The organism is Pseudobacillus sp. FSL P4-0506 (genome assembly GCF_038003025.1).
Lineage (GTDB): Bacteria > Bacillota > Bacilli > Bacillales > Domibacillaceae > Pseudobacillus.
Genome location: NZ_JBBOOI010000001.1, coordinates 4,271,463 through 4,360,069, shown reverse-complemented (window position 1 = coordinate 4,360,069; position 88,607 = coordinate 4,271,463). Strand labels below are relative to the sequence as shown.

The window sequence follows — 88,607 nt, the reverse complement described above, 5'->3', positions numbered from 1 at the left end:
TGAATGGACTGCCGGGTCGCTTTTTTAGTTTATTACTTTAGTTTGAACGAGCTTTTTAAAGAAACGATCCGGTTGAATACGATTTTTTCTTTTGTTGTATGTTTTGGATCGACATTGAAATAACCATGCCGGAAGAACTGGAATTTATCATGCGGTTTTACATCTTCCATATTTGGCTCGATAAAACCTTGCACAACTTCTAAGGAGTTTTTGTTCACATAATCAAGGAATGTCTTTTCCTCTGCTTCATCCGCTTCTTCATCCGCGTCGGAAATGAGCGGTTCATACAGCCTGAACTCTGCCGGCAAAGCGTGCTTGGCATCAACCCAGTGAATCGTTCCTTTTACTTTGCGGCCTGTAAAGCCGGAGCCGCTTTTTGTTTCGGGATCGTACGTGCAGCGAAGCTCAATTACTTCTCCATTCTCATCCTTAATGACCTCTTCACATTTAATGAAATAGGCATGTTTCAGACGAACTTCATTGCCTGGGAACAAGCGGAAGTATTTCTTTGGAGGATTCTCCATAAAGTCTTCCTGCTCAACATAAATCTCTCTAGAAAATGGAATTTTCCGCACGCCCATCTCCGGATTTTCTGGATTAATTTCAGCATCCAGCCACTCAACTTGATCTTCCGGATAATTGGTGATGACCACTTTCAGCGGCTTTAATATTCCCATCGTACGCGGCACCGTCAACTTTAAGTCTTCTCTGACAAAATGTTCAAGCATCGCCTCATCCACCACGCCAGAACCTTTGGATACGCCGGTTTCTTTGACGAATTCGCGAATGGCTGTCGGAGTGTACCCTTTTCGGCGCAAGCCTGAAATAGTCGGAAGGCGAGGGTCGTCCCAACCGTCGACAATTCCTTCATCAACAAGCTGTTTTAATTTCCGTTTACTCATAACGGTGTTGGAAAGATTTAAACGACCGAATTCAATTTGCTGTGGTTGGTGCGACATTTCGCATTCTTCCACAACCCAGTTGTAGAGCGGACGCTGGTCCTCAAATTCTGATGTGCAAAGAGAGTGAGTGACCCCTTCAATGGCATCTTCAAGCGGATGAGCAAAGGCATACATTGGATAGATGCACCATTTGTCACCCGTATTATGATGGGACGCGTGAGATACACGGTATAAGACGGGATCACGCAAGTTAATGTTTGGTGAAGACATATCAATTTTCGCGCGTAGCACTTTTTCTCCGTTGCCGAATTCTCCTTTGCGCATGCGTTCGAATAAATCTAAATTTTCTTCAATGGTGCGGTTGCGATACGGGCTCTCTTTTCCCGGTTCAGTAAGGGTGCCACGGTATTCACGGATTTGATCAGCTGTTAAATCATCTACGTACGCTTTGCCTTTTTTAATCAGCAGGATAGCCCGATCATACATTTCTTCAAAATAGTCGGAGGCGAAGCGAAGTTCTTCCCATTCATATCCGAGCCACTTAACATCCTCTTTGATGGCATCTACATATTCCTGATCTTCTTTCAAGGGATTTGTATCATCAAAGCGCAAGTTTGTTTTTCCGTTAAAATCATCTGCGAGTCCAAAGTTAATAACGATGGATTTGGCATGACCGATATGAAGGTAACCATTTGGCTCAGGTGGAAAACGGGTAACGACGTGGTCACGTTTTCCTGATTCCAAGTCTTCTTTTATAATCGTTTTGATAAAGTTTGATGAATTGTGTTCCAAATTGCTACCAGCCTTTCTGTTTTTCCTATAGTTATTTCTCATTATAGTGAAATCAACCGCATAAATCCATAATGAAAAGCGGAGGGAGACCCAGATAACATGTTATAATTGGGAAAAAGAACGAAGGAAGTGTAAGGATGCTCCAACAAGCGCGGCAATTATTACAATCATATTTTGGCTACTCGGCTTTTCGCAGCGGACAGGAGCAGGCAATTAGCCAGGTGCTTGAGGGAAAGAATACAATCTGTGTCATGCCGACCGGCGGCGGAAAATCAATTTGCTATCAAATTCCGGCTCTTGTTCTTCCGGGAATGACCGTTGTTGTTTCGCCATTGATTTCTTTGATGAAAGACCAGGTAGATACATTGCTTGAAGCAGGAGTTTCTGCTGCCTATATTAACAGCTCACTTAGTGCAGCTGAAGTGCGGGATACAATGGCAGCAGCAAGACAGGGAGAGTACAAGCTTCTTTACATTGCGCCTGAACGGCTGGAGTCTTACTCATTTATAGAAGATTTAAAAGAGATCCCTATCCCGCTTGTAGCGGTGGATGAGGCTCACTGTATCTCGCAGTGGGGACATGACTTCCGGCCAAGCTACCGGCAGATTCAGCGCCTTGCAGAAATGCTTCCGCAACATCCAGTCGTGCTGGCATTAACAGCTACAGCTACCCCGAGAGTGCGGGAAGATATTTGCCGGCTCTTGAATATTGATGAGACTCATACTGTAATTACAGGGTTCGAAAGAGAGAATTTATCCTTTTCTGTTATTCAGGGGCAGGATCGATTTGCCTTTATAAAAGATTATCTTACGAAAAATGAAAAAGAATCTGGGATTATTTATGCAGCTACGAGAAAAGCGGTTGATCAGCTTTACGAGAAACTCAGCAAAAGCAGCATTTCAGTAGCCCGCTATCATGCGGGAATGAGCGACGAGGAAAGAATAAGCGAGCAAGATCGGTTTTTAACCGATCAAGCGGCAGTGATGATAGCAACCAACGCTTTTGGGATGGGGATTGATAAATCCAACATTCGCTATGTCATCCATTATCAGCTTCCAAAGAACATGGAAAGCTATTATCAGGAAGCAGGGCGTGCTGGAAGGGACGGCCTTGATAGTGAATGCTTTCTCCTATATTCACCGCAAGATGTGCAAACACAGCGCTTTTTAATTGACCAGTCTCTTGAAAGAGAACGCATTCCCAGGGAGCTGGAAAAACTGCAGCTAATGATTGATTACTGTCACACAGAGAGCTGCTTGCAGAGTTATATTGTTAAATACTTTGGCGATGAGGCGTCAGAGCCATGCGGCCGCTGCGGCAACTGTACCGATTCACGCGTGGCAGTTGATGTAACGAAGGAAGTACAAATGGTGCTTTCATGCGTGATTCGGATGGGCCAGCGTTACGGCAAATCCATTACTGCCCAAGTCTTGACAGGATCTAAAAATAAAAAGATTATGGAGTTCGGCTTTCATACTCTCTCAACATATGGAATTATGAAAGATAAAAGTGCCAAAGATGTTACCAATTTTATTGAGTTCTTGATTTCACAAGAGCTGCTCGGTGTAGAACATGGCACATACCCCACCATTTTTGTTACGGAAAAAGGCAGAGAAGTCCTGCTAGGCGATCGCCAAGTTGAAAGGAAGGAAGCCGTGCAAACAAAGCAAATTGCCGCAGATGATCCGCTGTTTGAAGAGCTGCGCAGCTTAAGAAAAAGTCTTGCTGATGAAGCCGGCGTCCCACCGTTTGTTATTTTTTCAGACCGGTCGCTCAAGGACATGTGTCTAAAGCTGCCGCAGACGGAGGAGGAATTCCTCACGGTCAGCGGTGTAGGGGGCAATAAGCTTGAGAAATACGGACAGTTGTTCTTAGTGGCTATCTCCGGCTTTTGTGAGAAACATCCCGAACGGAAAAAAGATAGTGCGTCCGAATTAGCCCCGGCATCTCCAAAGAAAAAAGTAACCGGCCAATCTCATCTGGATACGTATGAATGGCATCGTCAGCAACTAACCGTTGAGGAGATTGCCGAGAAGAGACAGCTCGCTATCAGCACAATCGAAAATCATTTACTACAGTGTGCGGAGGAAGGAATGGAAGTCGAGCTATCGCTGATCGTGCCTGAAGAACACTGGCCGCTTTTGCAAAAAGCTGTACAGGAGGCGGGACCGGAGCGCTTAAAACCAATTAAGGAGCTTGTGCCAGAAAAGATAACATACGGTATGATTAAAGCATTTTTAACTGTTGGAATGCCGGAAAAGACAGGAGCAGCGGAAGAATAAATAAAGGAAATGAAACTGATATGGACGGGTAGTGTATATACTTGTTCCTATCGGTTTTTTTGTTTATGCGAAGACATCCATTATGCTAGAAAAGTAAGATTAATTTCACAAAAAAATATAGGAACAGGAATAATTATGATCAATCGGGGAAATGTGTAATTGTAACCGGTAATCCAACCGAGAAAGGAGGCGGGAAAATGACTAAGCATTTAACTGCGCTGCTTATGAAGTTTGTTGCTTTAACAGCTATCCTATACATTGCTCTGGGAGTTATCATGGATACTCCGATAACAGATATACTTATTATGGGATTAGTATTAACGGTCGTCTCGTATATCCTTGGGGATCTAATGATCTTACCGGCGGCGGGAAACTCAATAGCTGTTTTTAGCGATATTGTTCTTGCCGCTGTACTTTTATGGATAATGGGCAATGCAATGGATAACAGTGCTGGTGCATTTGTGAATGCTCTTGCCGTTGCATTCTTTTTAGGAATCGGTGAGTGGTTCTTCCATAATTACATGCAGGAGAAAGTATTAGAAACGCGACTGAAAGATCCGGAGCATACGTGAGAAGTGGGGCAGTCTGTCTAGATTCTAAGCAGGCTGCCTTTTTATTGATAAAGCAGTTGACATAAGTTGAAAAAGATGTTATCATTTGTGATTCAGTGATAAAGTAACTTATGACGTTTTATATAAATAATATTGGCGTTCTGCTATGTTTTAGAAGTAACACTTATTCAAACTGGCGCGGCCTCGGAGCCGCAAGGACTTAAGAGAAGGCAGGGCTTAGGTCGTTTAGGTTTACCATAGACGACGATGTAGAATATAACCGCGGCGGTTCATCTCATGAAAAAGCTTTTTCAGTCGAAGCGTTGTGAGTTACGAATAAATAAAAACCAATCTGACTCTAGTCAGATTGGTTTTTTTATATGGTCATTAAATAGTTTCTGCCTGTTTTTTTCGCTTAGGAATCGGTAGCTTCAACTTTACGTTTTCGTTCATAATATTTAACGCTCTTCCAAGTTGCTTAAGGGATTCCGGTGTTTTTTTTGCTTCATCTACTGTGAATAACACCGCTTCCTTTTTTTCTTCGATATCTTGTTTGATATGTTCTTGTGTGGCTTTCAGCTTTTCTGTTTCTGACTGAATGGTCTCTTGTTTTACTTTTAGCCGCTCCGATACCGCCTCCAAATGATCGATCTTCGGTTTCATTGATTTATAAGTGCTGAATCCGGAAATACCTAGGTAAATCAATGCTCCGATAACGATAGCCAGGCTAATCCACCCGATAATCGCCATATATGTCCCTCCTTATGAACTCATTATGTATTATAGACTCTACCCTTTATTGTAAACGATCTAACGAAAAAATATCGGGAAAACGTTTGAATTATTTATTTTATGGCCGTGTTCGTTTATTTTTAAATAAAAAGCAGAACCTATTTAAAAGAGAAAACAAGAAAGAACGGAGGAAAGGTTAGGTTTAATATGCTCGGAGTATTTATAGGCGACAGTCTAAAGAGTTGTTTTTTTGCTATAAAGTGAGGGAAAAGCTGAATAAATAAACAGAAAAGGGAGAGTTAGCATGGAGCAAAGAGCAGAGTTTACGCCGTTCGATAAATCGTTCTTTCAGCAGCCGACATTGCAACTAGCCGAGGCGCTTTTGGGCTGTTTGTTAGTGAAAGAGACGCAGGAAGGAACAGCAGCTGGGTTCATTGTAGAAACAGAGGCCTATAAAGGACCGATGGACCGGGCGGCACACAGCTTCAATAACCGGCGGACGAAACGAACAGAAATTATGTTTCATGAGGCTGGTCATGTCTATACGTACGTAATGCACACTCATTGTCTTGTGAATGTTGTATCTGCAGAAAAAGACATACCAGAAGCGGTACTAATCCGAGCAGTGGAACCTTACGAGGGGATTGATTTAATGATCGAGAGAAGGGGAGGAACCTCTCTGAAAAACCTGACAAGCGGGCCGGGAAAATTAACCAAAGCATTAAACATTACAATGGAAGATTACGGCCGCCGCTTTGACGAACCACCTCTCTACATTGGAAAAGGATTTACACCTAAAGAAATTTCAACGGGACCGCGCATTGGTATTGATAATTCGGGAGAGGCGAAAGAATACCCGTGGCGATTCTGGGTGACAGGCAATGCATTTGTATCAAGGTAGAAGGCAGAGTCCTTCTATCTTGATACGCCTGCGAAAATCGATTCTCTGACTGGACAAAAGTCTAAAAGCACGCTGGTAAAAGGTCTTCGTTATTTCAGAATTAAGCCTCCGTTTGCCGCTGTTAATCTTGCGGTATAGAGCCATTCATTGCCGTGCAGGAAAAAGTATTCAACGCATATTTTAATAACCGACCCATTGATTCTCGAAATGAGCATAATTGCTGTTAAAGTAAGCAGAACGCTTGAGTTGCTCATAGGAGGAAATTCTTTTTCTTGCCCATATTTTAGTAGCTCTTCCCCTAGGAAAAAGGAAAATCCGCCGGAAAGCCGGCGGATTTATCCAGGGAATTTTTCTTCGCTTGATGAATTATCTTTTGTATCGTGTTTATTCTTTTCTTCTTCTTGTTCCATTCTTAAATCCTCTAAAGGAATAGAATCTACAGTTTGTTCATTTTTAAATTTATCATATATGCTTTCCTTGTCGGTTTTCATTTGATCGGGATTATCCATCTTGCTTTTGCTAAATTCTTTTTTGTTTTCTTCAGCCATCAGGCCACCTCCAGTGTAATTTAATACATTATTACCCGTTGTTAAAGAGGGATTAAACATTTAAATAATTTGTTTAGGTTTTAGTGAACGGGGAAAACAGGAGGTGAACAAGGAAAAAAAACAAAGGAGTGAATGTTATATGTTAAACCATAACAATGAAAAGCGAATTGTTGGTGTTTATGATGATCACACTGAAGCTATTGAAGCTATTGAAGATTTGAAACGCCAAGGCTATAATTCAGAAGAAATTTCCGTCATCAGTAAAGAACGCGATGATGTCGAATATGTGGAAGAAACCACGGATACGAAAGCAGAAGAGGGAGCAGCTACAGGAGCAGCTACAGGAGGCATTCTTGGTGGATTGGCCGGCGTAGCAGCCGGAGCTGGAGCGCTGGCTATACCTGGTATTGGTCCAATCGTGGCAGCCGGTCCGATTGTAGCTGGTTTGACTGGTGCAGCGGCCGGAGCCGGAGCTGGCGGTTTAACGGGCGCATTGATCGGCCTCGGCATTCCTGAAGAGGATGCCGATCGCTACAATGAATATGTCAAACAAGGAAAAATGCTCGTACTGGTAGATCGTGATGCTGGCATAGCTAACACAGGCACCCATGATCTTGGAACAGCCACAGACAGAACGGTTATCAGAGGAGATCATGATCTTCACGACATGAATTCAGATAGTCGTTTGGATAACAGAGGGCTATAATTAATTAACAAAAGGACAGGCCGATTAATCGGCCTGTCCTTTTGTTAATTGTTTGATTGGTTTGCCATCTACAAAAGAAGGGATTGGAAGCCCCATTAGTTGATAAACCGTGGGAGCAATATCAATGGTAGATATGTGCTTTTTTATTTTGTCATGAGAGATGTCCTTGCCATAGGCATAGAAGACAGGGGCAAGCTCTGGTCTTTTTGGATCTCCCCCGTGGCTGCCAAGTTCCTCAGTCGGCTCCATGGCTTTTTTAGCGTCTTTGCCCATCAAATAACCTGAAGCAGCGGTTAACATCACATCTCCGGCATTTGGATGATCAGAGCTATCCCCCTCTTTTCGATCTAATTTATCGATTTTTTCATAGGGATTTTCTTTTTTATCCCGCAGAATGTCAAAGAAGCTAACAACCGTATCCTTTGTTTCTGTCCACTCATGATCACTGTCACGCCACTCTTTAAAATGAAGCTTGAGTAATTCTTTTCGTGAGGCGAGTTTCCTTTTGTCCTTAATGGTTTTAAAGGCTTGAACAATTTCATCCTGAACTTGTTTATATTCGCTTGGATCGACAATTCCGCCTTTTTCTCTTCCCTTTAAATTAATATACACATGAGCGATCGTTCCGCTGGCGACAGCGTAGGCTTTTGATCTCGTAAGATCGATTCTTCCTTTTTCATCAAATTGTAAAAGCCCGGCTTGTTTCAACTCATAATTAGGTGATAACCGTGAATGGATAGGCTCCATTCCGTGATCCGAGACGATAAATAAACGATCCTGATTCGTCATGGAATCCATCGTTTTTCCAATAACCCGGTCTGCCTGTTTATATGTTCGCTGTATATAAGATTCGTATTTGTTTACTCTTCTTTTGTTATAGCCAGGCTGCTGGGGGTCAGTTAATAAGAATGCATGTTCTTCCAAGTCGATATGAGGTTCGTAAAACATTAATAAATCAGGCTTGTACTCTTTTTTGATAAATAAAGAGGTTTCCAGCATCCAATTCGAAAAGTTTTCATTGATTTCTTCATATTCATTTCGAGAAATCCATCCTTTTTTATAGGAAGGGAGGTCGTCTTGATCAGGGAAGAAACCGAATCGCTTTATAATTTCCTCTTTAAATCCGTCAGGCCCTTTAATTAACCCGGTAGTCACTGCTGTCCGGTAAAGCTTAACGGAGTCCAATGTGGTTCCGCTGTTTTTTATCTTGAATAAGAAGCCAGCTGTATCTGTCTCTTTAATTTGCAGAGGCATCCGTCCCCATTTATTCGGAGCAGCAGAAATAGCATTTCTATCAAAAGAAAGACTGTCAGATAAATAGAAGCGATCGTAATCTTTTTTGTTATTATCTGAAGAATCGATGGCTAAAATATGTAAAAGGACGTCTTTCTTCCCCTTTAACTTAATATTGATGCGCGCTTCTTGAGGAGCGGAGAAGCTTTTAGGCCTATTTTTTAAATGTTTCCAGGGTTTAAAGTGAAGAGTAACATAATCACTTTCAGCAAGCACATTGCCGTAATAGATAGAATAGTCGGCTTCATTTTTTTGCGCTGGATTAGAACCAGGAAAACCGACAGCCGCGGTAACTTTTCCGTGCTTTCTTGCTTCTTCCCATAGAGGAGGTACCTTAATGGTGGCGCTGAAAGCGTCCTGTTCATTAGTCAGCTTATGGCCGGGATAATGAAATGAATTGCTGACGAAGCCTGTTTTTTCTGGCTTGGCACCGGTAGCAATAGAGGCATGGGAAGCAGCTGTCAAAGACGGAAAAATAGTTATAACGTCCTCAGCATAGGAGCCTTCTTTTCTAAGTTTTTTTAAATGAGGCATGCTGCCGTCTTCTATATATTTCTCTGCAAAATCTTGTCGCATCCCATCAAAGGAGACAATCATCATCGTTCCTTTTTCAGCGGCTGCGACAGTCAAAGGAGAGAGAATAGAAGCAAGAAGGAGGGAGGCTGCAGTCATTTTTCTAAGAAAGCGGCCGTAGTTGATTGTAAATATTCGTTTGTTATTCATTGGTTCTCTCCTTTAGCTGATAATCTAAAAAACTGCCTAAACATTCATTCCACTTTTTTTTAGGTTTAAAACATTTTGAACGGGGATTGCACAAACGAGAAAAGTTTTTCATAATGAAAGAACAATAACACCGGCAGGACGGTAAAGAAGAGGGAGTTTATATGACAACAACATTTTCTGTTTTAAATACAATGAAGCCATTTTTACAAGAAGCTTGGGAGAAAGCGGGTTTTCAGTCGCCCACGCCAATTCAAGAAAAAGCAGTGCCTGCCCTTCTTGAAGGACGAGATCTAATCGCTGAATCGCCGACAGGAACAGGAAAGACGTTAGCTTACTTGCTGCCCTTACTTGAACAAGTAGACCCCGGTAAAAAAGCTGTACAAGCTGTTGTTCTTGCTTCCTCTAGAGAGCTTGTTATGCAAATTTCTGATGAAATCCGCCAGTGGGGAGGAGGCATAACAAGCGCTGCTTTTATTGGAGGAGCGAACATAAAACGCCAGCTAGAAAAACTAAAAAAACAGCCGCAAGTTGTTGCCGGCACGCCGGGGCGGATTCATGAGCTGATCCAAATGAAAAAATTAAAAATGCATGAAGTGAGGCTGCTCGTTCTTGATGAAGGGGATCAGTTGCTTGTCCCAGAACATATGAAAGGTTTGGAAGCGATTATTAAGTCAACAATGAAGGAACGGCAGCTTGCTTTGTTTTCAGCTACTATGCCCGAAAAAACAGCTGCAATTGCAAGAGGATGGATGAAAGAACCAATCATGTTAACGGTTGGAAAGGAAGAGTTGCCGGAATCTCAGGTAGACCATTTTTATTTTGTGTGCGATCGGCGGGAGAAGAATGTGATGGTCGAGCGGATTATTCGCGGTTTTGAGCCGGAACGGGTGCTTGCTTTTATAAAGGATATCGGTGAGGTGAATGTGTTTTCGGAAAAGCTAGCTTATAAAGGGTTCGCTAATGGCATTCTTCATAGCGAATTAGGCAAGCAAGAACGAGCTAACGCGCTAAAAAGATTTCGTGAAGGAAAACTGACTCTGCTGTTTGCAACGGATGTAGCCGCTCGGGGCTTAGACATTAAAGGGTTAAGCCACGTATTGCAATTTGATTTGCCAAAGGACACTATTCAATATACACATAGAGCGGGTCGCACTGGACGTTCAGGACAAGTGGGTACCGTTATCACGCTTGTGACTGAAAGGGAAGAGCGCGACTTGAAAAGGATGGCTAAAGAATTAGGCATTCAGCTTGTGAAGAAAGAGTTTTTTAAAGGGAAGCCTGTTGATGCGGAAGAAAAGCAGGTGAATAAAAGCAGAAGGGATGGCAGATAGAGGCCAGCTCTAAGCTGTTATCCAACGCTCGCTTTCTTTGCTGTCCATTTGGTGGACAGCTTTCTGTTAAGATTTACACATTGAAAGACAAGCGTTTTCAATCAGCTTGAGGTTTAGGTTAACTAGGTTTTGTTGGCCTTTAGAGCTTTTTAAATATTAATAACGTCTGATCGTCGGTGATAGGACGCTCTCCTTTGTTTAACGCTTGGAAGAGCTTTAGCGAAAGCTCTTGCGCTGAAAGGGAACGATCCATATGCAACAACAGTCGCTGCAATTCGTTGCTATCATCGGGAGAAGTGGAAGAACGATTCTCCGTTAAACCATCTGTGTAAAGGAGAAGGAGATCCCCTGACTTCATCTGAATGTGTTTCGTTTCATAAGGAGCATTTTCCATTACACCGAGAATCGGGTTATTAGTCGTCAATTCGAGAAATTCTTTCGTATCTTCTCTGAATAATAGGGCAGGTTCATGCCCGGCATTGCTATATGAAAGAATAGATGTACAAATATCGTAATTACCAAAAAACATGGTGACAAATGAAGAATCACTCATGTATTTAACGGCAAAACGGTTTAAGCTCTTCATCACATGATGTGGTTCTTCTCTTAGATGGTTAAACTGTTCCATGGAATAAGTCATCATTGCCATTTCAATAGCGGCAGGCACGCCTTTTCCACATATGTCTGCTACTCCGAATACAAGGTGACTTTCCTGAAATACCGCTTTATAGAAATCCCCGCTTAATTTCCGGTAAGGAACACTGATCCCGCCAAGATCTACTCCGGCAGGAATGTGATTGAATTTTGGCAGGAGGGACTGCTGCACTGTGGCAGCCAATTCCAGTTCGACATCCACAGCCTGTTTTTCCAATTCCAGCTTTTGAAGCTTTCGGGCTTCAGTTAAGTCTGTAAATGTAGTAACAGTCCCGATAATTTCATCCTCATCAAGCAGGGCACGGGTGTCTAAATAAACTGGAAAACCGGTTCCGTCCTTGCGCCAAAAAAAAGATTCCTGTCTGCGACTTTGGCCATCTAAACGGGTCTGCCGTATGGGACATTCTCTCGGGGAGTAAGGAAATCCGTTTTCTTTTTTATAATGAATGAGATAATGAAGCTTTCTGCCCATCACTTCTTGCTCCGTATATTTAAGCATGTGAAGGGCAGATTTGTTAATGAAAATGGTTTGCCCTTCGCTATCAAGTCCGTAGATTCCCTCCCCCACACTATCGAGTAGAAGTTGGTTTCTCTTGCTGAATTCTTCCACCTGCCTAAATGGGTGCTCAATGTTAATTTTAAAGATAATATTAACGAGAAAAAGATACCCTAACACTTTGAATAGATGTCCAACAAAGCTAAGGTAGTCACCCGGAGAGTGATAGAAGGTCATTAGCCACGAAGAAAAAATAAGGGAGTAAGAAGAAAGAATAATTAGCAGGACTTCGATCTTTCTTTCCTTCTTATAAGTGGTGATGGACTTCATTAGAATCAACAAGTGAATGATGATAAACAAATATTCTGTTGCCTTTTTAAACAATGTCGGCCGGCTGTATTGCAAAAGGTCTGGCCAGCTATCGGAATATAAGGTAACAATGATAGAAGTCAATATCGCTAGCAGAAGAGAACAGCTATAAGTTAACCAGCGCATGGAGCGCGATGCGGTTCCTTTGCTAGAAGAGAATGTAATAAAGGTAAGGGCGGCCGACTCAACAAGCCGGCCCATTGCCCAAAACCATAGCGTCAAAGAGACGGAATGGTCTTTTATAAAAGAGGCTGTCCCGTCAAATGTTAAGATGTGCATCAAGTCAAAGAAAGCAACAGTCACAAAGGCACTCGAAAATAGCAGGCGGTTCATTGATAAAGTATGAGTGAATGCTACCCATCCATTGCTTACGATGATGGCTGAGACAGCAATGCTCACAAACTCCAATACTAAATGAATCAATTTAAAATTACTTCTTAAGGGTTCGTACATGGAAGAAAAGAAGCCGGCAAAACTAATCAATGAAAGGAATACAGCAAAGGAAAACACGATATAAAGAAACGCTTTCTTTTCTGTCTGCTGTATACGTTTGGGCATGAACGAACCCCCTTTGTCTATTGATTCATCAAACGAGCGGATGGATGTCTAAACGCTTGCTCCCATCCTGTGAAAAGACTTGTCCGTGAGTGAACAGAACAGGATGTTGAAAGAGGGGGCCGTCACCAACAAACGTATGGTACTCTCCATTTTCGCCAAGTGGGCAAACGGCCTGCCTTTGAATTTCTTCTAAAAAGGTATGATCGAGTTTTTTACCCAGCCAAGATTCATCAAGGGCATCCTCACGTATGCGGATGACCGTTGCCTTGTAACCTGATTGAACAAAGGAGGCTAGAAGGTTGAGGCTGTCTTGCGGGCGACACCAAAGAGGAAAGAGCGCTTCTAATCCGGCCGCTGCAGCGACATTCTCTCCCCATTCCCGGTGCCCATCTAAATAAATATCTCCAAATGCTACGCTATCCAGCTTATAACGATCTTTCAACTTGATCAGATCTTCAATAAAAGTTTCTGTATAATCATTGAATGAACAACGAACGAAATGCACAGGAATAGATAAAGAATGACTTTGCCTTTCGATCATTTCTATTTTTTCCCCATGGGCAAATGTTCGTTCTAATTCTTGAGGAACTGTTGTGAGCAGAGAGAAGACTTCATGTCCGCCAGTCACTAATTTTTCCAAGGACATGCAGCTATCTTTGCCTCCACTCCATGATAAAGCTATTCGTTTCGCCATCTTGGCACGCTCCTATATTACATGGTTTAATCATTCTCTTTTATGGTTTAACCATCCCTATTTTATCGAAAGCTCGTAGCAAATACTGTCGATTTTTGTTGTATTAGCTAAAATGAGTGTTTAGACATGCATCTTTTTGTATAAATAATTGTCCTTAAAAAACTTTTGTTGTCCACGTTTCGCAGTTCCATACTTCTGTCGCCACTTGCTGATAAAATTCAGGTTCATGTGAGATAAGCAGGATACTGCCTTTGTATGCTTGCAGAGCCCTCAACAGTTCAGCTTTAGCGTCTACATCAAGATGGTTGGTCGGCTCATCGAGTACGAGCAGATTTGTTTCTTTGTTGACCAATTTACATAACCGCACTTTTGCTTTCTCTCCACCGCTCAAGACACTCACTTTGCTTTCAATGTGCTTGGTTGTAAGGCCGCATTTGGCTAAGGAAGCACGAACCTCATATTGGGTAAAAGATGGAAACTCACTCCATATCTCTTCAATACACGTGCGGTTATTGTCCGATTTAATCTCCTGTTCAAAATAGCCAATTTGCAGGGATTCACCTCGTTCGACTTTTCCTGACAATGGTTGTATTTCACCGAGTATACTGCGGAGAAGAGTTGTTTTTCCAATGCCATTTGCACCAGTTAAGGCAATTTTTTGTCCTCGTTCCATGCGTAAATTTAATGGTTTGGACAACGGTTCGTTATAGCCAATGACCAAGCTATCTGTTTCAAAGATCATTTTCCCGGATGTTCGGCCTTCTTTAAAGTGAAATTCGGGTTTGGGGCGCTCTTGAGCAAGTTCAATTACGTCCATTTTATCGAGCTTTTTTTGCCTGGACATCGCCATGTTCCTTGTAGACACTCTTGCCTTATTACGGGCAACAAAGTCTTTAAGGTCAGCAATTTCTTGCTGTTGCTTTTTGTAAGCAGCTTCTAATTGCTGTTTTTTCATTTCATATACCTTTATGAAATCGTCATAAGAGCCAGCATAGCGATTTAACTCCTGATTTTCCATATGATAGATCAGATTAATGACACTATTTAAAAAAGGAATGTCATGGGAGATAAGAATGAATGCATTTTCATATTCTTGTAAATAGCGCTTCAGCCATTCAATATGCTGTTCGTCTAAATAGTTTGTCGGCTCATCGAGAAGAAGAATATCCGGTTTTTCAAGAAGCAATTTAGCAAGCAATATCTTCGTCCGCTGTCCGCCACTTAAGTCATGGACATCACGATCGAGCCCGATTTCATCGAGCCCGAGTCCGCGGGCAATTTCTTCAACTTTAGCATCGATCACGTAAAAGTCATTGTTCGTTAACAAATCCTGGATGGTGCCTGTTTCCTCCAGGAGTTTCTCTAACTCTTCAGGGGAGACTTCTCCCATCTTGGCGAATAAGTCATTCATCTCTGTTTCTAAGTCGAATAAATATTGAAAGGCGGTTTTTAAGACATCACGAATCGTCATTCCCTGTTTTAGCACAGCATGCTGATCCAAATAACCAACCCGAACATTTTTAGCCCAGGATATTTTGCCTTCGTCCGGCTGGAGCTGACCGGTGATAATATTCATGAATGTCGATTTTCCTTCTCCGTTTGCACCGATGAGTCCAATATGCTCGCCTTTAAGAAGGCGAAAGGATACATTATCAAAAATAGCCCGGTCTCCAAAGCCGTGGCTTAAGTGTTCAACTGTCAAAATACTCATGTTAAAACCCTCTCATAGTAAAATAAATTGCTTACATTTATTTTACTATGGGGGCTTTAAAATGGAAACTGCCCCTTGCTTTTATTACAATGAGTAAAGGAACTTTGTTTCTTACGCATAGGTTAGTGGAAATAGTAAAAGAATAAAGAAAATGGAAAAAGCTAATCCTCTGCAAACTTTCATCTTTTTGTTATGGATGATTTTTAATTGGGTAAAGGTAGTTATAAACTTGTACGGGAGGTGACAGAGGAAAGTAAAGAAGGGAATGAGACCTGCCCGCTGCCTGTCATTCTTCACTTTCCTTGCCGTCTTTGATTATTGTGAATTTCTTGCTTATTGCAGTACTAATTGGATTTTCCGGTTTTTTCGTGTCTTCTGAATTTGCTATTGTGAAGGTCAGAATGTCCCGAATCAATCAGCTGATTGCTGAAGGAAATAAAAAGGCAGCTGTTGCTAAAAAGGTTGTTACGAACATGGATGAATACTTATCAGCTTGTCAGCTTGGTATCACAATCACTTCACTTGGATTAGGGTGGCTTGGTGAGCCGACTGTCGAACGTCTGCTGCATCCGCTGTTTGAAAAAATTGACTTAGCTCCATCTGTAGCCGGAGTGCTATCGTTTGTTATTGCGTTTGCTTTTATTACTTTCCTCCATGTTGTTATAGGGGAATTAGCGCCAAAGACTTTAGCCATTCAAAAAGCAGAGTGGTTAACTTTAGCTTTTTCACCTGCACTCGTATTGTTTTATCGAGTAATGTATCCATTTATTTGGATATTGAACACTTCCGCTCGCTCTTTCACCGGCCTGTTTGGCTTGGAGCCAGCATCTGAACATGAAGTGGCCCATTCAGAGGAAGAGCTGCGCATTATTTTGTCGGAAAGCTATAAGAGTGGTGAAATTAATCAATCCGAATATAAATACGTCGATAATATTTTCGAATTTGATGAAAGAATCGCTAAAGAGATCATGGTGCCGCGCACGGAAATGGTAACATTAAATAAAGATTCAACGTGGGCTGAAATTACAGCCATATTAAAAAGTGAAAAATATACCCGCTATCCAGTAGATGATGGGGATAAAGACAACATTATTGGCATGGTGAATATTAAAGAGATTTTTTCTTATTTCTTAAACAAAGATAATTACGATGAACAGCCACTGGAGTGGTTTGTCAAGCCAGTCATTAGCGTAATTGAAACTATACCTATTCATGATTTATTGCTAAAGATGCAAAAAGAGAGGATCCATATGGCTGTTTTATTGGACGAGTATGGCGGTACGTCAGGCCTTGTAACAGTAGAAGATATTTTAGAAGAGATCGTTGGTGAAATTCGTGATGAGTTTGATTCCGACGAAAAACCAGAAATACAGAAGATTGCAAATGGCCAATTTATGTTAAGTGCGAGGGTGTTGATCACAGAAGTGAACGACCTTTTAGGCATTCATTTGTCAGAAGATGATGTCGATACCTTGGGCGGCTGGTTTTTGACACAGAAAATTGATGTAGCTCTTGGAGATACATTAGAGCAGGAAGGATATCAGTTTATTATCCGTGATGTGGACGGTCATCATATTCATATGATTGAAGCCAGAAAAGTAAAGAAAGAAAAACAAACGCAGCCATAAAAAACCGGCCTCCTTTTGTTAAGGGGGCCGGTTTTACAGTTGTTTAGTTAGCGATCCGTTTTGAACCTAAGTATCTTTTTTGATAATAGGAATTGCTTACTTTATCAATTCGCACGCCTTTGGAAGCAGAGTGGATAAATTCATTATTTCCCAAATAAATCCCAACGTGGGAAGCGCCTTTACTATATGTACTAAAGAAGATTAAATCACCAGGTTTCATTTCACTCTTCTTAACAGCTGTCCCTTTTTGGTACATTTGTGCAGCTGTTCTTGGTAATGAAACACCGACTTTTTTATGTGTATATTGAATAAATCCTGAGCAATCGAAGCCTTTTGGAGTAGTGCCGCCCCATTTATATGGCGTGCCAATATATCTTTTTGCTTCCGCAATGACAGAGTCTGCAGAATAAGCTGCGTCTGCTGAATGTACAGGCATTAACAAACTAACACTTAAAATCAATGAACTTACTATTGCAGTTAACCATTTTTTCATCTGATTCACCCTGTTACCCTTCCGCTTCTAAAATTAGATTTTTTGTTAGATTATGTTTATCTGAGGCTAATATATCAGAAAATTGTTATAAGTGCTGTTACATTTTATCGTATAATATTACAAATACATTACAAAAGACCGAGTGGTTACTCGGTCTTTTGGCTTTTTATGCGGTTTTCTACCTTCCTCAGCAATCATCTGTGTAGCTTGCTGTATCCTCCTGCTCCATCCTCTGATTTAACAGTGTAATAGAGGCAAAAGCAAACTTTTTTATTGCTGACAGTAGAGTGTGAGTCTATTTTTCATGCTTTACTAATGTTACTAAAAGGGCATCTCCATTTTTAGAAACGCGTACAAGTGCGATGTTTTTCTCTTCCCAGTCTCTTCCTGTATTTTCAGGAATAAAGAAATGCTCAATGCCGAGATTGAGGTTTCCATAATGGCTTTTCCCTTGAATCGTGACCATTTCCTCATTAACGATAACCGGCTGATCTGCTCGGGTAAAGCGAACGGGTTCATAGATAGCTACTTCTGTGCCATGATAAGAAATATTTTCCGCTGTTTTTCTTAGTTCAGCATGTAGCTTGCCTTTAGTAAACTTTCCATCTTGTTGTTCTTCTTGATAGGCTCTATGAATAGCATAGTTAAGCTGAACGTAATCTCCTTGCAGTAAAGAGCGAGGGTCAAGTGGTTCCAGCTCGAGAGCAACGAGTTCTCCGTTTTGTAACAATTGCTCTTTTTGCCATGAAGTCAATCCAATGAAAAGTAGCTGCATGATTAAAATGACAATGATGGGCTTCCAGCTCCAGTTCTGAACATCTCTTGCTTTTTCTGTATGCCTTCTGCCCCACCAATGGAAGATAAGGAAGAATAGAGCGCTCACAATGAAAAAGGCAAGTGACTTATGCAGCAGCTTCCAAACGAGTTCATAATATTTCCAAATGAAAAAAGCGGCAACTGCTGCCCAGGTGGCCCACTGATAGAGCCTGGATGTGCTTTTTGGATAAACAAGGTGAAAGTAAAAGTATCCGGCAAATACGAGATGAAGAAAGACCGATAAAATAACTGAATGGCCTTCAACTGCCGTCATTATAAAGAAATAAGAAAGAGATAACAGGTAAGCAAGCAGGCCGAGACGCCGAACGGGCTGTTTTAAAAATAAAAGAGCATTCAATAACCCCAATAAGAGAAAAGTTAGCTTTATTCCCTCTTCGGGAAGGTTAAAGCTGAAAAAGATAGCACTCATCAGAGCACTATTTGCTGCGACATAATAGAGCAACGACTCACGCAATGAAAAAAATAAAACAGTCATCAAAGAGAAAAGGACAGCTAATAGCCAGAAAAACCATGCTTCTCCATGTGTGTACGAAAAGAAAAATAAAAAAGCAATGCCGGTCACTTGCAGGGTAAGACGAACGACCACCCATTCTTTTTTAGAGATGAAAAGGCTGAAAACAACAGCGATGACTCCGATAAAGAGAAAGCTGTATTTCAAACCTATTCCAAAGCCAAATAGTAAAACAACAAAGGAACTAATAGATGAGATCGCAATGATAGTACCTAAAAAAGATAAAATACCGACAAAAAACTTGTAAGTGTAATAGCTCCATTTTTTCTCGGTCTCCTTAGCCATTTTTGAAAGCTTTTGTAGAATATATATGCTAAATCCAAAAACAGCTATTAGCAAAAGGAAGCCCGTATAAAAAATTGTTTCGCCAAACACCATAATGTAAATAAGAAAAGCGTTATAAATAATATAAAAGCCAAAAAAGAGCAGGTGAACAGCCATAATCACTGGGTGGCTTTTGCGCTCACTCATGAACTTGCGCCAAAACCATACCATAAGAACGAGATACACTACATGAAAGCAAAGATAAATAAAAGAAAAAGAAGCGAAATTAGAAAAAATAGCATAGAGAGAATGCTTGATTAGTAAAAAAACAGCACAATATTGCGCTCCTATTAAGGCGAGAAATCCAAGTTTTTCAAGCCGTGCTTTTTGCCATACATAAAACAGACCAAGGTGAAAGACCATCAACAGAAAATATAAGGCAGCCTCCTGCATATCTGAATAATCGATCCATAATCCGACAGGGTATATCTTTAGCCAAATTGTCAGCTCCAGCAGCAGGAAGGACAGCCAGAAAAAAGGCTGGTATTTTGTTGCAATAGCAAACAGGACGACAGGGATCAGCCAAATAAGAAACAACAAATAAGAATCTGCGTGGGAATTATACATCTGCCCGATGAGGGCTATGCTGGTACCAAATGCGATAGATGAGATCAATAGCCACCAATTGCTTAAATAAGCAAAAGTGGTGCTTTTTTTATAAATAAGTGAGGCCGCAAAACTGGCAGCAATCATCAGCATGCTCAGTCCGATTTTTACAGGGCGGTCCAGCAGAGGCCAGTTTGAGGCAAAAAAGTAAATAACTCCAGCGATCAAAAAAATTAGCCCAAGAATATAAGGGATGTCACCGCGCTTATGCAACAGCATAACGATCACTCCTTTCCAAGTAATAGATAAATATGCTGAAATGTAATATTTTTACCAAATATAAAGGAAAAGGAGAAAGAAGTCACGCGTTTTTATCGTCAGTAAAGGCTTAAGGAGAGGAGCACCGCTATTTGCAGAAACAAATGGTATAATAAAAGCAGTGTGAAAATGAAAGGATGTTACTATGAGCAAAACAGTCGTACTAGCTGAGAAGCCGTCTGTTGCCCGCGATATTGCCCGTGTCTTAAAGTGCGGAAAAAAAGGAAACGGCTTTTTGGAAGGAGATCAATACATCGTCACTTGGGCGCTTGGCCACCTGGTCACTCATGCGGACCCTGAGGCATACGGTGATCAATACAAAACATGGAATCTGGCTGACCTGCCATTAATGCCGGATCATCTAAAAACGGTTGTTATTAAGAAGACCGGCAAGCAGTTCCAAGCGGTAAAAACACAGTTGAACCGCAAGGATGTAAAAGGCATTGTGATCGCTACAGATGCAGGGCGAGAAGGGGAGCTTGTTGCTCGCTGGATTATTGATAAAGCCCATGTGAAAAAGCCGATTAAGCGTCTATGGATCTCTTCTGTAACGGATAAAGCAATCCGTGAAGGCTTTAAGAAATTAAAGGATGGCAAGGAGTATGAAAACTTGTATCGGTCTGCTGTAGCACGAGCAGAAGCAGATTGGCTTGTCGGAATTAATGCTACACGGGCATTGACGACAAAGTTTAATGCACAGCTTTCATGCGGACGCGTACAAACACCAACGCTCGCCATGATTGCCAAAAGAGAGGAAGAGATTAAACAATTTAAGCCGAAAAGTTATTATGGAATCACGGCGATTGCTAGCGACATGAAGCTAACATGGAAAGAAGCTAAGTCGAATGATACAAAGACTTTTTCCCAGGACAAGCGTGATGGAATTTTGAAAGCAATTCGTGGAGAAAAAGCGGTAATTACAGACGTGAAAAAAGCAGCAAAAAAGTCTTATGCGCCGGAATTATATGATTTGACGGAGCTGCAGCGTGATGCCCACAAGATTTTTGGCTTTTCAGCAAAAGAAACGTTATCTATCATGCAGAAGCTATATGAGCAGCATAAACTCGTAACGTATCCGCGTACTGACTCTCGCTATTTGTCAAGCGATATGGCTGATACGCTGAAAGAAAGAGTAGAAGCTGTGGAAATCAATCCTTATACAAAGTTTGCGGTCAAAGTAAAGAAATATGGAATTAAACCGAACAAGTCCTTTATTAATGATGCGAAGGTCAGTGATCACCACGCGATTGTTCCAACTGAACAAACGGCAATTCTTGGTGATTTAAGCGATAAGGAACGGAAAGTTTATGATCTAATTGTTAAACGTTTTTTAGCTGTTTTGCTGCCGCCATTTGAATACGAGCAGACTACAGTAGAAGCGAAAATTGGATCAGAAACGTTTACGGCTAAAGGAAAAGTGATTACTTCTCTTGGCTGGAAAGAGGTATATGGAAAAGAAGAGGATGATGAAACTTCGCTTCCTTCTGTCAAAAATGGAGCAGAACTTGAGGTAGCAGCGTTAACTGCTACGCAAGGAGAAACGAATCCACCTGCTCGTTTTAATGAGGGTACACTTCTATCCGCAATGGAAAATCCGGCAAAATACATGGAAGAAGAGAGTAAACAGCTGAAACAAACACTCAGTCAAACCGGAGGACTTGGAACAGTAGCGACAAGAGCAGATATTATTGAAAAGCTCTTTAATACGTTTCTGATCGAAAAGAAAGGTAAAGATATCTTTCTTACTTCTAAGGGCAAACAACTGTTGGAGCTCGTACCAAGCGAACTGCAGTCACCGGCTTTGACCGGCGAGTGGGAGCAAAAGCTCGAAGCCATTGCCAAGGGAAAGCTGAAGCCGCAAGTTTTTATGAAAGAAATTTGCCATTATACAAAGGCAGTAACCAATGAAATTAAACATAGCGACAAAAAGTTTAAGCATGACAATGTAACTGGCAGTCAGTGTCCGGATTGCGGCAAATTGTTGCTTGAAGTGAACGGAAAAAAAGGAAAAATGCTTGTCTGTCAGGATCGGGAATGCGGTTACCGTAAGAATGTGGCCAAATTAACGAATGCCCGCTGTCCGAACTGCCATAAAAAACTTGAGCTTCGCGGGGAAGGAAAAGGCCAAATTTTTGTCTGTAAATGCGGTTACAGAGAAAAACTGACGACTTTTCAGGAAAGACGGAAGAAGGAGTCAGGAAGCAAAGCAACGAAGCAAGATGTGAATAAATATTTGAAAAAGCAATCAAAGGATGAACCATTGAACACGGCTTTGGCTGATGCTTTAGCGAAGTTAAAGCTAAAATAAACAATCTGCCTGCAAAGAAGCGTTTCTTTGCAGGCTTTTTTTGTTTTCCTATAACCAAGCGAAAAAACAATCCTTGTGTTTTTTCAGCCAGGCTGTCTATAATAGTTTATTGAAAATTCAAAACTAAGAGGGGGTAGAAGAATGCCGATTAATATACCGCAGGAATTACCAGCACGGGAGGTTCTGGAGAAAGAGAATATTTTCGTGATGGATGTTGACCGGGCCCGCAGCCAGGATATCCGTCCTTTAAATATTTTAATTCTAAATTTGATGCCGGAAAAAGAAAAGACAGAAGCACAGCTTCTGCGGCTGCTCGGTAATACACCACTTCAAGTGAATGTATCTTTTTTGCATACGGCTACATATGAATCAAAGAATGTTAGCAGGTCTCATTTAGAGCAATTTTATACGACATTCGAGGAAGTACAGGACAGACGCATCGACGGTATGATTATTACTGGCGCGCCCATTGAACTGATGGACTTTGAGGAAGTCAACTATTGGGAAGAGTTGAAAGAAATCATGGATTGGGCTAAAACAAATGTTACGTCCATGCTGCACATTTGCTGGGGGGCCCAGGCTGCTCTTTATCATTATTTTGGCATCGGAAAGTTCGAATTACCTGAAAAGTGTTCTGGAGTTTTCAGCCATGTAGTGAATGAGCCGACTGTAAAATTAATGCGCGGCTTCGATGACATCTTTTATGCACCGCATTCTCGTTATACAGACGTGGAAAAGGAGCAAATTGAGGCGCACGAGGATTTGCAGCTTTTGGCTTATTCTGAAGAAGCAGGAGCATTTATCATTATGTCAAAAGATGAACGTCATGTCATGATTACAGGACATCTGGAATATGAGGCGAAAACCCTTGCTGAAGAATATGAGCGGGATTTAGCGAAGGGGCTCGAGATTCACATGCCAAAAAATTATTTCCCGGACAATAATCCGACAAAAAAGCCTGTTAATAAATGGCGTTCACATGCTCACTTATTATTCTCCAACTGGCTAAACTATTATGTATACCAAGAAACGCCGTATGAGTGGGATTGAAAGCGAAAGGAGAAAGTAAAGACAAGTGATGGCAGCCCTTGGGCAATTACTTATCGTTAATGAAAAAGACACCCGGGAAATTTCCCGGGTGTCTTTTTCATTAACGATAAAACTCTGGCCGGCGATCTTCAAAAACAGGAATCCGTTTTCTTATTTCTGACACTTTTGCAAGATCAATTTCTCCAATGAGCAGCTCTTCTCCCTCACCCGCTTCAGCAATAATCTCTCCCCATGGATCAATGATAAGGGAATGTCCGGCGAATTTGTTTTTAGGATCTTCACCGCTTCGGTTACAGCCAACAACATAGCTTTGGTTTTCAATTGCCCTGGCGATGAGCAATGTGCGCCAATGGTCTGTGCGGGCAAGAGGCCATTCTGCTGGGATAAACAACACATTTGCCCCTGCAAGTACGTGCTTTCTTAACCATTCTGGAAAGCGAATGTCGTAGCAAATGAATGCAGCCATTTTCTCATTTTCAAGTGTAAATAAGCCATCTTCTTTTCCTGCCTTCAAAAACTTTTCTTCTTCCATGAGGCGGAACAAATGCAGCTTGCTATATTGTTTCAATAATTCTCCCTGCTTGTTTATTACAAGTAACGTGTTTTCTACACCATCGTCTGTTTGGTTAGCTATCGAGCCGCCAATCAAGTGCATTTGATGTTTCTTAGCTTGCTCCGATAAAAAAGCAATGGATTCTTGCGCCTGTCTATCTGCAATTTCGTCAAGCCGTGTTAAATCATAACCTGTTGTCCAGAGTTCAGGCAGCACTGCTAATTGGCAGCCCTCATCGGCCGCTTTTTGCAGCCAATTTTCCACACGCCTGTAATTCTCTTGCGGGTTGCCAAAAGCAATATCCATTTGGATGACAGCAGTTTTCAATATCATTTCAGCCCCACTTCCCTTTCCGAAAATTCTTACTTTACTTTCTCTCCCTTTCGTTATACCATTATTAACTATAATTTGAAAGCGGGGGCTGCATACATGAAGACTTTTGAAACAGCTAATCGGCTTCAGGCTCTGCCGGAGCAATTCTTCGCTAAATTGGGCCAAAAGATCAAAGACGCCTCTACTGGCGGGCGCGAAATTATAAATTTAGCACAGGGAAGCCCAGATCAACCGGTGTTTAGCCATATAAAGACTGCGTTGAAAACAGCTGTGGACGATCCTGCCAACGATAAATATCCACCTTTTAAAGGGTTTGATCATGTAAAAGAGGCCTGTGCCGAGTTTTATCAGAAAGAGTATGGGGTAGAAATAGACCCTGCCAGGGAAGTAGCCCTTATTATCGGCGGCAAGGCAGGGCTTGTTGAGCTTCCACAATGTTTGTTAAACCCAGGTGATGTAGCGCTTGTACCCGATCCAGGCTACCCGGATTACTGGTCAGGCATTGCTCTTGCCGGCGCAGAAATGTATATGATGCCGCTAAGAGAAGAGAATGGTTTTCTTCCCCGGTATGAAGATGTTCCTGAAGAGATATTGAAAAAGACAAAGCTGCTGTTCATCAATTATCCCAATAATCCAACGGGGGCTATGGCGGACGCCGCTTTTTTTGAGGAGACTATTCAGTTTGCTAATCAGCATGGGATTTGTATCGTTCATGATTTCGCTTATGGAGCGATCGGTTTTGATGAGAAAAGGCCGGTTAGCTATCTTGAAATTGATGGGGCAAAAGAGATCGGCATCGAAATCTACACAATGTCAAAAACGTACAATATGGCAGGCTGGAGAGTTGGATTTGCTGTTGGCAACCCGAGCGTGATCGCCGCTATAGATTTAATTCAAGATCATTTACACTGCAGTTTGTACGGCGGCATTCAGGAGGCTGCGGCCGCGGCTTTACTCGGGCCGCAAGATGAGGTGCATAAACAACAAGCCATGTATGAAAAGCGCCGCGACTTACTCATTAATAGCTTGAATGAAATTGGTTGGGAAGTGACAGCACCGGAAGGGTCATTTTTTGCATGGTTAAAGGTGCCAGAAGGCTATACCTCTGAAGGATTCAGTGACCTTTTACTTGAAGAAGCAGGCGTCGCGTTTGCACCGGGAATTGGCTTCGGCGAACGCGGGGAAGGGTATGTCCGCGCTGGATTGGTAGCTTCAGAAGAAAAGATCAAAGAAGCCGTGCGTCGCATTTCGCAACTTTCTATTTTTAAAAATCAGGTTGACAATCGATTATAATCATGTAATAATTCGTATGAATTAATAAATTAATGCGTAAATTCAGAGTATAAATAGAATTTTACTTCAGCCAGCTTAAGGCTGATGAATTGAATAGAAACGAATATCTTATCAAGAGCAGGTGGAGGGACAAGCCCGATGAAGCCCGGCAACCGACCCGTATGTATACATGCAGGCACGGTGCTAATTCTTGCAGCGCAAGCTGACAGATAAGAGAGTGGAATAGCTACCAAACCTCTTCTTATCTGAAGAGGTTTTTTATTTTGTTTTTATTGTTAAAAAGGGAGGAATGGAAAATGACAGTGACAGACCAGAAAGGACTTGCAAAAGATCGCATTTTAGAATGGACTATATCAGCAGAAAGTTTTTTAGAAACAGCTAGCGTTCAACAGAACGAAAGTATTTTATGGATAGGATCAGCTTCAACTCCTTCACTAACAAGATGGGTGAGTGAAAGAGCTCAGATTACTGTAATTTCTCCTTCCCTTTTTACTTCTAAAAAAAGTCAATTCGATGTAGCAGCAGCTCAGCTTGGCATCCATTTTTTGGATGAGGGAGAAGAATGGCTGAGAAAAAGTTTTCATTTACTGAAGCCGGGAGGCCGCCTTATCATCGATTTAGCCGAAGCCATTACACTGGAGAACATAGAGGGAAAAAATTATATTAAAAGCCTCCCCGATTATTGGGATCTTTTAAGAGAAATTGGATTTGAAGCAATATTTGTTCAACAGATAACAGTCCGTTCCCTTGCAGAAGCAATGGAACAGGGATGGATAGAGCTGACAGAAAGAGCGATGTTCCCGGCTGTTGTGAATCGCTTTATTGCTTTGAAAGGTTAGTAAGATAACGAGCCGTAAAGTCGATGAGTGGTCGGATTTCGATAAGCTTGCAAGCGGCTTGAGCAACTGTGCCATTTGTCATTGTGTGTTCCTTCTCGAAGGCTCGGCCAATTTCATTAAATTGTTCAGAGTTTTCTTCAAGCTCCATATAAGTTTTCCAAATGCGCTCACCATTTTCTAGTATGGCTGAGCCTTGCTCAAAAGCTTTACGGCCGTCATCTGCCCGAAATTCACCAAGGTGCATAGCTGTACACGTGCTGTAATCCGTACCGATAAATAAAACGGATGCATCAAGATCATATAACCTTGCAAGCGGCGATTGCTCTCCAAATGCAAAGTCAATCGAGTGGTTATCGATAATGAAGGAAGCATATTTTCCCCAGGCTGTAAATGAGCTGGAAGGATGGAGGCTCCGTTTTACACCGGGAAACGTACGGAATAATTCCGCGATACGCCCCATACCAACAGTAGGAGTGATATCTGGTAAATAGGCAGGCATAAAATACCGGATACCTGGCCACCACTCTTCGGGTACAGGCGGATTTTGCCAATATTTTGGATCGGTATTATGAGTAGTCTGCGAAGGCATAACAATTGTCCCGCTATTCGAAACAGCGGCCATTAATGCTTGAATGACGGTAACTTCTCCACCAGCTATCCATCCGAGTGAGCGCAGGGAAGAGTGTACCATAACAGTCGAACCAGGTTTTATTCCAAGAGAATGAAGGTCTTTTTGCAATGTCTCTGTAGTAATGAATGATTCTGTTTGTTGAACTAAACGATTACCTGTCATCAGCTTCCTCCGTTATTTTCATCTATTTTCTTCTATTATAAAAGATAGAGATGACCATGCATAGGAGCTGCAACAAAAATACTATTTCCATGCTTTTTTCTTTCCGCTTTGTCTAGTATGATGAAAAAGACTAAGAAGGAAAAGGGTGAAAACCAGTGAATGAACGACGAGTGTTTTCTCGAACGATTCCCTATAATAGCGAAAAGTTTTTTCATCAATATAAATGGCTAGCTGGGGTGGAATCCCATCATGTTCTTCTCGAAAGCGGAAGGGGCGGGCGTTATAGCGTAGCCGGGTTGTCGCCGCTTGCGGTTGTTTTTTCAAATGAGGAGGGCATTGAAATTCAGACTGCCGGTCAAACAGAAAAAAGAAAAGGAGTCCCGCTTCCAGAGCTTGAAAGTTGGTTAAAAACATATCAGCTGCCTAAGCAAGAAGGCCTGCCTGATTTCCAGGGGGGGGCAATCGGTTACATCAGTTATGATTATGTTCGTTACATTGAGAAATTACCGAATTGCGCTGAAGAAGATCTGGGATTGCCGCTTCTTTATTTTCAGATCTTTGAGGAGTGGGCTATATTTGACCATCAGGCAAAAACACTCTGGTTGCTCGTTATAGATGAGGAGGCAGCAGAAGCAGAAAGGAAATTGAATGAAGCAGAAAGAAAATGGACTGCTTCTTTTAATGAAGAAGAAAAACCTTTAGAAGTAGCCGTAGCCACGGGCGAATTGGAAGTCTCTTTTTCGGAGGAAGCTTTCCAGGCGGCAGTGGAAAAAACCAAACAATACATCGCTGCTGGAGATGTATTCCAAGTGAATTTATCTGTTCGACAGTCTAAACCTCTTTCCATCCCGGCCATGGCTGTGTATGAAGAGTTGAGGAAGTTGAATCCGTCTCCTTACATGGCATATATTCATACTCCTGATTTTCAAATTGTATCGGGCTCTCCAGAATTATTGATCAAAAAAGATGGAACAAATTTAAGCACGAGACCAATTGCCGGCACTCGGTCGCGAGGAAAAGATGAGGACGACGATTTGCGGCTTGCTTTGGAATTAATTGAGAATGAAAAAGAACGCGCCGAACACATCATGCTCGTTGATTTAGAGCGAAATGATTTGGGCCGAGTGAGTGCGTACGGTTCGGTTGAAGTGGATGAATTCATGGTCATTGAGAAGTATTCGCATGTCCAGCATATTGTTTCTAATGTACGTGGAAGGCTTGCTGAGGGAAAAACAAATGCAGAGGTTGTTCATGCTGTTTTTCCGGGTGGGACCATTACCGGCGCCCCCAAAGTCAGAACGATGGAAATTATTGAGGAGCTAGAGCCAGTTAGGCGCGGCCTGTATACAGGATCAATCGGCTGGATTGGTTTTAATGAGGATATGGAATTAAACATCGTGATTCGAACAATGATCGTTCAAGGCCGGATGTGCCACATTCAGGCGGGTGCTGGGATTGTGATCGATTCTGACCCGAAAAGCGAGTATAAAGAATCCTTGAAAAAAGCCAAAGCCGTTTGGACTGCGAAAGAGATGGCTGAAAAGAGAGTGTCACCTGTTCAAGCAGGAGGAGAATGCAGATGATTTTAATGATTGATAACTATGATTCTTTCACTTATAATCTCGTGCAATATTTAGGGGAGCTTGGTGAAGAATTAGTTGTAAAGAGAAACGACGAAATTACTATAGAAGAAATCGGAAAGTTGAATCCCGATTTTTTAATGATATCACCAGGTCCTTGTACACCAAACGAAGCAGGAGTCAGCTTAGAAGCCATTCGTGCATTTGCCGGTAAAATCCCTATCTTTGGCGTGTGCTTGGGGCAACAGTCCATCGCCCAAGTATTTGGGGGAGAAGTGGTTCAGGCGGATCGGCTCATGCACGGGAAGACGTCGCCTATGGTCCACGACGGCCGAACGATTTTTGAAGGCTTGCCTAATCCCTTTCCAGCTACCCGTTATCATTCGTTAATTGTGCGTAGAGAGACATTGCCAAGTTGTTTTGAAATTTCTGCCTGGACAGAAGAAGGAGAGATTATGGCTATCCGTCATAGAGAGCTGCCCATCGAAGGGGTACAATTTCATCCGGAGTCCATTATGACTTATGGCGGGAAAGAAATGCTGCAGAGTTTCATTCGCTATTATCGAAAAGTAAGGATGAAGGTATAAGGTGTTTATTTATATCAATGGAGAAATTGTATCAAAGGAACAAGCTGCCATCTCACCTTTTGATCATGGTTTCTTATATGGGCTTGGTGTATTCGAAACCTTTCGAATATATAATGGTCATCCTTTTTTACTCGATGATCATCTGGAGCGTCTGAACCGCAGCTTGCACGCATTAATGATTGAGAAAGAATTTAACCGTATAGAAACGACAGAGCTGCTCCAGCAATTATCACAGGTGAATGGATGGAGACATTCTTATATTCGTTTTAATGTTTCAGCGGGTAACGGTGAAATCGGCTTGCAGACAGCCGCTTATGAAGCACCTAATGTAATTGTTTTTCAAAAACCGCTTCAACCACCTGATGGGCTGCTTGAAAAGAAAGGCACATGGCTAGCGACAAGACGGAACTCACCTGAGCTGAATGAGCGGCTGAAATCTCATCACTATTTAAACAGTATTGCCGGCAAGAGAGAAGTAGGAGACGATCCATCTATAGAAGGGATTTTTCTTAATAAAACTGGAAATGTAGCTGAGGGAGTTGTTTCCAATATTTTTTGGGTAAAGGAGCGCACGCTTTATACCCCAGCTGTTGCTGCAGGAATTTTAAATGGAGTAACTCGACAGTATATTATGCACCGGGCAAGAGAAGCCGGAATGGAAGTAAAGGAAGGTTTGTTCCTTCCCATAGAAGTGGAAGAGGCGGATGAAGTGTTTTTTACGAACTCCATTCAAGAGATTACTGCAGTTAGTCAAATAGACGGCCAAAGGTTTCCCGGTAAGCATGGAGCATGGACAAATAAACTTTTCTCCTGCTATGCATCTGATCGTGAAATTTTGTGGAGCAGACAACAGAATTAAAAGAAAACGCTGCATTAAGCAGCGTTTTCTTTTAATTTATGCCCAAGACAGGCACCATTTGTTTTTTTATTAATAACGATCGTGTTGATCTAAATGGTCCTTTGAATTGTCGTCATGGTATCTGTTGAGAAGGGGATCATCCATATCGCGGCCTTCTACCTCGATATCTCCTTCTTTAGCAATATGTGCTTCTTCGCGTTTAACAGTGTCACTCACTGTTTCTGTGTCCTGCACTTTGCGTTTGCCGATAATTAATTCCTCAGAAACAACGGGTTTCTTAGTTACTTCCACACGTTCTTCAGTGATAGGAATGCGAATGGTGTCATCCTCACCAACAATTGGAGAAGAGTCTTGTGCGGAAACAGCATCATTCACTGGACGGCGCTCCACGTACACCTCATCGCGCTCTACATTAACGTTAATTGTGCGTGGCTCTTCTACGATCTCTTTTTCCACGTAGACTTCGCCTTTTTGGATACGCTCTTTGTCTACTTCAAGGCGTTCCTCGCGAAGGCGAAGGCGTTGTTCATCGGTTAAGTCATCGTTCAAATCTGCACTTGCATGTAGGCTGTTTACATCAAGCTCCGGTGCTCTATCAGCGCGGACGCCTTCTACCTGGCCATCTGCTGCCACATCACTCATACCGAGAGTATTAGCTCCAAGATTAGCATCTGCACTATCTGTTAAAGTATGATCACGATATAGTTGATCGTACTCTCTATCTACGTAAAGAAGGATCTTTCCATTGTCAATGTCATTGTAATAACGATCGACTTCTGTATCCTCTAATCCCATGTTTCTTAATCCGCCTCTTACTTCATCCTCTCCGGATAGAAAAGCCATAAATTTATCCATCCATGAACCGCCTGTATTGGCTGATTCTACTTCTACTCCTGTACGTCCTCTTACCATAGAAATATTATCCGCGTTTTTAGCGACCGCATAAATGTCTGCTTCTGCGTATCCTTCTGCTTTTAGTTGATCAATTTTTGTAATAACTTCTGACTGGTTGTCAAAAACGCCGATAAATTTTTTATTGTTATTCATAATATAGCCTCCTAATAAAAAGTTCTAATGACCCATGGTTTTTACATACCCTTTGTGATATAATTAAAACTTTTATTTACTGGTAATTTCTGTAAAGTGATTGCTGGTCAGGCGGAAGAGGAGAGGTATCTACTACCGGGAATTCGTCTGTTTTATCCTCTGTCTTATGTCGCTCCTGAATAAACTGGCGTCTTTCCGCTTCTTCTTTGTCAGGAAGAGGTGCCTCATCTGATCCCGCAGCCGCTTCAGCAGCAGAATGGAGAGTTTCTTCAGCACCTTCTTCATCAGTTACAAGTAAAATCAAATCATCTTCTACGTTTTTGTAATAGGTCTCCGCGTCTTTTTCAGATAAACCAAACTCAAGCAGGTACTCTTTTACAGGTTTTTCTTTTGAAAATATGGCTTTCACTTTCTCGGTGATCGATGGCCCGGCAGAAGTGACTGTCGCTCCTGATCGGTTTTGAAGCATTAAATGAAAGTCGGCATCTTTGGTGACAGCGTACAGATGATCAGTCTCATATCCCTCTACTTTCAATTCTTCAATTCGGCGAATGGCATCAATTTCACTGCTGCATAAACCAATGACTTTTTTGTTGGACATTTTCAATCCTCCTAGTGATCATGCGGGTCATCACTTTAATAAATACCCGCTGCCTATAGATAAAAACATGTAAAAAAAAGAGGGAAAACAGGAAAGAAGAGGATGTGCGTCGAAGGGAATACCTATCAAGACAAAGGAAGGGGAGAAAATGATGGTTGAAACAGGTATAAAAACAGCTGATTTATGTGATGACTTTGCTAAAGAGTTAAGTGTTTGCTACCTCGATTTGAAATCTTATGGAGGAAAAAAGCGTTTTTCTGGCCCTATTTCTACTGTGAAGGTCTTTGAGGACAATGTGCTTGTGAAAAGAGCACTGCAAACTATTCCAGAGGGGCATGTTTTAGTAGTGGATGGGGGCGGTTCAAAAAGATGCGCGCTGCTCGGTGACCGTTTAGGGGAAATTGCCCAAGAGAGAAAGCTTGCTGGCGTCATTGTTAATGGCTGTGTGCGTGATACAGCTGAGCTGGAAAAATTAACAATAGGCATATTAGCTTTGGGCAGCAACCCGTTGAAGAGTATAAAACGGGGAGAAGGAGAAGAGAATCTCATCGTAACGTTCGGCGAGATAAAATGGGTCCCTGGTCATTATGTGTATGCCGACGAAGATGGGGTGGTTGTTGCCGAAAAACCTTTAAAAACCCAATGATAAAAGAGAGCTGCCCTGGAAAAGATGTGGGCAGCTCTCTTCTATCTAGCGAGGGGATGACTCTGCTTTTTGTTGACCGTAAAGGATAAACATATAATAGTAGAGAGCCGCGCTTGCTAAAGAAAGAAGGGCAATAATAGTGAATGTCCAAAAATAGCCGGCCCAAATCGTCAATGGGATCGCTGCAGGAGCGATCATTCGGCCGATTGTATAGCGCAGGCTAGCCGCTGCAAAATATTGTCCCCGCATATGTTCAGGGGCCAGGACTGAAATGAAACTTTGCTGAAGGCCAACGATTAAGAGCTCTCCAAGAGTAAATATCACCATGGCTATAACCAATCCCCAAAACCAATCAGTTAATCCAAATACCCACATAGAAACTGCATATAGAATAGAAGAAACAGCAAATACATTTTTTGCATAAAAACGGGACACCCATTTAGAAATGCCGACAGTGAAAAGAGCAACGAGCAGTCCATTTTCTGAGACAAGAACCCCAAACGCTCTTTCGCCGTTAATAGATAAAGTCCAATCGCCAAAAGAAAAGATCGTTTGGACATCGATCTTTTCTTTTGTATAGACAGGGATGAGCAGATCAAGCTGCATGAAGGTCTGTGCGCTTAAAACCCCAGCAATAATAAACAGCATAAAAATTTTGTCTCTCACGATCACATGGTAATCTTTTACTTGATCAACAAGCACATCATACCACTTTCTATTTTCTGTCTCTATGGATTGTGAAGAGCGTGGATTTGTTTCATCTGTCCATTTAAACAGCACAAAAGCAAGCAGGAAACAAGTCAATGCCGCAAAGATCATCAATTCAAATCTATAAGTGAAAAAGAAAATTCCGCCAAGAATTGGACCAATGACAACAGCGATATTAATAGAAGTGTAGAAAACAGCGAATACATCGCTTCGATCTTTTTCCTCCACTACATCGGCTACCATAGCCTGGCTTGCCGGCCAATAAAGAGAACCGAATATACTCGCAATCGAAAAAGCAAAAAAGCCAATAAATGCCGAGTCATACCACGGCGAATTGGCAAAAGCAAAAAGCAGAAAGGAAAGTCCTTGGCCAAAAGAAGATAATACCATCATTCGCTTTCTGCCGAACCGGTCTGCACAATAGCCGCCAGTCAGATTAGCAATCACAGAAAATAATTGCGAAAGGATCAGGAGGAGCCCAGCTTTCCCTTTTCCAAACTCATCCGCAAAGTAAATAGCGAGGAAAGGGAAAAACATCCAAAAGGTAATATTCATGATGCTTTCCCCGATCAAACGAACTTTTAAGCTATGATCCCATTCCCTTATCTTCATTATTCTCTCTCCTAAATTGTGACAATACATAAACTATACACAAAAAAAGAAACTTTATGAATAATAACGAGGGAAAATGCACTTTATTCCTTTACGACCGGAGCGCTTTGATGGCCTAATGCTGAACGGATTTTAGGAAGGACAGAAAGAGAGAGAACCGTCACCCCGATGTCCAATGGAAGATAGACAGCCATCCATGACCAGGCCATTGAATAGCTGAAGCCTTCTGGAGCTTCGGTCCACCACCTGAACGCAGCGTACATATAGTTGGTGCCAATTAAGTAATTGAAAAGAATAGAAGCTACACCGGTATACAGGTAACTTGTTTTTTTATGTGGGTCTATGAGCAGCTTTCCAGCGATGTAAGCTACTACAATAAAAGAGAGAATAAATCCGAACGTCGGGCTGAAAATGCTTGCAGGACCTCCTTTAAACTGAGCGAATACCGGTGCACCCGCAAGCCCGATAAACAGATAGACGGCCATCGATAAAGAGCCAAGTCGGCTGCCGAGCAATCCTCCGGCTATAATGGCAAACATTAATTGCAGGGTAACAGGTACGCCACCAATTATTAAAAAAGATGAGGCGTTCGCACCGATGGCCATAAGCGCCGCAAAAAGAGCACAAATTACAACCTCATAGGCCTTCATTAATTTTTCCTCCTTTAAAAATATAATTGTTTATCATTTTTTCATATGTTAACATTTTTGTAAATAAGGTTTACTTAAGTCGAAGGGAGGAGTACATGCTATGCCCGGAATCTTTATTGCAGGAACGGATACAGATGCAGGCAAGACCATTGCGACATTATTACTTGCTCATGGATTAATCGAAAGGAAAGTGCCAGCCAGGCCATATAAGCCGATACAGAGTGGAGCTGAATGGAAAGATGGTGAGTGGAAAGCACCAGATGCTGAAATGTATCATCTGCTTCCAGAAACGAGAGGAGAAAGGTTATATACATATTTATTAAAAAAAGCAAGCTCTCCTCATTTGGCAGCTGAGGAAGAAGCAGCAATTATTGATGAACAAGTAATTATAGAGGAAATTAGAAGACGTGCGTCCAAATCGACACTTTTGCTTGTTGAAGGGGCAGGCGGATTATACGTGCCACTGAATAGGAAAGGCAGGTGTATGGTTGATGTGATGGAGGAAACGGGATTACCGGTAGTGATTGCCGCCAGGGCAGGACTTGGAACGATTAATCATACGATACTGACGATAGAAGCTATCCAAAAGAGAGGGTTGCCAATAACCGGAGTCGTATTTTCGAGTACAGTGCCCGGAGAGAAAAGCATAGAGCGGGATAACTTCCGGGTCATTCATGAACTGTCGGGACTGCCTATCATTGGACATATTCCATTTATAAAAGATATTGATTATTCTCTTAGGGAGAGCCGTTATCGTTCTGAAATTGTGAGGGATTGGAAGTTTGATAGACTGATGGAGGGGATTAACAGTGAATACAAAACGTTTATATGAAATTAGTCAAAAGCATATGTGGCTTCCTTTTACACAAATGAAGGATTACGAAGAAGCTCCCCTTATTATAGAGAGCGGCGAAGGTATCCGGCTAAGAGACATCCACGGCAATGAATATTTCGATGGCTATTCTTCCTTATGGCTAAATGTACACGGTCACCGACGTCCAGAAATTGATGAGGCGGTGAAAGAGCAGCTTGGACGAATTGCCCATTCAACCTTACTTGGGGCGGCAAATGTGCCATCCATTCAGTTGGCTGAGAAACTTATCCAGATTTCTCCGGAAAACTTAACACGCGTATTTTATTCGGACAGCGGAGCAGAGTCAGTGGAAATAGCCATAAAGATGGCGTACCAATATTGGCAAAATAAAGGCAGGACTGAAAAAACAAAGTTTGTCACATTGACAAACGGTTATCACGGCGATACAGTCGGTGCGATCAGCGTGGGCTCAATCGACATTTATCACCGCGTGTACAGCGCATTAATGTTCCATTCATTCGCCCTCCCCTTCCCGTCAGCAAAATGGCATCCTTCCGGCAATGAACAAACGGCTAAAGAAGATTCACTCTCAGAAATACATGACTTATTTGAAAAGAATCATGAACAGATCTCCGGACTAATTGTTGAGTCGATGGTACAGGGGGCGGGTGGTATGCACATCATGCCAGTCGGGTACTTAAAGGAGCTTGAACAGCTTTGTCGAAAGTTTAATGTGCTTTTTATTGTGGATGAGGTGGCGACTGGATTTGGGCGCACGGGAAAAATGTTCGCTGTGGAACATGAAGGTGTTTTGCCAGATATCATGACAATGGCAAAAGGAATTACCGGTGGATATTTACCGATTGCAGCTACATTAACAACAGAAGAAGTATACCAGGCATTTTACGGGGAATATACCGAAATGAAAACTTTTTTCCATGGACATTCTTATACGGGCAACCAGCTCGGCTGTGCAGCAGCTTTGGCCAATCTTGATATTTTCGAAAAAGAAGGGCTTGTTGAGCAAGCTGCTAAAAAAGCAGAATATGTTGAGAGGTTGATGGCTGAAATAAATGAACTGCCACACGTCGGTGAGATTCGACAGCTTGGTTTAATGTGCGGAATTGAACTAGTGAAAGATAAAAAGACCAAAGAACCTTTTCCGTTTGAAGAGAGAATGGCTTATCGGGCAACATTGCGAATGCGTGAATTGGGGATGCTGACGAGACCGCTTGGTGACACGATCGTTTTTATGCCGCCGCTAGCTTCCAGCTACGAGGAGCTGACTAAAATGCTTCAAATTATAAAGCAAGCCATTGTGGAAACGCTGAATGTGAAGGTTCATACTAAATAATAAAAAACATCCTCCCGTTCATCGGGATGGATGTTTTTTATATAGTTCTGCTGGCAAACGATCTTGTTTTTAAACAGATGTTTGCTCGTATGTCATGTTGTCATTTTATTTGGCTATAAGTTACGGTCATGTGTTGAGTCGCGATCGTTTAAGTACGCGTCGTCTTCAGGAAGAGCGTCTATCCGGCTTGTATCAGAGGAGTCAAATGCCTGGCGAAGAAAGTAAACTAAAATAAGCGCAATGCAAAGCAGTAGGACAACTAACCCGATTAAAGTTGCAAGATTCATTTTAGCCGCTCCTTTCTTTTTATTTATCCTATTCCACTTTTGTCCTGTCTAAAACATAAAGGTCTTATATGATAAGAAAATTTATTTTCTGCAGAGAATAGAAACGAATTTTTAGAAAAGCTGCGAACCGTTTTAAAAATTTATGAAAGTAAAGTTTTTTTTGTGTATAATGAGGCTAAGCGGAAAACTACATATATTTAATCAGGTAAAGCTGAACAAAAAGCTTTTTAAAAGGGCAAGCTGGTGGAAATCCAGCGCGGTCCCGCCACTGTAAGTGAAATTTATTTATTTCACAAGCCAGAAAACCTGCCTGGTTTAGAGCACCAATAACCTACGCGGATAGGGTGGTGTAAAAGCGGCTTCCTGGTTCAATGTACCTGTTTGGCCCTTTTTCACTGCATCTCTCCATCGCGTAGAGGTGTTTTTTTGTGGATATTTTTAAGAAGCAAAGGGAGAGAAAGTCATGAACAAATTATCTCAGTACACATTATCCTTCGTACTGGCTGCTGGCCTGCTTGCCGGCTGCGGAACGGATAAAGCAGAAACTGGAAAAGAAGAAAAAGCAGATCAGCCAAAAGAGAGTCAACAAGCAGCCTTTCCGGTAACGATAAAGGATGCGGAAGGAAAAGATGTCGTTATTGAAGAAAAACCGAAACGAATTGTTTCTCTTATTCCGAGCAATACCGAAATTGCTTATAAACTCGATTTAGGTGATGAAATTGTCGGGGTATCAGACAACGACAATTACCCGAAAGAGGTGAACGCCAAAGAAAAAGTTGGCGGCATGGAGTATAACATTGAAAAAATCATTGGGCTTGATACGGATCTCGTATTGGCACATGGTTCCAGTGCCCACAACTCAAAAGAGGGATTGAAGCAACTGGAAGAAGCGGGAATCGATGTACTTGTCGTTAATGATGCCCAAAATTTTGATCAAGTATACGACTCAATTGAAATGATCGGCAAGGCGACAGGAACAACTGAAAAAGCAGAAGACGTAGTAGAAGAAATGAAAGACGGTCTATCAAAAATCGAGGAAAAAGCGAAAACTATTAAAAAAGAAGAAGAAAAAAGTGTATTTATTGAAGTATCACCGGCTCCAGACATTTTCACACCAGGAAAAAATACATTTATGCAGGAAATGCTTGATCTGATTCATGCGAAAAATGCCGCTGCCGATCAGAAGGGCTGGGTGCAAATGACAGAGGAAGCGATTATCAAGAAGAATCCTGACGTAATCATTACTACGCATGGCTACTACACAAAAAAACCGATTGAAGAGGTACTCAGCCGCAAAGGATGGGAAAACATGACTGCCGTTAAAAACAAGGATGTCCATGATGTGAATGCTGACCTCGTCAACCGAACAGGCCCGCGTCTTGTTGAAGGAGTAGAAGAACTTGCCGAAGCGATCTATCCAGATGTTTTTAAGAAATAAAAGCTCGGCTTACTTGTTAGTTTTGGCTTTTTTTATTACGGCTGTATTTGCAGGTATCTCGATCGGAACGATCCAAGTTCCGTTTCGGGATATCGCTTTCTTATTATCCCATCATTTTTTTGGAACGCCGCTTGAGGGAGTCGATTCCTCTTTTGATAACATCGTGTGGAAGATCAGATTTCCGAGAGTATTGTTGGCCGGTCTTATAGGAGCCTCTCTAGCGGTAGCGGGTGCTGCTTTTCAAGGGCTGCTGCGTAATCCTCTGGCAGACCCTTATACACTCGGTGTATCTTCGGGTGCTTCCGCAGGCGCTGTTATGGTGCTGTTTTTTAATATGCAGCTCCCTTGGCTTTCCGGATTTACCCTGCCCGTTGTTAGTATTGTGACTTCGATTATAACCATTTTCATCGTTGTTTTGTTCGCCCAGGCGATTGAACGGTCACTTAAAGTAGAAACTATCATTCTAACAGGGATTATTTTTAGCTCTTTTTTAGGTGCGTTGATTTCACTAATGATTGCTTTGACCGGTGAGGAATTGCGGCAAATTATCGGATGGCTGCTTGGGAGTGTATCAATGAGAGGCTGGGATTATATTCAACTTATTTTGCCCTTTTTTTTGGTGGGCACTTTACTGTTAATTATCCACTCGGCTGAATTAAATGCGATGTCGTTCGGCGAAGAGAAAGCCCAGCATTTAGGTGTGAATGTCCGTCGAAAAAAAATGATCGTGCTAGTTGCCGGCTCGGTATTAACAGGAGCAGCTGTAGCTGTTTCAGGAACTATTGGTTTCGTCGGATTGGTCATCCCTCATTTTATCCGCTTAATTTGGGGGCCGGATCACCGCCATTTACTGCCGCTGTCCATGCTTGCAGGCGCTGGCTTTTTAATTCTGGCTGATTTGGTAGCCCGCACAATTATTTCTCCGACTGAATTACCGATTGGTGTTATTACTTCTATTATTGGTGCACCGGTATTCGCTATCATTCTGCTTCGCAAGCACAGGAAAGGAAGGGGAACAGCATGATCGAGATAGAACAGCTTAGCGGCGGCTATGACGGCAAGCTTATCGTCCGTAAATTGTCTTTTTCCGTCCAAAAAGGAGAGCTTTTTGGCATCTTAGGTCCCAATGGAAGCGGCAAGACAACGCTGTTAAAAATGATAAGCGGCATTGTCCCTATAAGCAGTGGTTCCATAGAAATAGAAGGCAAAAAAATGACAGATTATACACCAAAAGAACTGGCTAAACGGCTTGCTGTTCTTCCACAAATGACCCCGCAAGCCTTTTCGTACACTGTAAAAGAAACAGTTTCTCTCGGGCGCTATGCACATCAAAGCGGCATCTTTCCAGTATGGAGAGAAGAAGATGAGCGGGCTGTTATCAAGGCGATGGAGCAAACGGGCACAAAGCAATTTGCGGAAGCTTCCATCGAGGAATTGTCTGGCGGCGAGCGTCAACGCGTCTTTCTCGCTCAGGCCCTTGCCCAGGAACCGGAAATTTTGCTGTTGGATGAACCAACAAACCATTTGGATTTATCTTTTCAAAAAGAACTGCTTGATTTATTAAAGAAAATGGCGAATGAAACAGGATTAACTGTTATCTCCATTTTTCACGATTTAAATCTCGCCTCTCTTTACTGTGACAGATTGCTGCTTATGGAAGAGGGAAAGAGGCACGGTCTTGGTATTCCGAGCGAAGTGTTGAAAGAGGAGCCGGTTCAACAAGTATATAAAACGGCTATTCATCAGCGTCCCCATCCAGAAGTGCCGAAGCCGCAGATGAGTATTCTTCCTGAAAAAACAGCTGAGGAAGAAGTGGAAGTGCGAGTGGACCAAGCATGCATCAAGAGAACTGATGAATATATTACACTTGAAGCTCCGATTCCGTTAAAAACACTATCGGCAGGAGTAATCGGTGCTGGCTGGGGATGGCATCGCAGTTTTGTGAACCGCCACGTAGATAAAAACTATTGGCATGACTCTTATAAGGAAGACATGAAAGAGTTTCTAAAGCGCTATCACTTTGATATTAACGAAACTGTGGGAATGATGACAGCTGTTCATCTTCATACGGCAGCCTGCCGGTTTGTGCAAGTAGAAGATATTTCGGTTCTTGCAGTTGTTACAGCCGGGGTCGGCAATGCCGTTGATGTTTCACGGGCTGTAGAACATAATCGGGCTTTTTTGCCGGGTACGATTAATATATGGGTATTTGCGAATGGCCATTTATCAGAGGAAGCGTTTGTTCAGTCAGTGATGACGGCAACAGAAGCAAAAGTAAAGGCTCTATTCGATAAGGAAGTAAAAGATCCGCTAACGAATTCCCAGGCAACAGGCACCTCTACTGACAGCGTCCTGATTGCCGCCACCCAGCGCGGGGCGCATCAGGCATTTGCCGGTACGATTTCTCCGCTTGGACAGGCGATCGGGAAAGCGGTGTATGAATGTACGATAGAAGCCTTGGAGAATAACAGAACAGGAGAGAGGAGTACATGATTTATCATCTTCTGGCTGCTACGCTTGCTTTTTTCATTGACCGCCTAGTCGGAGATCCGCCTCATCTTCCGCATCCAGTCCGCTGGATAGGCTCCCTTATTTACTTTTTGGAAAAGCGTCTCAATCAAGGAACTGCCAGGCGGAGAAAAGGAGTCATTATGCTTGTTATCGTGCTCATTGTTACGGGAAGCCTCAGCTATTTGTTCATTTTCTGCTTTTATTCTCTTCACCCGGCTGCTGGAGTAGCAGCGGAGGCCGCAGTGATTGCTTCGGCCATTGCTTGCCGCAGCTTAAAAGAGGCGGGGATAAGTGTGTATGAACCGCTGCAAAAAGGGGATATGGAGGAGGCGCGAATGAAGCTTTCCTATATTGTTGGTCGGGATACAGGGCATCTCGATGAAGGGGAAATTACAAGGGGAGCCATCGAGACCGTTGCCGAGAATACAAGCGATGGGGTAACGGCTCCGCTTTTTTGGGCACTTATCGGAGGAGCTGCGGGGGCGATGATCTACCGGGCAATTAACACATGTGATTCAATGGTCGGTTACAAAAATGATCGATATGGACAATTCGGCTGGGCATCTGCTCGTCTGGATGATCTCGTTAACTGGCTGCCAGCCCGCTTAACGAGCTTGTTAATGGTCTTATCTTTTCCCGAAAGCAACTATTCTAAAAAACAAGTATGGCAGATTGTCCGCCGTGATGCGAAAAAGCATCCAAGCCCAAATAGCGGCTGGTGTGAGGCCGCTGTTGCCGGTTTGCTCGGCATCGAGCTTGGCGGAATAAATAGATATAAAGGCCGTGTTTCCCATCGCGCTGAAATGGGAGAACCTTTAAAGCAAAAAACAGCAGAGCATATCCTGCTCACTAATCGGATTATGGAACGGTCCTCTCTTTTATTTTTACTGATGATGTGGATAGGAGGTGTCATTTATGAAATGGCCCGCACATGGCTCTAATCCAGCCCATCTATATGAAAGCTTACAAATGAAGAAGCCGGACGTTTTGATAGACTTTAGCGTTAACGTAAATCCATACGGCCCGCCGCCAAGCATTAAGGATAATTGGTCCAGCTGGTTATCCGCCGTTTCTGATTATCCGGATCCTTACGGTAAAATGGTAACCAAACAGATTGCCAGTCTTAACGGAGTGAATGAACAACAGGTCGTGTTAGGAAACGGTGCAGCTGAAGTGATTCAGTTTCTCGGCCAGCTGTGGCGCGGACGGAGAGTTGTCATCGTTCAGCCGGCATTCTCTGAATATGAAGCAGCCTGCCGGGTGTATGGTTGCGAAATAGATTATGTTTTCACCAATAAAGATCATACTCTGCCAATCAATGAATTAACGACTAAGGCTCAAGGAGCAGCGGCTGTTTTTGTTTGCACACCGAACAATCCGAGCGGCATCGCTTTTTCCGAAAGGGAGATCATTGAATTGTTAGACAGCCTTGCTTCGAGTGGCTGTTGTGTTGTCATTGATGAAGCGTTTTATGACTTTGCCGGCTCCGTCACAGTGGCTCGTTTCATTAAGGATTACCCAAACTTGCTCATTCTAAGATCACTGACGAAAATGTATGCGATTGCCGGCTTGAGGATCGGTTATCTGCTTGCTGACGAAGCCTTAGCTTTGCAAATTGCCCGATTCCGCCCCCATTGGAATGTAAATGCCCTTGCCTTGAGGGCAGCAGAAGCTGTATTAGCCGATTCTTCGTTCGTTGAATGGTCGCGGGAGAAAATCACCGAAGAACGAAAAAGAATGCTTGAGTTTCTGGAGGAAGAGGGATTCCGGTTTACCCGGTCTGTCGTTAATTTTTATTTGCTCAGAGACCCTTTGCTTGAAGACCAGGAACCGCTTTTTTTGTTTCTGCTAAAACAGGGAATTGTTCTGCGCCATACATACAATTATCCCGGGATTGAAGGCAAGTGGCTAAGAGCAGCGATAAAGACGGAAAAAGAAAATAACAAGCTGAAAGAGGCGCTGCTACAATGGAAAAAGCAGAATTAACCCTTATTGTTGGCGGTGTACGCAGTGGGAAGAGCAAAGAAGCAGAGAGACACGCTGTGTTGGAGGCTGAGAGATTAAAAGGAGCCCTTCATTATGTAGCGTGCGGGAAGATAACCGATGAAGAAATGGCCGCCCGCGTCTGCTCCCATCAACGGGAGCGAAAAGCGTCAGGGAAGGAATGGACGACGTGGGAGCAGCCTGTTCGAATTGAAACTTTATCCGAGCGCTTTACACAACAAGACACCGTATTGATTGACTGCTTGACAACATTGCTAACGAATGAATGGTTTGCAGGTAATACAAAGGAAGAAGAGTGGGCAGACCCGAACTTTCATATGAGTGTTACGCACAATATTCGAACGGGAATCGATCAGATTAGAGAATCAGCAGGCGCAGTTATTATCGTCTCAAACGAACTGGCCTATGAGCTGCTCGGCAGCTCGCTTGTATTTTACTATGCTAAAGCATTGGGTGAGCTACATCAATGGCTGATAAACGAAGCGGCACTTGCTGTGCTCGTCGAGCATGGATGTCCGCTTGTAAAGAAGGAGAGATTGAAAGTATGAGAGGAATTATGATTCAAGGAACTGCTTCTGATGTTGGAAAAAGTCTGATCGTAACTGCACTATGCCGGTTGCTTCTTCAAAAAGGATTTCAACCAGCCCCCTTCAAATCTCAAAACGTCACAAATTATGCTTATATAACAGAGGACGGCAAGGAGCTGGGCAAAGCGCAAGTGCTGCAGGCTGAAGCTTGCCGGTTGGAGCCGCTGCCAGAGATCAATCCAATTTTATTAAAGCCGGCTAAACCAGGCCGCTCAGAAGTTGTTTGGCTCGGCGAGCGGTTAGAAGTGATTTCAGGTATGAAGTATCGTGAACAGTATTATAGCAAGGCGGTAGAAACGATCCAGCATTCGTTGGCGAAGCTTCGTGAACTATCGGATTTCCTCGTTATCGAAGGGGCGGGCAGCCCGGTAGAAATGAATTTAAAGAAGCGGGAAGTTGTCAATATGAAAGTGGCTGAACTAGCTGATGTGCCGGTCATATTAGTTGCTGACGTGCAGCGAGGCGGTTTGTTTGCCAGTGTTGTCGGCACGCTTGATCTGCTTGAGCCGCAGGAGCGCGGCCGCGTGAAAGGAATAATCATTAATAAATTTCATGGAGATCCATTGCTATTTGATGAGGGAAAACAATGGCTGGAAGCGCGTACTGGCATTCCTGTTCTGGCTGTTCTTCCTTATTTAGCTGATCACCAGCTGGAAGAAGAGGATGCTTTGTCCCCTCCGACGAAAAAACTACAGCTGGAAGAACAAGAAATGATGAACAGCAAGGAAGAAACATATAATCAACTGGCTGCCCATTTACAAAAGCATCTTGATTGGGAAAAGTTTATTTCAATTGTTAGCGAAGCAGAGAAGGAAAGCATCGGATGAAAGGGAGAGCTTATATCAATGGCTTTTTATTGAACATGCAATTTTTTTCTGCAGTACCCGTCCATCGGGAGTTACCGGTGGACGCCCGTCATTTACAAGCAGCCTTGCGAATGTTTCCGCTCCTCGGTTTAGTGAAAGGCCTTGTATTTGGCAGTGTTTTTTGGCTTTTACTCGAGTGGTCGCCATTCTCTCCTCTCGGCAATGCTTTTCTTTTTTGGCTGCTGCCGATCATCTGGACAGGCGGGCTCCATCTGGATGGCTGGATTGACACGAGCGATGCTTTTTTTTCTTACCGGGATATTGATAAGCGGCTTGAAATATTAAAAGATCCACGTGTCGGTGCGTTTGGGGTACTTTCGCTCATTGTGCTACTGGCTGCTCGTTTCCTTTTCTTCTATGAAATTTTTTTATTTGGAAACCATGCGCTTCTTCCTTTGGTTGTCCTCATTCCTTTTTACAGCCAAATGATAACCGGCCTTCTGCTAAATGGGGTAAAGCCGGCAAAGGAGGAGGGCATTGCTTATTTTTTTCAACAGGGAAAAGATCCGCGTCTTGCGCTCACCTATAGCTTCTGGGCCGCCGCCGTCGGATTGGTTTTCATCTTTATAACCGGAAGCGTTTCTGTGTTGCTGCTGCTCATCGCTATGGCTTATTTGTTTTTCTTGTTGGCCCGCCGGGGCGCACTTAAACACTTTGGCGGCATCACGGGAGATTTGCTTGGTGCCAGCTTGGAAGGAGCGGAAATACTTTTATGGACGATTTTGTGGTTATTGGTCTCTATCGGCATGGCGTAACGGCAGATAATGAAAAAAGGGCCTTTAGTGGCTGGACGGATTCAGCCTTGAGTGAAGCTGGAAAAAGAGGGCTGGAGCAGCTTAAGCTCGATCTCCCTTCCTACGAAAAGGTGATAGCCAGCGATCTACAGCGTTGCATAGATACGGCTGCGATTTTTTTTCCAGATAACCGGGTTGATGTCTGGCCCGAATTTCGCGAGCTGAATTTCGGCTGCTGGGAAGGAAAAACTCATCAGGAGCTGGAACATTTAGAGGAATACAAAGCTTGGCTACAAAACCCGTTCTCCAGTCCGCTGCCGGAGGGAGAAAACTATAGGCAGTTTGGAGACCGGATTAGGGAAGCATGGAAGAAATGGTTAGAGGTCCTGGATCAATATAACTTAAAACGCACAGCTATCGTTACCCACGGAGGCGTCATTCGTTATTTGCTGACAGAACTAGCACCTGACAGAAAAGAATTTTGGGAATGGAAAATAGAAAATGGACACGGCTATGAATTGGCCGGCTCGCTTTCTGCATTAAGGAGGGGCGAAAGATGCATCTCGTTACAGGTGGTGCCTTCAACGGCAAAAAGCAATGGGTAAAGACAAGTTACGGGCTGGAGAAAAAAGCGCATAACTGGCACTCATTTTATGAAACGGATAAGACAGAAGAGTGGACGGAGTCAGTTGTGATATTGGAAGGCATTGAACGGCACGTCCGCCGGCTCATCGAGAAAGAAGAAGATCCAGAAGCGGCCCGCATAGAATGGAATAAAGAGCTGGCCGGCTGGTTGGAATGGGAAAAGGAAGAGGAGAGCCGGCAAGTGGTTCTTATCGGCACAGATATAACAAAAGGCATTGTACCGGCAAATGCATTTGACCGAATGTGGCGGGATGCCGCAGGCTGGTGCTTTCAGGACGCCGCGAAACAGGCTCGCCGAGTCATTCAAGTATGGTATGGTTTGCCGCAAATCATTAAAAATGAGGGGGAAGAAATATGAGACTGTATACACGAACGGGAGACAAAGGAGAAACAAGTATTATTGGAGGCCGCGTTGGAAAAGACCATCTGCGTGTAGAAGCCTACGGTACAGTGGATGAAGCCAACTGCTTTGTCGGCCAGGCAATGGCGGAACTTGAAGCAAGCAAGGAGAAATTCACGGATATTCTCGCTGATTTGGAAACGATCCAGCACGAGCTGTTTGATTGCGGGGGAGACTTAGCGACGGTCGCTGGAAAACGGGAATGGAAGCTGCAACCGGAATCCGTCAGTGAGCTGGAAAAGAAAATTGATGATTATATTAAAGAAGCACCAGAGCTGGAGCGATTCATTTTGCCAGGCGGGTCAAAAGCTTCTGCTTCCATCCATATCGCCCGCACGGTAACGCGCCGCGCAGAACGGCTTGTGGTTGCCCTCATGCGTGAGGAGGAAGGCATTCATCCGGTTACTCTCCAGTACTTAAACCGTCTCTCTGACTATTTCTTTGCGATCGCCCGCGTGATTAACTTCCGGCTTGGTGTTAAGGATGTAGAGTATATTCGCAGTGCAAAGGTCTTTCGCGATGGAAAAAGAAAGGAAGATAAGAAGTGAGCAGTAAAAAGATTTCCTGGCTCGCTTTATTCACCGCCCTTTCGGTTGTAGGCGGGATGATCAAAGTACCAGCAGTTGTGACAAGTATAGCGCTGGATTCTTTTCCAGCGCTCCTTGCGGCCGGTCTTCTCGGTGCGGGGCCGGGTGCACTCGCTGCTGCTTTTGGCCATTTGATCTCAGCATTGACTGGAGGGATGCCAATGGGGCCTTTCCACTTGCTCATCGCTGCTGAAATGGCAGGTGCCGTTTGGCTGTTCGCTAAAATTCACCAGGCGAATAAAAGAGTAGTAGCTATTATCATGTTTGTTTTGGTCAATGGACTTGTTCTTCCATTCCCTTTTATCTTTTTCATGAGCTGGGGATTCTATATTGCGATGCTTCCTTCCCTTCTCATTGCCTCAGCTTTAAATGGGGTGCTTGCCTGGGTGGCTTTGCCCCGCCTGAAAATGTTATTTGAGAAGCACTTTGGCGGTGTACAGGCGTGAAGCGGGATGTGATCTATGCCAATGAATTAGTCATTGCTGCGGATAACAGTGGTTCAGTTGGTGAGAAGCCAGGTGACGCCGTAAAGGCAGACTATGAAACAGTCGGTTATTTTTCCGCGCGTGTGGCACTCATGGAGTGCTTGGCAGCGGGTGGAGAGCCGTTTGCAGCAGTGCTTCAAAACTTTGCAGGGGAATCAGCCTGGAGGGAGCTGACGGCTGGAGTGGAACGGGCAGCCCGTGAAGCGGGATGCACCGTTGACATAACAGGGAGTACAGAAACAAATTTTGTTATGGGTGAGTCCGCTGTCAGCATTGTAATGATTGGCCGTCATTTAAGAAAAATGAGTCCCTTTGACGAGAAAGAGGTCTGTTACGGAGTTATTGGAAAACCACTCGTTGGTCCGGAAGTGCTGGCTGAACCGGAATCTGTTGCTCCCCTGCAATTATTTCGGCAAATTCTTCAAGTAGAAGGATTGCGCAGTATTTGGCCTGTTGGTTCAAAAGGAATTGCTTATGAAATGAGAAAACTGAGTGGCAATGAAGAGCTACAAGCAGAAAATATTCATTGCTCTCTTGATGTCAGCAAGTCTGCAGGACCGGCTACTTGCTTTTTAATAGCTATAGAAACAGATGCAATGGAGAAGTTAAAAGAACTTTGTAACTCGTTATATACACCTTTGAAAATAGAGCTTTAATCTTATAAAGAATAAAAAGAGAACATGAAAAAGCTTTTTAGTGGTTCGGTGTCTTCACTAAGTGCTTTAGCATGTTCTCTTTTTATATAATCGCAAAAGAAATCAGCTTGTTTAACTAGCTATATTTTTATTTTTTCACAGAGACTTATTCGTTCTCTTTCACAGCCATTAAATGAATCCCTTCAATAAAAGTATCAATTAAAATAGAGAAACTTTGATCGATATCTAATGACATCGCGAATCCGCCCATTTGTTCAATCGAAGTAAAGCCATGCAAAATGCTTCGTAGTCCTCTAACCATGTGAATAGCAGTATCTTCCTTCAAGTTGTATGCCTGAAGAACTTTAACGACAAGTTTAACGATAGCCTGCTGTGCTTGATGCAGTTCACGATCTTCAGGATCAGGAAATCGGGTAGCAGCTTCATAAAGCCCGGGATGTGTTCTTACAAATTCTATATAAGTTTGGCTAAGCGCTCTGATTGCCTCGTCTCCTGAACGGCCCACCGCCGCTTGCAGCATGCACTCGTACAGTGACTTTATGCCATGGATCGCCAGCTTCTGTTTTAACTCATCTAATCCGTTAATGTGGTTGTAGAGGGAGGGAGGACGCACTTGTAATTCTTTTGCTAGCACGCCGATGGACAGTTGTTCGAGCCCGTTATCGTCAATGAGCTCAACTGCTTTTTGCAAAACAACAGACAAATCTAATTTCATACGGGGAGACATGGTATGTTCACCTCTTAAGAGAATTGATGTAATTTTTGTTCTGCCTTAATAATGGCTTTATTTATTAAACCTTCCGGCTGTTCCAGCATTTTGCCATGCCCTACAGCGAGCAGACCGGGACGAAGGTTTTTTAGCTTTTTAGCACTTTCAAGCGCTGTCGCCTTATCCCAAGTGCCGAATGCCGGAAATGGAAAGGATGGTCTAATCATTCCGGCTACTGCCATCCCTCCCCTTGTTTGAAGGGCATCACCAGCAATTAGGCTGCGATTTCGAATATCAAAAAGGGAAATGGAACCAGGGGTATGCCCAGGGGAAGATACGATCTCCAATGAGCCAACCCGTTCTCCTTCTTGAAGAAGGGAATCTGGACGGGTTTTTAGCCTTTTGGGGACTCCTCCGCGAATCGGACTGTCTGCTTCATTTTCCATAAGACGGATATCACCATCAAACAATAAAGAATCCCTTGAAGAAATGAAGACAGGAACATTAGGCATTGCTTCCTTTAAAGTATCCAGTGCCCCCACATGATCATCGTGGGCATGTGTAATCATCATTTTTGTGATTGGCTTGCCAATCATTTTAGCAGCATGCATAATCCCTTTTCCACTATAGGGAAGAGCTGCGTCGATGAGTGTAAGTTCAGTTTCTTCCTCAACTAAATAACAATTAACAGGAAAAATGTGGGGCATAAAAGTCAATTGAAACAATGTACCAGCCTTTGTTATCTTCATTTTTATCAAACTCCCAACTATTACTAATATAATTAATATATTAACTAATTATATTAGTTTCGGCAATGATAATTTAAATATAGGGTTTGTTTTCTACCTTTCTCAGAGTACAAGAGCCTAAATTCTTAAGTAGTTGTCTGTCAACGTGCGAAGCTTGATAAGAAGGGGGAATACAGCAGTCAGACGAACAAGGAAGAAAACAAATGTCCGCCAATAATATGAAAAAGAAGCAGCCCTTAAAGAGCTGCTTCTTTTTCATATCCATTCACAACCAGATCTAACTTTCCTGTTTCAGGATCAATGACAAGCCCGTGCACAGGAATTTCATTTACCATGAGAGGGTGTTGCTTTACCATATCGACACTGTGCTTCACACTTTCTTCAACACTGCTGAATCCTTCAAGCCAATGATCTACATCAATACCAGCATGACGGAGCGTATCAATTTTTTCCTCTTTCACGCCCCGTTCTTTCATCGCAGTTAGAATCACATCACTTGATAGCGTACTCATCCCGCAATCGTGATGACCAACGACTAATACTTCATCTGCTTGCAGCTGATAGACGGCTACAAGCAAGCTTCTCATAATACTTCCGAATGGATGATTAACGATAGCTCCAGCATTGCGGACGATTTTTACATCGCCATTTCTAAAATTCATCGCTCTAGTAACTAATTCTACCAGACGCGTATCCATGCAAGTTAAAATGACCACACGCTTATCAGGGAATTTATCTGTTGTAAATTCTTCATACATTTTATCATTCACGAACTTTTTGTTATAGGACAGTACTTCATGTAATAACGTCATCTAACCAACCCCTTCTTCATTCAGCTTATTTTCCATCTTAGCTACAATAAATTATATCTTATTCTATACTCAATTAATTAGGATTTTTGTAGTAAATTACTGCTTTTTATTCATAAATATCGCCCGTGGATAGGCGAGAAGTCGATTTCTCCTGCGGAAATGAATAAAAAGGAGTCATTTGAGTGGGTCGAAATAGTTAGAGAGACGGAATGAATGAAAGAGGAAAGAATATCTTAAAATAAGTGAAGCAAAGAGAAAAAGAGGGATGATAGTATATAACGTTTGGAGTAACGAACAACTTTTAAATGTTATAAAATAACATGTCAGAAAATTTAATATTTTCATGAAAATTGTCTTGTCATCGCGCTTTTTTTAATATATTATTACGTTTAAAGGATGATATGGAAAGGTTTTCAAATAAACCAGGCTATATTTCCTTACCTATTAAATTTCTCCAAAAGTATAACAAAAAAAGAAAGCTGATTTAACTTATGATATTACGATGATTAAATCAGCTTTACTTTATAAAGAAAGAACGGCTTTCCTTCCCACACTTTACGAATGCAATTCAACTACTTTAGACCTAGAAGGATGCTGTAAGTTTGAAGGGAGAGAAGGAAATGAAGAAAAGAATGTTAGCGCTGTTAACATCAATCATGATGGTGTTCCTTGCTGCATGCAGTGGGGGAGACGCTGATTCTGCATCAGGGGATGGAAAAGACTCAGGCGGAGAAATCAAGATTGGCAGTGTAATTGATGCTTCTGGAAGCGCTTCACCACTTGGGAAAGGCGAAGAGGAAACGATAAAAATGATCGTTGATGAACTGAATGAAAAGGGCGGGATTGACGGAAAGAAAATTAAACTGATTTCCATCGATTCAAAGTCAGATCAAAATGAAGCAGTCCTTGCCACAAAGAAATTAATTGAGCAAGAAAAGGTAACGGCAATTATCGGGGGAACAATTAGCGGCAACAGTCTAGCCATGATACCGTTGGTTGAAAAAGCAGGCATTCCATATCTTTCGCTGGCAGCCAGCAAGCAAGTAAATAACCCGGATGACAAATCACCGCGTAAGTGGACGTTTAAAACGGCACAGGGAGATGATGTTGTCATTCCTAAATTGCTTGAATATTTAGAAAAAGAGGGGATTAAAAAAGTGGCCTGGCTTAATGTAGCTAATTCCTACGGTACTAGCGGTCATGAGGAATTCACAAAGCTTGCAGGCGATCATGGCGTGAAAGCGGTCATCGAAGAGGAATTTGAAGCGACAGTCAATGACGCTAAATCTACTTTAACACGTGTTAAAAAAGCAAAGCCTGAAGCAGTTATTGTTTGGGGAACAGCGCAGGAATCAGCGGTTGTAACGAAGAATATTCGTGAAATTGGCATGGATGTTCCCATCATTGAAAGCCATGGAATCGGGACAAAGCAATTTATTGAATTAGCAGGAAACGCAGCAAATGGAGTTATTTTCCCAGCCGGAAAACTATTGGTATTAAATGAGTTAGACGATAATGATCCACAAAAAGAAAAGCTTACGGCTTTTAAAGAAGCCTATGAAAGCAAGTATAAAAATACAGCAAGCACCTTTGGTGGCCATGCGTATGACGCTATTCATATTTTAGCGGAAGCCCTTGAAAAAGGCGGAGCTGATAAAGAGAAGATAAGGGAAGCTATTGAGAAAACAGATGGATTTGTAGGTATTTCAGGCACATTTAAAATGTCACCAGAAGATCATAATGGCTTAAAGTCTGATAGTCTCGTCATGGTGAAAATCGACGAAAATGGCGAATGGAAGCTAGGGGAGTAACCGGCAGCAAGCTGAATCATTGATTAAAGAGAGAAGCAGGGAAGGAAAGAGGATTCCCTGCTTTCCTGATAAAGGTGGGAGTAAACATGGAGCTAACCAGTCAATTTATCCAGCTGATTTTTTCAGGTTTAACAATCGGCAGTATCTATGCATTAGTTGCCATCGGATTTGTCATCACGTATAACATTACAGGCGTTTTGAACTTTGCCCAAGGAGATTTTGCTATGCTTGGGGCGATGTTTGCGATTACATTTGTTTCCATGGATATGCCAATGGGATTAGGAATCATTTTAAGCATAGGAATCGTCGTGCTAATCGGCGGGATTTTTGAACGGACAGCCATCTATCCGGCGCGTAATGCATCGCTCCCAACATTGATTATTATCACGCTTGGGGTAGCGATTGCGATCCGCGGGCTTGCCATTCTAATTTGGGGAACACAGCCAAGATCATTGTCGCCGTTCACAGAAAATAATCCGATTAACGTGTTAAATGCCGTATTGCTGCCACAAAGCATTTGGGCAGTGGGGATTTCAGTCGTCAGCTTAATTGCCATGCACTACTTTTTTAATAGAACATTCATTGGAAAAGCTGTTACAGCATGTGTAGTCAATCGTTCTGCTGCTAGATTGATGGGAATTAAGCCCGAATGGATGTCTTTTATTTCGATAGCAGTGAGTGCAGGGCTTGGAGCCATTGCCGGTATTATTATCGCCCCGATCTCGGGAGCCACATACGAAATGGGATTAATGATTGGCATGAAAGCTTTTGTTGCTGCGGTAATTGGCGGGTTGACCAATGCGCCAGCTGCCATTATCGGCGCTTTTATGATTGGGATATTGGAATCATTTACAGAAGGTTTGTGGACGTCAGGATATAAAGATGCAATCAGCTTTGCCTTACTTCTTATCGTATTGTTCTTCATGCCGAATGGGCTGTTTGCTAAAGCGAGTGGAAAGCGGGTGTAGAGTAGATGAATCATCCAAAAGTAAAAGAGCTATATAACAGGCACTATGGCGGTCTCTTGCTGTTCATAGCTGCTCTCATCATTGTTCCTTTTTTTGCTAACTCCTTTTTGTTAAGTGTCATGATCTTAGTAGGTCTTTATGCGATTGTTACAACAGGATTGACCATGCTTATGGGGTATGCGGGACAAATATCACTGGGACACGCCGCTTTTTACGGAATAGGCGCTTATGCTTCCGCTGTCATGACGGGGACTTATGGAATGCCAGGAATTGTTGGCATTCTGGTTGGTGTGGCTTTAGCAATTATCATTGCGGTTTTAATCGGCATCCCAACATTGAAGCTTAAAGAGAATTATCTAGCGCTTGCCACACTTGGCTTCGGTATCATTATTTTTACCTTTTTCAAGGAATTAAAAGAGCTTACCGGCGGCTTAAATGGATTCTTTGGTATCCCATCATTTAATTTGTTCGGATTTTCTTTTGATACGGATGTGAAATTTTACTTTTTGATTTGGGCGCTACTGATTGTCGGTATTATCTTTTCTAAAAATATTATTGACTCACGTGTTGGGCGGGCACTCCGTTCTATCCATGGCAGTGATGTGGCAGCCAATTCAATCGGAGTGAATATTCAACAGTACAAATTAAAGGTATTTGTGTTAAGTGCCATCTACGCTTCCGTTGCTGGCAGCTTGTATGCTCATTACGTGACTTTTATTAATCCAGATCTATTTACAGCGATGGAGTCGATTAACTTCCTGATTATGGTTGTTATCGGAGGATCGGCAAGTGTTTGGGGAGGAATGATTGGGGCCATTGTTTATGTTCTGTTAAACGAACTTTTAAAAGACATTATTCCGGTGTTTTTCCCGAATGTGGGAGGAGAATTCCAAATTGTCTTCTTTGGTGTACTTCTTGTTGCCATTTTAATTTATATGCCTCAAGGACTTGCACCGACACTTGGAAAGTTATGGGGACGTCTAGCGGGACGGAAATCTAAAAAGACCGCCATCACTGGACCGCCGAATGCTGATGCAACAGTGGGAGGGAGTAAATAATGAGCAAACCGCTGCTGGAAGTGAAGGGATTAACGAAAGCCTTTGGAGGTGTTGTCGCTGTTAGCGGCGTTGACTTCCATTTAAATGAAGGAGAAATCGTGGCGGTAATTGGACCGAACGGTGCTGGAAAGACAACTCTTTTCAATATGATTACCGGTGTGTTGCCGCCTACATCGGGGCAAGTGTTTTTCAGCGGGAAGGAAATAACAGGAAAACAGCCTTACCAAATTGCTGATGCAGGCATTACCCGTACATTCCAAAACTTGCAGGTGTTCGAAAATATGAGTGTCATTGAAAACATAATGACCGGTGTGCATTGCCGATTAAAAACAGGATTTCTACAGGCCGGTTTCCGGTTGATGGGTGTGAGGAAGGAAGAACAGCAGGCGTTTGATATAGCAATGAGTTGTTTAGAGAAAGTCGGAATTGCTGATCTCGCTTTTGAACCGGCAGAAGTGCTTCCTTATGGAAATCAGCGTCTGTTGGAAATTGCCAGAGCGTCTGCTTCTTCGCCAAAGCTCATTCTTCTTGATGAGCCAATGGCCGGGTTAAATCCGCAAGAGTCAAGACAGCTTGTTGATATTATTAAGAAAAAGCGGGATGAAGGAATGTCATTTCTTTTTGTAGAGCATGACATGGAAACAGTAATGGGAATTTCTGATCGCATTGTCGTTATTGATTATGGTAAAAAGATTGCCGAAGGTACGCCGGCTGAAATTTATGAAAATGAGAAGGTAATTGCCGCTTATCTTGGAACGGAAGAGGAGGAGGCGATTTGATGCTTAAAGCAACGGATATTCATACGTATCATGGCTTTCTCCATGTGTTAAAAGGAATTTCCTTTGAATTAAACAAAGGGGAGATTTTCGCTATTGTCGGTTCAAATGGGGCTGGGAAAAGCACACTGCTCGGTACAATTGCCGGCATTTATCAACAACGCAAAGGAAGCATTCTCTATGAGGGAGAGGAGGTCGGCAAGCAAAAGGTAGAAGCCATTGTTAAAAAGGGAATTTGTCTTGTACCGGAGCGTCGGCAGATTTTTGATGCTTTGTCCGTGAAAGACAACATGATGCTCGGTGCTTACCATCGCTATCGGCAAAGCAAAAAAACACTCCAAAAAGATATAGACCGCTGTTATGAATTGTTTCCAAAGTTAAAAACAATGGAAGATCGTCCCGGAGGCCTGCTCAGCGGCGGGGAGCAGCAAATGCTCGCTATTGCACGCGGTTTGATGTCTAACCCGAAATTAATGATGCTGGATGAACCATCATTGGGGCTGGCACCGCTGATTGTTAAGGACATTATGAATATCCTTGATCAGCTGCGCACAGAATTTGGCACAACCATTATTTTAGTGGAGCAAAATGTAAAAGCTGCTTTGAAAGTGGCTGATCGAGCATGCGTGATGGAACGGGGAGAGATCGCTATCGAAGGAGAAGCTAAAGCATTGATGAAGGACCCAAGAGTGCGAGATGCTTATCTAGGCGGCAAAAGCCAATCTGTTTCTGTCTAATGAATAAGGGGAATAGAGAAGGGATACTGTGAAACACAAACAGTATCCCTTTTTGCTGTCCTATATTAGTTTCAGTGAAAGTTTTATTTCTTCTTCCAACTCGTCCATCAAGATGAAACGGGCTTTTCGAAATCGTTCTTTTCCTTGAATGAAAAAAAGAACAGCTGGAACAGAAAAGACCGTATATTGACCAGAAATGTCGGGTGCTTCCGCCATATTTGCCTCCACAGCATATACATCGGGAAATTGTTTCAGCAACTCCTCTACACGTGGATGGATGGCATGACATACTGAACAGTTTGGGCCAGAAATAAAGGCAAGAACAGCCTCATGCTCGTGAAGGGCTGTCTGCAATTCGGCAAGCGATGAAATCGTATGCAAAAAATCACTCCTTTCCCTTATTGTAAATCTTTTTTGATTATCACAGCAAGCACGCTTATAATGGAAGATAGTTTGAACAGGGAGGGATCTTCTAATGGCAGGAAGAAACGAAGAAGAATTAAAGCAGGATATTTCACTTTTAGGAAACCAAGGAACGAAGTATACATTTGAATATGATCCGTCGATTTTAGAGTCATTTGACAATAAACATCCAAATCGGGACTACTTTGTAAAATTTAATTGTCCGGAATTTACAAGCCTTTGCCCGGTGACTGGTCAGCCGGATTTCGCGACCATTTATATCAGCTATATTCCTGACATCAAAATGGTAGAAAGCAAGTCACTCAAGCTCTATTTATTCAGCTTCCGTAACCATGGTGATTTTCATGAGGACTGCGTGAATATTATCATGAATGACTTGATTGAATTAATGAATCCTCGCTACATTGAAGTATGGGGCAAATTTACGCCGCGTGGCGGCATTTCTATTGATCCATACTGCAACTGGGGACGTCCGGAAACAAAGTTTGAAGAAATGGCGAATTATCGTTTAATGAACCACGATATGTATCCCGAAACGGTGGATAACCGTTAAAAAATAAAAATCATTAGTGATCATAAGAATACTATGCTATACTTGGTCTACCATTTACTATTACTTGTTTCGATTTTCCCTATTCATTCGTGAATAGGGAATTTTTATGGTGTTTAAAATAAAAACAGACTCTAATTTTAGAGTCTGTTTTTATTCGTTGATTTGTATTATGCTTTTTGAACGTTAGTTGCTTGCAATCCGCGTTGGCCTTGTTCAATATCAAATGTTACAGCTTGACCTTCGTCTAAAGATTTATAACCGTCGCCTTGGATAGCTGAGAAATGAACGAATACATCGTCTCCATCTTCGCGTTCGATAAATCCAAAACCTTTTTCTGCATTAAACCATTTCACTTTACCTTGTTCCATTTGTAATTCCTCCTCGTATGCAGCGCATACATTGTGTTACTATCCTTGCTCCAAATCTTCCAGACGAAAGTATATATATATCACTTATCAATCCTTACCGAACAAAAATAATTCCTGTTAAATGTAACATGAAAAGTTTGAATGAACAAGTGAAAATAAAATATAATCTTTATAAATGTAAAAAAGTTAAAATCCCCCCGGAAATGATGTTTATTCATTCCATCAATCTACCATTGTTACGCTCAAGGCCTAGGATGTATGCCTGCTATATCGAAAGAGAGGCAAGCTGGCATTAAGCGGCAGTATCTTTAGTGGTTTAAGGCTCCAAGAAGTTTGCTAGTGATGTGACCATGGCAGTCTATTTAAAAGAGATGACCTAATAAGGCATCTCTTTTGTTTGTTAATTTTTTTAAAAAATCTAAAAAGAACTAATTGATAGGAAAAAAGTTGTGGTATAATCATCGCATTGATAGAGAATATAGGAGGTCATTTATGAAAAAGATTGTCGGGTTCATTGCTGCTTTGATTTTATTCGCCACTTTACTACCTTCACAACAAGCAGAAGCAGCGGCTGTAAACAAGCACTATACGGTCGGTGTAGCAAAGTTAGATGTGCGTGAAAAGCCAAGTCCAAAAGCAAAAGTTATCGGTTCATTAAAGAATGGAACAGTGGTATTTGTTTACAACACTGAATCAGGTGGATGGTCGAAGATTAAATATAATGGAAAAGCGGGGTACGTAGCTTCAAGCGGGTTTGTAAATTATGATAAGGCCACCGCAGCTAAATCCCTTGTCGTAAAAGCTTCTCCAGGCACCTCGTATAAAACCGTAGGGAGCATTAAGGCAGGTCAACCAGTGCAAGTATATGGCGGTGTACCTATCGGTAAGGATCAGGGCGACTGGATTTCAGCTGATCAATATGGCTGGTCTAAAATCAAATATAAAAACAAATACGCCTATGTCAAAGCACACGAGTTGAAATTTGCTGATCCCTATAATTGGGCGCCAGGGGTGAAGGCGGCGTTTGAAGCTGATCTAGTGCGACAAGGATACGCAGATTCCATCGATACGATCAGATATAAAAAATCCGGTATTTTTGGCAATCAAGGATACTATTCAGTAAGCGCTAAGATGGATGGAGTATACTACGACTATATCGTTACGGTTAATGTAAAAACAGGCTGGTATCACGGATAATTAAATCTTCTATAGCTATATATTGTAAAGAACTGCTTATTACAGCAGTTCTTTTTATATACTTTGATTTATCATTATATCTTCTGGGCACTTATAGCAGGATAAACCAAAGATTGGTTTATTCACTGACGGTAGAAGAGAATAATAAGGAAAAATGGAAGGGAAAAGAAAACAACTAAAACGGAGAGGCTTCCATTTAAAACGAGAGGTAAAATCGACTTTTCTTACCACCTCTTGCGTGGAAGTTAGTAAAGCAAGAGAGCTTCCTTTTCACAATTATGATTCTTAATTGGTTAAAACAAAAAATAAAAAGAGTAGACCTTTCCCCAATAGTCAATCGGGGAAAGGTCATTTTTATATATATGAGAGTCGTGTTAGAAGAAACATTGTTAAATTGCAACGTAAGCCTCTTTTATTCGTTTAGGTCAAACGACTCATCTTTGTTTTTGGCAGGAATGATAAAAAGCGGTGATAATCTTCTATTCCACTCTTGTTCATTCCGTTTATTTCCATTAATTAATGAAAGCATGCGAATAGGCTGATTCTATCAATAATTGAGCTATTTTATATATATAAAAGAAAGATGAAGCAGGAAAAATTAATGAATTTTTCCTAAACTCCACGTTTGATTGTTTTAGGAAAAGAGGCACCACGAATCTTTATGCCTACTTTCATTCCTCCTTATCCTAGCCTGTATTGGTTTTATCATGAAAGCAATGGATCACGGGATTAGAAAAATAGACCCATTGCTGGGAATTTTTTTAGTATTTTAGATATATATATTATAAGAATGTCATTATTTTAACAAATTTGTTGTTTTTTCTGTTTGCGTGTAATATTTCCTATTGTGGAGAATATTGTAACGTAGATAAAATTCAATATTCTCTTGTTTGAAAAAAGATATATGGGGAGATGAGTATGGAACACGAGAAGATGGAAACTCGCCAAGAGAGGATTGCTAAGCTAAAGAAGGCGAGGGCTTATGAAAGAAACTCTAAATGGATTGGTGCAACTCTGGCTGTTTCATTAACTGCTGCATCAGTATTTGTTCAGCCGGAAGAAGCAAAGGCATGCGATTGTGCTGCCCCTTATACGGTGAAAGAGGGGGACACAATTTATTCGCTTGCCAAAAAGTTTCAAGTATCAGTCGAACAATTGAAAAGTAAAAATGGTTTTGCCTCTAATGATTTATATGTTGGGCAGCAGATGATCGTCCCAACTCTTGATGAAAATGGTCGGCCGCTTCATTTAACATTAATGGAACAAAAGAAGGATTATTTAGAAAACAATGGGGTTCATAAAGAAAGCAATGAAAAGACTGAACCATCCATCAAACCAGAAGAAATTAAAACAGGGTCAACACCATCTGGAAAATCGACAGAGGCACCAGTAGCAGTAGCTGCCATGGAGAAGCTGGATCAAACAGTCACGAAAGTAACCCCTCAACAAACAAAGATAAGCGGCTCGTTCAATCATGTTGTTCAATCAGGAGACAGCCTGTGGAAGATAGCCAACAAATACGGCACGACAGTTGAAAAGATCAGACAGGACAATCAGTTGAAAACGGATGCATTACAGATTGGCCAAAAACTAATCATTACGCCAAAAGGATCAACGGCTAAACCAGGAGCGGGACAAAAGCCGACGGAACAGCCAAAGCCACCAGCCCCATCAGGTTCAACGGTGACACATACCGTTCAATCGGGAGACAGCCTGTGGAAGATAGCCAACAAATACGGCACGACAGTTGAAAAGATCAGGCAGGACAATCAATTGAAAACGGATGCATTACAGATTGGCCAAAAACTAATCATTACGCCAAAAGGGTCAGCGGCTAAACCAGGAGCGGGACAAAAGCCGACGGAACAGCCAAAGCCACCAGCCCCATCAGGCTCAACGGTGACACATATCGTTCAATCAGGAGACAGCCTGTGGAAGATAGCTAATAAGTATGGCACGACAGTTGAAAAGATTAGGCAGGACAATCGATTGAAAACAGATGCCTTAAAGATTGGTCAAAAACTAATCATTACGCCAAAAGGGTCAGCGGCCAAACCAGGAGCGGGACAAAAGCCGACAGAACAGCCAAAGCCACCAGCCCCATCAGGTTCAACGGTGACACATATCGTTCAATCGGGAGACAGCCTGTGGAAGATAGCTAATAAGTATGGCACGACAGTTGAAAAGATTAGGCAAGACAATCAATTGAAAACAGATGCCTTAAAGATCGGTCAAAAATTAATTATTTATAAAAATAAAGAACAGACAAATAAAAAAGAGCCAGGCAAAATACCCGGCCAAAAGATAACCCAAAAGCCAAAACAGGCTTCCTCTACTGTTAATATCGTCAAGAATGATGATTCTTTATCCATTTTAACAAAAAAAACTAATATTTCGGCAGAAAATTTGACGAAAAGCAATCAACGAACGATCGTTGTCTCAACCGTCGAACAGAAAAATACGATGGCTGATGGGAAGGTAGCGGCTGTTAAACCGCCGACTGTCACTTATCACATAAAGCCAGGAGATACTTTGTATTCTCTTGCCGAGAGATTCAATACAAAAGTGAGTGCGCTTATGCAGTTAAATAAGCTTCAATACCCTGTAGCCATCATTGGAACAAGTCTTCAAGTTCCTGCGGATCATGTAAAGACAAGTCAGGGAATGATCGTTGGAGCTATTGATAATCGTTCCATCGAAGTACTAATAGATGGTTCATATCAAGTACTAGAAGTTTCGTATGGATCATCTGAATCTTATTCACACGAAGAAAATCAGCAAGTCTTGCTAACTTATACAACAGGAAGTGACGGGCAGCGTCCTGCTTTAATTAATGTAGAGAAAATTTAGGGGGAAGCGGTAGGATAGCTTCTGCCGTTTTCTCCTCATCATGTAATCGCTACTGATCTAAATGTTTAATGCTATGTATTACTGACAAGCTCCTTTGTTTGAGAGCAGTTCAGCATAATCATAAGTAATTCTCTACAGTTAATCGTTTAATCAAGGGCGACTTGTTGGTGAGTAATGGGAATGTTAAGTAAGAAAAGGGATATCACGACTTTTCAGCCAGCTGTTCATAAAAAATGAACGGCTGGCTTTTTGATTGAAGAGCTTCTAAGCAGATGATTGTGAGAATGAGTATAGGTATTAAAGATTGTTATGCTGTTGGCCGATCTCTTTAAGGCCAATCATTTCGTTGGCTACTTCAAGATTCCCGTGCTCATCCACAGATTCACCGGGAAGATATTCACTTGCATCAGTATGAAGATTCATTTCTGGTTTGGCAGGGATGAGCGGCGTCTTTTCTGGATCTTTTTTCTTCATTTAATCATCTCCTTTATTATTAATGTGGCTCAGGAGCGCCTGCTTATACAACCAATAGCTGAATAGAATAGCGGCAAAAGAAGAATCTCATTCTGTGAAGATGCAAGAGAAGGCTTTATCAAGGAGAGACTGTAAGGAGAGTTGACCGGTGCGAAAAGCATAGTATAATGGAGCGATGGTGTACTATATGAAGGAAATGGAGGAAGAAACTTGAAAAGGAAACAAACACAACTATGGGTTAGGTGGTTGGTCTTGCTTTTTTTCATCACGGCTAACTTGATTCCCATTTCTGCTGTAGCGGCAAAACAACAACGTCCTTCTTCAGCGAAGCAGGTAATTGTAGCGTTCGGAGATAGCAATACGCAAGGAACAAATTGGAAAATCAATAAGTATGATGAAAAAAGTAAATGGGTAACGAAGCTACAACAAACCCGCACAGTCATTAACTCAGGTATTGGCGGCAATACAACGGAAAATGGCCGGAAACGTTTTTCTATAGATGTATTAAATAAAAAGCCAAAAGCAGTCATTATTATGTTTGGAACCAATGATGCGGTTTTAAATGCCAAAGGGCAGCCGCGTGTATCGAAGGCCCGATTTGAAAGCAACTTAAAATATTTTACTGATGCGTTAAAAGCACGCAAAATCGAAGTGATTTTAATGACAACTATACCTGTTATCCAAGGGAATGGACAGAATGGGTATTATTACTCCCGATATGACCAGAGGCTTTATGCTAAATATAAAGGGGCCAGACAATGGCATAATTCATATAACGCGATCGTCAGAAAGGTAGCCAAAGAAAAGAAGGTTACTTTAATTGATAACTACGACATAATGACGAGATCAATGAAGGGAATAACCGACCGGAATTTAATCGATTCAGGATGGATTGATTCATCTGGCACTCATCTTACTCCACAGGGAGCAGAGGTAATTTATCGTTTTGTCAACAATGCGCTTAATGCTAAGCTTGCAAAATGACAAGCAACTGCTGCAGGGAAAACAACATTGGAAAAATGAAACAGACAATGGCTGGGAGGGGACTTTATTCTTTTTGTGAAAGTCCTTTCATGTCTATAAAAGGCGAGTTTGAAGGAGAACTAAACGTGCAGAAGCTAATTTTTTATTAGCTGTTTAACTGAGAGAAGTTAATAGGACAGTCTTTTTGTCCGCATTTATGGTTTTCTGTATTAGTTTGAGATACATAGAACAATTTATGCCCAAGCAGTTGAATTTCTCTATACAAATGAAATTACCAACTGATTATGCCATTGCTAGAGACCGTGGAGAAACAGATGTCGTGTTTGGTGAAAGTGGGCTAGCTGATGAACTGAGGGGGGATGTCACCAGAGTCCAACAGGACACCGCATGATTGCTTACTCTGTTATGTACTATCTACAAAAATAATGTTTAACGTTTATTTAATAATAAATAAAGAGCACCTCATAGCGAAGGTGCTCTTTGCTTATTTAGTTAACATTAAAGTATCGAGCATCAGGATGAGCAAAGACGATAGCAGAAACAGAAGCTTCTGGTTCCATCATGCATCCCTCGGTTAAGCGGACGCCGATTTCTTCAGGCTGTAGAAGCTTAAAGAGCTTTGTCTGGTCGTCCAAGTTTGGACAAGCTGGATAGCCAAAGGAGAAACGCTGTCCTTGGTACTTGGCGGCAAAGCGTTCTTTCATCGTAAAATCAACAGCATCCGGGAAGCCCCATTGGTCACGCATTTCTTGGTGAATCCGCTCAGCAAATCCTTCTGCCAGTTCTAAAGCTGTCGCTTGAAGAGCATGGCTTTGGAGAAACTCGCCTTTTTCCTTTAACTCAACTGATTGTTCCCGAACACCAAATCCGGCACTCACAACGAAGAATCCAACATAATCCATTTCGCCGCTATCCACGGATTTTAAATAATCAGCCAGACAAAGGAACGGTTCTTTTTGCTGGCGAGGGAATGTGAAGCGTTCAATCTCTGTTTTGCTGTCAGCAGGATCATAAATAATAACGTCATTTCCATCAGACTGGGCAGGGAAGAATTGATAGACGCTGGCTGTTTTTAAACGGCCGGATTGCAGAAAGCTGTCCACCGTTTCTTTCAAAGCAATTGCTCTTTCGTCTTGCTCAGCGAGCAGTTTTTCTACTTTGCCTTTTAACCCAAGGTGATGGCCAATTAATGTTTGGATATTAACATAAGGCTCTAAGTGAGCAACAGGGTAGTCACGCTGAAGGCGTTTCTGCAAGTCACGCGGCACGTAAACAGGAACATCCTGGCGAACTGTTTTCTTTGGCTTTTCCAATACAGCCACAGATGAAGATGGCTTCATCGTTTCCCGGTAAGCTTCTACTTCCTTGCGTTTTTCTTGCTTTTCCTTCAGTTCATTTAAGAGCTCTGTTTTTTCTTCAGTGTTTTGCAGACGTCCGGCAATAGCCAGCCCATCCATCGCATCCTTGGCGTATAGAACTGGTCCTTCATATTCCGGTGAAATTTTTGTTTCTGTGAAGCGGCGGGAAAGTGCCGCTCCGCCAACTAAGATTGGCAAATCAATGTTCGCAGCTTTCATATCCTGGGCTGTAATAACCATTTGCTGGGCCGATTTAACGAGTAGGCCGGAAAGTCCAACCATATCAGGATTTTCTCGTTTTATCGCTTCAATCAATTCAGCAGGTGTCACTTTAATGCCTAAATCGACGACCTTAAAACCATTGTTGCTTAAAATAATGTCGACAAGGTTTTTACCAATATCGTGAACATCACCTTTTACTGTAGCAAGTACAACTTTTCCTTTCCCGTTGTCGTTTTCTTTTTTCTCCATATAAGGCTCTAAAAAGGCAACAGCGGCTTTCATGACCTCAGCGCTCTGCAGCACTTCCGCTACGATAAGCTGGTTATCGTTAAATAACCGGCCAACTTCCGCCATTCCTTCCATTAATGGACCATTAATAATATCAAGCGGTGTATCGAACATCGTCAAGGCTTGTTCCAAGTCAGGGATTAAGCCTTCCTTTGTGCCCTCCACGACATAATAGCTAAGCCGGCCTTCTACTGTCTTCGGAATATCTTCCTCTTTCTTCTCTTTCTTTTTATCACGGTAAAAGTCAGTAAAGACTGCTAGCGTTTCATCATTCGTTTCAAAAAGAAGCTTCTCTGCCATCGTTATTTCTTCTTTTGGAATGGAAGCAAATCTCTCCAGCTTCTCAGTATTTACGATGGCGTAATCGAGTCCAGCTTGCGTGCAGTGATATAGATAAACGGCATTCAACACTTCACGGCCAACAGGCGGGAGGCCGAATGATACGTTGCTGACACCAAGAACGGTTAAAGATCTGGGCATTTTTTCTTTAATTAGCCGGATGCCTTCCACTGTTTCTTCGGCTGAACCGATGTATTGTTCATCTCCTGTTCCCACGGGGAAGACGAGCGGATCAAAAATAATGTCTTCAGGCGGAAGACCCCATTTATTGACGAGCAGGTCATAGGAACGCTCGGCTACTTCCAGTTTACGTTCGCGGGTCACGGCCATACCCGTTTCATCAATCGTACCCACTACAACGGCTGCTCCATATTGTTTTACAAGTGGAAGGACAGCATCGAAGCGCTCTTCACCGTCTTCTAAGTTGATGGAGTTGATGATTGCTTTTCCCTGTGAGTATTTCAAGGCTTTTTCAATAACTGCTTCATCCGTTGAGTCAATGACGAGCGGCACTTTCACCTTTTTCACGACTTCTTGCATAAAGGCTTCCATATCTTCAAGTTCATCACGATCAGGATTGGCAAGACAAATATCAATGACATGAGCGCCGCCCTTTACTTGGGCGCGAGCGATCTCTGCCGCTTCTTCATATTTGCCCTCAATGATCAATCGTTTGAATTTACGGGAACCAATGACATTTGTCCGTTCCCCGATAAATAATGGCCTCATGGAATCATCATAATGAAGGGGCTCAATTCCGGAAACAACATGTTCATGAGGCTGTTCCGGACGTCTGCGTGGAGGGATATTTTCAATAGCAGCCCTCATTGCGCGAATATGATCCGGTGTAGTTCCACAACAACCGCCGACAATATTTAGCCATCCCTTTTCGGCAAAGCCTTTAATCTTGGCCGCAAGGGACGCAGGTGATTCATGATAGCAGCCATTTTCATCCGGAAGCCCAGCGTTAGGATAACAGCTCACAAAGCTTTGAGATAAGGCAGAAAGCGAACGGATATGATCCGTCATAAATTCTGGACCAGTTGCACAGTTTAAGCCGACGGATAGCGGATGAACGTGCTCGATAGAAATGTAGAAGGCTTCGATGTTTTGCCCTGCGAGTGTGGTGCCCATCGGTTCGATCGTTCCAGAAATCATGATGGGAAGCTTTTTTCCAGTAGCTTCAAAAGCACGTTGAATACCAAGCACACCGGCTTTTACGTTCAGCATGTCCTGGCTCGTTTCCATTAATATAACATCGCAGCCGCCATCAATGAGTGCTGTCGCCTGCAATTCAAAGTCTCTGCTCAATGTGTCAAAATCTATTCCGCCTGTGACAGACAATGTTTTCGTTGTCGGACCGATAGCACCTGCCACATAACGTGGATGATCAGGCGTAGAAAATTCATCCGCGCACTTACGGGCAATTTCGGCTGCCCGCTTGTTAATCTCATAAGCCTTATCACCGAGGTTATATTCATTTAACACGAGAGCCGTGCCGCCAAATGAATTTGTTTCAATGATATCGGTGCCTGCTGCTAAATAATCCCGGTGAACTTTTTCGATTACATGAGGCGCGGTAATGTTTAAATACTCATTGCAGCCATCATATTCTTCACCGCCGAAGTCTTCCTCTGTTAAATTAGCTTGTTGTAGCATTGTACCCATTGCGCCATCTAAAAAAAGAATACGTTTTTCCAGTTCTTTTTCAATTGGATATTGTTTCGACATGAGTGATCCCTCTTTCATTCATTTTTCTATCTAACTCTTCGATGTAACGGATCAATTCAATGGACATTTCATAACGCATAAATGGAGTAATAATATAGATACCATTAAACAGCTTGGCCGCTGTATCGATTAATTCCTTGGCAATCTTGACGCCCTCAAGCGCTGCTGTTTCTTTATCATGCTCATAGGCCTTCATTCTAGCAAGCGTTTCGTCTGATAGTTTAATGCCAGGCACTTCATGATGAAGGAATTCAGCATTTCTTGAGCTTGTCAACGGCATGATACCGAGGAAAATCGGAGTCGATAAATGCTTTGTTGCTTCATATACTTCAATAATTTTTTCTTTTGTAAAAATAGGCTGTGTAATAAAGTAATCGGCTCCGCACTCAATTTTTTTCTCTAAACGTTTCACCGCCCGGTCGAGCACACGTACATTTGGGTTAAATGCAGCTGCAACGGAGAAATTAGCTTTTTGTTTTAATGGTTTTCCAGAAAAAGAAATTCCTTCATTCAGTTGCTTAATTAATTGGATAAGCTCCATGCTTGAAACGTCGTAAACAGAAGTAGCACCCGGGAAATCGCCAACTTTCGTCGGATCACCGGTAATAGCCAGCACATCGTGAAGACCTAGAGCATGCAAGCCCATAAGATGAGACTGCAAGCCGATTAAATTCCGATCCCGGCACGTAATATGAACAAGCGGGCGAATGTGATGCTGCATTTTGAGCAGGGAGCCCATTGCTAAGTTGCTGATACGTGGAGAAGCAAGCGAGTTATCAGCCATTGTAATAGCCGCCATGCCAGTTTGCTGCAAGGCTGTGGCTCCTTTAATATAAGCAGCAGTATCCAAGTGTTTAGGAGTATCAAGCTCCACAATAATCGTCCGTTCTTTTTTTACCTGCTCATGGAGCGGCGGTAACACTGGAGGAGTCGGTTCTTTAATAATAATGGGCTTTCTGGCGATTACCTTTTTCTCTGTAATTGGTGCAAGGCCAGCTAATGCTTTTTTGGCCGCCTCAATATGTTTGGGTGTGGTGCCGCAGCAGCCTCCAATAAGACGGACCCCTTCATTGCGAAGGTGAACGGCTGCCTGGCCAAAATAATCAGCCTCTGATTCATAGACGATACGGCCGTCTTCTACATCGAGAAGGCTTGCATTCGGATAGGCTGATAAAAAGGCTTTTTCAGGCAGTGTCACCTCTTCAAATGCTTGGATTGTATGATAAGGGCCGAGGCGGCAGTTAACGCCGACAATGTTTGCCCCGAGGGATTCGAGCTGATTGAACGCCTGATTTAACGAGAGTCCGTTTTGTAGAATGCCAGGTTCATGCATGGATACTTGAGAAATAATTGGCAGATCTGTAAGTTGACGAAGCAGTTGTAAAACGGTCGTTAATTCTTCAAAGTCATAATACGTTTCTAAAAGGAAGCCATCAGGTTCTTCCAGTAAGATGGCTTCTGCCTGCTGCTGAAAGGCCGCTTCAATGTCGGCAAGGGAGGCGCTGCTTTTACGGATTCCACGGATGCCGCCGATGGTCCCGAGTACGAAGCGCTCTTCAGAGAAAGCCGCCTTTTTTGCTATCCGCACGGCTGCTTTATTTAATTCCCGTACACGGTCCTCCATTCCATATCTTGCAAGCTTTAGAGCATTGGCGCTATATGTATTCGTTTGGATTACATCCGCGCCTGCTTTTATATATTCGCGATGGATTTTTTCAATGATTTCTGGCTTTTCTATATTAAGTTCCTCGTAACAAAAATCGATGCCGTAGGAATAGAGGAGAGTGCCCATGGCTCCATCAGCTGTCAGCACTTCGTTTTGCAGCCGGTCTAATAATTTCATGTGGTTCTTCCTTTCCGTAACTTTATTCTAATCATAAGAAAAAGCCTTCTTAAATTAAGAAGGCTTTACATTGTCAATGTCTGATCCTTCTTATCTCTCAAACTGATTAGACAGTTTGCTGGATTTAGCACCTAGGCCCGCTAGCGGCTGGTTGCTGAAGCTTCATAGGGCCAGTCCCCTCAGCTTCTCTTGATAAGAAATATACCTATATACAATTAGTAAGATAATTGAACATATCATATCTCTTTAAGAGGATTTAGTCAATAGAAAATTTTGAATATTCCCAGAGGATTGTCGAACAGAAGGAGGCGGGATATACTTTTATGAGATAAAGGAGGAGTCAGGTTGAATCAGCTTCGTTATTCATTATTTATTTTGGCAGGGGCATGCAGTTATGGTTTTCAAGCTTCAATCGTCAAGCTGGCAACGAATGCGGGATACCCGGCTGGCCAGATGACCGGTTCACAATATATCTTTGGACTTTTGCTGATGATCATCCCTTTCATGATAACCAAACGCATAAAATTACAGGTTAAGCAAATAGTACCATTGCTTGGGCTCGGCGTTTTATTAAGTTTGACAGGCGTATTTTATGCAACAAGTATTCAAGAGCTATCGGCTTCAATCGCCATTGTTCTGCTTTTTCAATTTACTTGGATGGGGATTCTCATTGAATCCGTTTATTTAAAGGCATTTCCATCTGTCACAAAGATCATCTCGGCTGTCCTTTTATGGGCAGGAACGCTGCTCGCCGCCGGAATTTCTTCAGAGGGAATCAACTGGGCAGACCATTCAAAGGGCTTTATTTCTGGTTTCCTTGCCGCTTTAACGTTCGCATTGTTCATTTTCTTTAGCGGAAAAACAGGAAAAGAAGTACCGGCTATTCAAAAAAGCTTTGTTATTTCTATTGGTGGGCTGGTAACGGCTTGTTTATTTGTATCGCCAGCTTTTGTAATAGATGGGACGATGACTGGGGGCTTGTGGAAATATGGTTTGCTTGTCGGACTGTTGGGCGTTCTTGTACCGGTTGTTCTCTTTGCGCTCGGTACCCCGTATGTTGACTCAGGAATGGCCACTATTTTAGGTGCTGCAGAGTTGCCTGCAGCGATGATTGGCGCTATGTTCATTGTGGGTGAACATTTAACCGGTGAACAGGGGGCTGGCATTGTGCTCATATTGATCGGGATTGCTGTGCCGCAATTGCGTAGGAATGGAAGAGTCCGACCGAAACAGCTTTCCAGCAGTTGATTTCCGCAAATTGTCACAAAGCCGAAAATAGAACAATGATATACTGTGAGTAAATGCTACTTACAGGACGGGAAATAGATGAATAAACAGTTATGGAAGCAAGCAAAAGAATTTATCACAGTTTGTTATCGGGAATTAGGCAAATCGGATGAAGAGATAAAAGCGCGGCTGTACGAGATCAAAACAGAAATTGAGGGAACAGAAAGTTATACTCAAACTTATGAAGAACTGAGCTATGGAGCGAAAATGGCCTGGCGCAATAGTAATCGCTGCATCGGACGGCTATTCTGGCAAACGCTGCACGTGTTCGATAAACGAGAAGCTAAAACAGAAAAAGAGATATTCGAAGCCCTCAGCCGTCATGTAGAATATGCGACAAATCAAGGGAAAATTCGTCCGACTATTACAGTTTTTCGTCCGTCTTCACCCCATCGGGAAGACATTCGCATTTGGAACCATCAGTTAATTAGATATGCGGGGTATAAAACAGAGACGGGAATAAAGGGAGATCCTGCTTCTATTGAACTGACCTCTATGTGCCATAAGTTTGGCTGGCGAGGGGAAGGAACTAATTTTGATATCCTGCCCTGGATTGTACAAATAGGCAAGCAACCGCCTAAGCTGCAAGAAATCGATAAGAAGCTCATAAAGGAAGTAAGCCTTATTCATCCGATATATGATTGGTTTGCTGAGCTGCAATTAAAGTGGTATGCTGTTCCAATTATTTCGGATATGAAGCTGGAAATAGGAGGCATTGAATACAAAACAGCTCCTTTTAACGGCTGGTATATGGGAACGGAAATTGGCGCACGCAACTTAGCTGATGAGTTTCGTTACAATCAGCTTCCAGTTATTGCGGAACGGCTGGAATTGGATATTCATCGAGCCGCTTCTTTATGGAAAGACCGGGCGCTACTTGAGTTGAATACAGCTGTTCTTCATTCGTTCCAGCAGGCGGGGGTAAGTGTTGTAGATCATCATACAGCCGCGCAGCAATTTAAAACTTTTGAACAAAACGAAGATCGGGAAGGTAGGCCAGTGACAGGTGATTGGACCTGGTTAATTCCGCCGATGTCTCCAGCTGCTGTTCATATTTTTCACAAAGAATACGATAACTCAATCCAAGCACCTAATTATTCTTATCAGGACCGGCCTTACTAAATTAAATGAAAAGCAGCCGCTTGAACGGCTGCTTCAGTTTGTCGACAAAAGGGGTTCGGAATAGTCTTATTCCGAACCCCTTTTGATTTTTCGGTAGTTTTAAAGCCATTCGAGAGAAAGATAGACCTCTCCGAGGTCATCATTTAAGCCATTTCTGGTTCTCGCCAAGTCCAGCTGGCCATTTTCTTGAGATTCATGGCAGCGAAAGTAAGCATCGCTTGCATCGACAATTTTTTAAGTCCCCTTAACGTTGTCCAACGCATGCCATGCTTTTCTTTTGCATCTGCGAATACACGCTCAATCGTTTCTTTTCGCTCCGCATAAATCGCTTTAACTTCTTCGTGGTGGCGAAGATGGTCGGCCTCTTCCATATATTTCTGCCAAATATGGCGTGTCACCACTTTTTGATGATTTCTGCTTTTCGTGCATTTAGCTAAAAAAGGGCAGGAGGTACAAACCTGTTTGGGTGATCTGTATTCACGATAGCCTTCCTTATTCGTCGTTGAGTAATTCAATACTTCCCCTGCCGGACAAAGGTAACAGTCAAAATGTTCATCGTACACATAGTCATGCTTTCTGAAGAAGCCCTCTTTTGTGCGCGGCCGTGTATAAGGCAAAGCAGGTGTCATGCCGTTTTCCATTAAATAACTGGCAATGGCAGGTGTTTTGTAAGCTCCGTCTGCACCAACAGCTTTAGGTTTTCCTACCTTTTCTATCACTTTCTCCATTAACGGCTCTAAGATTTGGCTGTCATGTGTGTTGCCTGGTGTGACCATTGTGCCAATTACGAATCCCTTACGGTCTGCGGCCGCGTGAAAGGAATAGGCAAATTGTTTGGTTCGTTCGTCTTTAACGTAGTAGCCACTGTCCGGATCGGTTGTACTTTCCTTGATTTCTTTTGTTTCTTCTTTATCGAACTTATCTGGCGGGAACGGCTTTTTTCCATGATCCTCTCGGTCCTGATTAATCTCTTCTTGGAGGCGTTCCTGATACGCGCGTGTTTCTTTGCGAACCATTTTCTTTTCAAATTTACGCTTATTCGCGCTAGCTTTTACATGAGTGGAATCCACAAAAACGTGCTCCGCACTAATGAGCTTTTTCTCGGCAGCTATTTTTAAGATACGATAGAAGATCTGTTCAAACAGGTCGGTATCTTTAAAGCGACGCTCGTAGTTCTTACCGAAGGTAGAGAAATGCGGCACTTTATCATGGAATCCATAACCGAGAAACCAGCGGTAGGCCATATTCGTTTCCACTTCCTCGATCGTCTTGCGCATGGATCGAATGCCAAAGGCATATTGGATAAATGTTAGTTTAATTAAAATAATTGGATCAATGCTTGGGCGGCCCACTTCCGCATACAATCCTTCCACCAAGTCATAAATAAAAGAGAAATCCATCGCTGCCTCCATTTTACGGACCAGGTGATTCTCTGGTACAAGCTGGTCTAGAGCGATCATTTCTATTTGATTCCGTTGGATTGGATTGTTTTTCGAAAGCATCTTTCTCACCTCAAGTGTTTGATCTATTTATTTTAAAACAGGTATGGTTGTACGGCTACTCTAACTTTGTAACCCCTGTTGATTGAAATGAATGGCGCAAAGACTCCTGCGGGATCAGCGGGACAGGTGAGACCCCGCAGGCGCTTTCGCGGCGAGGAGGCTCACCGCCCGCCCCGCGGAAAGCGAAGCGCCTGGAATGGAAATCAACAGCCCCCATTCACAAGCAAAATAAAAAGGACTGTAGACAAACTCTAGAATTTCATTGAGTTTGTCTACAGTCTGAAGCAGCCGCTTGAACGGCTGCTTTTTTGTGCATAGATATGTAATTTTAGCCCGTTACTTTCTGCAGGCTCTTCATTACATGGAGCGAGCGTCCGGTACCAATGGCAACAGACTCTAGTGGGTTTGGAGCTAAGTGAACAGGAACGATAATTTCTTCACTAAGCCAATCTTGCATGCCATTCAACAAGGAGCCGCCGCCGCTAATGACTACGCCCCTGTCTACAATATCACCGCTTAACTCAGGTGGAGAGTTTTCTAAAGTAACGCGGATCGTTTCTAAAATGGCTAGCAAAGATTCTTTAATAGCTTTTTGAATTTCATAAGAGCTTACTTCAATTGTTTTTGGCAAGCCGGTAACGAGATCACGACCGCGTACGTCCATTACAAGTTCTTTATGATCAACTAAAGCGTAGCCAATTTCCATTTTTATTTTTTCTGCTGTCCGTTCACCGATAAGGAGGTTATACTGCTTGCGTACGTATTGTATGATGTCTTCGTCGAGTTTATCGCCGCCGATACGGATGGAATTACAGGAAACAACGCCTCCATAAGAAATGATAGCTACCTCGGTTGTACCGCCGCCAATATCGACGATCAGATTGGCAATTGGTTCTTCTACGGGCAGATCTGCTCCAATAGCAGCAGCGACAGGCTCTTCAATTAAATGAACAGACTTGGCCCCACTGCTTTTTACTGCATCCTGAATGGCTCTCTTTTCGACAGAAGTTGCACCAGAAGGAGTACAGACGACGACGCTTGGCTTACGAATATTGAACCCTAATACTTTGCTAGCTTTTTTCATTAATCCTTTAAGCATTTCAGAGGTAATATCAAAATCCGCAATTACACCATCCTTCATTGGGCGAGTTGCAATAATCCTTCCCGGAGTTTTCCCAATCATATTTTTAGCTTCTGTGCCAATAGCAAGCACTTTTCTCGTCTCAGCGTCGATAGCTACCACGGACGGTTCATTAACAATAATCCCTTTATCTTTACTGTAAACGAGCAAATTGGCTGTCCCTAAATCTATTCCGATTTCAATTTGTCCAAACATGATCATTCCTCCAAATGGCAATCCTCTTAAGTTTCTTCCATAAGTATAAGGATGAACAATTCTCCATGTATAGGGGACAAAATAAGGAAAAAAAGAATGTTACAATGTGACTTCGATTGTTACAATGTTTTTCTGCTATAAAGATAACTATTAGCTGTATAAAAAGGAAAAAAACAAATTTCACTGTTAACAAATCTTAATTTTTGTAAACTAAAAAGCCGCTGAATGAGAGCGGCTTTCTCAATTTTCTTCCATATAGTCCGTCTATTTTCCTGCAGACGAAAAAAACTCCACAAGCTCTTTGCTATATTTTTTGCGGGCCTTTCGATGGCTTGCTCGATTGGCTGCTGTTTCATTCAGCCATTTTTCTTCATCCGTCTCAGGTACCACCTCAGGAATGGAGGACGGCCGTCCTGATTCATCGAGAGCTACAAAGGTTAAAAAAGAAATAGCAGCTACTTCTTTTTCCCCTGTCATTAGATTTTCTGATAAAACTTTCACGAACACTTCCATGCTAGTTGTGCCTGTATAAGTTACCATGGCTTCGAGGGTTACTGCATCTCCCACGCCAATTGGCTTAAGAAAATCAACAGAGTCTGTCGAAGCGGTGACTACTGCCTTTCTAGCCAATTTTGTCGCTGAGATGGAAGCAATATCGTCTATATAAGCCATTAGTTTGCCGCCAAACAAAGTGCCGTGATGATTTGTGTCAGGAGGAAGGACGTAACTGGTTTTAATAGATAACGTGTCTTTCATAGGTCTTTTTTCTCTCATATACAGCACCTCGCTAATGATTTCATACACGTAGTATACCCTATGTGAGCGAAAATCTGTTGTTTTCTTAAAAAATAGGATAATTCAGAAATTATGGTTGTATTTTAATTAGTTTTAATGTATAAATATTAAATAAGATTATAAATAAAGAATGGATCTGTAAATAAAAATAATATCTATGAGGTGAAGAGAATGATAGTGACGGATATAAAGAATAGCCAGGTGTTAAAGGGGAAAGATTTATTAAAGCTTGCAGATTATACGCCAGAATTAATCGAGACACTTATTTATTTAGCAGATGACATGAAAAAGAATAAGGAAAACTATTTGGAAGCTTTAAAAGGCCAGCTGCTCGGAATGATATTTGAAAAGCATTCCACACGGACTCGTGTTTCCTTTGAAGCGGCGATGATTCAGCTTGGTGGCCATGCGATGTTTTTAAGCTCGAATGATATGCAAATCGGACGCGGAGAAACAATCGAAGATACTGGAAAGGTGTTATCGGGTTATTTAGATGGCATCATGATCCGTACACATAGCCATTCAAGAATTGAAGCACTTGCCGAAGCGGCAAATATTCCAGTCATTAACGGTTTAACTGATTTGTATCACCCATGTCAAGCGCTTGCCGATCTTTTGACTGTATATGAAATAAAGGGGAAATTTAAAGGGCTGAAAATGGTGTATGTTGGAGATGGGAATAATGTTGCCCATTCATTGATGATCGGTTCTGTCATGGTGGGCATGGATTTTACATTAGCCACACCAGCGGGCTACGAAGCAGCACCGCAAATAATAGAAATGGCTAAAGGGATTAGCGAGCAGACAGGAGCGAAGCTAGAATTTGTTGAAAACCCACAGGAAGCAGTAAAAGGAGCCGATTTTATCTACACGGATGTATGGACGAGCATGGGGCAAGAGGATGAAGCAGAAGCCCGTTTAAAAGCATTTGCTCCTTATCAAGTGAACGAACAGCTTATGGCCCTTGCCAATCCGGAATGCAAATTTATGCATTGCTTGCCAGCCCACCGTGGCGAAGAAGTTTCAGGCGAGGTAATGGACGGGGAAGCATCCGTCGTGTTCCAGCAGGCCGAAAATCGGATGCATGCTCAAAAAGCCGTTCTTTACAGCGTGATGAAAAATAAATAGAAGCTTCCATTGAACGGACTGTTATCGGTCCGTTTTTTCTACTTATAAAAAGATATCATGGTAAAATAAATAAAACAGAACAACAGAAACGGCTGAAAAGGTGGGGGCAGAATGGAGCTTCGGCAAATCAAATATTTTATGGAAGTGGCAAAAGAGGAGCATGTTACAGAAGCAGCTCACCGCTTGCATGTGGCTCAATCCGCAGTCAGCCGGCAAATTGCTAAGTTGGAAGATGAACTTGGAGTGGAGCTGTTTTTGCGTGAAGGGCGGAACGTCAAGCTGACTTATGCAGGAAAAATTTTTTTGCAGCATATGGAAACCGCTATGAATGAAATTGATCGGGCCATCGCGGCTATAGATAATTATCTTAACCCAGAAGTCGGAAAAATTCGGCTTGGATTTCCTACCTCTTTAGCTACAACGACATTGCCGCGCGTAATTTCTGCTTTTCGAAGTCAGTACTCTGATATTGGTTTTGATTTTCATCAAGGGTCGAATAAAGAGCTACGGGATCTGGTGGAGAGAGGAGAAATTGATTTTGCCTTTGTTTCTCCAGTACCGGAAAGCACACCCGAGATTTCTACCCAAGTTTTTTTCTCTGAGAGCATGAGAGTCCTGCTTCCTAGTCATCATAGGTTAGCAAAAAAAGAAAGGATTAACTTGCGGGAACTGATGGATGATCAATTCGTTTTATTCCGCACCGGCTACGACATGAGAAAGCTCGTTATTGAAGCATGCCGGCAGGTGAATTTCGAGCCCAAGGTCGGTTTTGAAAGCGAAGATGTATATACGATTAAAGGGTTGGTAGAAGCAGGATTGGGAGTCAGCCTGCTTCCGGAAACATTGCTCGTTGAACAAACTCCCTCTGGAACAGTTAGCTTGCCTGTCGGCGTACCGCAAGTAATGAGAACGGTCGGAGTCATAGCAACGAAGGTCCGCACTTTGCCGCCTTCCGAAAAGCTATTTTATGATTTTCTTATTGATTATTATCATCGCTTAAACCAATTTAGCCTCTAAAGCTTCATACAGTGTTAGACATTAATGAATGAACAATAGGCAAAAAAGGCTGTTCCTCGTCGATGCCAGGGAACAGCCTTTTATATTAAATGCCTTCTGCCCAATTTCCGTTTCGGAAGATCGGCTCGCTTTCTCCATTTTCTTTAATTCCGTCAATATTCATGTTTTCTGAGCCAATCATAAAGTCAACATGAGTAATACTCGTATTTAGCCCGTGCTGTTCCAATTCTTCCTGTGACATCGATTTACCGCCTTCAATACAAAAGGCGTAAGCACTGCCAATAGCTAAATGGTTAGAGGCATTTTCATCAAAAAGTGTATTGTAAAAGAGAACATTCGATTCCGAAATAGGTGATTGATGAGGAACGAGGGCGATTTCGCCAAGGTAATGAGAGCCTTCATCTGTTTCTACCAATTTTTTTAACACTTCTTCGCCTTCCTCTGCTTGTACGTCAGTAATGCGCCCATTTTCAAAAGTAACTTTAAAGTTGTTAATAATGTTACCGCCATAGCTTAATGGTTTTGTACTTGACACATAGCCATCCACACCTGTTTTATGAGGAACAGTAAACACTTCTTCTGTTGGCATATTGGCCATAAACTCATGGCCTTTTTCATTGATGCTGCCGGCTCCGACCCAGAGGTGTCCATCAGGAAGTTCAATCGTTAAATCCGTTCCTGGTGCAGTGTAATGGAGCTTTTTAAAGCGCTTCTCGTTTAGATAATCTACTTTCTTATGCAACGTTTCGTCGTGTGTTTTCCAGGCCTGGACAGGGTTGTCTGTATCGGCACGGACGGCTTTGAAAATTGCTTCCCAGAGAGCGGGGACTTGCTCTTCCTTTGGAAGGTGAGGGAAGACTTTTTCTGCCCATGCTTGTGAAGGAGCAGCGATAACAGTCCAGCTAACTTTGTCAGATTGAATATATTGACGGTATTTTTTCATTGCCTGTCCGGCTGCTTTTTGGAAGTTGGCAATGCGCTCAGGATGGACTCCTTTTAATAGGTCGGGGCTGGAGGAAACGATAGACATAAATGCCGCGCCCTCTTCTGCCAATTGTTCAAGCATTTGAACGCGCCATTTGGGAAACTCTGTGAACGCTTCCTCTGGAGCCAAATCATACCTCAAGCGGGAGACTGTATCATCATCCCAATTTACCTGTACATTTTTTGCGCCTGCTTCATACGCTTTTCTTACAATTAATCGAACAAGTTGGGCGGAGTCGATAGATGTGTTAATAACAAGCGTTTGGTCTTTTTGAATGTTGACCCCTACTTTTACTGCTAACTCGGCATACTTTTCTAGCGTTTGCTCGAAGTTTGACATATGTATTCTCCTTTTTAATCAGAATAGTGAATATATTCTATTGTAACAAGAATGAAAGGAGAGACAAAATTTTAGGCTGAAAAAATTGTTTTTATGTTCTTATAGGGAAATTTTCTTTTTAAAAAGGTGTTCGTTATAATATAGGCGACAGGAGTGTCAGGAAAGAGGGGGAGAATAGGTGTCTTATCACGTTTTGCTCGTGCGAACGGCGGCTATTTTTGGTTTCATTGGGGCGATGATGGGCTCTCATATGGCAGGTGCAGGTTCTTATGCTTTCCGGCCGATCCATGCTCATATACTCGTTGTTGGCTGGCTAAGCTTGTTCGCTTTTGCTGCTTTCTATCGGATGTACGCGGTGCCGAGAAGTTCCAAGCTTGCAGGCGTGCATGTATGGAGCGCAATAATCGGTGCCATTGGGCTGACAGCAGGTATGTGGTTGTACCATATAAAGCCTTTTGGGTTGCCCGAAGCTTTTACGACAGTATGTTATATCGTGGGCGGCTCCATTTTATTGTTTAGTTTTTTATTATTTGTGTTTGTGTCATTTAAATATGGAAAAGATACTGATAAAGCCCCGAAGATGTAAGTCTAGTCTTCGGGGTTTTTTAACAGTAAGCTGCGCAGGGCTTCCGGATTGGCTGCCAGGTCTTTCAGCGTGTAGCGGTCAAGTACAGAGAGATATGCTTGCAAGGCCTGAAAGAGGACGTGTTTCAAACCGCATACTGAGGTGATCGTACAGCGATTCGCTTCGGGATTAAAGCATTCCACCAAATGAAAATCATCTTCTGTTTGGCGGACCACTTTACCGATATTAATCTCTTCTGGCGGAAGAGCAAGTCGGATGCCGCCATTGCGTCCACGGATAGTTTTAATCAGCCCGAGCTTGCCCAGCTCATGGGTCACTTTCATTAAGTGGTTTTTCGAGATTTGATAAGCTTCTGCTATCTCTTTAATATTCGATAGCTCATCTTCCCGCTTAGAAGCTAAAAAGATCAATACGCGCAATGAATAATCAGTATAGAGAGTCAGTTTCATGTGTTCACCACTACCTTTGTCTTATGTTCATTATATATCCGGGTACGTGAGGAATCAAAGAATGTGAACATTTTATTACACAAATCAAAAAGCGTTGATTTGATCGCAAAAAAGGATTATAAATAAGATGTATTTAAAATACATCTTTTAAAACTATCTTATTGGAGGGCTTAATATGCTATCCCAAAAAACTATTGATATCGTGAAATCTACAGCTCCTGTACTTGAAGTAAAAGGGAAGGAAATTACTACCCATTTTTATCGAACAATGTTTCAAGACCATCCGGAACTTTTGGATATATTCAACCATGCCAATCAGGAAAAAGGCCGTCAGCAAACAGCACTGGCCAATACTGTGTATGCGGCAGCAAAATATATTGACCAATTGGAAGTGTTGATTCCCGCCGTTAAGCAAATTGCTCATAAACACCGTAGTTTGGCAATTAAACCGGAGCATTATCCGATCGTTGGTGAATATTTATTAAAAGCAATTAAAGAAGTTCTGGGTGACGCAGCGACAGATGACATTATCAATGCGTGGGCAGAAGCATATGGGGCTATCGCAAAAGTGTTTATCGATACAGAAGCCCAACTGTACAATGAGGCAAGTGAACAGCCAGGAGGCTGGTTAGACTTTAAAGAATTTAAAGTTGCAGACAAAGTAGAAGAAAGCTCTCTTATTACGTCTTTTTACTTAAAGCCAAAGGATGGCGTGCAGCTACCAACTTTCCACCCAGGACAATATATTACTGTCAAGCTTCACATCCCTGGTGAAGAACATATTGTTAATCGACAGTACAGCTTATCAGCCGCCCCTAATGGTGAGTACTATCGTATCTCTGTAAAACGCGAGGCAGATCATCAGCCGGAAGGAAAAGCGTCTAACTACTTGCATGATCACGTAAATAAAGACGACATCATAGAAGTAAGTGCACCTGCCGGAGACTTTTATCTTGATGTAGACAATAAGGCACCAGTTGTATTAATCAGTGGAGGAGTTGGAATTACTCCAACAATGAGCATGCTTGAAACACTTGCAGCAAACAACAGCAAACGTGAAATCGTCTTTATCCATGCTGCACGTAACGAAGAAGTACATGCTTTTAAAGAGCATACTAAACAATTGGTAAGTGAACTAGAAAACGCTCGGGCATATGTGGCATACGGAGAGAAAAAGAAGGAGCAGACCATTTGCGATGTGGAAGGACATATTAGTGTAGACTTCTTAAAAGAAGTTGTTCCTTCAAACAGCATCTGCTATGTTTGTGGTCCAGTGCCATTTATGGGAGCCGTTATTGGACATTTAAGCAAAAATGGCATTCCAGAAGAGCAAATTAAATTTGAATTCTTCGGGCCAGCGGTTCAGCTCCAGCAAGCACAATAATCTAAAGAAAAAAGCCGGACTTCCTAAGTCCGGCTTTTTTCTTTACACAGTTTTTCTCTATTTATACAGCGCGGAATTTTTTGAAGAATTCATCTAATTCCTGTGCTTTTAATGGCTTGCTAATATTGTAGCCTTGTATCTCATCACAATTTAACGAAATAAGCGTTTGTAACTGTTCTTTTGTTTCTACTCCTTCTGCCACAATATGCAGCCGAAACAATTTTCCCAAATTAATGATCATTTGAACGAGTGCTTTTCCTTCCGGAGAAGTATTAATATCATCAATAAAGGACTTATCAATTTTTAATGAGTGAATGGGCAACTTCTTTAAGTAAGTCAGTGAGGAAACCCCCGTACCAAAATCGTCAAGAGCAATAGAAATACGATCAGCTTTCAGACGCTCAATCACACTCACTGCTGTATCAAGATTTTCCATAATCGATGTTTCAGTAATTTCTAATTCCAAGTGTTTGCTATCTAAGTTATATTTTTTCAATATGCTTGTGACTGTTCGATGTAAGGCATCAGACAGAAACATAGGAGCGGAAATATTTACAGCTATCTTTTCAAGCGGGTGGTTATTGTTTCTCCATTCTTTCATTTGTCTGCATGCTTCATTTAAAATCCACTCCGTCAGTTCAGTAATAAAACCATTTTTTTCAGCAATAGGAATGAAGATGGAAGGCGGAACAAAGCCGAATAATGGGCTAGTCCAGCGAACAAGCACTTCGGCGCTCATAATCTTTTTCTGTTTCACATTATATTTAGGCTGATAGCATAAGTAAAATTCGTTGTTCTGCAGCGCTTCTCTAAAACTCATAGCTATTTGCCTTTCTTTTTCGTTATCATGCGTTGTCGGAGTGTAAACGACGATTTGATTTTTGCCATTCCGTTTAGCAAAGTATAAGGCTTTTTCCGCTGCGGCATTTAACTGTTCGAATGTGATGCCATGGGCCGGAGCAAAAGAGATGCCGGCAGAGGCTGTCACGGTAACTGGATGTCTATTAATCACAAACGGATCAGATAGCTTGTTGAGCAAGTTTTTTGCTTTTTCCAGCGCCTGCTGTTCGGTGTACTCTTCAATGAAAAGTACGGTAAATTTGTTTCCTTCCATTCGGCTTAATAATCCTTCAGCGGGGATGAGCAATTCAAGCCGATTGGAAAAAGCCTTCATTAGCAAGTTGCCATTTGTAAACCCGAACGTTTCGTTTACCCACATAAAGTTATCAATATCCAGCATGATTAACATGATTGATTTTTGTTGTTCCTTTAAATAAGAATCAGCGGTCACTTGAAGTTTCCGACGATTGGGCAAATCAGTCAGGTCATCATAATAAGCGAGTCGCATGGCGGTTTGTTGATCAAAAACAGCGATAGCTAGGAAAAAGATAAAGAGCAGGCCTAGCATAAAGAGAACGAGAAGAATGAGCGGCATGGGCTGTTCAACATGATGGCCATTATTAGTAAGGTGGCTTGCCATTGAAAAGTTGGCTGCTTTCATACCAGTGTAATGCATACTGGCAATCCCGAGTCCCATTATTGTGCTTGCGATCAATTTATAAGAAAGTTTTTTCTTTTTGTTAAGCGAATAAAAAATATATAGTGACGCATAGGAAACCATGGCTGCTATGACGATGGACAAGAGGACGAGAGGCAATTGATAAGAAATGCTCGCATGCATTTTCATCGCGCTCATTCCCAAATAATGCATAGCTGCAATGGACAAACCGATAAGAAGGCCAGCGATTACAATAGTTCTGGTTTTTATTACTCTGTTATGGAGGGTGTAAAAAGCGATGCCCGAAGCTCCCGCCGCTGGGATCATTGATAGAAGAACCAATCCGATGTCATAATTAACATCAACTGGCAAGGAAAAAGCCAGCATGCCAATAAAGTGTACGGACCAGACGGTTAAGCCCATAGATATAGCAGCAAGAGATATCCACGAACTTCTCTTTTGACCACCAGAGGAAGTAATCCGTTCATTTAAATTTAACGTAACAAAAGATCCAAAAATGCCAATGATGATGGAAAGAAGAACGATGTCGCCTTGATAAAACTCTGATAAAGTTTTCATTTTATAGACCGTCTTTCTTTGTTTTTAGAATAATAAATAAAAATCTAGTAATAGCCAAAAAAATAGAACATTTCCTGTAAATATTCGACAAAAATATACGATATATGTATAGTATCGACTTTCTTTTTCTTTTATTAAGTCTTTTTACCTGCAAAATACTTATGAAAATGAATACAAAAAATTTTTTTTAAACCGATATTAGATATACAAAAATAAAAATACAGGGTGAATGAGAATGGATAAAAGTACAATTATAGGAATTATTCTTGGTGTTATCGCTGTTGGGGTAGGGATGGTGTTTAAAGGGGTCAGTCCAACAGTATTAATTAATCCGGCCGCACTTTTAATCATTTTACTTGGAACTGTCGCAACTATTGTGATCGCTTTTCCATCGAGTGAATTAAAAAAGCTGCCTAAGCTTTTCGGCATTATTTTTAAGAATAGAGAAATCATGTCTCCGCAAGAAGTCATCCGGCAATTCACTGGATGGGCAGAACTTGCAAGAAAAGAAGGATTGCTTGCTCTTGAGTCAAAGGTGAATGAAGTGGATGAACCATTTTTGAAGAATGGATTGAGCTTAGCTGTCGATGGACAAAATGCGGATTATATTCGTGATGTGATGAATGAGGAGCTTTCTGCAATGGAAGAACGGCATAATGCTGGGGCGAGCATGTTTGTTCAGGCAGGAACGTATGCACCAACACTTGGGGTACTTGGAGCAGTTATCGGTTTAATTGCAGCTCTTGGTAATATGAATGATACAGAAACGCTTGGACATGCTATTTCAGCTGCTTTCGTAGCAACCCTATTAGGGATATTTACCGGTTACGTGCTTTGGCATCCGTTCGCCAATAAGTTAAAGCGGAAGTCTAAACAAGAAATAAAAGTAAAAGAAATGATGATAGAAGGAGTTCTCTCTATTTTGGAAGGCGAAGCTCCGCGAGTGCTTGAGCAAAAGCTATCTTCTTACTTGCCTGCAGAGGAAAAGCGGAAACTAATTGAAGAAAGCGGCGAGCAAAATGGGTAAGCGAAAGAAACATCAAGAGCATGAACACATGGATGAATCGTGGCTCTTGCCTTATGCTGACTTGTTGACGCTGCTGCTCGCTTTATTTATCGTTTTATTTGCAATGAGTTCTGTAGACGCGAAAAAGTTTCAGCTTGTTTCCCAAGCATTTAACACGGCTTTTCAAGGAGGAACAGGCGTGATGGATTATCCGGAGTTATCCCCGCCTGAAACAACTTCTCAAAGTAAGTCTAATGATAAACAGTTGTCAGGATTAAAAGAACAGGATAAGAAAGAACTGGCTCACATGCAGCAGAAAATTAATCAATATATCGTAGATAATAAGCTGCAGAATAAAGTAGAAACAGTGTTAAGTGGAGAAGGTCTTTTGCTGCGTATACGGGACAATGTGTTGTTTAATTCGGGTGTAGCTGAAATTAGGGAAGAGGATAAAAAAGCAGCGAGAGAGATTTCTAGACTGTTAGAAATGGATTTGCCCCGCATGGTTATTATTAGCGGACATACCGACAACATTCCGATCAAAACAGCAGAGTTTGAATCAAACTGGGAGTTGAGTGCGATGAGAGCAGTCAACTTTATGAAAGTCATATTAGAAAATAACAAGCTTGATCCACGCCTATTTAGTGCAAAAGGATACGGTGAATACCAGCCGATTGCTTCAAATGAAACAGAAGCGGGCAGAACAAAGAACCGCCGTGTAGAAATATTAGTATTGCCGCAAGGAGAAACAGAAAATAACCAGCAAGTTCCCGCTTCAAAAAACTGAGCCAATCTATTGGTTCAGTTTTTTTGTGTTTATGGAAAATTAGGAAGGGTATAGGAAAACGGTGAAATATACATACATAGAGTAAATAGGTGAAGGAGGCGCATTTTGGATAATTTTATTGCAGGGGTAGAAAAGTTTTCGGGATGGCTATGGGGAGTACCTTTAATAGCTTTGTTAACAATTTCAGGTATTTTCATGACAATAAAACTAGGTTTCTTTCAATTTAGATATCCGCTTTATATTTTTCAGCAAACGTTAGGCAGCATTTTAAAAAAGCCAAAAGGCGAAGGTACGGTCACACCTTTGCAAGCTTTGACATCTGCTTTGTCCTCGACCATTGGAGCTGCAAACATCGTCGGCGTTCCAGCGGCGATTATGTTTGGTGGCCCGGGGGCTGTTTTCTGGATGTGGGTGATTGCTGTTATTGGCATGGCTATTAATTTCTCTGAAAGTGTATTATCTGTCCATTATCGAGAAAAAAATGAAGAAGGAGAATTTGTTGGTGGCCCGATGTATTATATGACGAAAGGGCTGAATATGAAATGGCTGGGTGTGTGGTTTTCCTTCGCCTTAATGATTGAGCTGATTCCGAGCATTATGGTGCAAGGGAACTCAGTAGCTTCCACTATCTCGCAAACATTTAAGATTGACGGCCTTTATACAGGTATTGTGATGGCCGTGATTACTGGACTTGTTGTATTTGGAGGCATTAAGAGAATTGGCCGTGTAACAGAAATCTTTGTTCCTTTTATGGCGCTTTTTTATGTGGGAGGAGCTCTTGTCGTGCTGGCTTTAAATATTGACCAAGTGCCAACAGTTATTTCGTTGATTTTTTCTCATGCGTTTCAGCCGATGTCAGCTGTTGGCGGTTTTGCAGGAGCAGCGGTAGCTGAAACCATTCGCTGGGGATTTGCCAGAGGACTGTATTCGAATGAGGCAGGGCTAGGAACAACACCGATTGCTCACGCAGCAGCCCAAACGGATCACCCGGTGCGCCAAGGGTTTTGGGCTATCATCGGCATTGTCATCGATACGCTTGTTGTCTGTTCAGCGACAGCCTTTGTCGTGCTGTCAACAGGTGTATGGAAACAGGCAGGAGCTCTCGATGACCCATCGGCTTTAACGACGATTGCTTTTAAGGAAAGCTTTGGAGCCTTTGGAGGATTCCTTGTGACAGCTTCATTGATCTTTTTCGTTTTATCTACCGTTATCGTGGTCGTCTTTTATGGATCTAAGCAAGCGGAATTTTTATTTAACTTAAAAGCAGCACAAGCGATTAAAGTTATTTATTTGGCCGCAATCATTTTAGGGGCTGTCGGTGCGGCAAAAACAATATGGTCATTCCTTGACTTGGCGCTCGCTGCCATTCTGCTGCCTAATATTATTGCCGTGCTCCTTCTGAGCGGAAAAGTCAAAGAATTAAAAAATGAATTCTTTGAATCGGAGAAGTATTACTTAAAAGATGTGAAGAAAAAGAAGATCAGCTAAACCAGATGGCTGCTTTTATGTTTATCTCTGCAGAAAGAGGGAACATACAAAAGCGTATAAAAAATGAAAGGGGTTTTCTCATTGAGTAAAAAAATTGCTGTATTAGTAACAGACATGGTGGAAGATTCCGAATACACAGAACCGGTGAATGCATATAAAGAAGCCGGCCATGAGGTTGTTACTATTGAAAAAGAAGCAGGAAAAGCAGTAAAAGGAAAACAAGGAGAAGCAACCATCGCCATTGATAAGGGAATTGATGATGTAAGCCCAAGTGACTTTGACGCGCTGCTAATTCCGGGGGGCTTTTCACCAGACCAGTTGCGAGCAGATGATCGCTTTGTAAATTTTGCGAAAGCCTTCATGGATGAGAAAAAACCGGTGTTTGCTATTTGTCACGGTCCGCAGCTGCTTATCACGGCCAAATCGTTGGAAGGCAGAAGTGCTACAGGATATAAGTCGATTAAAGTAGATATGGAATATGCAGGTGTTACTTACAAGGATGAGGAAGTGGTTGTTTGTCAAGATCAGCTTGTCACAAGCCGCACACCTGATGACATTCCCGCTTTCAATAGAGAGTCGTTGAAGCTTCTTGCAAAAGAATAAATGGAGAGAAGGCCGGTAAACTACCGGCTTTTTATTTTCGTAAACTACCAAGTTCTTCAGCAATAGCTTGCATTTCACTTGGGCTGAAGTTACTTTTGCGGTTCACTAACTCATAAATTTCCTTTAAATCCTCATAAGAAGATTCGCTGAAGTGATCCGGTTTAATAGCGCCGACATTTACCATGCGTAATTTTGTTGTGATTTGCTCTAGCATGTATTCAATATTTTCAGGGGATTTGACAGATAGATCCACGTTCTTTTCACCCTCTCCAGTAATTTGATAACATCATTTCACTTTTCATTTAGTTTGTCAATCAACTATTTAAAAAAACAGACTTTTAAAAAAGTCTGTTTTTTTATGCTTTGTTAAGCAGCCGCTTTCTTTTCTTTTTCTTCCTTGATGGCTTTTAATACATTTTTTGTTTCGTGAATGACTACTCCAGATAGGCCGATGATACCAACCAGGTTAGGGAAGGCCATTAATCCATTCATAATATCGGCAAATGTCCAAACTAGTTCGAGACTTGTTACTGCCCCGATGAAGACCGCTAATACAAAGACCAGCCGATAGTATTTAACAACCTTTTTGCTAAATAGGTAGGAGAAACATTTCTCTCCATAGTACGACCAGCCGATGATGGTAGAAGAAGCAAAGAACAGCAGGCCAAGAGCGACTACGTAAGAGCCTGCCGGACCAAGGAAGGATTCAAAGGATACAGTTGTCAGTTCGCTTCCTTCCAATCCCTGATCATATTGTCCAGCCATCACAATGGTTATTCCTGTGATGGAACAAATTAAAATAGTATCAATAAACACTTGAGTCATAGAGACGAGAGCCTGGCGAGCAGGCATGTCTGTTTTTGCTGCCGCTGCTGCAATCGGGGCAGAGCCGAGACCTGCTTCATTAGAGAATACCCCACGAGCCACACCGTAACGGATAACTGCACCAATCGCACCTCCTGCTACAGCTTCACCGGTGAAAGCATCTGAGAAAATTAGACCTAGGGCTGCTGGAATGCCACCTAAGTTTGTCAGCAGGATAACAAGGCCTGCGATCAAATAGAACGCTGCCATAATTGGCACAAAAAAAGCAGTCACTTTACCGATGCTTTTAATGCCGCCTAATAAAACAAGGGCAGTAAAGATAAGTAAAACAATTCCTGTAATGAATGGAGATACATTAAACGTATTTTTTACCACGCCGGCCACTGCATTGGCTTGTACTAGATTCCCGATACCAAAAGCAGCAACGGCACCGAATAAAGCGAACAGGATGCCCAGCCATTTTTGATTTAATCCCCGTTCGAGATAATACATTGGACCGCCGGACATTTCTCCGTCTGGGTCTTGGACGCGGTACTTTACGGCGAGTACAGCCTCTGCATATTTCGTAGCCATGCCAAAGAATGCACTCAACCACATCCAGAAGACAGCTCCAGGGCCTCCCATTAATACAGCGGTCGCTACCCCAACGATATTTCCAGTTCCAACCGTTGCTGCGAGCGCTGTCATTAAAGCTTGGAAGTGAGAGATATCACCTTCAGATTGCTTATCCTGGCTTTTGCTAAATGCAAGTTTAAGAGAATAAGGCAGTAATCTGAGCTGTAAAAAGCCAATACGTACGGTCAAATAAATTCCAGTTCCAACTAAAAGAATTAGCAGAGGCGGTCCCCAAATGTAACCACTAATAGTGTTCATGATACCAAGTAATTTTTCCTGAGCCATATTATCCCCTCCTTCTCCCTCATTATATAAAAATGCCTAGAAAAGAGTAGTCAGTATTTAAAAAATATTTAAAAAATAGAAACTTTTGTTAAATGAAACAAACAAAAGTTGGTTGAATTGTGAAAAATCATTTACTGATAGTATGTTAGCGCTAAAGAGCGATTTAAAAAGAAGGAAAAGAGTCATCCACTAAAGAATAGGGTCATGGTACTCTTATATAGACGAACAATGAGTCAGCCTGCTTTCAAGAGCCCTGTTTCTTACGAATGATGTTTTGTTATTTTACAAAAGGGGAATTGATAGAGCATGAGAATAATGAAAATGCTACAGCCCAAGTAAGAATGGAAAGGGAACATTCTTTATTCTTAAAGGATAAGCGATGAAAGTGTACTTGCGAGCAAGCAGATGACCAGTTCGGATAATTTGTCAGCCATGATTCTGCTGATACAATTAGTTTAGTTGTGAAAGAAAGGATGATGAAAATGGGAAAAGGTAAATTTTTTACAAAGGTAGGCATTGGCGCAGCAATTGGAGGCGCTATTGCTTTAATGGACCGTCAGACAAGAGAGGAGATGAAGGAGTGGGCCATCTATTTATTTGAGATGGCAAAAGACCCTGAAAGCTTATCTGCTTCCTCTAAAGAAATTGTAAATCGAGCAAAGGAAACAGCTCAGCAAATTAGCGAGGACGTTAGTTACATTCGTGGAAAAGTCGACAGTTTACGCGATCTGACACCTGAGGTAAAAGATCTTGTGGATGAGACAAAGAGCACTTTTCTTCCTGATGAAGAAAGCGCATCCGGTGCAGCAGGAAAAACTTCAGTAACGCACTAGGAGGCGATTATTTGTCCGACAACAAGATAGGGTTAAAGATTTTTTCAAAGCATTTGCTGAAAAGAATACAACAATCTGATGTTCCGGACACTGCTGCACAAATGTCGTACTACTTTCTGCTATCGCTCTTTCCATTGTTAATTTTTGCTGTAACCCTGCTGGCTTACTTGCCTATTAGCCA

Annotated in this window: 82 protein-coding genes and 3 riboswitches (1 of these 85 only partly in view); of the genes, 50 read left to right on the top strand and 32 right to left on the bottom strand. The window is 42.2% G+C overall.

Translation table 11 applies throughout. The features are described 5' to 3' along the window. Positions 1 to 32 precede the first annotated feature (32 nt). Positions 33 to 1,694 (bottom strand): glutamine--tRNA ligase/YqeY domain fusion protein, encoded by a 1,662-nt coding sequence (locus tag MKZ02_RS21910; RefSeq protein ID WP_340856274.1) that lies wholly within the window; start codon positions 1,692 to 1,694, stop codon positions 33 to 35. A gap of 137 nt (positions 1,695 to 1,831) precedes the next feature. On the opposite strand from MKZ02_RS21910, the gene recQ reads away from it, so the two are divergent. Next, positions 1,832 to 3,976: a DNA helicase RecQ gene (gene recQ / locus MKZ02_RS21905; RefSeq protein ID WP_340856272.1), complete on the top strand. Its 2,145-nt coding sequence runs from the start codon at positions 1,832 to 1,834 to the stop codon at positions 3,974 to 3,976. A 197-nt stretch (positions 3,977 to 4,173) separates the two neighbouring features. Next, complete coding sequence (locus tag MKZ02_RS21900) at positions 4,174 to 4,548, top strand: DUF2512 family protein (RefSeq protein ID WP_120036283.1); 375 nt, start codon at positions 4,174 to 4,176, stop codon at positions 4,546 to 4,548. 366 nt (positions 4,549 to 4,914) lie between these two features. On the opposite strand, the gene MKZ02_RS21895 is transcribed toward MKZ02_RS21900, so the two are convergent. Next, a complete protein-coding gene (locus MKZ02_RS21895) occupies positions 4,915 to 5,277 on the bottom strand; it encodes a DUF948 domain-containing protein (RefSeq protein WP_340856271.1) in 363 nt (120 codons plus the stop codon). Positions 5,278 to 5,563: 286 nt separating this feature from the next. Here MKZ02_RS21895 and MKZ02_RS21890 point away from each other — a divergent pair, with 286 nt between their 5' ends. Next, entirely contained in the window at positions 5,564 to 6,160 is a 597-nt protein-coding gene (locus MKZ02_RS21890; RefSeq protein ID WP_340856270.1) for a DNA-3-methyladenine glycosylase, read from the top strand. 335 nt (positions 6,161 to 6,495) lie between these two features. Here MKZ02_RS21890 and MKZ02_RS21885 read toward each other — a convergent pair whose 3' ends face one another. Then, positions 6,496 to 6,708 carry a hypothetical protein gene (locus MKZ02_RS21885; protein WP_340856269.1) on the bottom strand — a complete coding sequence of 71 codons (213 nt, stop codon included), beginning with the start codon at positions 6,706 to 6,708 and terminating at the stop codon, positions 6,496 to 6,498. Positions 6,709 to 6,847: 139 nt separating this feature from the next. Between MKZ02_RS21885 and MKZ02_RS21880 the strand changes: the two genes are divergently transcribed. Beyond that, entirely contained in the window at positions 6,848 to 7,414 is a 567-nt protein-coding gene (locus MKZ02_RS21880) for a general stress protein (RefSeq protein ID WP_120036287.1), read from the top strand. Between the two features lie 24 nt (positions 7,415 to 7,438). Here MKZ02_RS21880 and MKZ02_RS21875 read toward each other — a convergent pair whose 3' ends face one another. Continuing rightward, positions 7,439 to 9,430 (bottom strand): alkaline phosphatase family protein, encoded by a 1,992-nt coding sequence (locus tag MKZ02_RS21875; RefSeq protein WP_340856268.1) that lies wholly within the window; start codon positions 9,428 to 9,430, stop codon positions 7,439 to 7,441. A 161-nt stretch (positions 9,431 to 9,591) separates the two neighbouring features. On the opposite strand from MKZ02_RS21875, the gene MKZ02_RS21870 reads away from it, so the two are divergent. Then, positions 9,592 to 10,761, top strand: coding sequence for a DEAD/DEAH box helicase (locus MKZ02_RS21870; RefSeq protein ID WP_340856266.1), 1,170 nt, complete (start codon positions 9,592 to 9,594; stop codon positions 10,759 to 10,761). A 139-nt stretch (positions 10,762 to 10,900) separates the two neighbouring features. Here MKZ02_RS21870 and MKZ02_RS21865 read toward each other — a convergent pair whose 3' ends face one another. From MKZ02_RS21865 to MKZ02_RS21855, 3 genes are all read right to left on the bottom strand, one after another. Beyond that, a complete protein-coding gene (locus MKZ02_RS21865) occupies positions 10,901 to 12,838 on the bottom strand; it encodes a SpoIIE family protein phosphatase (protein ID WP_340856265.1) in 1,938 nt (645 codons plus the stop codon). Positions 12,839 to 12,866: 28 nt separating this feature from the next. Next, positions 12,867 to 13,532 (bottom strand): Dph6-related ATP pyrophosphatase, encoded by a 666-nt coding sequence (locus MKZ02_RS21860; protein ID WP_340856263.1) that lies wholly within the window; start codon positions 13,530 to 13,532, stop codon positions 12,867 to 12,869. A gap of 154 nt (positions 13,533 to 13,686) precedes the next feature. Further along, the gene (locus MKZ02_RS21855; protein ID WP_340856261.1) at positions 13,687 to 15,243 is read right to left on the bottom strand and encodes an ABC-F family ATP-binding cassette domain-containing protein; all 1,557 of its coding nucleotides are present in this window, start codon (positions 15,241 to 15,243) and stop codon (positions 13,687 to 13,689) included. A gap of 311 nt (positions 15,244 to 15,554) precedes the next feature. On the opposite strand from MKZ02_RS21855, the gene MKZ02_RS21850 reads away from it, so the two are divergent. Beyond that, a complete protein-coding gene (locus tag MKZ02_RS21850) occupies positions 15,555 to 16,871 on the top strand; it encodes a hemolysin family protein (protein ID WP_120038118.1) in 1,317 nt (438 codons plus the stop codon). Between the two features lie 43 nt (positions 16,872 to 16,914). On the opposite strand, the gene MKZ02_RS21845 is transcribed toward MKZ02_RS21850, so the two are convergent. Both MKZ02_RS21845 and MKZ02_RS21840 read right to left on the bottom strand, forming a co-directional pair. Beyond that, positions 16,915 to 17,364 (bottom strand): C40 family peptidase, encoded by a 450-nt coding sequence (locus MKZ02_RS21845; protein WP_120036295.1) that lies wholly within the window; start codon positions 17,362 to 17,364, stop codon positions 16,915 to 16,917. 295 nt (positions 17,365 to 17,659) lie between these two features. Then, positions 17,660 to 19,861 (bottom strand): GDYXXLXY domain-containing protein, encoded by a 2,202-nt coding sequence (locus MKZ02_RS21840; protein WP_340856258.1) that lies wholly within the window; start codon positions 19,859 to 19,861, stop codon positions 17,660 to 17,662. 184 nt (positions 19,862 to 20,045) lie between these two features. Here MKZ02_RS21840 and MKZ02_RS21835 point away from each other — a divergent pair, with 184 nt between their 5' ends. Together MKZ02_RS21835 and metA are read left to right on the top strand one after the other, a co-directional pair. Then, positions 20,046 to 22,208 carry a DNA topoisomerase III gene (locus MKZ02_RS21835; protein ID WP_340856256.1) on the top strand — a complete coding sequence of 721 codons (2,163 nt, stop codon included), beginning with the start codon at positions 20,046 to 20,048 and terminating at the stop codon, positions 22,206 to 22,208. 141 nt (positions 22,209 to 22,349) lie between these two features. Beyond that, positions 22,350 to 23,258: a homoserine O-acetyltransferase MetA gene (gene metA / locus MKZ02_RS21830; RefSeq protein ID WP_340856255.1), complete on the top strand. Its 909-nt coding sequence runs from the start codon at positions 22,350 to 22,352 to the stop codon at positions 23,256 to 23,258. A 100-nt stretch (positions 23,259 to 23,358) separates the two neighbouring features. Here the strand turns inward: metA and MKZ02_RS21825 are convergent, their stop codons facing one another. Beyond that, positions 23,359 to 24,144, bottom strand: coding sequence for a carbon-nitrogen family hydrolase (locus MKZ02_RS21825; RefSeq protein WP_120036298.1), 786 nt, complete (start codon positions 24,142 to 24,144; stop codon positions 23,359 to 23,361). A 96-nt stretch (positions 24,145 to 24,240) separates the two neighbouring features. On the opposite strand from MKZ02_RS21825, the gene MKZ02_RS21820 reads away from it, so the two are divergent. Together MKZ02_RS21820 and MKZ02_RS21815 are read left to right on the top strand one after the other, a co-directional pair. Next, positions 24,241 to 25,437, top strand: coding sequence for a pyridoxal phosphate-dependent aminotransferase (locus MKZ02_RS21820; protein WP_340856253.1), 1,197 nt, complete (start codon positions 24,241 to 24,243; stop codon positions 25,435 to 25,437). A 105-nt stretch (positions 25,438 to 25,542) separates the two neighbouring features. Next, a riboswitch (SAM riboswitch) is annotated at positions 25,543 to 25,653 on the top strand. Between the two features lie 80 nt (positions 25,654 to 25,733). Next, complete coding sequence (locus tag MKZ02_RS21815) at positions 25,734 to 26,276, top strand: hypothetical protein (RefSeq protein WP_340856252.1); 543 nt, start codon at positions 25,734 to 25,736, stop codon at positions 26,274 to 26,276. Here the strand turns inward: MKZ02_RS21815 and MKZ02_RS21810 are convergent. After that, positions 26,257 to 27,069: an aminoglycoside N(3)-acetyltransferase gene (locus tag MKZ02_RS21810; RefSeq protein WP_340856251.1), complete on the bottom strand. Its 813-nt coding sequence runs from the start codon at positions 27,067 to 27,069 to the stop codon at positions 26,257 to 26,259. The two genes, MKZ02_RS21815 and MKZ02_RS21810, sit on opposite strands and share 20 nt — an antisense overlap. Positions 27,070 to 27,224: 155 nt before the next feature. Here MKZ02_RS21810 and MKZ02_RS21805 point away from each other — a divergent pair, with 155 nt between their 5' ends. The 3 genes from MKZ02_RS21805 to pabC are packed head-to-tail and all read left to right on the top strand — an operon-like array spanning position 27,225 to position 30,095. Beyond that, entirely contained in the window at positions 27,225 to 28,652 is a 1,428-nt protein-coding gene (locus tag MKZ02_RS21805) for an anthranilate synthase component I family protein (RefSeq protein WP_340856249.1), read from the top strand. Then, positions 28,649 to 29,236 carry an aminodeoxychorismate/anthranilate synthase component II gene (gene pabA, locus MKZ02_RS21800; RefSeq protein WP_340856248.1) on the top strand — a complete coding sequence of 196 codons (588 nt, stop codon included), beginning with the start codon at positions 28,649 to 28,651 and terminating at the stop codon, positions 29,234 to 29,236. The genes MKZ02_RS21805 and pabA overlap by 4 nt, the downstream gene beginning before the upstream one ends. A gap of 1 nt (position 29,237) precedes the next feature. Beyond that, positions 29,238 to 30,095, top strand: a complete 858-nt coding sequence (gene pabC, locus MKZ02_RS21795; RefSeq protein WP_340856246.1) for an aminodeoxychorismate lyase — start codon at positions 29,238 to 29,240, stop codon at positions 30,093 to 30,095. A 69-nt stretch (positions 30,096 to 30,164) separates the two neighbouring features. Here pabC and MKZ02_RS21790 read toward each other — a convergent pair whose 3' ends face one another. Together MKZ02_RS21790 and MKZ02_RS21785 are read right to left on the bottom strand one after the other, a co-directional pair. Further along, complete coding sequence (locus tag MKZ02_RS21790; protein ID WP_340856245.1) at positions 30,165 to 31,142, bottom strand: YsnF/AvaK domain-containing protein; 978 nt, start codon at positions 31,140 to 31,142, stop codon at positions 30,165 to 30,167. Between the two features lie 76 nt (positions 31,143 to 31,218). Then, positions 31,219 to 31,743 (bottom strand): general stress protein, encoded by a 525-nt coding sequence (locus MKZ02_RS21785; protein ID WP_340856244.1) that lies wholly within the window; start codon positions 31,741 to 31,743, stop codon positions 31,219 to 31,221. Between the two features lie 148 nt (positions 31,744 to 31,891). Here MKZ02_RS21785 and rraA point away from each other — a divergent pair, with 148 nt between their 5' ends. Further along, positions 31,892 to 32,389, top strand: a complete 498-nt coding sequence (gene rraA / locus MKZ02_RS21780) for a ribonuclease E activity regulator RraA (RefSeq protein WP_259455701.1) — start codon at positions 31,892 to 31,894, stop codon at positions 32,387 to 32,389. A gap of 45 nt (positions 32,390 to 32,434) precedes the next feature. Here rraA and MKZ02_RS21775 read toward each other — a convergent pair whose 3' ends face one another. Both MKZ02_RS21775 and MKZ02_RS21770 read right to left on the bottom strand, forming a co-directional pair. Beyond that, on the bottom strand, positions 32,435 to 33,709 hold the full coding sequence (locus tag MKZ02_RS21775) for an MDR family MFS transporter (RefSeq protein ID WP_340856240.1): 1,275 nt from the start codon (positions 33,707 to 33,709) through the stop codon (positions 32,435 to 32,437). Between the two features lie 83 nt (positions 33,710 to 33,792). Beyond that, entirely contained in the window at positions 33,793 to 34,359 is a 567-nt protein-coding gene (locus MKZ02_RS21770; RefSeq protein WP_340856238.1) for a biotin transporter BioY, read from the bottom strand. 100 nt (positions 34,360 to 34,459) lie between these two features. Between MKZ02_RS21770 and bioD the strand changes: the two genes are divergently transcribed. Together bioD and bioA are read left to right on the top strand one after the other, a co-directional pair. Further along, entirely contained in the window at positions 34,460 to 35,191 is a 732-nt protein-coding gene (bioD, locus tag MKZ02_RS21765; RefSeq protein WP_340856236.1) for a dethiobiotin synthase, read from the top strand. A 16-nt stretch (positions 35,192 to 35,207) separates the two neighbouring features. Further along, positions 35,208 to 36,527, top strand: a complete 1,320-nt coding sequence (gene bioA, locus MKZ02_RS21760; protein ID WP_340856471.1) for an adenosylmethionine--8-amino-7-oxononanoate transaminase — start codon at positions 35,208 to 35,210, stop codon at positions 36,525 to 36,527. 113 nt (positions 36,528 to 36,640) lie between these two features. On the opposite strand, the gene MKZ02_RS21755 is transcribed toward bioA, so the two are convergent. After that, positions 36,641 to 36,814, bottom strand: a complete 174-nt coding sequence (locus tag MKZ02_RS21755) for a hypothetical protein (RefSeq protein WP_182917090.1) — start codon at positions 36,812 to 36,814, stop codon at positions 36,641 to 36,643. 186 nt (positions 36,815 to 37,000) lie between these two features. Further along, a riboswitch (cobalamin riboswitch) is annotated at positions 37,001 to 37,142 on the top strand. A gap of 135 nt (positions 37,143 to 37,277) precedes the next feature. Between MKZ02_RS21755 and MKZ02_RS21750 the strand changes: the two genes are divergently transcribed. The 13 genes from MKZ02_RS21750 to MKZ02_RS21690 are packed head-to-tail and all read left to right on the top strand — an operon-like array spanning position 37,278 to position 47,727. Continuing rightward, positions 37,278 to 38,252, top strand: a complete 975-nt coding sequence (locus MKZ02_RS21750; protein WP_340856234.1) for an ABC transporter substrate-binding protein — start codon at positions 37,278 to 37,280, stop codon at positions 38,250 to 38,252. Further along, positions 38,215 to 39,276 (top strand): FecCD family ABC transporter permease, encoded by a 1,062-nt coding sequence (locus tag MKZ02_RS21745; protein ID WP_340856233.1) that lies wholly within the window; start codon positions 38,215 to 38,217, stop codon positions 39,274 to 39,276. The genes MKZ02_RS21750 and MKZ02_RS21745 overlap by 38 nt, the downstream gene beginning before the upstream one ends. Next, complete coding sequence (locus MKZ02_RS21740; protein WP_340856231.1) at positions 39,273 to 40,745, top strand: adenosylcobinamide amidohydrolase; 1,473 nt, start codon at positions 39,273 to 39,275, stop codon at positions 40,743 to 40,745. Before MKZ02_RS21745 ends, MKZ02_RS21740 begins: the two co-directional genes overlap by 4 nt. Then, a complete protein-coding gene (cbiB, locus tag MKZ02_RS21735; protein ID WP_340856229.1) occupies positions 40,742 to 41,704 on the top strand; it encodes an adenosylcobinamide-phosphate synthase CbiB in 963 nt (320 codons plus the stop codon). The genes MKZ02_RS21740 and cbiB overlap by 4 nt, the downstream gene beginning before the upstream one ends. Further along, positions 41,679 to 42,749: a threonine-phosphate decarboxylase CobD gene (gene cobD, locus MKZ02_RS21730; RefSeq protein ID WP_340856228.1), complete on the top strand. Its 1,071-nt coding sequence runs from the start codon at positions 41,679 to 41,681 to the stop codon at positions 42,747 to 42,749. The genes cbiB and cobD overlap by 26 nt, the downstream gene beginning before the upstream one ends. Next, positions 42,731 to 43,315, top strand: coding sequence for a bifunctional adenosylcobinamide kinase/adenosylcobinamide-phosphate guanylyltransferase (locus tag MKZ02_RS21725; RefSeq protein ID WP_340856226.1), 585 nt, complete (start codon positions 42,731 to 42,733; stop codon positions 43,313 to 43,315). The genes cobD and MKZ02_RS21725 overlap by 19 nt, the downstream gene beginning before the upstream one ends. Continuing rightward, entirely contained in the window at positions 43,234 to 44,181 is a 948-nt protein-coding gene (locus tag MKZ02_RS21720; protein ID WP_340856225.1) for a cobyric acid synthase, read from the top strand. The genes MKZ02_RS21725 and MKZ02_RS21720 overlap by 82 nt, the downstream gene beginning before the upstream one ends. Next, a complete protein-coding gene (gene cobS, locus MKZ02_RS21715; protein ID WP_340856223.1) occupies positions 44,178 to 44,975 on the top strand; it encodes an adenosylcobinamide-GDP ribazoletransferase in 798 nt (265 codons plus the stop codon). The genes MKZ02_RS21720 and cobS overlap by 4 nt, the downstream gene beginning before the upstream one ends. Next, positions 44,933 to 45,559, top strand: a complete 627-nt coding sequence (locus tag MKZ02_RS21710; protein WP_340856222.1) for a histidine phosphatase family protein — start codon at positions 44,933 to 44,935, stop codon at positions 45,557 to 45,559. Before cobS ends, MKZ02_RS21710 begins: the two co-directional genes overlap by 43 nt. Beyond that, complete coding sequence (locus MKZ02_RS21705; RefSeq protein ID WP_340856220.1) at positions 45,511 to 45,957, top strand: bifunctional adenosylcobinamide kinase/adenosylcobinamide-phosphate guanylyltransferase; 447 nt, start codon at positions 45,511 to 45,513, stop codon at positions 45,955 to 45,957. Before MKZ02_RS21710 ends, MKZ02_RS21705 begins: the two co-directional genes overlap by 49 nt. Continuing rightward, entirely contained in the window at positions 45,954 to 46,547 is a 594-nt protein-coding gene (locus tag MKZ02_RS21700) for a cob(I)yrinic acid a,c-diamide adenosyltransferase (RefSeq protein WP_340856219.1), read from the top strand. Before MKZ02_RS21705 ends, MKZ02_RS21700 begins: the two co-directional genes overlap by 4 nt. Next, on the top strand, positions 46,544 to 47,032 hold the full coding sequence (locus MKZ02_RS21695) for an ECF transporter S component (protein ID WP_340856217.1): 489 nt from the start codon (positions 46,544 to 46,546) through the stop codon (positions 47,030 to 47,032). The genes MKZ02_RS21700 and MKZ02_RS21695 overlap by 4 nt, the downstream gene beginning before the upstream one ends. Beyond that, positions 47,029 to 47,727, top strand: a complete 699-nt coding sequence (locus MKZ02_RS21690) for an AIR synthase related protein (RefSeq protein WP_340856216.1) — start codon at positions 47,029 to 47,031, stop codon at positions 47,725 to 47,727. The genes MKZ02_RS21695 and MKZ02_RS21690 overlap by 4 nt, the downstream gene beginning before the upstream one ends. 145 nt (positions 47,728 to 47,872) lie before the next feature. On the opposite strand, the gene MKZ02_RS21685 is transcribed toward MKZ02_RS21690, so the two are convergent. The 3 genes from MKZ02_RS21685 to MKZ02_RS21675 form a co-directional block, all read right to left on the bottom strand. Continuing rightward, a complete protein-coding gene (locus tag MKZ02_RS21685) occupies positions 47,873 to 48,454 on the bottom strand; it encodes a TetR/AcrR family transcriptional regulator (protein ID WP_340856215.1) in 582 nt (193 codons plus the stop codon). Between the two features lie 14 nt (positions 48,455 to 48,468). Beyond that, positions 48,469 to 49,185 carry an MBL fold metallo-hydrolase gene (locus MKZ02_RS21680; RefSeq protein WP_340856214.1) on the bottom strand — a complete coding sequence of 239 codons (717 nt, stop codon included), beginning with the start codon at positions 49,183 to 49,185 and terminating at the stop codon, positions 48,469 to 48,471. A 236-nt stretch (positions 49,186 to 49,421) separates the two neighbouring features. Then, positions 49,422 to 49,997, bottom strand: a complete 576-nt coding sequence (locus MKZ02_RS21675; RefSeq protein ID WP_120036327.1) for a beta-class carbonic anhydrase — start codon at positions 49,995 to 49,997, stop codon at positions 49,422 to 49,424. 620 nt (positions 49,998 to 50,617) lie between these two features. On the opposite strand from MKZ02_RS21675, the gene MKZ02_RS21670 reads away from it, so the two are divergent. The 5 genes from MKZ02_RS21670 (at position 50,618) to MKZ02_RS21650 (ending at position 55,347) form a co-directional block, all read left to right on the top strand. Further along, the gene (locus MKZ02_RS21670; protein ID WP_340856213.1) at positions 50,618 to 51,808 is read left to right on the top strand and encodes an ABC transporter substrate-binding protein; all 1,191 of its coding nucleotides are present in this window, start codon (positions 50,618 to 50,620) and stop codon (positions 51,806 to 51,808) included. A gap of 86 nt (positions 51,809 to 51,894) precedes the next feature. After that, a complete protein-coding gene (locus MKZ02_RS21665; RefSeq protein WP_340856211.1) occupies positions 51,895 to 52,776 on the top strand; it encodes a branched-chain amino acid ABC transporter permease in 882 nt (293 codons plus the stop codon). A 5-nt stretch (positions 52,777 to 52,781) separates the two neighbouring features. Next, a complete protein-coding gene (locus MKZ02_RS21660) occupies positions 52,782 to 53,834 on the top strand; it encodes a branched-chain amino acid ABC transporter permease (RefSeq protein ID WP_340856209.1) in 1,053 nt (350 codons plus the stop codon). After that, entirely contained in the window at positions 53,834 to 54,613 is a 780-nt protein-coding gene (locus MKZ02_RS21655) for an ABC transporter ATP-binding protein (protein WP_340856208.1), read from the top strand. Before MKZ02_RS21660 ends, MKZ02_RS21655 begins: the two co-directional genes overlap by 1 nt. Next, positions 54,613 to 55,347, top strand: a complete 735-nt coding sequence (locus MKZ02_RS21650) for an ABC transporter ATP-binding protein (protein WP_120036331.1) — start codon at positions 54,613 to 54,615, stop codon at positions 55,345 to 55,347. The genes MKZ02_RS21655 and MKZ02_RS21650 overlap by 1 nt, the downstream gene beginning before the upstream one ends. A gap of 60 nt (positions 55,348 to 55,407) precedes the next feature. On the opposite strand, the gene MKZ02_RS21645 is transcribed toward MKZ02_RS21650, so the two are convergent. Beyond that, positions 55,408 to 55,728 (bottom strand): thioredoxin family protein, encoded by a 321-nt coding sequence (locus MKZ02_RS21645; RefSeq protein ID WP_340856206.1) that lies wholly within the window; start codon positions 55,726 to 55,728, stop codon positions 55,408 to 55,410. A gap of 94 nt (positions 55,729 to 55,822) precedes the next feature. Here MKZ02_RS21645 and queF point away from each other — a divergent pair, with 94 nt between their 5' ends. After that, the gene (gene queF, locus MKZ02_RS21640; protein ID WP_340856205.1) at positions 55,823 to 56,323 is read left to right on the top strand and encodes a preQ(1) synthase; all 501 of its coding nucleotides are present in this window, start codon (positions 55,823 to 55,825) and stop codon (positions 56,321 to 56,323) included. Between the two features lie 167 nt (positions 56,324 to 56,490). Here queF and MKZ02_RS21635 read toward each other — a convergent pair whose 3' ends face one another. Continuing rightward, complete coding sequence (locus MKZ02_RS21635; protein ID WP_120036333.1) at positions 56,491 to 56,691, bottom strand: cold-shock protein; 201 nt, start codon at positions 56,689 to 56,691, stop codon at positions 56,491 to 56,493. Positions 56,692 to 57,183: 492 nt separating this feature from the next. Here MKZ02_RS21635 and MKZ02_RS21630 point away from each other — a divergent pair, with 492 nt between their 5' ends. Next, positions 57,184 to 57,888, top strand: a complete 705-nt coding sequence (locus MKZ02_RS21630; RefSeq protein ID WP_340856203.1) for an SH3 domain-containing protein — start codon at positions 57,184 to 57,186, stop codon at positions 57,886 to 57,888. A gap of 918 nt (positions 57,889 to 58,806) precedes the next feature. Beyond that, the gene (locus MKZ02_RS21625) at positions 58,807 to 60,738 is read left to right on the top strand and encodes a LysM peptidoglycan-binding domain-containing protein (RefSeq protein ID WP_340856201.1); all 1,932 of its coding nucleotides are present in this window, start codon (positions 58,807 to 58,809) and stop codon (positions 60,736 to 60,738) included. 297 nt (positions 60,739 to 61,035) lie between these two features. On the opposite strand, the gene MKZ02_RS21620 is transcribed toward MKZ02_RS21625, so the two are convergent. Beyond that, positions 61,036 to 61,212, bottom strand: a complete 177-nt coding sequence (locus tag MKZ02_RS21620; protein ID WP_182917093.1) for a hypothetical protein — start codon at positions 61,210 to 61,212, stop codon at positions 61,036 to 61,038. 210 nt (positions 61,213 to 61,422) lie between these two features. Between MKZ02_RS21620 and MKZ02_RS21615 the strand changes: the two genes are divergently transcribed. After that, positions 61,423 to 62,196 (top strand): SGNH/GDSL hydrolase family protein, encoded by a 774-nt coding sequence (locus MKZ02_RS21615; RefSeq protein ID WP_259455702.1) that lies wholly within the window; start codon positions 61,423 to 61,425, stop codon positions 62,194 to 62,196. A gap of 488 nt (positions 62,197 to 62,684) precedes the next feature. On the opposite strand, the gene metH is transcribed toward MKZ02_RS21615, so the two are convergent. Then, positions 62,685 to 66,134 carry a methionine synthase gene (gene metH, locus MKZ02_RS21610; protein WP_340856200.1) on the bottom strand — a complete coding sequence of 1,150 codons (3,450 nt, stop codon included), beginning with the start codon at positions 66,132 to 66,134 and terminating at the stop codon, positions 62,685 to 62,687. Then, positions 66,112 to 67,977, bottom strand: a complete 1,866-nt coding sequence (locus MKZ02_RS21605) for a bifunctional homocysteine S-methyltransferase/methylenetetrahydrofolate reductase (protein WP_340856198.1) — start codon at positions 67,975 to 67,977, stop codon at positions 66,112 to 66,114. The genes metH and MKZ02_RS21605 overlap by 23 nt, the downstream gene beginning before the upstream one ends. Before the next feature lie 87 nt (positions 67,978 to 68,064). Next, positions 68,065 to 68,176, bottom strand: a riboswitch (SAM riboswitch). Positions 68,177 to 68,322: 146 nt separating this feature from the next. Between MKZ02_RS21605 and MKZ02_RS21600 the strand changes: the two genes are divergently transcribed. After that, on the top strand, positions 68,323 to 69,225 hold the full coding sequence (locus MKZ02_RS21600; RefSeq protein WP_340856197.1) for a DMT family transporter: 903 nt from the start codon (positions 68,323 to 68,325) through the stop codon (positions 69,223 to 69,225). 78 nt (positions 69,226 to 69,303) lie between these two features. After that, entirely contained in the window at positions 69,304 to 70,386 is a 1,083-nt protein-coding gene (locus tag MKZ02_RS21595) for a nitric oxide synthase oxygenase (RefSeq protein WP_340856195.1), read from the top strand. Positions 70,387 to 70,529: 143 nt separating this feature from the next. Here MKZ02_RS21595 and MKZ02_RS21590 read toward each other — a convergent pair whose 3' ends face one another. The 3 genes from MKZ02_RS21590 to MKZ02_RS21580 all read right to left on the bottom strand — a co-directional run bounded on the left by MKZ02_RS21590 (position 70,530) and on the right by MKZ02_RS21580 (position 73,998). Continuing rightward, entirely contained in the window at positions 70,530 to 71,888 is a 1,359-nt protein-coding gene (locus MKZ02_RS21590; RefSeq protein ID WP_340851863.1) for an IS1182 family transposase, read from the bottom strand. A 328-nt stretch (positions 71,889 to 72,216) separates the two neighbouring features. After that, positions 72,217 to 73,224 carry a rod-share determining protein MreBH gene (gene mreBH, locus MKZ02_RS21585; RefSeq protein WP_120036342.1) on the bottom strand — a complete coding sequence of 336 codons (1,008 nt, stop codon included), beginning with the start codon at positions 73,222 to 73,224 and terminating at the stop codon, positions 72,217 to 72,219. 264 nt (positions 73,225 to 73,488) lie between these two features. Beyond that, positions 73,489 to 73,998 (bottom strand): acyl-CoA thioesterase, encoded by a 510-nt coding sequence (locus tag MKZ02_RS21580; RefSeq protein ID WP_120038124.1) that lies wholly within the window; start codon positions 73,996 to 73,998, stop codon positions 73,489 to 73,491. Between the two features lie 192 nt (positions 73,999 to 74,190). Between MKZ02_RS21580 and argF the strand changes: the two genes are divergently transcribed. Beyond that, entirely contained in the window at positions 74,191 to 75,147 is a 957-nt protein-coding gene (gene argF / locus MKZ02_RS21575) for an ornithine carbamoyltransferase (protein WP_340856193.1), read from the top strand. Positions 75,148 to 75,258: 111 nt separating this feature from the next. Then, on the top strand, positions 75,259 to 76,164 hold the full coding sequence (locus tag MKZ02_RS21570) for a LysR family transcriptional regulator (RefSeq protein ID WP_120036344.1): 906 nt from the start codon (positions 75,259 to 75,261) through the stop codon (positions 76,162 to 76,164). An 85-nt stretch (positions 76,165 to 76,249) separates the two neighbouring features. On the opposite strand, the gene MKZ02_RS21565 is transcribed toward MKZ02_RS21570, so the two are convergent. Continuing rightward, positions 76,250 to 77,488 carry an aminopeptidase gene (locus tag MKZ02_RS21565; RefSeq protein ID WP_340856190.1) on the bottom strand — a complete coding sequence of 413 codons (1,239 nt, stop codon included), beginning with the start codon at positions 77,486 to 77,488 and terminating at the stop codon, positions 76,250 to 76,252. A 178-nt stretch (positions 77,489 to 77,666) separates the two neighbouring features. On the opposite strand from MKZ02_RS21565, the gene MKZ02_RS21560 reads away from it, so the two are divergent. Further along, on the top strand, positions 77,667 to 78,074 hold the full coding sequence (locus tag MKZ02_RS21560) for a hypothetical protein (protein ID WP_120036346.1): 408 nt from the start codon (positions 77,667 to 77,669) through the stop codon (positions 78,072 to 78,074). Between the two features lie 2 nt (positions 78,075 to 78,076). On the opposite strand, the gene MKZ02_RS21555 is transcribed toward MKZ02_RS21560, so the two are convergent. Then, entirely contained in the window at positions 78,077 to 78,523 is a 447-nt protein-coding gene (locus MKZ02_RS21555; protein ID WP_340856188.1) for an RrF2 family transcriptional regulator, read from the bottom strand. Positions 78,524 to 78,698: 175 nt separating this feature from the next. On the opposite strand from MKZ02_RS21555, the gene hmpA reads away from it, so the two are divergent. Next, positions 78,699 to 79,907 carry an NO-inducible flavohemoprotein gene (gene hmpA, locus MKZ02_RS21550; protein WP_340856186.1) on the top strand — a complete coding sequence of 403 codons (1,209 nt, stop codon included), beginning with the start codon at positions 78,699 to 78,701 and terminating at the stop codon, positions 79,905 to 79,907. A 61-nt stretch (positions 79,908 to 79,968) separates the two neighbouring features. Here hmpA and MKZ02_RS21545 read toward each other — a convergent pair whose 3' ends face one another. After that, the gene (locus MKZ02_RS21545) at positions 79,969 to 81,984 is read right to left on the bottom strand and encodes a bifunctional diguanylate cyclase/phosphodiesterase (protein ID WP_120036349.1); all 2,016 of its coding nucleotides are present in this window, start codon (positions 81,982 to 81,984) and stop codon (positions 79,969 to 79,971) included. 235 nt (positions 81,985 to 82,219) lie between these two features. Here MKZ02_RS21545 and motA point away from each other — a divergent pair, with 235 nt between their 5' ends. From motA to MKZ02_RS21525, 4 genes are all read left to right on the top strand, one after another. Continuing rightward, a complete protein-coding gene (gene motA, locus MKZ02_RS21540) occupies positions 82,220 to 83,011 on the top strand; it encodes a flagellar motor stator protein MotA (RefSeq protein ID WP_120036350.1) in 792 nt (263 codons plus the stop codon). Then, positions 83,004 to 83,777: a flagellar motor protein MotB gene (motB, locus tag MKZ02_RS21535; RefSeq protein WP_340856183.1), complete on the top strand. Its 774-nt coding sequence runs from the start codon at positions 83,004 to 83,006 to the stop codon at positions 83,775 to 83,777. Before motA ends, motB begins: the two co-directional genes overlap by 8 nt. 105 nt (positions 83,778 to 83,882) lie before the next feature. Continuing rightward, complete coding sequence (locus tag MKZ02_RS21530; RefSeq protein ID WP_340856181.1) at positions 83,883 to 85,265, top strand: alanine/glycine:cation symporter family protein; 1,383 nt, start codon at positions 83,883 to 83,885, stop codon at positions 85,263 to 85,265. 81 nt (positions 85,266 to 85,346) lie between these two features. After that, on the top strand, positions 85,347 to 85,868 hold the full coding sequence (locus tag MKZ02_RS21525; RefSeq protein ID WP_340856179.1) for a type 1 glutamine amidotransferase domain-containing protein: 522 nt from the start codon (positions 85,347 to 85,349) through the stop codon (positions 85,866 to 85,868). Positions 85,869 to 85,899: 31 nt separating this feature from the next. Here MKZ02_RS21525 and MKZ02_RS21520 read toward each other — a convergent pair whose 3' ends face one another. Both MKZ02_RS21520 and MKZ02_RS21515 read right to left on the bottom strand, forming a co-directional pair. Further along, complete coding sequence (locus tag MKZ02_RS21520; RefSeq protein ID WP_120036353.1) at positions 85,900 to 86,121, bottom strand: DUF1128 domain-containing protein; 222 nt, start codon at positions 86,119 to 86,121, stop codon at positions 85,900 to 85,902. A 113-nt stretch (positions 86,122 to 86,234) separates the two neighbouring features. Next, positions 86,235 to 87,593, bottom strand: coding sequence for an alanine/glycine:cation symporter family protein (locus MKZ02_RS21515; RefSeq protein WP_340856176.1), 1,359 nt, complete (start codon positions 87,591 to 87,593; stop codon positions 86,235 to 86,237). Positions 87,594 to 88,075: 482 nt separating this feature from the next. Here MKZ02_RS21515 and MKZ02_RS21510 point away from each other — a divergent pair, with 482 nt between their 5' ends. Together MKZ02_RS21510 and MKZ02_RS21505 are read left to right on the top strand one after the other, a co-directional pair. Further along, positions 88,076 to 88,426: a hypothetical protein gene (locus MKZ02_RS21510; protein ID WP_340856175.1), complete on the top strand. Its 351-nt coding sequence runs from the start codon at positions 88,076 to 88,078 to the stop codon at positions 88,424 to 88,426. A gap of 11 nt (positions 88,427 to 88,437) precedes the next feature. Then, a protein-coding gene (locus MKZ02_RS21505; RefSeq protein ID WP_259455703.1) for a YihY/virulence factor BrkB family protein crosses the window boundary here: on the top strand, positions 88,438 to 88,607 show its beginning. 664 nt of this gene lie beyond the right edge of the window; 170 of the gene's 834 nt are visible here — the first part of the coding sequence; it begins with the start codon at positions 88,438 to 88,440; the stop codon falls past the right edge of the window.

Bases quoted from the DNA above. Each gene is read 5' to 3' on its own strand.
- recQ (WP_340856272.1), top strand. From the start codon at position 1,832: ATGCTCCAACAAGCGCGGCAATTATTACAATCATATTTTGGCTACTCG.
- MKZ02_RS21900 (WP_120036283.1), top strand. From the start codon at position 4,174: ATGACTAAGCATTTAACTGCGCTGCTTATGAAGTTTGTTGCTTTAACA.
- MKZ02_RS21895 (WP_340856271.1), bottom strand. From the start codon at position 5,277: ATGGCGATTATCGGGTGGATTAGCCTGGCTATCGTTATCGGAGCATTG.
- MKZ02_RS21890 (WP_340856270.1), top strand. From the start codon at position 5,564: ATGGAGCAAAGAGCAGAGTTTACGCCGTTCGATAAATCGTTCTTTCAG.
- MKZ02_RS21885 (WP_340856269.1), bottom strand. From the start codon at position 6,708: ATGGCTGAAGAAAACAAAAAAGAATTTAGCAAAAGCAAGATGGATAAT.
- MKZ02_RS21880 (WP_120036287.1), top strand. From the start codon at position 6,848: ATGTTAAACCATAACAATGAAAAGCGAATTGTTGGTGTTTATGATGAT.
- MKZ02_RS21875 (WP_340856268.1), bottom strand. From the start codon at position 9,430: ATGAATAACAAACGAATATTTACAATCAACTACGGCCGCTTTCTTAGA.
- MKZ02_RS21870 (WP_340856266.1), top strand. From the start codon at position 9,592: ATGACAACAACATTTTCTGTTTTAAATACAATGAAGCCATTTTTACAA.
- MKZ02_RS21865 (WP_340856265.1), bottom strand. From the start codon at position 12,838: ATGCCCAAACGTATACAGCAGACAGAAAAGAAAGCGTTTCTTTATATC.
- MKZ02_RS21860 (WP_340856263.1), bottom strand. From the start codon at position 13,532: ATGGCGAAACGAATAGCTTTATCATGGAGTGGAGGCAAAGATAGCTGC.
- MKZ02_RS21855 (WP_340856261.1), bottom strand. From the start codon at position 15,243: ATGAGTATTTTGACAGTTGAACACTTAAGCCACGGCTTTGGAGACCGG.
- MKZ02_RS21845 (WP_120036295.1), bottom strand. From the start codon at position 17,364: ATGAAAAAATGGTTAACTGCAATAGTAAGTTCATTGATTTTAAGTGTT.
- MKZ02_RS21840 (WP_340856258.1), bottom strand. From the start codon at position 19,861: ATGCTGTTGCATAAGCGCGGTGACATCCCTTATATTCTTGGGCTAATT.
- MKZ02_RS21835 (WP_340856256.1), top strand. From the start codon at position 20,046: ATGAGCAAAACAGTCGTACTAGCTGAGAAGCCGTCTGTTGCCCGCGAT.
- metA (WP_340856255.1), top strand. From the start codon at position 22,350: ATGCCGATTAATATACCGCAGGAATTACCAGCACGGGAGGTTCTGGAG.
- MKZ02_RS21825 (WP_120036298.1), bottom strand. From the start codon at position 24,144: ATGATATTGAAAACTGCTGTCATCCAAATGGATATTGCTTTTGGCAAC.
- MKZ02_RS21820 (WP_340856253.1), top strand. From the start codon at position 24,241: ATGAAGACTTTTGAAACAGCTAATCGGCTTCAGGCTCTGCCGGAGCAA.
- MKZ02_RS21815 (WP_340856252.1), top strand. From the start codon at position 25,734: ATGACAGTGACAGACCAGAAAGGACTTGCAAAAGATCGCATTTTAGAA.
- MKZ02_RS21810 (WP_340856251.1), bottom strand. From the start codon at position 27,069: ATGACAGGTAATCGTTTAGTTCAACAAACAGAATCATTCATTACTACA.
- pabA (WP_340856248.1), top strand. From the start codon at position 28,649: ATGATTTTAATGATTGATAACTATGATTCTTTCACTTATAATCTCGTG.
- MKZ02_RS21790 (WP_340856245.1), bottom strand. From the start codon at position 31,142: ATGAATAACAATAAAAAATTTATCGGCGTTTTTGACAACCAGTCAGAA.
- MKZ02_RS21785 (WP_340856244.1), bottom strand. From the start codon at position 31,743: ATGTCCAACAAAAAAGTCATTGGTTTATGCAGCAGTGAAATTGATGCC.
- rraA (WP_259455701.1), top strand. From the start codon at position 31,892: ATGATGGTTGAAACAGGTATAAAAACAGCTGATTTATGTGATGACTTT.
- MKZ02_RS21775 (WP_340856240.1), bottom strand. From the start codon at position 33,709: ATGAAGATAAGGGAATGGGATCATAGCTTAAAAGTTCGTTTGATCGGG.
- MKZ02_RS21770 (WP_340856238.1), bottom strand. From the start codon at position 34,359: ATGAAGGCCTATGAGGTTGTAATTTGTGCTCTTTTTGCGGCGCTTATG.
- bioD (WP_340856236.1), top strand. From the start codon at position 34,460: ATGCCCGGAATCTTTATTGCAGGAACGGATACAGATGCAGGCAAGACC.
- bioA (WP_340856471.1), top strand. From the start codon at position 35,208: ATGTGGCTTCCTTTTACACAAATGAAGGATTACGAAGAAGCTCCCCTT.
- MKZ02_RS21755 (WP_182917090.1), bottom strand. From the start codon at position 36,814: ATGAATCTTGCAACTTTAATCGGGTTAGTTGTCCTACTGCTTTGCATT.
- MKZ02_RS21750 (WP_340856234.1), top strand. From the start codon at position 37,278: ATGAACAAATTATCTCAGTACACATTATCCTTCGTACTGGCTGCTGGC.
- MKZ02_RS21740 (WP_340856231.1), top strand. From the start codon at position 39,273: ATGATCGAGATAGAACAGCTTAGCGGCGGCTATGACGGCAAGCTTATC.
- cbiB (WP_340856229.1), top strand. From the start codon at position 40,742: ATGATTTATCATCTTCTGGCTGCTACGCTTGCTTTTTTCATTGACCGC.
- cobD (WP_340856228.1), top strand. From the start codon at position 41,679: ATGAAATGGCCCGCACATGGCTCTAATCCAGCCCATCTATATGAAAGC.
- MKZ02_RS21725 (WP_340856226.1), top strand. From the start codon at position 42,731: ATGGAAAAAGCAGAATTAACCCTTATTGTTGGCGGTGTACGCAGTGGG.
- MKZ02_RS21720 (WP_340856225.1), top strand. From the start codon at position 43,234: ATGGCTGATAAACGAAGCGGCACTTGCTGTGCTCGTCGAGCATGGATG.
- cobS (WP_340856223.1), top strand. From the start codon at position 44,178: ATGAAAGGGAGAGCTTATATCAATGGCTTTTTATTGAACATGCAATTT.
- MKZ02_RS21710 (WP_340856222.1), top strand. From the start codon at position 44,933: ATGGACGATTTTGTGGTTATTGGTCTCTATCGGCATGGCGTAACGGCA.
- MKZ02_RS21705 (WP_340856220.1), top strand. From the start codon at position 45,511: ATGCATCTCGTTACAGGTGGTGCCTTCAACGGCAAAAAGCAATGGGTA.
- MKZ02_RS21700 (WP_340856219.1), top strand. From the start codon at position 45,954: ATGAGACTGTATACACGAACGGGAGACAAAGGAGAAACAAGTATTATT.
- MKZ02_RS21685 (WP_340856215.1), bottom strand. From the start codon at position 48,454: ATGTCTCCCCGTATGAAATTAGATTTGTCTGTTGTTTTGCAAAAAGCA.
- MKZ02_RS21680 (WP_340856214.1), bottom strand. From the start codon at position 49,185: ATGAAGATAACAAAGGCTGGTACATTGTTTCAATTGACTTTTATGCCC.
- MKZ02_RS21675 (WP_120036327.1), bottom strand. From the start codon at position 49,997: ATGACGTTATTACATGAAGTACTGTCCTATAACAAAAAGTTCGTGAAT.
- MKZ02_RS21670 (WP_340856213.1), top strand. From the start codon at position 50,618: ATGAAGAAAAGAATGTTAGCGCTGTTAACATCAATCATGATGGTGTTC.
- MKZ02_RS21665 (WP_340856211.1), top strand. From the start codon at position 51,895: ATGGAGCTAACCAGTCAATTTATCCAGCTGATTTTTTCAGGTTTAACA.
- MKZ02_RS21660 (WP_340856209.1), top strand. From the start codon at position 52,782: ATGAATCATCCAAAAGTAAAAGAGCTATATAACAGGCACTATGGCGGT.
- MKZ02_RS21655 (WP_340856208.1), top strand. From the start codon at position 53,834: ATGAGCAAACCGCTGCTGGAAGTGAAGGGATTAACGAAAGCCTTTGGA.
- MKZ02_RS21650 (WP_120036331.1), top strand. From the start codon at position 54,613: ATGCTTAAAGCAACGGATATTCATACGTATCATGGCTTTCTCCATGTG.
- queF (WP_340856205.1), top strand. From the start codon at position 55,823: ATGGCAGGAAGAAACGAAGAAGAATTAAAGCAGGATATTTCACTTTTA.
- MKZ02_RS21635 (WP_120036333.1), bottom strand. From the start codon at position 56,691: ATGGAACAAGGTAAAGTGAAATGGTTTAATGCAGAAAAAGGTTTTGGA.
- MKZ02_RS21630 (WP_340856203.1), top strand. From the start codon at position 57,184: ATGAAAAAGATTGTCGGGTTCATTGCTGCTTTGATTTTATTCGCCACT.
- MKZ02_RS21625 (WP_340856201.1), top strand. From the start codon at position 58,807: ATGGAACACGAGAAGATGGAAACTCGCCAAGAGAGGATTGCTAAGCTA.
- MKZ02_RS21620 (WP_182917093.1), bottom strand. From the start codon at position 61,212: ATGAAGAAAAAAGATCCAGAAAAGACGCCGCTCATCCCTGCCAAACCA.
- metH (WP_340856200.1), bottom strand. From the start codon at position 66,134: ATGTCGAAACAATATCCAATTGAAAAAGAACTGGAAAAACGTATTCTT.
- MKZ02_RS21605 (WP_340856198.1), bottom strand. From the start codon at position 67,977: ATGAAATTATTAGACCGGCTGCAAAACGAAGTGCTGACAGCTGATGGA.
- MKZ02_RS21595 (WP_340856195.1), top strand. From the start codon at position 69,304: ATGAATAAACAGTTATGGAAGCAAGCAAAAGAATTTATCACAGTTTGT.
- MKZ02_RS21590 (WP_340851863.1), bottom strand. From the start codon at position 71,888: ATGCTTTCGAAAAACAATCCAATCCAACGGAATCAAATAGAAATGATC.
- mreBH (WP_120036342.1), bottom strand. From the start codon at position 73,224: ATGTTTGGACAAATTGAAATCGGAATAGATTTAGGGACAGCCAATTTG.
- MKZ02_RS21580 (WP_120038124.1), bottom strand. From the start codon at position 73,998: ATGAGAGAAAAAAGACCTATGAAAGACACGTTATCTATTAAAACCAGT.
- argF (WP_340856193.1), top strand. From the start codon at position 74,191: ATGATAGTGACGGATATAAAGAATAGCCAGGTGTTAAAGGGGAAAGAT.
- MKZ02_RS21570 (WP_120036344.1), top strand. From the start codon at position 75,259: ATGGAGCTTCGGCAAATCAAATATTTTATGGAAGTGGCAAAAGAGGAG.
- MKZ02_RS21565 (WP_340856190.1), bottom strand. From the start codon at position 77,488: ATGTCAAACTTCGAGCAAACGCTAGAAAAGTATGCCGAGTTAGCAGTA.
- MKZ02_RS21555 (WP_340856188.1), bottom strand. From the start codon at position 78,523: ATGAAACTGACTCTCTATACTGATTATTCATTGCGCGTATTGATCTTT.
- hmpA (WP_340856186.1), top strand. From the start codon at position 78,699: ATGCTATCCCAAAAAACTATTGATATCGTGAAATCTACAGCTCCTGTA.
- MKZ02_RS21545 (WP_120036349.1), bottom strand. From the start codon at position 81,984: ATGAAAACTTTATCAGAGTTTTATCAAGGCGACATCGTTCTTCTTTCC.
- motA (WP_120036350.1), top strand. From the start codon at position 82,220: ATGGATAAAAGTACAATTATAGGAATTATTCTTGGTGTTATCGCTGTT.
- motB (WP_340856183.1), top strand. From the start codon at position 83,004: ATGGGTAAGCGAAAGAAACATCAAGAGCATGAACACATGGATGAATCG.
- MKZ02_RS21515 (WP_340856176.1), bottom strand. From the start codon at position 87,593: ATGGCTCAGGAAAAATTACTTGGTATCATGAACACTATTAGTGGTTAC.
- MKZ02_RS21510 (WP_340856175.1), top strand. From the start codon at position 88,076: ATGGGAAAAGGTAAATTTTTTACAAAGGTAGGCATTGGCGCAGCAATT.